The following is a 102972-nucleotide window of genomic DNA, read 5'->3' as shown; positions in this document are numbered from 1 at the left end:
ATGCTGGTATACTGCTTTTTAACTGTGTTTGTAGCATTGTAAAATAAACTGTAATTGTATGGTTTTTAGTAATTTAAAAACCCTTTTTTTCTGTTCTAAAAAAGTTCTAGTTGTTGGCTTGGGTTTTCTGGTGGCACCTCTTTGGCGCCATGAAAAAGCTCCATCATCCCAAACTGCTTGTCTGTAATTTGCATAATACACACTTTGCCTTGCTTGGGCAAATTAAGCTTAGTGCGTTTTATATGTACAGCAGCATTTTCTCTACTAGCACAAAAACGCAAGTAAATACTAAACTGAAACATAGTAAAACCATCATCTAACAATTTTTTTCTAAAACCACTAGCAGCTTTACGGTCTTTACGGGTTTCGGTTGGTAAATCAAAAAAAACAAGTACCCACATACTACGGTATTGGTTAAGTCGGCTATAATTATCTGCAAACATTATTACATGTATTCTGGGTATAATATTCTACGGCTATTGCCATTAAAACATTCATACAAACTATTTGTAGTGCGGCTCATTGCCACCATAAGTGGGCTGTATTTACCATCTATATACACATCTAAAGCAGGTATACTTAGTAATTGTGCTTTTAATTGTTGGTTTAGTTCACTAATGTTACCACCAGCTTCTACCAAACTATACACTAAAGCATCTACATAAATACGGTAAGGCTCCATAACATCATCTGCCAGGCAAAAGGCATTGTATTTATTTTTATGAAAAATACCAACACTGGGCAACATACCAGAGCTTACCAAAGCTCTTGCGGTAACGGCACGTAAAATGGCATAGCCATAGTTTAGTAAATTGTTGGGTGGCACTCCTTTTTTGTTGCGGCTAAAATTTGCAATGCTACTAAACAGAGACTGAAAATAAAAAGCAGCAGCAATAGCCTCATGATTGCCACTGTCGCCGCTTTTAACCTCTTTTGCCCAGCGCTTTAACTTTAATGCGTTTTTTTTGCGTTGTAACAAATGATTGGCTTGGTTGTTTATTTTGTAAGTTATGGTTTGCTGCCATAAATTCTTTTTTAAGGGTAAGCTAGCATTTAGTTGGTGGCGCATACGCTCGGTTTGCTCACTATGCCCTACCAAAGGTTGCAATAAAGAACAAGGTAAATGTTGGCTGTCACAAGTTATTACAGCAGTTTTGTTTTGTACTAGTTTGCGCAATAAGCCATTGGTAAGTGTAATTTGCGGATGCTCTAACACTACATACCCCAAATCCTCTATAGCAATGGTTTTATCCTTTTTAGTGCTTTCAGGAAAACTAACTACCAATTGCTCATTTCTAGTGCTGAGGTATGCAGGGTTGCCAAAAAAAAGAGTACGTTTTATCATTACATATCAATTTTAATATTCCCCTACTTGAACAATTTGACCTAAATGGTTTGTTCTAACTTTTATTAAAAATTCAAATTCCGAGATACTTTTAAAGATCTTATATGCTGTATTTCTTAGCTCTTTTTGGTCGTTTATTTGAGTTTCTAGATGATGTCTAAAAACGTAATCCCTGACAACTGAATTACCATATTCAACTCTTGAAAACTTCTGAACCCTATATAGATGCTTGCTTATCATCTTTGAATTCTCTATGTTTAATAAATTAATCTCAATTGGATTGAAGCCTTCAGAAGGGAAAATAAATAATTCATTTTGTTTCATACTAAATAAAAACTGCCAACCAAGATGTTGGTTGAAATCTCTATCAATTATTGAAAGCCCAGAATTAACACGTTGTACAACTTCATAAAATGATACTACCTTATCCTGAAGTTTACCTTTTTCATCTTTGTAAATTGCGACATGATGATTGTTTCCTGTACTTACAAAGTCATTTTGTATTGTTTTCCCTTTTTTGTCTAGTATCAAATTACCGACATGATCTCTTTTTTCATGAAGTGTTTCTACATTACTTACACCGGAAATGGTAACTCGTTTAACCGCAATACCTTTTTCTTTATTTAACCAAATTGGATTTTTATCTAGGTCTGAAAAAGCTAATTTAGCATTGCCTTTATATGCTTTTAAGCGTTTTTTAAGAAGTTCTTTTAGCTGTCTATCTATAACTTTATCTAAACTCTTTTCGTTTTTAAAATTATCTGCACTTACTTCTTTTCTAATGGTATAAACATTTTCATAGCAATGCACTTCTTTTATGGGCTCGTTGTTATAAATTAACAGGTCTTTCTTAAGTGTTTTACTGTCAAAAGCTTGAAGGAGATCATTGTTATTTTTAGCTAAATGATCTAGTAAACATTGTTTTATTTGAGGGTTAATAATATTACAAATCTGTTCTAATGTAATTTTCTTACTAATTTTTATGGTTTTATCCATAGGTTGTTTAGATCTACCGTAAACAGTTTCTTTATGTAATTGCCCTCTTGGGGTAAGTTGTACTTTAGATTTAAAATTGTCTTTCCCTTTTAATTTAGTTTTATTTATGTTTTTAGTTACTACTTTATTTTTAGCCTTGAAAGAAATCAAAATAGACTCAATATGTTGTTTTGCTTGAGTACGAAAATTTGGCATTGGCGCTACAAACTTTTTCTTTCCTTCAGTGTTTTTATGTGTTATTACTTTTTCTATCGCAATTATGTTTGAATGCTTTTTATGATTATCGTCTTTTCTAGCATTTAAGTTATTAAGGTATTGTATATGGTTATGTGTTGTAAATGCAACCGTTAGAGCATCCATTGCATGATGGCGGTGGTCATTACGTTTAGTCCAATCTTTAATAACTTCAATTTTTTTATTGCCTTTTCTTACTTGAATTTCAGTTAAACCTAAAGCCTTGTATTTAGGTAAATTCAGTTCTTTCATTACATTAATTAAATCCCAATCTTCCCTTAATTTATCAGTAATGCTACCTGTTGTAGAAACAACGTTTTTACACACTTCAAACAGCATAGTTTTGGCTTTTTTAGCTATGTACTGTGAGTTTCTTAAATCGCGCGCAATAAAACCATCAGGTAAATTTTGCTGGCTCATTAACAGTTTTTTATACTTGCCTTTGCTAATACCATTACCTTTATTATAAAGAGCCTCCACTCTGTTTTTATAGTTTTCTAAATCAGCATTAAAATCATTTTCAATAAAATCTAGCGCTGTTCTATCTCTTTTTTGGAGATTTATTTTTCTGTAAGCTAATGTCTTGTTTGAGAATGAATCATCAAACAACATAGCTTTTGGTATAATGTGCTCAATATCTATTTCTTTAGAAAAAAGTTTTTCTTTAGGAATGTATTCATTTGTGAAAACTGTCTTATAGCCTAAACCTTTTAATTCTTCATACAAACGATACCTTACAACGTCGTTTTTTGTTGGGTTAGGAATACCAAATTCTTTGGATATTAATTTTCTAATATCCTCATTTTCCTTAGTACGTTTTGTTATAAAGGAGGTTGCATCTTTACGCTCTGATGCCGATTTTTTAAGTTCTCTAGCGAGTTCTATTCTTACTTCATCTGGTTTCCCGTAAGTTTTAATAACTTGATTTACCAAATTTACCATTTGGTTCAATATTTTTTCCACTACAGGATTTCGCAAGCTATTTTTAGGCAAAAGTTCTAAAGTATCTTTTAAAACTCGTTTCTCTAAATCATCTTTGGTTAAGCTGTTGGAATGGTTGTAGCCTGCTAACTTACTAGCCTCCGAAAACTCATTGCCACTTTGTAAAAAAGGTAAAACTTTACGTATTGCTCTTGATGATAAACTGCCATAATCTTGTTGTAGCTTTATGTTAGCTAGCCATTTTGTATATTCAGGTTTAAAACCATACTTATTATGCAATTTCTTTTTTAATGCAACGCTAGAATTTCCATAAACCAATTTATCATCTTCATTTATTTTATGGTCGTCTTCGGCAGAATATAACAAGTGCCATAACTGGTAACTGGATTGCTTGTCAAAATCAGTACTTTCTTTATTTACATTAAAATCTAAAATTTCTGGTTTTATTCCTATTTCAGTAAAAATAGCTTTTAGTTCTTCTTTAATTTCTAAAGCTGATTTTTTGCTCCAATCAAAACCATAACCTTCAATATCTGCTATTTCCTTATAAATGGCGTATAATGCTTGGTTGGTTCTATTTCCTTCAATTTTTTCAAAATTACATTTCCATTCTTTTGGTTTCTTACCTAAAAATTTCAGTATTTCATTTGCTTTTAAGTCACCTCTAACATTTAATTCATTAAAGAGTAAAGTTTTTGTTTCTTCATCTAGTTCATAATCAGCTCCTTGTTCTTGAGTAGGTATGCCACTCGTTTTTTTATTAGTTTGTTTAAATTGTAGGTTATTGAGATTTTGCCAAATTTTAAACTCTTGAAACAAAGGAGAAGATTTAGGAATAGCTTTGTGGTATTTTTCAAATTGGCAATTAGAAATTAAATGTTTTTGAGATTTTAATTTTCTTTGATAAAATATAATTACATCTCTAACTTCTTCTTTTAAAGCGTTGGTTAAAATTGGATGATGTTTAGCTTGTGTTTCCCAAACTTGTTCAAATTCATCTAGATAATCTTGTCTATAAAACACTTGGTTTTTCAAAGAAGTATGTGGATTTATTTTGATTTGACTATGCAGATATTGACCAACTGTAATTTTATCAAAATACAATTCCTTGCTCCTATCGCTTATTGCGCCTAAATAACCGCTAGATTTGTTGGCATCATTATTTATTTCTTGTAGAGCAATAGCTAAATGTTCTAAATCTAATTTTTCTGTTAAGGCTTGAACACGTAACTGGTATTTTTTAAGTTTTTGCTCTTGTGCTTTTCCTTCTAATTTTTCACCAGCGATATTGAAAGGTTTTTGACAAATTGCCCATGTAGCCCCCTTGTTTTTACCTTGTAATTCTTTATATAATGTTTCTGTTAGAATTTCAGGATAATATGTTTTTTGATTATTCCAGACCATATCAAATTCGCTTTGTAAATCAGAGCGATAAAATTCAGGAATATACTTTTTATTATTTTCTAGTAGGTTTAAAACATACTGACCCGGTGTAAGGTTGTTTTCATATAACGTTTTAGCAACAGACATACCATCTATGGCAACTCCTTCATCTTCATTAATAGATTTTCTACTGCTCTTGTAACCTCTTTTCTTATTTATGGCGAGTAATACTTTTGCAAAATCAAGCAGTTCTATTTTTTCATTGGCAGCTTTGGCTCTTAACCCTAATGTTTGATGCGTGGTATTCTTGCCTATTTCAGTTAAAAATGTATCATCAAAAATAATTTTACTCTTTAAAAGAATTTCTATCAGATTTTTTCTACGTAACTTAAAACGTTGCAAATTACGGCGAGCTCCTCTTTTTAATGTTCTATCAGCATTTACAGAAAGAGGTCTTCCTTTTTCAAAGTCTGTTTTTTCATCTACTGTTAAAGGGTTTACGCGTACTCCTAATTTTATAATTTCTGATTGCTCACTCGTATTCTCTGCTTCGTTTACTAATGCCCACCCAATGCTATTGGTTCCTAAATCCAATCCTAAAATTCGTTTCATTTGTATACTTTTTTTTAAAACTAAAAGATTCTTTTTTATTTCTATTACGGAAATCCGTATTTGCTTTATTATATTCTTTTTATATATTTACAGTACTGAAAGCAATTCACAATAAGGATTATTCCGTTGTGAAAACATTTAAGCCGCCTCGACTTCCAATTCGGGGCTTTTTTATGCTCTCTGTTTAAATCTTTTTAAGAAGTTTAGGGGGTAGGCTTATTTAAAAAGTAGAATTTAAACTCTAATATAAAAACTTATTTAAGTATAAAGCAAGTTGTTTTTTGTAATTTTTACAAAATAAAAAAGTAAGCCCCTTTACTAATTTTAAAGGGGCTTTTAATTTTTGAAAACTACTTTTAACAATATCCTATTTTATGCGTCGTTACCTATTTTGTAACCAAATAAATGTAGTTATTAGTTTACATTTATAAGAAACCAAATTGAATAGATGACAAATGCTCAATTCGAGAAGTGTAAACAATGTTTAAATCGGAAAAGATCTGTAAATAACAAAGAAAATATTTGCAACATAAAAGGCAAGAACTTAGACTTTGAAGATTCTTGCGTAGATTTTATTTTGGATTCTAATGTTATTGTTGGTACTAAAAATAAGATAGAAGCTATAAGACCAAATTTAGAAAGAGCTAAAATTGCACAGGTACTGATTTGGATTGTTATGTTGTTAGATGCCGTTTCAGCATTTTCATCTTACCTACAGTATAACTTATTGCTTTTGCTTAAAAATGAAGAATATGTTTCAGATCAGGTATTAGACTCTAATGATTTTAGGGAGCAAATAATAGCTATTATGTACTTAGGTGCTTTTGTAGTTTCAATAGTTACTTTTTTACGATGGTTTAGAAGAGCTTATTATAATTTAAATATTAGAGTAAATTGTAGTCATTCTGAAGGGTGGGCTGCAGGGGCCTGGTTTGTCCCTATCATTTCATTATTTAGACCATATCAGATAATGAAAGAAATGGATGCGAAGACAACAAATCTTATAAACTCTAAAACAAATAACCAGTTAAAAAGTGATGTAACTGTTATTGGTTTGTGGTGGGCATTATGGATTGTATCTAATTATATAGGACAATATCTTTTTAAAGTGGTTTCTAAGTCACAAACTATAGAAGGGTTTTTAAATAGTACTTTAATAGAAATTGTGAATTCTATTTTAGGTGTTGTGTTGGCTATTGTAACTGCAATTACAATTAGGTCTTATTCTAAAAAAGAAACTATGCTTGAGGAGATAGAAAAAAGAGAAGCTAGGACTCATAATTTATAGTGTAAGCAAAATAAATAATAAAGCCCCTTTACTAATTTTAAAGGGGCTTTATTATTTCTAAGTTTAATATGTTATTTACTGAGGCCTAAAAAATAAAGTATATAAAGTTCCTGTTCCTCCTGCTCCTCCGCCAAAATTTACAGCAATAGAACCATCACCCTTTAAGTCGCCAGCAAAAGATATAGAACGAGAAAAACGTTCTTCCGATTCTAAATTTAATTCAAAACCACCATCATCATTATTAATTCGGCTAAATGATTTAACCGTTTTATCTTCATTTAGGTACAAAATATAGCCCCAGCCTTCATATTGTTGGTTAGCCCCAGTAATTAAATCTGGAATACCATCGCCATCTATATCTCCTGCAGCACACATAGCGTGTCCAAAATTTGCGCCATAAGTACCATTAGGGTTAACATCAGATGTTAATTCATCTGTAAAGCCGTTTAGGCCTTCAGTAATTTTAATTTTAGAGATTACATTGTAGGTAGTATTGTCTAAAGAGAGTATCCAAACTGCTCCCTTACCTCCGTTAGACATAAAAGCACCAACGGCTAACTCTTTGTTGCCGTCATTATCTATATCTCCTAGCATAGCAACTTCTCTACCGCCAAATTGGTCATCATCTCCTAGCCCTGCTCCTAGGCCTCCTTGAGTGTCACTAATGGTTACTGTATTGCCATACATAACTTTAGACTCATCATTTAAAAACAATATATCTATAGCACCACGATTATTTCCGCCATCATTAGATCCAGGAACGCAGGCAACTAAATCTATTCTATTATCTCCGTTTAAATCGCCTATAGCAGTTAAGCCATTAGCAATAATATTTTCATTCTTAACAAAACTCTTAACGGTGCCGTCGGTGTTTAAATGTATAATGTATAGCGAATTGTTTGGAGCTACAGGAGAAGAAACGGCTATATCTGGAATACCATCGTTATTGTAATCTCCAATACCTGCTACGCCATAACCAAAAAAGTTGCCAGCATTTAATGTATCTGTAAAGCCACCAGCAAGCATAGATATTTTTTGATTAGATTTTACTGTTCCGTCATTGTTCATAAATAAAATATAAACTGCTCCTGCATCTGTAGCTCCATCATCGTCAGAACGAGCGCCAACAATAAAATCTGTTACTCCATCTCCATCAACATCTCCTATTTTGTCATGATCTCTTCCAAATCTATCTCCACTTTCTAAGCCTGCAGTAAATCCTGCTTGTCCTTCATTAATGGTAACAAAGCCTTCTGCTTTGTATGCATTAGTTGTTGTAGTTGTTTCTGCTTTTTTAGAATCGTCATCGTGGCTACAACTTACTATTGTTGCTACAGCTATTAGTAGGGCAAACTTTTTCATAGATTTAATTTAGATATATCTATGACCTCTTTATTGTAGAATAGTTTAATTAAGTAACTTTTTTTCTTTAAAACGAAAGCAAAACAAAACCCCTTTAGAAAACTCTAAAGGGGTTTTTGTTTGTAAAGCAATATGGTGGAGAATACCGGAGTCGAACCGGTGACCTCTTGCCTGCCAGGCAAGCGCTCTAGCCAGCTGAGCTAATCCCCCAAAAAGAGCTTAGTCTTTTTTAACACTTAAAACCAATACTGGTACTGGTGCGTAAAATTCCGATTTAGAAATGGTGTTTTTTTCCCATAATTTCTTGAAAAAACCACGCTTTCTTCTAAAAACACAAAGCATATCTGGTTCTTTTGTACGAAAATGTTCTAAAACACCTAAATACGTAGTCACATTCTCTGTTATTGTCATTTTAGAACTAATATCTAATAAAGCACTATTTACACCTAAATCATCATCTGTATAGCCTGGAGTTTTGACCAATAACAAACTTACATTACTATTAAACTTCTTTTTTATAGTAATTAATGGATTAAGTATTCTTTTGCGTTTTAAAACTCCAGATTTAAATGCTGTAAGTATAGTTGTAACAGGTTTAAACTGGTATTCTTTTGGTACAATAAGTGTTGGTATATCTGTTCTTTTTATAATTTTTCCAGAAGTATTGCCAAGGTAAGTGCCCTCGTTAATATCGTTACTTCTTGGTGCCATTATAATTAAATCTATGCCTAGGTATTGTTTGTCAATCTTTTTAAGGCCTTCAATAATAGTACCTTGGTAGGTTACAATTTTTATATCAATTCCTTTTTTATCAACCTTATTAACAATTTCTAACAATTGCTCTCTGTTATTTTTTTCAATCTTCTCTGTAGCGTTAGCTAAACTACCAGCACCAGCAGAGATTACATTAAAAATTTCCATTACATATATAGTTGCATCAAAGTTTTTAGCAAAATCTACGGCATATTGTAATGTTTTATAACTCTCTGGAGATGTCCCTATAGGAACCAATATGTTTTTCATCTGTTCTATTTTATAGTTTTATATGGTTATTAATAATATGTTATTTAGATTCTTGGTTAAAGTAATCTTAAGTAGAATAACACATTTTATAAGTTGTATTTTATACTCTAAATTTACAATTTAATTTAAACCTCTTATGATTCGTCTAGCAAAAATATCAGAAATAAATGAAATACTTACGGTAACTAAAGCTTGTGCTGCATTTATGATAGAAAATGGTATTTACCAATGGAACGAACATTACCCAAGTAAACAGGCTTTTTTAAATGATATTGCCCAAGGAGAACTTTATGTTTTAGAGGTTGATAAAAAAATAGAAGGAACCATTGTACTGTCTACCCATATGGATAATGAGTACATTCCTATAAAGTGGTTAACTAAGAGTGATACTAATTTGTACATACACAGATTATCTGTACATCCGGAGCATCAAGGTAAAGGATATGCCCAAAAAATGATGACCTTTGCAGAATCTTATGCAAAAGAAAATAAGTTTGCCTCAGTTAGGTTAGATACGTTTAGTGTAAACAAACGCAATGTGCGTTTTTACGAAGCTAGGGGTTATAAAAGACTAGCAGATATTTATTTTCCAAAGCAAAGCGAACATCCTTTTCTTTGTTACGAACTAGTTTTATAAAGTCACTTTTTTTTGAAAACAATTGTAAACCTTAAAAATATAAATAAGCTAGCTATACCAGCTACAATTGCAGGTATATCTGAGCCGTTGTTGTCTATTACAGATGCTGCCATTGTAGGCAATATTCCAGAATACGGATTAGAATCTTTAGCGGCAGCAGGTATTGTAGGGTCTTTTTTGTCTATGCTTATTTGGATATTAGGACAAACTAGAAGTGCTATTTCTGCTATAATTTCTCAGTATTTAGGAGCTGGTCGTTTAGATGAGGTTAAAACACTGCCTGTACAAGCTATTTTTTTTAATATTCTATTAAGTATTATAATTCTACTGTCTACTGTTTTTGTTGTAGAAGAAATATTTATGTTTTTAAAAGCAAAAGATAAAATTTTAGAGTTTTGCGTATCATACTACGGTATTAGAGTTTGGGGTTTTCCGTTAACCTTATTTACGTTTGCGGTAATGGGTATTTTTAGAGGGTTACAGAATACAAGTTGGCCAATGGTAATTGCGTTAATTGGTGCAGTTTTAAATATATTATTAGATTATATTTTTGTGTATGGCATAGAAGGTGTTTTGGAGCCAATGTATTTAGATGGTGCTGCCTGGGCAAGTTTACTATCGCAAGGAGTAATGGCAATAATTGCATTTTTCTTACTGGTTTTAAAAACAGATATTAGTTTAAAACTGCGTTTTCCTCTTCATCCAGAATTAGGGCGTTTGGTAATAATGAGTTTAAATTTATTTGTACGTGCTTTGTCTTTAAATATAGCATTAATATTAGCGGTACGCGAGGCTACAGATTTGGGAGATAGGTTTATAGGTGCGCATACAATTGCTATAAATGTATGGCTATTTTCTTCCTTTTTTATAGATGGTTATGGTGCTGCAGGTAATATTCTAGGAGGTAAATTGCTAGGGGCTAAGGATTATCCTAATTTATGGAATTTAGCAAAGAAAATTATACAATATGGAGTAATAGTTAGTCTAATGTTAACGGTCTTAGGCTTTGTGTTTTATCATCCTATAGGAAGACTTTTTTCTAACGAACAAGTGGCATTAGATACCTTTTATTCGGTTTTTTACATCATAATTTTAAGCTTACCTATAAACTCTATCGCCTTTGTTTTTGATGGCTTATTTAAAGGTTTGGGAGAAATGAAGTATTTAAGAAATACACTTTTAGGGGCGACCTTTTTAGGCTTTGTGCCTATGTTGTATTTGGGTAAATATTTAGGTTGGGGTTTTACAGGAATTTGGATTGCTTTTACGGTTTGGATGCTAATAAGAGGAGCTGCATTAGTGTTTAAATTCAACTCAAAGTTTCGTCCCCTGTTACAAAAAACGTAATTTTGATCTTAGAAAATTAATAACACCTTTATGGGCACAGCTAGAGCAAACGGTAGTTTATACACCAATATAGATAATAAAATAGCAACAATAGAGTTTGGTCACCCGGCTAGTAATTCTTTTGTAGCAGAATTGTTAGATAGGTTAACAAAAGAGATACAGAAATTATCTGTGGATAATAACGTTGCTGTAATTATTTTAAAGTCTGAAGGAGAAAAAGCTTTTTGCGCAGGGGCTTCTTTTGATGAGTTAATGGAAGTAACCAACTTGGAAGAAGGACAACAATTTTTTAGTGGTTTTGCAAACGTTATTAATGCAATGCGTATGTGTAAAAAACTAATAGTTGGTCGTGTGCAAGGTAAGACTGTTGGCGGTGGTGTTGGTTTAGCAGCTGCGTGCGACTATGTTTTTGCTACAGAACACGCATCTATAAAATTATCAGAATTAGCAATTGGTATTGGTCCTTTTGTAATTGCGCCAGCGGTAGAGCGTAAAATAGGAAAAAGCGGTCTGGCAGAGCTATCTTTAGCAGCTACAGATTGGCAAAGTGCATATTGGGCAAAAGACAAAGGATTGTTTGCAAAAGTGTTTGAGTCTAGTAAAGATATGGATAAAGAGATAGCAATTTTTACAGAAAAATTAGCATCATACAATCCAGAGGCATTGCAAGAAATGAAAACGATATTGTGGCAAGGAACAGAAAAATGGGATGCTTTACTAAAAGAAAGAGCAACAATTTCCGGAAAATTAGTCTTGTCAGATTTTACAAGAAATGCATTATCAAAATATAGAAAATAAGCAGATATGAATAAGTTTAAAACTGAGATAAAATGGGGTTTTATCTTTTCTGGTTGTGCGCTTTTATGGGCTTTGTTTGAAAAGCAAATGGGTTGGCACTCAGAGCTTATTGGTAAACAATTAATGTATACAAATCTTTTTGCTTTAGTAGCTATAGTTGTATTTGTGTTGGCCTTGTTAGATAAAAAAAAGAACGATCTTAAGGGAGAAATGACTTGGAAACAAGGATTTATTAGCGGTATTGTATTAAGTGCAGTTGTAGCTTTGTTAAGTCCGGCTACGCAATATATAACGCAGGTTTATATTTCTCCAGAGTATTTTTCTAATATTGTAGCATACATTGTAGAGGCAGGTAGAATGAAAGAAGATAAGGCACTTGAGTTTTTTAATTTAAACAATTATATACGACAGGGCATATTTACTGCGTTATCTATGGGAGTAGTAACGGCAGCAATAGTTTCGTTTGCCTTAAAAAATAAAAAACAATAAAATTTTTAAACTATGGGAGGGGATTTAGTTTTTCCATTATTAGCATTATTTGTAGTAGCAGTTTATGTTTTTAACCGAGTTAAAAACAGTAAAAAATATAAGAGAAAGTAGCTAGTTCTATATAGTTATATATTTGTGTGGTTATCTATTTTTCTTGGGTACTAGATTTAAAAGTTTAGCCTAAAAGAAGAATTATAATAACGCATCAAAATATCATAAATTAATCTATTGTATTTAACCTGTATTGTTTTTAGTAGGATTAAATTACGATGAGTATAACTTATATCTGGGTTCTTTGCGTAATTAATTGGTAATCAGAAAGATGCTTAAAATTGTTAAAAACTTAACAATTTTTTAATATACTATTACTATATTATTAAATGTGTAGATTGTTATCTTTGCAACTTTCCGAATTTTAAATGTAATGTCTAAAAAAATTATTTCCATATTTTTTACTGTGCTTTTCGTTGCGTTTTTATCTGCGCCAACGATTATCAAGATGGTTAATGATTCTATAGATATTTCTGTTTTTTATTCAATCTCTGAAGAGGAAGAAGGTCATAGTGCAAAAAAGTTTTTGACAGCAGATAATTTTTCAGATATAGATATTTCTTTTGTAGAAAAGAAAAACAAGCAAGAGTATTCTTCTAAAAAATACCCAAGACCTCTTATAAACCTTGTTTCACCACCTCCCGATTTTTACATATTATAATTAGACTTTTTTGTGACTATGCATTTACGTGTAGTTACTATTAATTTATTAACTCCTCTAGACAAAAAAATAAGTCAAAGAGGCTAATATTCTATTTAATATGTTTAAAAATTTAAAAAACGACTTACCAGCGAGTATTGTCGTATTCTTTGTTGCATTACCATTATGTTTAGGTATTGCATTAGCAAGTGGCGCACCCTTATTTGCAGGTGTAATTGCAGGTATTATAGGTGGTGTAGTTGTAGGTGCTTTAAGTGGATCTAGAGTTGGAGTAAGTGGACCAGCTGCTGGTTTAGCTGCAATTGTTTTAACTGCAATTGGGACTTTAGGTGGTTATGAAAACTTTTTAGTTGCAGTTGTTTTAGGAGGTGTAATACAATTGGTTTTTGGTATTTTAAAAGCAGGTATTATTGGTTATTATTTTCCATCATCTGTAATTAAAGGGATGCTAACAGGTATTGGTATTATTATTATTTTAAAACAAATTCCACACTTTTTTGGTTACGATTCTGAGCCAGAAGGGGCAGATAGTTTTATAGAAGCTTCAGGTGAAAATACTTTTTCTGCTATTTTTAGTATTTTTGATAATATAGCTGTTGGTCCAACAGTAGTAGGACTTATAAGTTTGGCAATTTTATTATTATGGAGCAATGTTTTAGTGAAAAAAGGAAAGATTTTTGAAGTTATTCAAGGTCCTTTAGTAGCTGTTGCTGTAGGTATTATTTTTTATGCATTAACTAAAACTAGCGATGTTTTTGGTGTTTCTACGGCTCATTTAGTAAGTGTTCCTGTGCCAGATAGTTTCGATTCTTTTATAGGTCAATTTAGTTTTCCTAATTTTTCTGCTATTACAAATCCTGAAGTTTGGATTATAGCATTTACTATTGCATTAGTTGCAAGTTTAGAAACCTTGTTATGTGTAGAGGCTACAGATAAACTAGATCCAGAAAAAAGTGTAACACCAACTAACAGAGAATTACTAGCTCAAGGTACAGGTAATATTATTTCTGGTTTAATAGGTGGTTTGCCAATTACTCAGGTTATTGTTCGTAGTTCTGCAAACATACAATCTAACGGAAAAACAAAAATGGCTGCAATTTTACACGGTTTTCTACTATTAATTTCTGTTGTTCTTATTCCAACGTTATTAAATATGATTCCGTTATCTGTATTGGCAGCAATTTTATTAATTGTAGGTTACAAACTAGCAAAGCCGGCATTGTTTTTTAAGATGTACAAGTTAGGTTGGAAACAATCTATACCATTTTTTGTTACTGTGGTAGGTATTGTTTTTACAGATTTATTAATTGGCATTGCTTTAGGATTAGCTGTTGGAGTTGTTGTTATACTTTTAAAAAGTTACCAGAACTCGCATTTTCTTCATATTGAAGACAACAGTAACGGAAAGCATAAAATAAAAATGACACTTGCAGAAGAAGTTACCTTTTTTAACAAAGGAGCTATTTTAAAAGAGTTAGATAGTTTACCTAGAGATACTTATTTTGAATTTGATGTTACTAAAACAAGATATCTAGATTATGATATTATTGAAATTTTAGAAGATTTTGCTTTTAAGGCGAAAGAACGAAATATAGATATCAAATTAATTTCAAAAAGAGGAATAGTAGAGAACCCAGAAAGTTTTATAGAATTTTTCAAGTTAAGACCTAAATCTAACATTAGTTTAAGTTAGGATCTATGAAAAAAAATAAATATAAAATTTTAGTGCTATCAGATTTAAAAAAGACAACAGTTTCTACATTAAAAAGTACTGTTAATCTTGCAAAAATGATAGGTGGTGAAGTGTCTTTTTTTTACGTAAAAAAACCTTCAGATGTAGTTCTTAGGGACAATCAACTGTCTGCTATGCGTTCTATTAACGAGCAGTACAATAGTACAGACAGTATAATTAGTAAAATTATTAAGCCAATTTCTAAGGCTACAGATGTAAAAATTAAGCATAGTTTTTCTTTTGGAAACGTTAAAAGTGAAATAGCAAAACAGATTGAAGAGCAACAGCCAGACATAATTGTTTTAGGAAAAAGAAAGCCTAAAATGATTAATGTTATAGGTGATCATATTACAGATTTTGTTTTAAAAAAATACAAAGGTGTAATTATGATAGCGGCAAATGACGGAACTGTAAAACCTATAAATTCTTTGTCTTTAGGTGTTTTAAGTGAAAACAAAGAGTCTTTAAATTTTAAATTTACAGAAGATTTAATAAAGCATAGTCAGCAGCCGTTAACATCTTTTTCTGTTGTAGAAAAAGGAAGTAAGCTGAAAGAGTCAGTAAACTCTAAGAATGCTATTGAATTTGTTTTTGAACAAGGAGATAATGCAATAAGTAATATATCTAAGTATTTAGTAAAAAGTAATATTAACCTGCTGTGTGTAAATAGAGCTACAAGTGGTATACGTAATGTAATAGATAAAACAAGCGTGTCATTACTATTGTACGCAAACGCCTAATAATACATAACATAAAAAATATAATATATGAAAGCACATACTAAAGAGACGCAATCTACAATGACTCCAGAAAAATCATTGAGATTTTTAAAAGAAGGAAACCAAAGGTTTCAGAATAACTTAAAAGCAAACAGAAATTTATTAGAGCAAGTAAATGACACTAGTGATGGTCAGTTTCCTTTTGCAACTATTTTAAGTTGTATAGACTCTAGAGTATCATCAGAATTGGTTTTTGACCAAGGTTTGGGGGATATTTTTAGTGTACGTATTGCTGGTAACTTTGTAAATGAAGATATCTTAGGCAGTATGGAGTTTGGTTGTAAACTAGCTGGCACTAAGTTAATTGTAGTTCTAGGGCATACTAGCTGCGGTGCTATAAAAGGAGCTTGTGACAATGCAGAATTAGGAAACCTAACGGCAATGTTAAGTAAAATTAAGCCTGCTGTAAATGCAGTAACAGAGCCAAAAGAAGAAGATTTACGTAACTCTAAGAACTTAGAGTTTGTAGATAATGTTGCGGCTAAAAACGTACAGCTTACTATAGACAGAATTGTAGCAGAGAGCGAAGTTTTAGCAGAAATGCAAAGCAAAGGAGAAATTAAAATCGTAGGTGCTATGTATGATATTAATTCTGGAGCTGTTAATTTTTATGAATAACAATTATAAGAAAATACTAATGGTAGCATTAATCTTAGGGTTAATGCTACCTAATTTAGTCAGAAGTCAGGATAGCGATTTTGGAAATTGGTTAATTTATATTGGGAACAAGAAAATAGATCAAAAATGGAATATTCATAACGAAGTACAATACAGAAATTATGATGCTATTGGTGACTTAGAGCAGTTGTTGTTAAGAACAGGTTTGGGGTATACTTTTAATGAAGGGAAAAATAATGTACTGCTTGGTTATGGCTATATTTTATCTAAAAACTACATAGGAGAAACAGATGATAAAGAGTCTGTAAATGAACACAGAATTTACCAGCAATTTACATCTAAACAAAGTATAGGGAGTGTTTCTTTAAATCATAGATATAGATTTGAGCAGCGTTTTGTAGAGAGCGATTTTAAAATGAGATTTCGTTATTTCTTGGGACTAAATGTTCCTTTATATGCTAAAGATGCAGCTAAAAAGAGTTATTACATTTCTGCCTATAACGAGATTTTCTTAAACACAGAAACCTCAATATTTGATAGAAATAGGTTGTATGGAGGTCTTGGTTACCATATAAATAAAAATATAAGAATAGAGGCTGGGTATATGAACCAGTTTTTTGAGACAACTAGTCGTGATCAATTTAACATAGTTACTTACGTAAACTTCTAAGAGTAAAGGGCAAGATCTCTATTATAAGGTAAACTGTCTATAACAAAAGACATCGTTTTAGTCTTTTTTACCTGTATGATAGAGATTTTATCTATTGTTAAATAAAACATCTGCCTTAAAATAATACCTTTGCAATGCAAACAATTAAGGTATGAGTAATATTAGAATAACAAAGCAGTTTAGTTTTGAAACCGGTCACGCACTATATGGTTATGATGGTAAATGTAGAAATGTACACGGACATAGCTATAAATTATCTGTTACCGTAATTGGTTCTCCTATTACAGATACTACCAATGTTAAGTTGGGTATGGTTATAGATTTTAGCGATCTTAAAAAAATTGTTAAAGAAGAAATAGTAGATGTCTACGACCATGCTACTGTTTTTAATAAAAACACACCACACGTAGAGTTAGCACACGAGTTAACACAAAGAGGACACAGTGTAATATTAGCAGATTATCAGCCAACTAGTGAGAATATGGTTATAGATTTTGCTGCTAAAATTAAAGCTAGACTTCCAGAAAATATTAATCTACACTCGTTAAGACTACAAGAAACAGATTCTTCTTTTGCAGAATGGTATGCATTAGACAACTAATTAAAATTATCTGTTTACCTATCTTTACTGGCAATGAAAAAAATCACAGTTCCAAAAGGCAAAAAAGTATACTTTGCAAGCGACAACCATTTGGGTGCGCCAACTATGGCAGAAAGCAAACCTAGAGAAAAAAAGTTTGTTGCTTGGTTAGACGAAATTAAAGAAGATGCAGCGGCAATTTTTTTGTTAGGAGATTTATTCGATTTTTGGTTCGAGTATAAAACTGTGGTTCCTAAAGGCTTTACAAGGACCCTAGGTAAATTAGCAGAGCTTACAGATGCTGGCATACCAGTGTATTATTTTGTGGGTAATCATGATCTTTGGATGGATGGTTATTTTGAGGAAGAATTAAACATACCAGTATACCATACACCACAAGAGTTTTTATTTAACGATACTTCTTTTTTTATTGGCCACGGAGATGGTTTAGGACCACACGATAAAGGGTATAAAAGAATGAAAAAAGTATTTACAAACCCTGTTTCTAAGTGGTTTTACAGGTGGTTACATCCAGATATTGGAGTGTCATTAGCACAATATTTTTCAGTAAAAAACAAAGCAATATCAGGAGATGATGATGTAAAGTTTTTAGGTGAAGATAAGGAGTGGTTGGTACAATATGCCAAGCGTAAATTAGAAACCAAACATTACGATTATTTTGTTTTTGGTCACCGTCATTTACCAATGACCATAGACCTAAACGGAGAATCGACCTATATAAATCTTGGGGATTGGATTGGCTATTATACCTATGGTGTTTTTAATGGCCAAGAACTTAGTTTAGAAAAACTAGAGCAATAACACTAGTTCTCTAGTACTTTAAATTCTACCCTTCTGTTTTGTGTACGGCCTTCTTCTGTAGCATTATCTGCAATAGGTTTACTGCTGCCGTAGCCTAACCATTTAACTCGGTCTTTATCAATTCCTTTTTCAATTAAATAAGTAGCTACAGACTTTGCACGTTCATTAGATAGTTCTAAGTTACGTTCTTGGGATCCAACAGCATCTGTGTGACCATAAATCTCTATAAAAAGCTTCTTGTTGTTACGTAAAATAGTGGCTAGCACATTTATTTCTTCTTCAGAAGCAGATAGTAAATCGGCCTTATTAAACTCAAATAAAACATTTTTAAACGTATATATTTTATTGCGTTCTATTTTTGGTGTGGCATCTGTAATTTGTGGTACCGTTTCTTCATACAAAGGCGGTAATTCTCTGTCTTTTACTTCAACACTAACATCATCTATGTAGTAGTAAGAAAAGTCTTTTTCATTACTATCAGAAACCTTTAACGTTTGGGTTCTAGTGTTGCTGGCAAAGTTGCCAATGGTAAAATGAGTTTCATACCCTTTAGCTGTAAAAGGAATGTATACCTGCATCCAAATTTGTTTGCTTTTGTATAAAATAGGGTCTATTTGTTGGTAGTGATCGTAAATTAAATCATTAATTTTAGATAATGTTTTACGAGTAACTAAGGTTTTATTACTGCTCTGTACAGCTGAACCGGCAACAGGTTTATTGGTAAATAAAATGCTAAAATCTTCAATGGCTAGGGTTGCATAGTCTGCTAAACTAACGTAAAAGGTAACAATGTATTTTTTATCTTTTTCAAGCGGTTCTTCTAAAGTTCCTTGTATATATTCTCTGTAATCTTTGTTAGAATAGGTAAAAATACCTGCGTAAGCAAAACCACTTCGGGCAATTTGTTTTCCGTTATGGTTTAAAAAACCAACAGTTCTGCTGCAAGAATTTAGATAATCTGTTGTGCCCTGTAAAATAGACCAGTTAGTTACGTTGTCCTTAAATTTACCAATATCTTCGGGGCAAATTTTATAGTCTTCAAAACTAGAATTTTTTACTAAATTTTGCGAGTTACTATGCGTAATAGCAAGTAATAATAAACATACAGAAAATAATGGTTTCATCTATTATATAGGTTGATAACTGCCTCTTTACTAATTTTAGTGAATAAATTGTCAGTTTAGATCCTATATCAAACGTAAACATATGTAGTTTTATTTTGTTTAAAGAGCAGAATATTTACGCTTCTTTTTCGTGTTCCTCTATATCCTTTGTTAGGTCTAATTTTCTAAACCTAGGATTTAGTATTGCAGTAGCACCAACAGTAATAAGAGTCATAGTTCCGCCAAAAACCACGGCCGTTACAGCGCCCATTAATTTTGCGGTTGCTCCACTTTCAAAAGCACCAAGTTCGTTAGACGAGCCAACAAACATAGAGTTTACAGAGGCTACCCTACCACGCATATGGTCTGGTGTTTTAAGTTGTAAAATAGTTTGTCTAATAATCATAGAAACGCCATCTACAGCACCACTAAAAAATAAGGCAGCTACAGAGATCCAAAAAGAGGTAGACAATCCAAAAATAATAATACAAATACCAAAGGCAAATACAGCAAGCAATAATTTTTTGCCTGCATATTTATGTAGCGGAAAATGAGTAGAGCTCAGCATCATAATTGCTGCTCCAACTGCTGGTGCTGCTCTTAAAATACCAAAACCTTGTGAGCCTACGTGTAAAATATCTTGTGCAAATATAGGGAGTAATGCAACTGCGCCACCAAAGAGTACTGCAATCATATCTAATGTAAGTGCTCCAAGTATGGCCTTTGTTTTAAAAACAAAATTTAAACCTTCTTTTAAACTTTTAAATACGGGTTCGCCAATTTTAGGGTTTAGAATAGGTTTTTTAGAAATCTGTAATAAAGTAATTAAAGCAAATAACGAAAAGCCAAAAATTACACACATAGACCAGTGAACGCCAATCCAGCTTATAGAAAAACCAGCTAAAGCAGGCCCTAGTACAGATGCCATTTGCCAAGTAGTACTACTCCAAGTTGCGGCATTTGGGTATATTTTTTTAGGAACAATTAATGCAATTAAGGAGAATATAGTAGGACCCAAAAAAGCTCTAACAATACCACCTAGAAATACTAGAAAGTAAGTTGAGTATAAAATTGTTTCAGTAGTAGTTTGTGCTATAACACTTGGCATACTAATAACAAACAAGCCAAAACTAATTACAGAAAAACCTAAAATGCATTTAATTAAAAGGTTTCTTTTTTCTTTTTGATCAACAATATGCCCTGCAAATAGTGCCATAGACACTGCGGGGATAACTTCCATAAGACCAATAATACCTAAAGAAAGCGGATTCTTAGTTAAGGAGTATACTTGCCATTCTATAACAATAAATTGCATAGACCAGGCAAATACCATAGCAAACCTAACTAGTAAAAAAGTATTAAACTCTTTATAACGTAATGCTGCGTACGGATCCATTTTAGTTTGTTTGATACAACAAAAGTATTATAAAAAACAGAAAGTAAGCTGTATTAATTGTTACAGATGTCACTTAAAAAATTATCTACGTTTAACTGAAAAATTGTGCCTTCTATTAAGTCGTTTATGGCTGTTAACTCTTTTGCGCTAACAGCCAAGCTAACTTGTGGCACAGGTGTTTCTAAAAGCATAGCTCTACAAGAATCTTTCTGTGTACAACAACTACAAACAGAGTTAGAGTTCATCGTATTTTTTATATGCTCTGCAAACCTAATTAATTCATTTTTTGTGAATAAAAATCCAGTGTCTCTAAAAACAACTTGTATTTTACTACGGTATTTTTTTGTTTCTTTTTTCCAATGAAAGGCAATCCCAAATTCATTATAATATATAGCGTTTATGTCTTTCATAGCTTAAAGGTTAAAGAAGTTTTTTGTTATTTAAAGTCTCTATAGTTTCTAGTACATCTTTTACTGCAATTGTCATACTTTTTGCAGAAATAGTTGCTCCAGAGATGGCATCTACATTTTCGCCATACACAGGCTTTTTGGTTGCAGATAAGCCAATAAATTGTTTTAGCCAACGTTGGGCTCCTATTTGTCTGCCGTGATCTTCTCTGTAGATTAAGACTTTAGCTTTTTTAACACTAAAGTCTTTGTTTACAAACACAACATAATCAAATACTCTTTTCATACTATTTGCTTGCCCAACATAGGCGTATCCAAGTAGATCTTTATCTGTTTTAATTTTAAAAACATAATCTTTAGGCGGAACCTCGTCACTAGAGATTCCGCTTAAACTAAAAGATTCTGTACCATATGCAAACGCTATAGCAGCGTCTACCTTTTTTTGCAATTTTTCTGGCAATTGGGGGGCTTTAAAAGCCAGTAGCAAAAATGTTATTACAGCTAAAAGTAGGAGTGGTTTTTTATTTTCCAGATGCATTTTCTGTTGTTTTAGTTGATGCAAATTTTTGTATTAAAGCAAGGATCTCTTTTTCGTTAGCATTTTTCTTTTCTAACTCATAAAAATGCATAAACAAGGGCTTTTTGTCTATAGCTTTAGCAAGTTCTATTTCACTATTTTTAGTGTAAACTTTATCCCAGGCAGATCTTACCTTTGTCCAGAATTTGTTATTGTTTTGCCACCAATCTTTTGCAGCCTTACATTGCTCATCTGGTACTCTAACATAAGTGTTGTACCCTTTTTCTTGAGCTAAAAGCACATCTTCCTTACCTGTTTCTCTAATAATTTTATCATTGTCTTGCTCGTGTAACCAACCATAATTAGTTATTTCTTGTCGGTTACCTCTAGACATTACATTGTAATCGCTTCTTTTAGAGTATTCTCTTCTTGGTAATGGAGAATCAGATTTGTTTTCCCAATAATTTTTACCATCTGCGTGTATCCAAGTTGCAGAACCAGAGTATCTTGGGCTATCATCTACTTGGTAAACTAACTGTGTCCATTGCCCTTTTACAACATCTTTAGGCAATTCTGTAAACACCCATTTGTTGTCTTTATCGTAATGAAAAACACGATTGTTTTCGTACAACCAATCTTGTCTCCAATGCTTAATTACCATAGTATCTTTAATAACTAATAAGTGTTGTATAGACAGTTTGTTGTTCTCATCTTCAATTAACTCTGCCCATTCTAAAGCACCAGATGTATAATCTAAGTGTTTCTCATAATCTATTTCAGGAGCAAAAGTCTCAGTGTATTTAAAATTCACCTTAAAACAACCGCACATATCTTTTATAGATTTTTTGTCTTGTTGTTTTTTGTCTTGTGCAACTCCTTGCAAACTAAAGCCAACTATTACTGCGGCTAAAAAAAGTACTCTTTTCATAATTGTGTATTTGTGTGTAATGTCTGTTTTGTTCTGACAAAAATATTAAATTTATTTAGATTGATTAAAAATAACACATATATTTGTCGAAAATTATTAGGAATGATTCTAAATAAACAAAATTTATCTATTTGTTTTCTGCTTTTTTTCTCTGCTTTGGTGTTCTCTCAAGAGTCAAAAAAAGATTCAATAAAATTGAATAAGTTAGAAGAAGTTGTTATTACTGGGCAGTATAATCCGCAATCAATAAAAAAATCGGTTCATAATGTTATTGTTATAAATAAAGAGCAAATAGAGAATCAGGCAGCCAATAATTTGGCAGATTTGTTAAACTTTAATTTAAACTTAACAATAGTACCAAACGGACAAAGTGGAAAATCTACAATTTCTTTTTTTGGTTTAGATGCACAATATTTCAATATTTTGGTTGACAATATTCCTCTTGTTAGTGATAGTGGACTAGGTAATAATATAGATTTAACCCAAATAAATTTAGATGACGTAGAGCGTATTGAAATTGTAGAGGGAGCAATGGGAGTTGAGTATGGAGCTAATGCTGTTTCTGGAGTTATTAATATTATCACCAAAAAATCTAGTGATAGTGAATGGAAAGTACAAGCAATTTTACAAGAAGAAACAATTAGTGATGAGTACGCTTGGTTTAACAAAGGCAAACATATACAGGGATTAAATATTGGTCATAATATAAACGAAAATTGGTATGCTAGGGTAGGTGTAAATAGAAACGAGTTTGCTGGTTTTTATAATGGTAGGCAAGGTAAAGATTACTATAAAAATGATGGCTTAAGAGGGTTTGATTGGCTGCCTAAAACACAAATAAACACAAATGCATTATTAAATTATACTAAAAATAACTTTAAGCTTTTTTATAAGTTTGAGTACTTAAATGAAGTTGTTAATTACTATGATGCAGCTGTTAGGGCTAATATAGATACACAATCACAAACAAGTAACCCATCTGCTACAGACAGAATTTTTACAACCAATAGATTTGTAAATAATGTAAGTGTAAGCGGAAGATTAAATTCTGGTGCAAATTACAAGGCTTCTGTGTCTTATCAAGATCAAAAACGCCATTTAAATGAATTTAATAATTATATAATTACAAACGAAAGAAGTAATGAAACTGATGAGATTTACCAATCTAGTAGTGTATTTTTTTCTAAAGGAAGTATTAACAACCTAGTTAAAAGTGATTTTTATAATTTTCAATTAGGTTACGAGTCTCGTTTTATAAAAGGTTTTGATACACAAGCTTCTGGTGATGTTACAGAACAAGATAAAGAACAGTCTCAAAGTAATTATGCACTATTTAGTTCTTCTGAAGTAAATATTTCTGATAAAATTCTTTTACGACCTGGTTTACGATATGAATACAATTCAACTTTTAATTCTAAACTTTTAGGCTCTTTAAGTGCGCGTTACCTTATTAAAAATGGGTTTGAGTTAAGAGCAAACCTAGGGAACTCCTACCGTACACCAAATTTTGAAGAATTGTACTATTATTTTGTAGATAGCAATCATGATGTTAGAGGTAATGAAAATTTGAAGCCAGAAAACGGTTTTACATCTTTTTTAAATTTAAAAAAACGTAGCTGGATTAAAAATGCGTCGCTTTTAAACACATTAAAATTTACCTACATAGATGTGCAAGATAAAATTGATTTAGCTATTGTAAACCAAACACCATTACAATACCAATATATTAATGTTAATGAGTATAAATTGTGGGGAGTAACATTAGACAACAGTTTAAAAACAGACAATTGGACGTTTAATATGGGTGCTACAATACAAGGTATTTCTCAAGTAGCCAATGATGAAGCAAACTCAGAAGATAAATTTCTTTATTCTTTTCAATTAAATACAAGTAGTACATACCAAATAGAAAAATGGAAAACGTCAGTAACTATACTTTTAAAGCACACCGGAGAACAACAAAACTATAGCGCTACCGGAACTGATACTACCGGAAACCCTACGTTTTCTAAAACAACTACTGGCGCTTATAATTGGTTAGATGCCTCATTTAAAAAATCTATTTTAGAGAATTCTTTTCAGGTTACTCTAGGAGCCAGAAACTTATTAGATGTTACCACTGTAGATGTTATTAGCCCCGCAAATGGTGGTGTTCACTCTTCTGCTGGCAATGGTATTTTGCTTGGCTACGGAAGATCTTATTACTTAAAATTATTATATAACCTTAAATTTTAAAATTACAATTATGTTAAACAAATTTTTAACTATTACACTATGCGCTTCAGTTTTAGCTTTTACTAGTTGTAGTAAAGATGACGAGCCTGGCGAAGCTATTAAAATTGTTATAGAAGGTGCTTCTATAGCTCCAAATGTTGGAGGCCCTAACGAGCCTAACCAAGTATATGTAGATTTAAGTTCTAATACATCTACAGTAGTACAAAGAGATACTTGGGATTTAGGTTTTTCCTCAGGCGAAAATTTTAGAGTAGTGCTTAATGGTTCAATATATATGGCAACAGCTAAACTTTCTGTAACAGATATTGATGCTATAAACTCAACATCACAAGAAATTAAAGATTTACAACCACAGGTAGCTATTGGTACTTTTAATCCTGCAAATTCTGAATTTGTTGATGCTCCAGATGGTAACATTTTAGAAACCGCTATAGATGAAATTTCTAGCACAGATGCCAATAACCCAGTATACCTAGTGAATTTAGGTTTTAAAGTTGGTACAGAAGTTCCTGGTACAGGAAGTGTTGCTGTTAGTGGAGATTCTAGAGGCTGGAAAAAAGTTAGAATTCTAAGAAATGGTGATGATTATGTTTTACAATATGCAGATTTAGATGATACAACACATAAAGAAGTAACCATTTCTAAAAGTGGCGACTATAATTTTACATTTTTTAGTTTTGATACAGAGACAGAAGTTAATGTTGAACCTAAAAAGGAGAATTGGGATTTAAATTTTACTGTTTTTACTAATGAAATAGAAGGGTATGGCTCTTATGGATATTCAGATTTTGTGGTTAACAATACAAAAGCTAATTCTCAAGTATATATGATAGATACAGAAGTTGAAACCGATTTAAATTATGACAATTTTACGTTAGCAAATGTTGATGCTTCTAAATTTATTAATGACCAAAGAGGTGTAGGGAGCAGTTGGAGAAATGGTGGAGGTCCTGGTGCTTTACCATCTTTAAAAGACAATGTTTTTTATGTGATGTCTGATACCGATGGAAACTTATACAAAATTAAGTTTTTAGCACTTACAAATGCAGATGGCGAACGTGGAAATCCAGAGTTTGTGTATTCTTTATTACAGTAAAAACCATAATAATTATTTACCCTTAAAAAAGGGGCAATGTCAAAGTTAAGTTTTGAGTTAGTTTTTTTTGAGAGCCCAGGCATTAGTGTTTGGGCTTTTTTTATCTAATATCTCTAAGCTTCAATTGTAAAGTTACGTTGCCTTTCCATTCGTTTTCATCTAAAGAAAACACAGCGCTAAATGGCTTTTTGTTTTGCACTAAAGATAATTTATCTCCTAAGTTAAAACCAATAGCACCTATAGGGCTAGAACCGTTTTGTACTGCAGCTAGTTTTAAATGCGCCTCTTCTTGGCCAACACCTTTTGCATAACCTGTGTCTTGTAAATTTTCGGTCATAAAAATAGGTGACATATTTCCTGGTCCAAAAGGTTCCATTTGCTTAATAATACGCATAAGCTTTGGACTTATTTCGTTAAAATTAAGTGTTGCGTCTATGCCAATTTCAGGCACTAATAAATTGGGGTCTATGGTTTCTGCAACCACTTTTTCAAACTGATTTTTAAAACCGGTGTACTGAGATTCAGCTAATGTTAAGCCTGCAGCATATTTATGTCCGCCAAACTGTTCTATATGTTCTGCGCAAGCTTCCAGGGCATTGTAAACATCAAAATCTTTAACAGAACGTGCAGATGCAGCTAGTTTTTCTCCACTTTTAGTAAAAACCAAAGTAGGTCTGTAATACGTTTCGGTAAGTCTAGATGCAACAATGCCAATAACACCTTTGTGCCAGTTTTCATTATAAACTACAGAGGTAAAACGCTCTTCTTCTTTATTGTCTGTAATTTGTATTAAAGCTTCTTTGGTAATTTCCTGGTCTAGTTCTCGCCTATCAGAATTGTATTGTTCTATAGCAGCAGCAAATTCTTCGGCTTGTTCTATGTTGGTTTCTGTTAGTAAATTTACGGCGTGCAAACCGTGAACCATACGCCCCGCAGCATTTATGCGAGGTGCAATTACAAAAACAACGTCTGTAATAGTAAGTACGTCTTTTTTAATTTGATTTATAATAGCTTTAAAACCTGCTCTAGGGTAACTATTTATAACCTGTAAGCCAAAATAAGCAAGTACTCTGTTTTCTCCTGTAATAGGGACAATATCTGCACCAATTGCAGTAGCAACTAAATCTAGATAAGGTACTAAATCTTCTATAGTTTGTTCTCTTCTAGAGCCCAAAGCTTGTATCAGTTTAAAGCCAACACCACAACCACAAAGCTCATCATAAGGGTAATTACAGTCTGCCCTTTTGGCATCTAAAACAGCAACAGCATTTGGTAGTGTAGCACCAGGTCTGTGGTGGTCACAAATAATAAAATCTACACCTTTTTCTTTTGCATAAGCTACTTTATCAACCGCTTTTACACCACAATCTAATGCTATAATTAGACTAATGTCGTTATCATCTGCATAGTCAATACCTGCATAAGACACACCATAACCTTCTTTATATCTATCTGGAATATAAGTAGTAACATTTGGATAGTAACTTTGTAAATAAGAAGATACTAAGGCTACTGAAGTTGTACCATCTACATCATAATCGCCAAAAACCATTATATTTTCTTCATTAGCAATAGCTTGCTCTATACGTGCAATAGCTAGGTCCATGTCTTTTAATAAAAATGGGTCGTGTAAATCGGATAACTGAGGTCTAAAGAATTTTTTAGCTTCTTCAAAAGTATCTATGCCGCGCTGTATTAAAAGTTTAGCCACAATTTCATCAACCTGTAATGCATTTTGTAGTTCGGCTACTTTTGCAGCATCAGGTTTAGGTTTTATGGTCCAGCGCATGTGGTGTTTTTTGTATTTAAGAGTTAAGAAAAGTTCAAGTTCAAAGAGTCAAGATAAAAAGTATAAGCAAGAACTTATTTCTAGAACCTTTAGTTCTCAATAGCTAATTAAGCGTGATGAAAAATAGTTTTAATATCTAATGTTGCAAAGCGTCTAAACATTTCCATAACACCGCAATATTTTTCAACTGATAAATCTACCGCACGTTGTAATTTTTTTTCATCCAAGTTGCTACCGTGAAAATGGTATTCTATAGTAACAGCATCGTAATATTTTGGGTGTTCGTCTGTTAAGTTTGCAATAGTTTCAATGGTAAACTCATCAACCTCTAACTTCATTTTTTTCATTAAAGAAGCTACATCTAAACCAGAGCAACCAGCTAGGCCAGAAAGCATAAGCGCTTTAGGTCTGTAACCTTGTCCGTCACCACCATCTTCCTTGGCAATATCTATAGTTAAGTTGTTTCCAGATGGGTTATTGCTTTCAAAAGCCATGTTGCCCAACCATTTGGTTGTAATATGATTTGTTGTACTCATAATTTTTTTTCGTTTCTTGTAGATTCAAAAATACAACTAAATATAAAAATAACTATGGCTTTAGTAAAACCGTTAGACGCAAATCACGATTCTGAGACAAAAGAATTAGCAGAATTTTTTAATGAGACCTTAGGCTTTTGTCCTAATTCTGTTTTAACAATGCAACACAGACCAGCAATATCAAAAGCATTTATAAATTTAAACAAAGCTGTAATGGCTAATGAGGGTAATGTAACATCTGCTTTAAAACGTATGATTGCTTGGGTTAGTAGTAATGCTACTGGTTGTAGATATTGCCAGGCACACGCAATTAGAGCAGCAGAGCGTTACGGAGCAGAACAAGAGCAGTTAGATAATATTTGGGAATATAGAACACACGCTGCTTTTTCTGATGCAGAACGTGCAGCATTAGACTTTTCTTTAGCGGCATCTCAAGTGCCAAATGCCGTAAATGCAGAAATTAAAGAAAACTTATACAAATACTGGAATGAAGGTGAAATTGTAGAAATGTTAGGTGTTATTTCTTTATTTGGATATTTAAATAGATGGAACGACTCTATGGGAACTTCTATTGAAGAAGGCGCTGTAGAAAGTGGTAATCAATATTTAGGTAAGCATGGTTGGGAAGAAGGCAAACACAACGGAAGCGCTTACTAAAAACAATAATTATAATATATACAGCCCTGTCTTTTGGCGGGGTTTTATTTTTTAAGATTGATGTATTATTCGTTTACAACAACAAGTTCGCCATCATTAGGAATGGCGTATTCATTACAAGAATTTTTAATTTGGTTGTAACGTTCAGGAGTAATATCTAACCAGAAATCGTCTCCAAAAAGATTGAAAAAATACCTGTTATCTATGTATTTCTGATACACGTTTTCTACTTTGTAATGGTACTCAGTAGTTGTGGTGTTTGTTATAGAATCTTTAACTTTTGTAGGGTAGCTATTTTTATTTGCATAATGTATGTACGTTGTGTCTTTACAAAACAAAAAGTTTTTAGGTTCTCCACTGCCATAACTCCAGTTAATATCTGGTTCATGTAGTAAAACGTTGTAAGTATAAGTGTGCGTTGTACCGTAATTAGAGCCTGTTAATATACCAATAGATGTTATGTCTTTGTTCTTTTTTAAAATAGTTAAACGCATACCGTTTGGCAAAACCGAACTTTTTTCGGTTGTAGTTTCTTCTGTGCTGCTTTTGCAACTTAATACAGTTACACTAAAAGCAAGTAAGATGGTATAGGTTATTGTTTTAAAATAGATTTTCATCTTTATTTTTTTATTAAAGCTTCAGCGCTAAAAACTAAACCATTAAAGCCAGTTAGCATAAAGTTTCTAATGTTTAAATGTCCGTTTCCTTCTGGGTCTTGTAACACATCTTTTCTGTAGTAATCTCCAAAACAAGCCAAAGTTTCTTCTTTAGAGAACTCTTGTTTTAAAGCAAAAGCAAACAATTTACAAGAGCCAGAGTTTTCACCTTCTTTATTATCTAAACTACCATTTTTAAAAGCAGTTGGTGTAAAGGTGTAATTATCTTCTATAATCTGCATTGTATCTGTAAAAGCAATAGCGGTTGGATTATTTTGTAGTTTTTCTTTAAATTGATCTAAAGTCATTTGGTAAAAGTATAATTGTTTTTTAATGTGTTTATCCCGTTTTACAGTGAAAAAATAAGATAGTAAGCTCTTACTTTTTTAACTCAGCAATGCACTGTTCGGCAGTTTGCTTTATTGTTGCTTGGGCTTTAGAAATAGTAGCATTTATGGTTGATGCATTGATAACCATATCTAAAGTGGAACTAACAGCCTTAGCATACCAATTTTGCCATGCGTTTATAATTTCAATTTGAGTTTCTAATTTATCGCCATTTGCTAGTGCTATTTTTCCTTGTTTTAATTCTTCTTGTAAACGAGAAATTGCTGCTTTTTCAATATCTAAAATAATAATTTTGGCTGTCTCTTCATCAGCGTTTAAAAGTTTATAAGCGCTAGTTAGAGCTGCAGTACCAACATTCTTAAGAGTGTTTTTAGAAACCTTGTCTAACCTATCATTATCTGTATGGTAAAATTGATCTGTAAAATGCCAAAATAATACTCCAGGAATATCTGCAGCTAAAAATGGGGTATGGTCACTGCCACCTTCGTAAGGGTTTGTGTTTACTTCCCAGTTGGCACGTTTACCTTGTTCTTTAAATATTTTTAGCACAAAATCGTTTAAGTAGTGTGGTTTCATTTGCTCTAAAGATAAAACACTACCACCCCATTCTGTATGCTTGTCATTTCCTCTTGTCCAAATTGCGCTAGGATCGGGCATTTTTTCAATTAAAAAAGAACCACCAGTAATAGCGGTATTTTCGCCAACCATATCTAGACTAATTCCCCATTTTATGTTTTTAGCTCTTATTTTGTCTTCTTGTACATACCTTCTTGTAGAAACAATTTCATCTCCCCATAAAAATGTCAATGTTCTTTTTGGGTTTAATTTACCCTCTTTAATAAGTTTAGCTGTTATGGTTGCCATTTCTAAAGCCACGCCAACTCCTGTGGCATTATCATTAGCGCCAGGTTCTTGTACGTGTGCACTATAAACTAATCTTTGTTCAGGGTTAACAGCTCCTTTTATGTCTGCAACCAATGTTAGTTCTGTAGATGGGTAAATGTTAGTTTTAATGTTTGCGGTAACAATTACTTTTTCTTTCTGTAATCTCTTTTTTAGTTTTTCTTTGGCAGCATAAGACAATGCTATTGCCCAACCTTTAGCTTCTTCATTTAGAGGTATAGACCTAAACTGTATAGATGTTGTATTTTTTTCTGGTTGTAAATAGCTTGGGTTGTTGTAAGATAATATTCCTGCTGCGCCACCTTTTACAATAGCAGTATTAAAAACTCTAGCCGGACTAGTTTCCACAAAAACAATTTTACCTTTTACGTCAGTATCTTTTAATTTGGAAATATCATCAATATAAATTACCTCTGCTGTTACACCATTTTCTGGTGTACTGTAAGAGTTTAAAGCAATCATATTACTATTGGTGCTATTTTGCAATAAAGGCAAATTATCTCCTTTTATAGTTAAGCTAGCATCTACAGATTCCCAAGTTGGTTGCTTTAAAGGTCTTTTTTCAATTCTGTAAGTTAAAATAGTGTTTTCAGTGGCCTTTTCTTGAAGCACATAACCTGCTTTTTCTAACTCTGCAGCAACGTAATGTATACTTTTGTTAAAACCAGTGTTACCAACAACACGCCAATATTTTTCTACAAAGGCAGTAGTGCTGTATGCTAAATCTCCTGTAAATTCTTTAGTAATTATTTGTGTGTAATCTGTATCTCCTAAATTATTCTCTTCTGTATTCTGTGTTGGTATTACAGTGGTAGTAATTGATTTTGTTTTACAAGAGACTAAAGCAACTAGAATTAATACTGATGCAATTTTTTTATACATAGAACAACTAATTTAGAAAATGAAAATACTACTTTTTGCCACCAACAATAATTACTATTTCGCCTTTTGGAGGTTTAGCTGTGTAATGCTCTAAAACCTCTTGTGCTGTGCCACGTATTGTTTCTTCAAACATTTTGGTAAGTTCTCTAGAAACTGAAATAGCTCTGTCTGCACCAAAATACGCTACAAAATGCCCTAAGGTTTTTATAAGTTTGTGTGGCGACTCATAAAAAATAATAGTTCTAGTTTCTTCGGCAAGCAAAGTTAAACGTGTTTGTCTTCCTTTTTTAACAGGTAAAAAACCTTCAAAAACAAATTTATCATTTGGCAGTCCACTATTTACCAATGCAGGTACAAAAGCTGTTGCTCCAGGTAGGCAATCTACCTCTATGTTGTTTTCTACACAAGCACGTGTAAGTAAAAATCCAGGATCTGATATAGCTGGTGTTCCAGCATCTGAAATTAGAGCTATATTTTCACCCGCTTGTATGCGCTTAACAATGCCGTCTACCGTTTTATGCTCGTTGTGCATGTGGTGACTGTGCATTTGCGTGCTTATCTCGTAATGGTGTAATAATTTTCCGCTGGTACGTGTATCTTCAGCTAAAATTAAATCTACCTCTTTTAAAACTTTAATCGCCCTAAAAGTAATGTCTTCTAAGTTTCCTATTGGTGTTGGTACCAAGTATAGTTTTCCCATTCTAAAAAGTATAGTTAAGGTCTTTGGTTTTTACTAAAATAGTAAGATACTGCAACGCCAATAAAAGCTATAACAGCAAAAAGGTAACCGCCATTATCTGTAATGTAATGTGCAGCAAAAGCCATTGTGGTATTTAAGAAAAATCCAAAGTAAGCCCACTCTTTTAGTGTTTTAGAAAAATTACCCCAAATGGCTACTAGTCCTAAAATTTTAGCAATTGCTAATGGATAAACCAAATAAGTTGGGTAGCCTAAATGCGTAAAATACCCAGAAATTGCCGAGTAGTTAAAAAAGTAATTATAGATAGAAAAGCACATAATTGCTGTAAGTACAATTGTGCCAGCCCAATAAAGTATTTTGGTTATGTTCATTAGAAAGTTTTATGCAAATTTACGTTCAATAATTGCCATAAAACGCTCTTCGTACTCTTCTTTTCCTAACCAATTGTTATAATCTGGTTTTACCATATTTACAATAAAAGCAACAGATCGTTCTTCTGTGTCTATAGTGCTTAATTGCGATAATACTCTTTGGTAATCCTCGTTGCTATCATTAAACAAATGTTTTACAAATGCTAACCTGTCGTTAAGACCAATTTTAATCTCAGCGGTTGCGACACTATTTACTACTTTTTCTGTTGCAGTTTTTGTTTTAACCTCGGATTCTGGCATAAAAAGTTCAAGATCGTTTTTTGCATACTCTGGTTTAGTTGCAAATTCGTTAAGCATATCATCTGTAGCTTTAGGGTCTTCCATTTCTGGCATCATATCCATAATAGTATCTATACCAGGAGTCATAATATCTTCTTGGTGCGGATTGCTTTCTGGTATAGAAGTGTTTTCATAAATAACGGCATTCGCTAATTGTTCAAACTTTTCTGCAATAATATTTTTGGTAACATCTATCTCAACATCGTGTAACTTCTCTTCAATAAATTTTAACACTGCTAATTTTTCATATAATGCTTTAGCCGTTTCGTACAAACTAGAAACGTTGTCTAATTCATTGGAAGTTAGTATGTCCGTAGACATTTTCATTATTTCTTGTTTTAATTTTTCCTTCATCTTCCTTATATTTTAAAACCTTATCTGGTGAAAATTTTCAATAATTTTAATCGATCTACTAAATAAGAACGAAAAACGCTTTATTTTCGTCTAAAAATACAAAATGTTTCTTGAAAATACGGTGAACCCCAAAGAACAATTTGGCTGGATAGAGGTTATTTGCGGATCTATGTTCTCTGGTAAGACAGAAGAATTAATTAGAAGGCTTAAGCGTGCACAGTTTGCCAAGCAAAAAGTTGAAATTTTTAAGCCTATTGTAGATACAAGATACCATGAAGAAATGGTAGTGTCTCATGATGCCAATGAAATAAGGTCTACGCCTGTGCCTGCTGCTGCAAATATTAGATTGTTGGCAGACGGTTGTGATGTTGTTGGTATAGACGAAGCACAATTTTTTGATGACGAGATTGTTACTGTTTGTAACGACTTAGCCAACAAAGGAATTCGTGTTTTAGTCGCTGGTTTAGATATGGATTTTAAAGGAAACCCATTTGGACCAATGCCTGCATTAATGGCTACAGCCGAATATGTTACTAAGGTACACGCAATTTGTACACGTACAGGGAATTTAGCAAACTATAGCTTTAGAAAATCTAGCAACGATAATTTGGTAATGCTAGGTGAGACTGAAGAATATGAACCATTAAGCAGAGCAGCATACTATAAGGCTATGTTAAAAGAAAAGGTGAAAACTATAGACGTAGATGCAGAGCAAGTAAAAGACGCTAAAAAAGATACTAATGCCTAAGGCAACAGAAACAGTTCTAGAAATAAATTTAAATTATCTGGAACAAAATTACAGCTATTTAAAATCTAAGTTACAGCCTAAAACTATGTTTTTGGCTGTAGTAAAAGCATTTGCATATGGTAGTGACCAAGTGCAAATAGCAAAAAAAATAACAGAACTAGGAGCAGATTATTTAGCTGTTGCATATACTAGCGAAGGTGTTGCAATACGTAAAGCAGGTATACACACACCTATTTTAGTGTTGCATCCGCAAGAGGTAAATTTTGAAGAAATTGTAGCTTACAATTTAGAGCCAAGTATCTATTCTGTCAGAATTTTAGATCAGTTTATAAAATATACTTCATCAATAAATAAAGAGGATTACCCTGTACATTTAAAATTTAATACAGGTTTAAATAGGTTAGGCTTTTTAGAGGTTGACATTGATCAAATTGTAAAAAAAATAAAAGAAACTACAGCTATAAAAGTAGCTTCTGCTTTTTCTCATTTAGCAGCATCAGAAGATGTAAACGAGAAAGAGTTTACAGAACAACAAATACAGCGTTTTATTGCTATTAATACCAAGTTAGATGGTTTATTGGGTTATTCGCCCATTAAGCATATGTGTAATACATCTGGTATATTAAATTATCCAGAAGCACATTTTAATATGGTACGTAGCGGTATTGGTTTGTATGGTTTTGGTAACGACCCTAAGTATGATGTACACTTAAAACCAATAGCTAGTTTAAAAACAGTAATTTCTCAGTTACATAATTTAGAGCCAGACCAAAGCGTAGGGTACAATATGGCATACAAAGCCACCCATAAAATGGTTACAGCCACCTTGCCTTTAGGCCATGCAGATGGTATTTATAGAATTTACGGTAACCAAAAAGGATTTGTATTTATTAATGGTAAAAAAGCACCAATAGTTGGCAATACCTGTATGGATATGATTATGGTAGACGTAACCAATATAAACTGTAAAGAAGGTGATGAGGCTATTGTTTTTAATGAAGTGTATACTGCAGATGCATTAGCTACTGCAGCAGGTACAATCTCTTATGAATTGGTTACAGGCATATCTCAACGTGTTAACAGAGTTTTTATTTTTTAAGAAAATTTTAAGAAACTGTATTTTTTAGTATCTTGCAGCTATTAACTAAATAAATACACTAAACATGTTAAAAGAATTTAAGAATTTTATTATGACCGGTAATGTAATTGATTTTGCAGTTGCGGTTATTATGGCTACGGCTTTAGGCGGAGTTATTAATGGTTTTGTAAACAACATTGCAATGCCATTTGTAGGTTACTTTGCAGGAGGTATGAACTTTGAAGACCTTCACGTAGCAATGGACGGTAAAGACTATGCAACTTTAGCAGCAGCTAAAGAAGCAGGTGGAGCTGTAATTGCTTACGGTGCTTGGATTAACACAATTATTAACTTATTAATAGTAGGTTTTGTAATGTTCTTAATCGTAAAAGCTTACAACAAAACAAAAACTCCTCCGGCTCCAGCTGCACCAGCAGGACCAACACAAGAAGAGTTATTAGCACAAATTAGAGATTTACTAAAAAAGTAATTCCCTAATAACTATATACTACCGCCAAGCTCACCATTAAGCTTGGCGGTTTTTTTTATTTCTTTTTTAAGTGTTACAAATAAAACAATTTGTTATATTTATTTTATTCTATTAAAACTTGCTTGGCGGTTAAACTACATTAAACTACATTTGTTATTCTAAATATTAAAAAAATGAAAGTAGCCGTAGTTGGTGCCACAGGAATGGTAGGAGAAGTAATGCTTAACGTGTTACGCGAACGTAATTTTCCATTAACAGAGTTGTTATTAGTAGCCTCAGAACGTTCTGTAGGTAAAAAAATGACCTATAACGGCAAAGAACACACCGTTATTGGTTTAGCAGATGCAGTAGCAGCTAAACCAGATTTAGCTATTTTTTCTGCAGGCGGAGATACCTCTTTAGAGTGGGCTCCAAAATTTGCAGAGGTTGGTACAACCGTAGTAGATAATTCTTCTGCTTGGCGTATGGATCCTACAAAAAAATTAATAGTTCCAGAAATTAATGCAAGTGAACTAACCAAAGAAGACAAAATTATTGCAAATCCAAACTGCTCTACCATACAATTGGTAATGGTTTTGGCGCCTTTGCATAAAAAATATAAGATGAAACGTGTTGTGGTATCTACCTACCAATCTGTTTCTGGTACAGGTGTAAAAGCAGTACAGCAATTAGAAAACGAGATTGCAGGTATAAAAGGCGAAATGGCATACCCTTATCCAATTAGTAGAAATGCATTACCACATTGCGATGTTTTTATGGATAATGGCTATACAAAAGAAGAGATGAAACTATCTCGTGAGCCACAAAAAATATTTAACGATCGTACCTTCTCATTAACAGCAACAGCAGTACGCATACCAACAGCAGGTGGACACTCAGAATCTGTAAACGTAGAATTTTATAACGATGCAGATGTTAGCGAGGTAAGACAAATTTTAAGCAAAACGGCAGGCGTAGTAGTGCAAGATAATCCAGACACAAACACCTACCCAATGCCAGTTTATGCACATAATAAAGACGATGTTTTTGTGGGACGTATTCGTAGAGACGAGTCGCAAGCAAATACATTAAATATGTGGATCGTTGCAGATAACCTACGTAAGGGAGCAGCAACAAATGCAGTACAAATTGCAGAATACCTAAACAACAACAACTTACTTTAATACGTATGTTTAGCTTAGGGTGTTCCTAACGGGCGGGCTTTGCATTACAATCTTTTTTAAGAAAAATAAAAAAGGATTTTCATTACAATCCCTAACACAAAAAATAGAAACCTTTGAGAAGAATTCTTCTTAAAGGTTTTTTTGTATTATTTTTAAAAGCGTAAAACGTTTAATACAAAACGGTTATGTTTTATCAACCTAAAAATAAACAAATTCTTATGAAACAATTAAGCATATTTATTTTTACTGCTATTACCTTTGTAGCCTGTAAATCACCTTCAAAAAAAGAAGCAATTATGACCTCATATCCAACAACCAATAAGGTAGATACTGTAACAAATTATTTTGGTACAAATGTAGCAGACCCTTACCGCTGGTTAGAAGATGACCGTAGTACAGAAACCGAATCTTGGGTAAAAGAACAAAACAAAACAACATTTGGGTATTTAGATCAGATTCCGTTTCGTAAAGACATAAGGCAAAGGCTAGAAAAATTATGGAATTATGAAAAACTAGGATCACCATCTAAAGAGGGAGATTATATCTATTTTTCAAAAAATAACGGATTACAAAATCAATCCGTGATCTACAGAAAAAAAGACGATAAAGAAGAAGTTTTTCTAGACCCCAACAAGTTTTCAGAAGACGGTACAACATCATTAGCTGGGTTAAGTTTTTCTAAAGATGGTTCTTTGGCAGCATACTTAATTTCTGAAGGTGGTAGTGACTGGAGAAAAATTATAATTCTAGACGCAAAAACAAAAACCGTTGTAGAAGATACTTTGGTAGATGTAAAATTTAGTGGTTTATCTTGGAAAGGTAACGAGGGGTTCTTTTACTCTAGTTATGACAAGCCAAAGGGGAGCGAGTTATCTGCAAAAACAGACCAGCACAAATTATACTACCACAAACTAAAAACACCACAAAGTCAAGACGAATTAGTTTTTGGTGGTACAGCAGAAGAAAAACACAGGTATGTTGGTGGCACTGTTACAGAAGACGGTAAATATTTATTAATATCTGCATCTGTCTCTACATCAGGTAATAAATTGTTTTTAAAAGATTTAGAAACAAATAAAGTTACAACCATTTTAGACCATACTAAATCAGATACTTATGTAATAGAAAATGTAGGTTCTAAATTATATTTAGCAACAAATTTAGATGCTCCTAATCAAAAAGTAGTTACAGTAGATGCTGCTAACCCAACACCAGAGAATTGGGTAGACTTTATTCCAGAAACCGAGAATGTACTTACTGCAGGTACTGGTGGCGGTTACTTTTTTGCCAATTATATGGTAGATGCTATTTCTAAAGTATTGCAATATAATTATGATGGAGATTTAGTGCGTACCATAGAGTTGCCAGGTGTTGGTACAGCTTCAGGTTTTGGAGGTAAAAAAGAAGAAAAAGAGTTTTACTTCTCATTTACAAATTATAATACTCCTGGATCATCTTACAGTTATAACGTAGAAACAGGAAAATACAAACAATATTGGAGCCCAAACATAGATTTTAACTCAGAAGATTACGAGTCTAAACAAGTATTCTATGCTTCTAAAGACGGTACAAAAATACCAATGATAATTACCTATAAAAAAGGAATAGAACTAAATGGTAAAAACCCAACCATACTATACGGCTACGGTGGTTTTAATGTAAGTTTAACTCCAAGTTTTAGTATTGCCAATGCTGTTTGGATGGAGCAAGGTGGCGTATATGCTGTGCCTAATTTAAGAGGTGGTGGTGAGTACGGTAAAAAATGGCATAATGCAGGTACAAAATTACAAAAGCAAAACGTTTTTGATGATTTTATTGCAGCAGCAGAATACTTAATAGAAAACAAGTACACAACACCAGAGTATTTGGCACTTAGAGGTGGTTCTAACGGAGGTTTACTGGTTGGTGCAACAATGACGCAGCGTCCAGATTTAGCTAAAGTAGCATTGCCTGCAGTAGGTGTTTTAGATATGTTACGTTACCACACATTTACAGCCGGTGCAGGTTGGGCTTATGACTATGGTACAGCAGAAGACGATAAAGAAATGTTTAACTATTTATTAGAGTATTCACCAGTACACAATGTTAAAAAGGGAGTAGCATACCCTGCAACTTTAATAACTACGGGAGATCATGACGACCGTGTAGTGCCAGCGCACAGTTTTAAATTTGCAGCAGAATTGCAAGAAAAACAAACAGGTGCTAACCCTACATTAATTAGAATAGATATTAATGCTGGTCACGGAGCGGGTAAATCTACTGAGGCCACCATTAATGAACAAGTAGATATACAGGCATTTACACTATTTAATATGGGGTATAAAGAATTGCCAAATAAGGCAATTTTAAAAGATTTTAAAGAATAAGAACTAAAAATTATAAAAAAATCCGTTTCTTAAGAGAGACGGATTTTTTCAATTTATGCTACACGTAAACAATATAACATTTTCATACAATACAACGCCAGTTCTAAAAGACATTGATTTTACTGTTAATGATGGTGAATACCTTGCCATTTTAGGAGAAAGCGGCAGTGGAAAAAGTACACTTTTAAAAATTATCTACGGTATTTTACAGTTAGATAAGGGAACTATTTTTTGGGATGACAATCAGGTTTTAGGACCAGATTATAATTTAATTCCAGGAGAAAAGTATATGAAATACTTGTCTCAAGATTTTGACTTAATGCCTTTTATTACTGTAGAAGAAAATGTGAGTCAGTACTTATCTGTGTTTTATCCAGAAGAACTAAAAGCAAGAACAGAAGAGCTTTTAGAAATGGTAGAGATGACTAGTTTTGCAAAGACCAAAGTAAAGCTATTAAGCGGAGGACAACAACAAAGAGTGGCTTTAGCTAGAGTATTGGCACAAGAACCAGAGATTTTGCTGTTAGATGAACCTTTTAGTCACATAGATAATTTTAGAAAAAATAGTCTGCGTAGACGACTTTTTGGATACTTAAAGCGTAAAAAAATTACGTGCATTGTTGCAACTCATGACGAGAAAGAAGTATTGCCATTTGCAGATCGTATATTGGTTGTAAAAGATCAGGAAATATTAGCAAACGAAAAAACCGAAACATTATATAACAATCCAAAGTCGTTATATGTAGCAAGTTTGTTTGCAGAGGCAAACCTACTTCCTATTTCTACTATTAAAGAATATACAGAAGCTAAAAAAGATATTGTGGTATATGCACACGAGTTTAAGGTGTCTGAAACTTCTGGAATAGAAGTACGTGTAATTAATAGTTATGCAATGGGATCTTATTATTTAATGGAAGGGATAACAGAAGATCAGAGTTTGTTTTTTACGGATAGTAAAAGTATTGAGGTTGGTAAAAATGTATTCTTAAATGTTTCTTTAGAAGTACTAAATAAAAGACTAGCTTAATTTTGAATACAACACAAATAATACAAGAATTACAATTTAAAGCAGTGCGTAGTAGTGGCGCTGGTGGTCAGCACGTAAATAAAGTTTCTACTAAAATAGAGCTTACTTATGATTTGCAAAACTCTACAGCAGTTACAGATAAAGAAAAAGAACGACTGTTACTAAAACTAAGTAACAGACTTACAAAAGAAAATGTATTGTTGTTACAGTGCGATGACTCTAGAAGTCAGCATAAAAACAAAGATTTGGCTATAAAACGTTTTTTAGAGCTTATAAAGTCGGCTTTAGTGGTGCCTAAAAAGCGTAAAAAAACAAAGCCATCTAGATCTGCCATAGAAAAACGGTTAAATAGCAAAAAGAAATCGGCTTTAAAGAAAGTAAACCGAAAAAGGCCAAGTTTAGAGTAGTAATACTTAAAACAACAACGTAAAAACAGTTTCTTGGTTTGGTGTACTTCTTAATTTTAAGCTTCCGCCGTGTAATCTTAAGATCTGTTTAGACAAGCTAAGTCCAATTCCGGTTCCGGTATTTTTGGTTGTAAAAAACGGAATAAAAATCTCATCTATTAATTCTGGAGGAATACCAGGACCATTATCTGTAACAGTAATAAATTTTTCTTTTTCATCTGTGATACCAGCGGTAACAGTAATATTTCCGTTCTCTTGTTCGCCTATAGATTGTACTGCATTTTTACACAAGTTTAAAAGTACTTGAGTAATTTGTTTTTCATCTATAAAAAACTCTAAGTTTTCTGTTGTTAAATTAAATACAAAATTAATATTGGTATTCTGGTTTTCCTGATCTATTAGCACAAACACTTTGTGTATTAATTGTTCTGCTTTTACAAGACTTTTGTCTGGTGTCGGAATACTTAAAAAACTACGGTAACTTTGTACAAAGTCCATTAAATTATTTCCTTGTTCTTTTACAACAGCTAAGCCTTTAGAGGTGTTTTGTATATGTTTTTCGGTTAATTCTTCAAGTGGTATTAATCCGTCTTCTTTTTTGTAATAATTTAAAATAGATTCAGATATTGATGTTATTGGCGCTATAGTATTCATAATTTCGTGGGTTAAAACTCGTATAAGTTTTTCCCATGAATCGGCCTCTTTTTCTTCTAACTCTCTTTGTATATCTTGTACAACTACCAATAATAAATTCTGATTGTCTAGTGTAACGGTTGTAGATTTTAAGGTAAGTTGTATTTTCTCTCTTTCGTTAGTTAACTCAATTAACTTACGTTGAAAAGGCTCTAGCTTGGCAAACAAATCGTATAATTTTTTATCTACTTGCTCTAGCTGTTTAATATGGTTTAGCGGTTTGTAATTTAGTAAATGTTCTACTCTAGGGTTGGCAAATAAAATGTGTCCTTTGCTATTAATGGTTAAAATACCAATATCTGCGTGTTTAAGTATTTCCTGATAGTATTTTTCTTGTACTTGGTTTTTAACATGTACTTTATGTATCATAGCATTAAGCATGTTAAGACTGCGATTAAGTTCTTTTAAAGATTTTACATTTTCATACTCAGGAAAACGCAACGTAAAATCTTCATTTTTTATAGACTCAAAAAAGTATGCAATTTTACGATTGGTATGGTTTACATATTTTATTAAATATGCGGTTAGCAAAACCAAAACAATTAAAAATACAGCAGCAATAATGTACTCTTTTTGCACCCCAAAATAAGCTAGCCCAATGGCAGAAAGTGTAATAAAGATAACCCTAAGAACTAACTGAAAATAGAAACTTTTACTCGCCATTTTCAGATTTTTTAATTTTGTTATACAATGTTTGTCTAGAAATTCCTAGTTGGTTTGCTGCAGCACTATAATTACCGTCGTGCTTTTTTAGAGCATCATTAATCAATAGTAATTCCATTTCTGATAAGGTAACATTTGCAGTATCTAATGTAGGTGTTCCTTTTTCATTTAAAATAAAGTCGGTTGGTTTTAGCACGCTTCCATCACATAAAATAACAGCTCTTTCCATAGTATGTTGTAATTCTCTAACGTTACCAGGCCAACTATATGCTAGTAATTTTTCTTGTGCAAGGTTATTAATACGCAAACCAAGTTTGCCATATTTAGTCATAAATTTAGTGAGGTAAAAATCAGCCAAAATTAAAATGTCGCCATCTCTTTCTCTAAGTGCGGGTACTTCTACGTGTATGGTATTTATACGGTATACTAAATCTTCCCGAAAAAGACCATCAGCAACCATTTTTTCTAGATTGCAATTGGTGGCACAAATTAAGCGTATATCTACAGGTATAGGTTTGTTAGAGCCTACACGCACCACAACTCTGTTTTGTATAGCAGATAGTAGTTTAGCCTGAGTTTGTAAGCTTAGGTTTCCTATTTCATCTAAAAATAAGGTTCCGCCATTTGCAGCTTCAAACTTACCAGCTCTATCTTCTTTGGCATCTGTAAAAGCTCCTTTGGTGTGCCCAAAAAGTTCACTTTCAAATAAGGTTTCAGATATAGAACCCATATCAACCCCTATAAAAACCTCATTTTTGCGGTTAGATAAATTATGTAGTTCTCTTGCTATTAGTTCTTTACCTGTTCCATTTTCTCCGGTTACCAATACATTTACGTCTGTTTTAGCTACTTTTTGTACTAGGTTTAGAACAGAGGTTAATGCTTTAGAATTACCAATTATGTAATTTTTATTCTGATTAATAACCTGCTTTAAAGAGTTCTCTTTCTCTTTTAATATAGAAACTTCTTTTTGCGATTTACGTAACTGGTAAGCAGATTTTAATGTAGCAAGCAACTTGTCATTATTCCAAGGTTTTAAAATAAAATCTGTTGCACCCTCCTTTAATGCTTGTACAGCAAGGTCTATTGCGCCATAAGCAGTCATCATAATTACAGAAATATGGGGCGCACGTTTTTTAATTTCTCTGTTCCAATACAAGCCTTCATTGCCGGTATTTACACCTGCAGAAAAATTCATATCTAATAAAACAATATCATAATCTTCTAAATTTTTAAAAGAAGATAAAAGGTTAGGGTTGCCAAGTGTATCGACCTTTTCATATTCAAATTGCAATAAAATCTCTAATGCACTTAGCACACTTTTATTGTCGTCTACGATTAATACTTTACCTTTTTGCATTATAAAATTGTTTTAGTTGGTAACAGCTATGTAATAACTGGTGTAGTTTAAAATTACAAATGATATGCCTTAGTATTTTAAAAGTGTAAAAAAAATTGACATTATTTGTATATATATTTTACACTTACATATTCGTATATTTAGTTTTTTGTAGTTAAAATATTGTTTTTCAGTAATTTATGTTTTTGGCATAACAATAGCTTTAGTTTTGGCACACAATAAAATTATGAACTTAAAAATAACACATATTCTATTTTTGCTACTGCTGGTTAGTTTGCCAATTAAAGCACAAGAAAGTTGGTCTTTAGACGAGTGTATTAACTATGCAGTTTCTCATAACTTAGAATTAAACAACCAAGCTTATACTGTTGCATCTAGTAAAGAAACACACAAACAAGCTATACGTAATTTGTTGCCTAGCATTAATGGTTCTGCAGATTATGTTATTAGATATGGTAGATCTACAGATCCAAATAATAACAATATAATAGATACAGATTTCTTTTCTAATAATTACGGGTTAAATTCTTCTATAGATATTTTTAGAGGTTTCCAAAGAGTAAATACAATTAAAGCAACAAAGTATATTTATAAAGCTGTACAAGAAGATGCGCAACAACAGAAGTATTTATTAGCATTTAGAGTAATGTCTGCTTTTTACGATATAAGATTTTACCAAGGTTTGTTAGAAATTACAGAAGAACAAGTAAGTATATCAGACACCAACTATGCGTTTGTAAAAAAACAATTAGAATTAGGGTTAATAGCGCAGGCAGATATGTACGAGGCAGAATCTGTTTTATTAACAGATAAGTTAGCAGTTACACAAGCCGAAAACCAATTAGCAGCAGCAAAACTAAATTTAATACAAGAAATGAATTTAGAAGGCGTGTCTACAATAGACTTAAAAACAGATGTTTTAAATATACAAGAGAATCTAGTTGAAACAACAAAAACAGATTCTGTTTATACAAAAGCACAAGCGTTTTTGCCAAGCATAAAATCTGGACAATTGCGTGTAAAGGCAGCAGAGAAAGAAGTAGCCATTGCTAGAGGAGGTTTGTACCCTTCAATATCACTTTTTGCAGGTTACGGCACAGGATATTACGAGACAAATATAGACGATATTAGTAGAGAAATAATATCATTTAAAAACCAAATAAGAGATAATGCATCTAGATCTATTGGTGTATCTGTGAACATACCAATTAGTAATAAATGGTCTGGAAGATCGCAAGTAAAGCAACAAAAAATAGCATTGCAACAAGCAGAGAATAATTTAAAAATTCAAGAGCAAGAGTTGTACAAACTAATACAACAATTGGTACAAGAAAAAAGTGCTTTAGAGATCGAGAATTTACAAAGCATACAAAAACTAAAAGCACAAGAGCTTAGCTTTTCTATAGCACAGAAGAAATACGAGAAAGAGATGATTTCTGCCGTAGAGTTGTACCAAGCAAAAGTATTGTACACTACCGCAAAAAACGAGAATTTACAAGTGCAAATAAGATTAAAAGTAAACCAAAGTACATTGGCTTTTTATCAAGGATTACCAGTATTTACCATAAACTAACAATTACAATATAGATGGATATTCAATTAGAAAAAAGAAAAGGATTACGTCCAAAACACTATGCATACATTGCTATTGGACTAGTAGTTGCTTTTGCAGCATACAAAATAATTTGGAGTAATTCTGTAGCTACTTTTAGAACAGAGAAAGACAAATTATCTATAGCAGAAGTAACTCAAGGTAAGTTCGACGATTACATTACAATTAATGGTAGTGCTGCACCAATAGCAACCATTTATATGGATGCTTATGAAGGCGGTAGAGTTACCGAAAAATTGATAGAAGAAGGTGCAATGGTAAAAAAAGGCGACATTATTCTAAGGCTAGAAAATAGTAATTTATACGAGCAAATTTTAGCAAGTGAGAGTAACCTTGCGCTAAAACAAAACGATTTAAGATCTACCAAACTAACCTTTGACTCTAGACAAGTAGAAGGCCGTAAATCTTTAGCAACCACATCTTATGAGTTAACCCGTTTAAAGCGTAATTACCAACAAAACCAAGAGCTTTACAATGACGGGTTAATCTCTAAAGAAGCATTTTTAACCGCAAAAGAGAACTACGAGCTATCTTTAAAACAACATGATATTGTAAAAATACAGACAGAGCAAGACGATAAAATGCGTAATACATCACTTGCTGGTTTAGACACAGATTTAAACAGAATGCAAAAAACATTATCTATGGTTTACGAGCGTCTAGATCACTTAAATGTGCGTGCACCAGCAGATGGCCAATTAGGATTTTTAGATGCAGAAATTGGTCAAAGTATAAACCAAGGTCAGCGTATAGGGCAAATAAATGTACTAACAGATTATAAAATAGAAGCCGAGATAGATGAGCATTACATAGACCGTGTAAAAAGAGATTTAAATGCCTCTTTTGAGCGCAATGGAAAAACGTATAATCTGCGTTTACGCAAAGTATACCCAGAAGTTCGCGGTGGTAAATTTAAAGTAGATCTAGTATTTACATCAGAAAAACCAGAAAACATAAGAGCAGGACAAAGCTTTAATGTAAAACTACAATTAGGAGCCTCTTCAGATGCGCTTTTGGTATCTAAAGGTAGCTTTTTTCAAAGTACAGGCGGACAGTGGATTTTTGTAGTAAATCCAGATGGTGGCGAAGCTTTAAAACGCAACATAAGAATAGGCAAGCAAAACTCTAAATATTACGAAGTTTTAGAAGGCTTGCAGGCAGGTGAAAATGTAATAACCTCTAATTACGATAGTTTTGGAGAAGCAGAAAAAATAGTTTTAAAATAGGGTGTTCCCTTTGGGCGGGCTTTACGTTGCAATCTTTTTTAAGAAGAAAAAAAAGGATTTACACTACAATCCCTAACACATAAAATAAATAATTAATTCGTAACTAACTCCCTCCTTTAGAGGGTAAAGGAAGAATAAAAAAACAATCAAAAATGATACAAATAAAAGACCTTAAAAAAAGCTTTAGAACCGAAGAAGTAGAAACTTTGGCACTAAACAGTGTAAACTTAAATGTAGGCCAGGGCGAGTTTGTAGCCATAATGGGGCCATCTGGTTGTGGTAAATCTACCTTACTAAATATAATAGGTATGTTAGACAATCCATCAGACGGCAGTTACCAATTTGCAGGTCATGAAGTAGGTGGTTTAAAAGAAAACCAACGTACAGGTTTGCGTAAAGGTAATTTAGGGTTCGTATTTCAGAGTTTTAATTTAATAGACGAGCTTACTGTTTTTGAAAACGTAGAATTACCATTAATCTATTTAAAAATGGATAAGGCAGAACGCAAACAAAAAGTAAGAGCAGTTCTAGAACGTATGAAAATTGCCCACAGAGAAAAGCATTTTCCACAGCAATTATCTGGTGGTCAACAACAGCGTGTTGCCATAGCAAGAGCCGTAGTTACAAATCCAAAATTAATACTAGCAGATGAGCCAACAGGTAACTTAGATTCTAAAAACGGAATAGAAGTAATGAATTTGCTAACAGAACTAAACCAAGAAGGTACAACTATAGTAATGGTAACACACTCAGATAGAGACTCGCATTACGCACACAGGGTTGTAAATCTTTTTGACGGTCAAATAGTAACCGAAAGTCATAATAAACCTTTTGAGGCAGTAGTAAAATAAGCAGAGTTCATCATCAATCAAAATCATCAATCAATCAAAATAGCCAATCACCATGTTCAAGAATTATTTTAAAATTGCGTTTAGGAGCTTGTTAAAAAATAAAGGCTATAGTTTTCTCAATATTTTTGGGTTAGCAATGGGTATTACCTGTGCCAGTCTTATTTTTTTATGGGTAGAAGATGAGGTAAACTACGACGCAGTTTTTTCTAATAAAGAGCAGGTGTATTATTTGCCAACCAACCAAAAATATAATGGTGAGTGGCGCACATTTACTTCTACTCCCGGACCTTTAGCAGAAGCTTTAAAAAAGGAAGTTCCTGGGATTATAAATGCTACTAGGTATAGAGATGAAGAACGACTTTTTAAACAAGGAGACAAGTCTTTATATAAAAAAGGGAGTTATGTAGATTCAGATTTTTTAGACATTTTTAGTCTAGAATTTATACAAGGAGATGCAAACACAGCATTGGAAGATACAGACGCCATAATACTTACTCAAAAAACAGCATCACAATTATTTGGAGCTGGCAATAATGCGGTTGGTAGAACTATAGAACTAGACAATAAATACAGTTACACCGTTACAGGTGTTGTTGTAGATTTTCCTAAAAATGTTACTGTAAATTTTGACTGGCTAGCGTCTTTTGATGCATACGCTAAAGACAAAGATTATTTAAATGCTTGGGGAAATAACTCTGTAGACACGTATATACAATTAGACCATAAAGTAGATGCAGCAGTTGTAAATACTACTATAAAAAAGTTTTTACAAACTAAAATGGAAGGTAATGATACGTATGCCTTTATGCATAGTATGTTAGACTGGCGTTTAAGAGATAATTTTGAAGGCGGAAAACAAGTAGGAGGCAGAATTATGTACGTAAATCTATTCTCCGTAATAGCTTGGATTATCTTAATAATAGCTTGTATTAATTTTATGAACTTGTCTACAGCTCGTAGTGCAAAAAGAGCCAATGAAGTTGGAGTGCGTAAAGTTTTAGGTGCGGGTCGTAAACGCTTAATTTTTCAATTTATAACAGAATCTTTAGTTATTGCAAGTATAGCTACACTGGTAAGTATTTTATTAGTGTTTTTATTGTTGCCACAGTTTAATACTGTTATAGAAAAAGAATTAATAATGGGAATAAGCAATCCTTTACACTGGTTAGCTCTGTTTGGTATTACCATTTTTTGTGGTGTTTTTGCAGGTTGTTATCCGGCGTTTTATTTGTCTTCATTTTTGCCAGTAACTGTTTTAAAAGGCATAAGTAGCAATCAAAAAGGTTCTGTGTTTATTAGAAAAGGGCTTGTGGTAACTCAGTTTGCAGCATCAATAATATTAATAATAAGCACTATTGTGGTGTACAAGCAAGTACAGCACGTAAAAAACAGACAGTTAGGATACAATAAAACCAATCTTGTAACAATGAATGTTAGAGGAGATATGGTTAAAAATTTCACGGCAATAAAGCAAGAAATGCTAGCTACTGGTATGATAGAAAATACAGGGTTAAATAGCTATAACACACTGTCTATTGGTAATAATGGATCTGGAGCAACTTGGTCTGGAATGGCAGATGCTAATAGTGAAATGCTTATTTCTTTTAGATATATAAATCCGGACTTTTTAAGTACTGCTGGTATGGATTTAGTAGATGGCAGAAATTTTAAACAAAACCAAGAGTTAGATAGTACTAGTGTAATAATTACAGAATCGTTTGCTAAGCTTATAGATACAGAATCTGCAGTAGGCAAGGATATTTATTTTGGAGAAGATAAAATTACTGTGGTGGGTGTTGTTAAAGATTTTTTATACGGAGATATGTATGGTAAAAGCGATCCGGTTATGTTTATTAACGCGCCTAGCGAAGCGCAATATATGTACGTACGTATTAAGCAAGATGTAGATGTAAAAAATGCACTTGCAGGTATGGCAAGTATTATGCAGAAACACAACTCTGCTTTTCCGTTTGAGTACGAGTTTGTAGACGATGCTTTTAACCAAAAATTTAAAAGTGAAATGTTGGTTGGTAGACTATCACAAATATTTGCTTTACTGGCTATATTTATTTCCTGCTTGGGCTTATTTGGTTTGGCAGCATATACATCAGAACAAAGAAGTAAGGAAATAGGTGTACGTAAAGTGTTAGGTGCAAGTGTGGTTAATATTGTAAATCTATTATCTAAAGATTTTATAAGACTTGTGGTTTTATCTATTGTTATAGCAATACCTGTAGCTTGGTGGGCAATGTCTAGCTGGTTAGAAGACTACGCTTACCGTATAAATATGCAATGGTGGATGTTTGCTTTGGCAGGCATAGGAGCAGTTGCAATTGCTTTGTTAACGGTAAGTTTTCAAGCTATAAAAGCAGCAATAACTAACCCTGTAAAAAGCTTGCGAACAGAGTAATTCATTCATCAATCAAAAAAACAAGCAGTTATGTTTAAAAATCAACTAAAAATAGCGTGGCGTAGTCTTAAAAAAAATCCGTTGCAGACAGGTATAAATATTCTTAGCCTTACTGTAGGTACAATATGTTGCTTAATTATAATATCTTATGTTAATGCGCAATTTGGGTATGATACGCACCATAAAGATGTTGCTTCTGTATACAGAATACGTACTAAAATAAAATCAAAAAGTAACAACAGTATAAATGCAGATGTAGCTACAAGTAGCCCTCCAATAGCTTTTGCTTTAAAAGAAGATTTACCAGAAGTGGTAGATGCTTGTAGGGTTGTTTATTTTGGGTCTGGAGAAGAAGCTCTAATTCGTAACCCCAAAAACAACCAAAGTTATTATGAGAGTAAAGGATATGTGGCCGATTCTACCTTTTTTAAATTTTTTAATTATACAGCCGCAGAAGGTAATTTGGCTACAGCCTTAGAAAAACCAAATAGCATTGTTTTATCAAAAAAATTAGCTTCAAAATTATTTAAAGACACCAAACAAGTTGTAAACAAAACATTAGTTATTGGTGCAGGAGAAGACCAATTTAACGCAACCATTACCGGAGTTTTTAATGAACCAACCAACCCAACGCATTTAAATCCTAATTATATACTGTGTATGAACTCGCCTGGCATTGGTGAATACACTAACAATATTAGCAATTTTGCAACGCAAAACTTTGCGTACAGTTATATAAAACTAGGAGCCAATGACAGCAAAACCAGATTAGAAAAAAAGATACCTAAGTTTTTACTAGATCGTGGAGGAATTGATTTGGCTGATATGGGTTTTGATAAAAAATTACTATTACAATCTGTTACAGATATTCATTTGCACTCTAAAGGTATAGACAAGCAAATAGAAGAAGTATCTAATATAGAATACTTGTATGCACTATTGTTTTTAGCCTTTATAGTACAACTAGTTGCCTGTGTAAACTTTATTAATTTAAGTACAGCCAGAGCTAGTAAAAGAGCAAAAGAAATAGGGGTAAGAAAAGCCATTGGAGCGCAAAAAAGCTCTTTGGTACAGCAGTTTTTAAGTGAGTCTATTTTAATTGCATTTTTAGCAGTATTTATTAGCATACCTATAGTTTTATTATTGCTTCCGGTTGCTAATGTATTAACAGGCGGTAACATAGAGCCAGAACATATATTAAACCTTAAAATTTTATTGTTGTTGGGGTCTATGGGTTTTTTAACAGGCTTAATAGCAGGTATTTATCCGGCATTGGTGTTGTCTTCTTTTAAACCGTCTAAAGTGCTAAAAGGGGCAACAGAACTACAATCTAGCAATGGTTTATTAAGGCGTGGTTTGGTTGTTTTTCAGTTTGTAGTATCAATAGTTTTAACAGTAAGTGTTATAATAGTATCACAACAACTAAAATTTGCTAAGCAAAAAGATTTAGGCTTTAACAAAGATAATTTGTTAGCAATACGTTTAGGAACACAAGAATTACAACAAAATTTTAGTGCTATACAATCACAATTACAAGGAGTATCTGGTGTTAGCTCTGTTACAGGGAGTAATAATTACCCATCCAGATCTATTATGGGCGATTTGGCAATGCGTTTACCTAGTCAAGATGATAATAACCTAACCTCTGTTTTTTACAATGGTATTACTCCTAATTATTTAGAAACCATTGGAACCAAAATTATTAAAGGTCGTAAGCTTAGAGCAACAGACTCTACAGGCGTATTGGTAAATATGGCAACCCTAAAGGCTTTTAATATTGATATAGAAAACGCCTTAGCAGCTACAATTGTTAGCAGTTATGGCAGTGAAACAGAGAATTATGAAATTGTGGGTGTTACAGAGAATTTTCATTTTGAAGATTTTAAACAAGCAATTTCACCTATGCTTATTTATAGTGAAACAGAACCAGATTGGATAGTTGCTAAGTTAGAAACCAACAATTTAAAAAGTGTATTGAGCGGTTTAGAGGCCAACTGGAAAAAAGTGAATCCGTATGCGCCATTTGAGTATGTTTTTGTAGATAAAGAAACCGAAAAGTTATACGCAGAAGAACAAAAATTATCTAAAATATCTATAGCATTTACCATTTTGGCCATTTTAATTAGTTGTTTAGGGTTATTTGGTTTGGTGTCTTATGTTGCAGAGCAAAAGAAGAAAGAAATTGGGATACGTAAAGTTTTAGGTGCCAGTGTAAAATCTGTTGTACAGTTATTAACCAAAGATTTTTTAAAGCTAGTATTGGTTGCATTTGTCATTGCATCTCCTATAGCATACTATCTTATGCAAAATTGGTTACAAGATTTTACCTATAAAATTGAAATTAAATGGTGGGTATTTTTATTAGCAGGTGGTTTTGCAATGCTAATAACAATTGTAACTGTTGGTTTTCAGTCTATAAAGTCTGCAATAGCAAACCCAGTTAAAAGCCTACGAACAGAATAGTTCTTTTTTAACGTACAAAATATGGACAGTCTGTGTAAATTTTTTTTACAGTTGCATCAATTTTTTAATCAAAAATAATATGTAAGTAGCTGTTTGTTATGTGTTTGAGATTTTGGCACAGAATTAGGGTATTAGTAAGCATCAATCAAAAAACGAACAGTAAAGAATAAAAATTATGTTTAAGAATCAACTAAAAATAGCGTGGCGTAATTTAAAAAATAATCTGTTTTTTACATTTTTAAATGTATTTGGCTTAGCTATAGGTGTTGCAGGTGCGCTACTAATTTCATTATATATTTATGATGAGCTTAGTTATGATAAAATGTTTGCTGATGAAGAATTAATTCACAGAATAAATGTAGATATTAAGTTTGGAACACAGTCTAATAATTTAGCTGTTGTAACGGCGCCAATGGCTTCGGTTTTAGAAAGTGAATACTCAGAAGTACAACTTACAACAAGATTAAGAGGTTGGGGCGGAATGTTGGTGCGTCAAACAAATTCTGATAAAAATATAAAGGTTAATGGTAATGCTTATGCAGACCCATCATTTTTTAAAATGTTTGGTTTAGAATTGTTGCAAGGCACTAAAGAAACAGCATTAGTAGAGCCAAATACTTTAATACTAAGCAGGTCAGGAGCAAAAACTCTATTTACAGAAGAAGAGGTTGTTGGTAAACAGGTAGTTTTAGATAATGATGAGGTATATACAGTAACAGGAGTTATAGAAGATTTTCCTAAAAATTCTTTTTTAAGAGATTACAATATGTTAATGTCTATGGCGAGCAACCCTAACGCAAAAGAAGTTGGTTGGGGCAGCAACAACTTTAGCACTTTTGTAAAGTTAAACCCTAATACTAACATAGCTAGTTTTAATAAAAGGTTGCAAAATATATTTATAAACTACGTTGCTCCTTACGCGAAAAAAACATTTGCTCCAACAATGACGGTAGAGAGTTTTAAAAGCGAAGGAAACTTCTATGTTTTTAATACCATTCCGCTTGGTAAAATACATTTACACTCAGACCGTATTGCAGAGCTAAATCAGAATAACAACATACAAAACATCTATATTTTATCTTTTATAGGGCTGTTTTTAATAGTGTTAGCGTGTGTAAATTTTATGAATCTTTCTACGGCACAATCTTTAAAAAGAGCAAAAGAAGTAGGTGTGCGTAAAACACTAGGCTCTTCTAAGTCAGACTTAATAAAACAGTTTTTAATAGAGTCAGGATTGGTGTCATTAATAGCGTTAATTTTTGCAGTACTAACAACCATTTTAATTCTGCCTTACTTTAATAATTTAGCAGATAAATCAATAGAAATTCCGTTTTTAAATCCACTTTTTTGGCTTATTCTTTTAGGTTTTGCTTTAATTTTAGGTTTACTGTCTGGTAGTTATCCTGCATTTTTTATGTCAAAATTTAAGCCCGTTAAGGTGTTAAAAGGAGGCGAAAAATCTAACGCAGGAGGAGGAAAAATAAGAAATGGATTAGTGATTTTTCAATTTGCAATCTCTGTGTTTTTAATGGGGAGTACGTTAGTGGTTTTTCAGCAATTACAATATATAAAAGGTAAAGATATTGGTTACACCAAAGAACAGGTTTTGGTTTTAGATGATGTGTATGCTGCAGGAGACCAAGTAGCATCGTTTAAGCAAGAAATAGAAAAACTGGCGAGTGTAAAAAGTGTATCACTTACTAGTTTTTTACCAACACCATCTAACAGAACAGACCAATCTTTTACGGCAAAAGGAAAAGCTGTTGAAGATGCTGTGGTACAAATGCAAAAATGGGATGTAGATGAAGATTATGTATCAACTTTAAATATAAACCTTTTAGCAGGAAGAGATTTTAATACAAAGTACAAAACAGATTCTACCGCTATTATTGTAAACGAAACAGCAATATCTAGATTGGGAATTAAGCCTGCCGATGCTATAGGAATGACATTGGTAGACGACAGTGATAAAGTTGAATATAAAGTTATTGGCGTAGTTAAAGATTTTCATATCTCTACATTACGTAATGCTATAGATCCGGTAAGTTTTAGATTAAGCCGTAGAGTAAGTAGTAAATTAGTGGTAAAATTAAGTCAGGGAGATTTTGCAAAATCTATTGCAAGTATTCAAGGACTTTGGGGAAACGTTGCTTCTGGACAACCGTTTAATTACTATTTTTTAGACGATTCTTTTAATGATGTATACCAAGCAGAAGAGCGTTTGGGAAAAATATTTATTGCATTTACAATTTTATCCATATTAATAGCTTGTTTAGGCTTGTTTGGTTTGGCAACATTTAATGCAGAAAAAAGAATAAAAGAAATAGGTGTACGCAAAGTTTTAGGAGCAAGTATAGGCAACATTGTGTACAAGTTAACACTAGACTTTTTAAAGTTAGTAGTGGTATCTATAGTAATATCTATACCATTGGCTTGGTTTGTAATGACAAAGTGGTTAGAAGATTTCTCGTACCGAATAGAAATAAACGGTTGGTCTTTTGTTTTTATAGCACTTTTGGTACTTGCAATTTCTGTTATAACGGTAAGCTACCAAAGCATAAAAGCAGCAATAACAAACCCAGTAAAAAGTTTACGAGCAGAATAAATTCATCAATCAAAAAAATAGAACATATGAAAATCAATCAAATAAAAAAACTAGCATCACTTTTTTTCGTAGTGATGAGTGTGAGTGCTATAGCACAAAATAATGTAACCAACGTAGCGGCCTTTAACAAAGTAATTGTTAGTCCGCATATACAAGTAACTTTTGTAGAAGGAGCAACAGAAAGTGTTACAATAGAAAGTAGCACAGTAGAAGAGCATAAGATAAATATTGAGGTTTCTGGTAAAACTTTACGTGTGTATTTAGAAGGAGCAAAAGAATATACTAAAAGTGAAAAAACTAATAAAAACGGGTATAAACAACGTAAATCTATTTACAAAGGAACAGTAGTAAAAGCTATTGTAACGTATAAGGAAATAGAAGAATTGTCGTTACGAGGAGAAGAAACTATAATATGTAAAAGCACATTTACTCAAAAAAAGTTACGCTTAAAAATATATGGAGAATCACAAGTGTTTTTATATGATACGGACCTTAAAGAATTACACGCAACAATATATGGCGAGAGTTTCCTAGAAATAAAAAAGGGTAATGTGCAAGACCTAAAAATTACAGCTTACGGCGAAACTACAATTAACACTTTGGGTATAAAAAATGAAACCACAAAGATTACGGCTTATGGTGAGGGTAGTTACCGTGTACAGGTTTCTAAAAGATTAAAAGTTACAGCTTATGGTGAAGCAACTGTTGCTTACCAAGGAAACCCAGAATTAGATAAAGGGCTAATTATAGGTGAGGCAACAATACACAGAATACAATAGTCTTATGTAAAACTGAAAAATTATGTTTAAAAATCATATAAAAATAGCTTGGCGAAGCTTAAAAATGGACAAAATGTTTTCTGTATTAAACATTTTAGGGCTATCTATTGGTTTAACAATAGCTATTCTGTTGTTCTCTTTTATCACTTTTGAGAAAAGTTACGATACACAGTATAAAAACAACAAAGACATATACAGGGTTTTGGTTAATACAACTGGCGATGCTTTTGATAAAGAAATTATGGCTACTGCACCAGCTGCAGTTGCGCCAGCTTTAAAATCCGAATTGCCAACAGTAAAACACGCGGCAAGAATGTTGCAGCATAGTTTTGGAGAAACTGCTTTTATAAAAGCGAACAACAGTAATTTTCTTGAAAAAAGATTGTTTTGGTGCGATCAAGAATTGTTTTCAATTTTTGAAACCGAGTTTGTTAAGGGTAATGCGGCGTCTGCTTTAAGTAGGCCTAATACAGTTGTTTTATCTGTTAGTGCAGCTAAAAAATATTTTGGAGAGCAAGACCCAATGGGTAAAACTATAAAGGTTGATGATAAAACAGAGTTAGAGGTTACGGGTGTTTATGTAGATTATGCAAAAAATAGTACCATAGATGCTAATTTAATAGCATCATTTAATACTACATATTTTTATAAAGAACCAAGTTGGGGTAATTCTAGTTTCGAAACTTATGTACAACTAAAAGAAAATACATCTAAATCGTCTTTAAAAAATCAAATACAACAAATTATAGATAAAAATATAGATAAAGAAGGACAGTGGTATACACTTTCTTTACAGCCTTTAGATCAGGTGCATTTATACTCTAAAGACTATACAAATAGCTATACTTCTAGACCTGGAAATATTTCTGAAATTAAAAATTTATCGTTTTTAGCATTACTTATTTTACTTATAGCGTGTGTTAATTATATGAATTTGATGACCGCTCGTTCTCAAAAAAGAGCAAAAGATGTGGGCATAAATAAAACGTTAGGTGCATCGTCTAAAAATTTAATTGCCAGGTTTTATGCAGAAACAGGGCTATTAACTTTAATTGCATTATGTATTGGTGTGTTATTATCTGTAGCTATAATTCCGGTTTTTAATACATTAACAGATGGTAATTTAGAGTTTAGTTTTCTTTTAAAACCAGACTTTATTTTAGGGATGTTTTTGGTTTGGCTTATAACTACTTTGGTTGCGGGGTCTTACCCTGCATTTTACTTATCTGGTTTTTCGCCAAGTTCTATATTAAAACCAGCAAACAGAATGGTTGGCAATTCAGTAATTAGAAAAGCATTAGTAGTACTACAGTTTACTGCTTCAGTAGTTTTAATTGTGGGAGTGTTGGTAGTATACCAGCAGTTGGAATTTATGAAAAATAAAGACTTAGGCTATACTCCGCAAAATGTTGTTGCAGTATCTACTGCAGCCATAAAAACATATAATAATAAGCACGCCTTGGCAGAAGAGGTAAAAAGAGTAAGTTCTGTTTTAGAGGTTGGTTTAGCGCAAGGTTTCCCTGGGATGGAAGTTAGTGGAAGAACAATCCATAAAAACGATCAAGATGAAAATGGTAAAGGCATACAAACAAACGTATCTGATGCAAGTGTTTTAGATGTATTGCAATTAAAGCTTTTGGCGGGTAAAAAGCTGCCAAATTTAAAGCAAGAAGGAGATACTCTTGTAGATGTTGTTTTAAACAAAAAAGCAATAGATTATTTAGGATATACACCAGAGGAAGCAATTGGTAAAAAAGTAGATATGCAATTAGGAGACGGAGCAACAATAATTGGTGTTGTAGACGATTTTAATTTTGAGTCTTTACACAAACCTGTTGGGGCTTATGCGTTTCATAATAACAACTACGAGCCTAAATCTTATTTATTGGTGCGTTTTAATAGTGTTTCTGTAACTAATACAATGCAGCAATTAGAGGCTGCTTATGCTAAAGTATCTCCAGACTCTAGTTTTGATTATACATTTTTAGATAAGAATATGGAACAATTATATGCTCAAGATCGTAAAATAGCTAAAGTTGGACTCTTATTCTGTTTACTAGCCATCTTTGTTGCTTGTTTAGGCTTATTTGGACTGGCAGCTTTTACAGCAGAACAACGTAAAAAAGAAATTGGAGTTAGAAAAGTACTTGGGGCAAGTGTCTTAGGAATTACACAAATGCTTTCTGCAGACTTTTTAAAACTAGTAATAGTATCACTGTTAGTTGCTTTTCCGGTTGCGTATATACTTATGCAAAAATGGTTGCAAGAGTTTGCGTATAGAATAGATATTGGTTGGTTGGTATTCTTTATAGCAGGTATGTGTGCTGTTATTATAGCGCTAATAACAGTAAGTTTTCAAGCTATTAAAGCAGCAACAGCAAATCCAATAAAAAGTTTGCGAACAGAGTAATTATAAAATAATCTATGTACAATTTATATTTAAAAATTGCTTCAAGATTCTTGTTAAAGAATAAGCTATACTCTTTTATTAATATAATGGGTTTATCTGTAGGGATAGCATCTTTTGTATTAATTATGATGTACGTTGCTAATGAGCGTAATTACGACAAGTTTAATGGTTCAGAAAACGTATACCGTGTGTATATGGATTATTTGGAAGGAAACACATTTTCTCCTGGAGATGCACAGAGTTACAATTTAAGTGGACCAACCTTAAAAAAAGAATTCCCTGAAATAAAGGAATATGTTCGTTTTTTTCATCTTCAAAAGACTACTTTTATTAATGAAAATGAAGTTTTTGAGGGCAATAAAGGAGCAATTGTAGATCCTTCATTCTTTAGTGTTTTTGATTATCCGTTGGTAAAAGGAGATGTAAAAGATGCGCTAGCAGCTCCTAATAGTATAGTATTACAAGAAAATCTAGCTGAAAAAATATTTGGTAAAGAGAGTCCTATAGGTAAAACCCTTTCTATCTTTTGGAAAGGTGAAACAACAGTTACGGTTACAGGGATATTAAAGGATATTCCTAAAAACACACACATAAAAAACAATTTTCTAGTTTCTTTTGAGACCTTAAAAACGTGGAAGGCTATTCCTAGACAATATGAACCTAATTGGAGTCAGAATAATTTTTTTACATATATAAAGGTTAATAAAAATACTGATATAGATGCTTTACAACAAAAAATAATTAAAACTAATTTTGAAGACGATTTAGATGAACGTCATAATATAGAGTCTTTAGAAAGCATCCATTTAAATTCTAATAAGCCGTATGAAGCAGAAGCTAATGGTAGCGAAAGTAGAGTAAAGTTTTTATTGGCTATTGCATTTATAATTTTAATATTATCGTGGCTTAATTATGTTAATCTTGCAACTACAAAATCTTTAGAACGTGCTAAGGAAATAGGAATACGAAAAGTTTCTGGAGCCCAAAGACCACAACTTATTTTTCAATCTTTATTAGAATCTGTTCTTATTAATTGTATTGCAATTGTAATAGCTACAATAGTTGTTGTATTTACATTACCCTTTTTTAATAGTTATACAGGTGAAGATTTAATTGTAAATTCAGCTGTAGTATTAGGCTTGCTTCCCTACCTCGGTTTTATTTTTTTAGGTACGGTTTTATCAGGATTATATCCTGCAATTATATTAAGTGGTTATTCTCCTGTTGTAGCTTTAAAAGGAAAAGTAAGAGCTTCTTCTAACGGACTTAATATTAGAAAAGGTCTTATTATAACTCAGTTTTTTGCAACAATTGTATTGCTTATAGGCACTATTGTAGTAGCTAAACAAATTAAATTTTTAGAAAATCAGCCTATAGGAGCAAATTTAGATCACGTGGTTGCATTTAATTGGGAGGTTTTAAGTAAAAGTAAAGACTCTGTACTAAAAAGAGATAATAAATTATTTGAATCTGAATTACGAAAATTACCATATGTAAAAAATGTAGTTTCTGCGGAGACATACCCAGGAGGCGGTTATGATAATTTGTCTTCTACAGTGGGTATTACGTTCCCTAATGGTACAGTAGATGAGAATAGAATATTTTATACCTATAACGTAAGTCCAGGTTATTTTAATCTTTTAGATATGGAGTTTGTTGCTGGAAGTTCTTTTTTAGAAACAGCAAAAAGGAGTAGCAATAAAATAGTCATTAATGAGAAAATGGCAAAGCATATGCAAATTGCCAACCTAGCAGAGGCCGTTGATGAAACGGTAAAGTTTTGGGGAGAAGATTGGGTTATTTCTGGAGTAATTAAGGATTACCATCATTTTGGTTTAAAAACGGCAATAGAACCAATTCTAATTAGACACTATGAAGATAAGAATAACCTGTTGGTTAAGTTCGATAAAAGTGTTACGTCGGTAGCAGGCTTTGGTACTGTTTTAAAAAAGGTAGAAAATATTTGGGATAATGCATATGCTCAAAATGTGTTCAATTACACTTTTTTAGACAAAGAGTTTCAGTCTCAATATAACGAAGATAAAAATTTTGGAAGTGCATTCTTAATCTTTACGGTTCTAGCAATTTTAATTGCATCTATGGGCTTATTTGGCCTTACATCATATACTGTTGTACAACGAAGAAAGGAAATTGGAGTTCGTAAAGTAAACGGAGCTAATATTGTAAATATTTTAGCTACGTTAAATAAGGATTTTGTTAAGTGGATAACGTTAGCTTTTATAGTTGCTGTACCAATTTCCTGGTTTACTATGCTTAAATGGTTAGAGGGTTTTGCGTATAGAACAGCAATAAGCTGGTGGGTTTTTGCTGTTGCAGGATGTACCGCTTTAGTAATTGCACTACTTACTGTAAGTTGGCAAAGTCTAAAAGCTGCTTTAGCTAATCCGGTAGATGCATTAAAAGACGAGTAAAAGTTATAGAAAAGATCATTAATACAAGAACATTATGATTAAGAATTATTTTAAAATAGCGTTTAGAAATCTATGGAATAATAAGCTCTTTTCTTTAATTAAGATTAGTAGTTTGGCTATTGGCCTAAGCGTGTCTTTTGTTATAGGTTTAATGGTGTATTACGATTTTACTTTTGATAAATTTCATCCAGATAAAGATTATATATACAGAGTAACAACAGAGTTTGTAACACCAGAAGGGAGTTTTTACAATCCGGGAGTTTCATTTCCTTTGGGTGATGCCTTAAAACAAAACTCGGCTAGTTTGGCTGCTGTTGCCCCTTTTTTAACTACGTATCCGTTACACATAAAAAATACAGTTACAGATAAAACATTTAAAAATCCGGATTATGTTATTTATGCCGATAAAGGTTTTTTTAATGTATTTAAATATAGATGGTTGGCTGGCTCTAAAGAAAGTGCGCTAGAGAGTCCAAATCAGTTAGTACTATCAGAAAAAAGGGCTAAAAAATATTTTCCAAATACCAACTATACAGATATAATTGGTGCTCATATGGTGTACAATGATACTATAAATATGCAAGTAACTGGAGTTGTAGCTAATTTTACAGAGCGTACAGATATTGTTTTTGAAGAGTTTATATCATTAAAAACTGCTCACCAGTCAGATATGACAAGCGCAGTTTTAAGTAGCAATTGGAACGGAACAAACTCGGCCTCACAATTATTTATAAAAACAAGTAAAAATGCAAATGCCAAAAATGTACAGCTTGCACTAAATAAGTTGGCAAAAGAACATAAAGATCCTAATGAAGCAGAGTTTGGTAATGAACGTAAGTTTTATATGCAACCATTACAAAAAATGCATTTTGATACCAATTACTATACTTTTGATTTTGACTCTGAGCTAGCAAGTAAATCGGTTTTAATAAGTTTAGGTTGTGTTGCTCTTTTTTTACTGCTGTTAGGTAGTATAAATTTTATCAACTTAAATACAGCACAAGCTACACAAAGAGCAAAAGAAATAGGTGTTAGAAAAACATTAGGAGGATCTAAAAAACAACTAATTTATCAGTTTTTAGGAGAAACATTTTTATTAACCACCTGTGCTGCAATTGTGTCTATTGTACTTTCTTTTTGGTTGTTAAATATTTTTTCAGACTATATACCAGCAGGTTTAAGTTCAGAGTTATTTGCAGAGCCAACGGTAATAATATTTGTTGTTTTATTGCTATTAGCTGTTACGTTTTTATCTGGGTTTTATCCGGCAGTAGTGCTTTCTCATTTTAAACCAATAGCGGTGTTAAAAAATCAAATTATTGCAACTAATGATAAAACATCGTTACGCAAATACCTAACTGTTTTTCAGTTTATAATAGCACAGGTTTTTATAATAGCTACGCTTTTAGTGGGTAAGCAAATATCATTTTTATTGCAAAAAGATATGGGTTTTAAAACCGAAGCCATAGCATCTGTAAGAGCGCCTTGGTTTGCTATGACGCCAGAAAAACAACAACGCTTGTTAACAAAAATAAAAGCAATACCAGAAGTAAATAAAGTTAGTTTAGCAGAATATCCGCCAGCATCTTTTAGTACCAGCGCCACAAATACTAGTTATTTTGATGATACCAACGCACCTGTGCATACAGAATTGCAATTGCTATATGGAGATAAAAACTATTTAGATATTTACGGAATAGAACTACTTGCAGGTAGAAAACAAAACAATGACAGTATTACAGAATACGTAATAAACCAAACCTATATGCGTATGCTAGGGTTTAAAAAACCAGAAGATGCTTTGGGTAAAATTATTAAAGCTGATGGTGAGCAAAACCCAATTGTTGGTGTTATGAAAGATTTTAATCAGCGTTCCTTAAAAACAGCAATTAAACCGTTGGCTTTTGTAGGTACAGGCGGAGCAAATAGTAGTTTTAAAACGTTTCACATCTCTTTTGCAAACGTAAACGGGGAAAATTTACCAGTTACCACTAAAAAATTAGAAAGTGCCTGGAATGAGGTGTATACAGATGAACCTTTTGAGCTTGTTTTTATGGATAATACTATAAAACGTTTTTACAGTCAAGAACGTAAAACAGCTTTGTTACTTAATTGGGCTACCGGTTTGGCTATTGTAATTAGTTGTTTAGGGTTATTAGGTCTTGTGGTTTATACTACAGAGCGCAGAACCAAAGAGATAGGGATACGCAAAGTATTAGGGGCATCTTTACTAGAGCTAAATGTATTGTTAAGTAAAGAGTTTTTAAGCTTGGTATTAATTGCCTTTATTATTGCTGCCCCAATAGCTTATTTTGGTATAGATTATTGGCTGCAAGATTTTGCACATAAAACAAAATTAAGTTGGTGGATTTTTGCAGTAAGTGGAGTTATAATGCTATTAATTGCAATGTTAATTATGGGTGTGCGTACCTATATTTCATCAACAAAAAACCCAATAAAAAGTTTACGAACAGAATAAAATACAAATTATGTTATTAGAATTAAACAATATATACAAGTGGGTACAGTCTGGCGGACAAAAGATTTTTTTGCTAAAAGACATCAATTTAAAAGTAGAAGAAGGCGAGTTTATTTCTATTATGGGGCCGTCTGGTTCAGGAAAATCTACCTTACTTAACATAATTGGTATGTTAGATGTTTTTAATGAGGGCGAATATAATTTTTTAGATGAACCGGTACATAGCTTAAAAGAAAAGCATCGTTCTAATTTGTACAAACAATATATTGGGTTTGTTTTTCAGGCATATCATTTATTAGATGAGCTTACGGTGTATGAAAACTTAGAAATGCCTTTGTTGTATAAAAAGTATAGCTCGTCAGAACGCAAAGCGTTGGTAGCAGATATGCTAGATAAATTTAATATTGTTGGTAAGCAAAACCTATTTCCTAGTCAGCTTAGTGGTGGGCAGCAGCAATTAGTTGGTATAGCAAGAGCTTTAATTTCTAGTCCTAAACTTATTTTAGCAGATGAACCAACAGGGAATTTAAACTCTAAGCAGGGAGAAGAAATAATGGAGATTTTTAAAGAATTGAATAAAGACGGAGTTACGATTGTACAAGTAACACATTCAGAAAAAAATGCTACATACGGATCTAGAACTATAAATTTATTAGACGGAAGAAAAATATAAAAGTCATAAAAAAAAAGAACACAACAGCCCCCACCGTTGTGTTCTATCTAGGCCTAAATGCAAAACCTAGTTATAGTAAGAAGGATCAACTTATTTAAAACCTTCTTATATAAATTATTTAGCTTTAAGTAAAATCATAGAAAATGTTTTTGTTTTGGTTTGTCTGTACTTTTTAATGTACTCCAAGTAAGCATTTCTTTTAGATTCGTGATTTTCAAGATAAAAAGCATCGCACTCCATAGTGTCGCACTCTAAGTTGCTTAGCGTAGAATTATTATATCTGCGCAGTTCTGCTAGTTTATCTGTGTTCTCTTGCTTTAGTTCTATTAGTTCTTGGTGTATAGCTTTGTTATTGGCAATGCGTTCTTCAATCTCCATTAAATAAGCCAGCTCTTCAGCTATAAATTCTAAGTTATCTATCCAGTTGCGCAGCTCTTCCTTATCTTTCTTCATCATTATGCTGGCGTCTTCCTCGTGGTTGTAAAACAATTTTGAACTCATAATACCGTATTTACATCTATATAATTATTTTTCTGCTCTACATTAGCCACAGTAAGTGTTTTTTCTCCAGAAGGGAACTCCCATAATAGTTTATCGCCTTTAGCGTAACCAATTACGGCAGTACCCATTGGAGTTAAAATGGAAAGTTTATTATTCTTAAGATCACTATCTGAAGGCTTAACCAATTGAAAATTCTTTTGCCAGCCTTCTTCTGCCGCGATTGTAACAATAGAATTAAACCTAATAACATCTGTAGGCATATCTCTTTCGTCTTTAACAATGGCAGTTTTTAGCTCTTCATGTAACTTTGCAATAGATTTTTTATATGTAATGTCTTTATGATAACCAGAAAGGTTCATCAATTTTTTAAGCAGTACATATTCTTTTTTTTCAATAATTAAACCTCCGTATTTCATCTTCTTTTCTGTTATTTATGGAAAAATCCCTCTTTGTACATATGCCTGTTCTAGTCTTTCTATAGCAATATTAAATGCTGCAGTACGCATATCTATATCTTTGTCTAAAGAAGTTTTCATCACTTTATTAAAAGATTCTTTTAGCTTTTTATGCATTTTAGCCATTACCTCGTCTAGTTGCCAAATTTCTCCGTTACGGTTTTGCAGCCACTCGTAATAACTACCAATTACACCTCCAGAATTACATAAGATATCTGGTATAATTGCTACACCTTTGTCTAGTAATATTTTCTCGGCTTCTACATCTGTAGGTCCGTTTGCACCTTCTGCAATTAAAAAAGCTTTAATACTATCTGCATTGTTTGCAGTAATTTGGTTTCCTAATGCTGCAGGCACACAGATATCGCAATTAATACCAAAGAAATTTTCTTTATCTATTGGTTCAGCATTAGTAAAACCAGCAACAGCACCTTTGTGTTCCATTGTGTGTTTGTACAAATCTTCTACAGATATACCGTTTTCATTTAAAATAGAACCAGAAGCATCTTGTACTCCAACTAGTATAGCGCCTTCTTTTTCTAAGAAATGAGAAGTCCAATAACCTACATTACCAAATCCTTGTACAATATATTTTTTGCCTTTTAGGTCTACTTTTTTGTTTTCGGCCCAAAACTGAATACTTAAAAACACACCGTAACCAGTAGCTCTATCTCTACCCTCAGAACCACCAGCGCCAACAGGCTTACCTGTAACAACGTGCATATTTTTAGAACGTTCAGATGGTGCTTTTGTAGACATATATGTATCTAAAATCCACGCCATTGTTTGCGGGTTAGTATTTACATCTGGAGCAGGAATATCTAATTCTGGACCAATATTGTCTCCTAAAGCATAGGTAAATCTTCTTGTAATACGCTCTAGTTCTGCTTGTGAGTATTTAGACGGATCTAATTGTATACCACCTTTAGCGCCGCCATATGGCAAACCAGCCAAAGATGTTTTCCAGGTCATCCACATAGCTAATGCTCTAGCAGCATCTATGTCTACTGTTGGGTGGTAACGTAAACCACCTTTGTAAGGACCAAGCGCATTGTTATGTTGCACTCTGTAGCCTGTAAACACCTCTACATCGCCATTATCCATCTTTACAGGAAAATGCACAACAAGTTCGTTGTTAGTGATGCTTAATATTTTTCTAATATTAGGATTTAAGTTAATATTATCTGCGCTATAATTAAATTGGCGCATAACATTATCTAGCATCCCTTGCTTCAACTTTTTCTGCTGTTTTGCTATCATTATATTTAATTTAATACTAATTCTTTTTTGTTAACTGTTTCTGTGTTAATATCACTTTTTAAAAAAGTTTGATACTCACTGCAAGAGTGTATAAAACTCTTATTTGTTGTTATTACACAAAACTGTAAATGCTCACAAGTACCACAGAGGCTCTTTTCATTTATTTTTATCATTACTTTAGTATTAGTCCATTAAAATGCCACTTGACTTTCACAAAAAAACCACACCACTTGAGTTAAACATTTAGAAAGCCAAGTAGACAAATCAATCAATCAACTATAAAAAATCTAAAATCATTTTTATAATAACTTACTCGTATGTGTATTGGCAAGCTGTGTGCCTAAAAAGATTTAAAAATGTAGTTTTATTGTAAATAATTGATTGTCAATTAAATAAACAAGTTAAAATAATTTTAAAAAAAAGATGGGGCGGAGAGAAATACCCCAGATGGGGAGAAATTACCCGGTATTATTTAAGCTTTTGACGAAGTGTTTTACGGTCTATCTGAAGAATTTCTGCAGCTTTAGTTTTATTGTTATTCGTTGCCGCTAAAACTTTAAGTATGTACTCTTTTTCCATTTGCTGTAAACTAGCAAAAGAAGCATCTGGAAACTCTATTTTATATTTTAAATAATCAGGAAAATCTTTAATATCTATTTTTCCATCGCTCATAATAACAGCGCGCTGTATTACGTTTTCTAACTCTCTAATGTTGCCTTGCCAATGGTATCTTTGTAACATTTCTAAGGCTTCATCTGTAATTTGTAATAAACGGTCTTTGTATTCTACACCGTATTTTTTTAGAAACTGCTCTACTAATAAAGGAATATCAGATTTGCGTTCTCTTAGCGGAGGCACATTTATTTGCACCACTGTTAGTCTGTAGTATAAATCTTCTCTAAAGCTTTTATTAGTAATGTCTTCTTGTAAATTGTTGTTGGTAGCTGCAATAATGCGCAAGTCTACTTTTTCTACTTTCTGAGATCCTACCTTTGTAATCTCTTTTTCTTGTAGTGCTCTAAGTAATTTAGATTGCACAGCCGTAGATGCATTTCCAATTTCATCTAAAAACAAAGTGCCATTATTTGCTGCCTGAAAAAAACCATTTCTATTTTCGTTAGCACCAGTAAAAGCACCTTTTGTGTATCCAAACAATTCGGACTCTAATAAGTTTTCTGGTATAGCACCACAGTTAACAGCAATAAAAGGGGCTTTTGCAAATTTACCAGAATAGTGAATTGCTCTAGCAACAAGCTCTTTACCTGTACCACTTTCTCCTTGTATTAAAACGGTAGCCTTATTATCTTTTACACGTTCTATAATTTCTGTTACTTTCTCAAAAGCAGCAGAAGTACCAATCATTTGTCCGTAACTAGAACTTGTACTTTTATTTTTTTGCTTAGGCTGTTTTTGCTTTTCTTTTTCTGCACAGTCCAAAGATCTGTGAACAGCCTGCTTTAATTCTTCTTTTGTAAATGGTTTGGTTAAATAATCTGTAGCTCCAGATTTTATAACAGTCATAGCATCGTCTACAGATGGGTAACCAGTAATAACCAATTTAGGAATATGTGGGTAATGTTCTGCAGTATATTTAAGCAGTTGTAAGCCATCTATTTCTGGCATTTGTATGTCTGTAATTAATAAATCTATGGTAGAGTCGTGCAGCACATACAAAGCCTGTTTTACAGAAACAGCTTGGTACACGTGGTAATTTAAAGATTGTAAATGACGTTGTAAAAGTTCTAAAATATGTATGTCGTCATCTACAATTAATATGTTTTCTTTTTGTAATCCCATTTTCTACAATTTAGGAAAAGTAACTGTAAATATAGTTCCTCTAGGTGTATTTGTGCTATAGGTTATATTTCCTTTATGACTTTTAACAATACCGTGTACTACACTTAATCCTAATCCAGAACCATCGCCAACTGGTTTGGTAGTAAAAAAGGGTTCAAAAATTTTATTTCCTAGGCTGTTATCTATTCCGGAACCTTGATCTTTAATTTGTATTTCTACAGTAGCAGATTTATCTTTTATTTCTAGGTCGATGATTCCCTTTTCTTTAGAAAAATAAATAGCATTAATAACCAAATTGAAAAGTACTTGTGTTAACTGTATGCGGTCTATTTTTAATGCAATTTCTGTATTGCTAGAGTTAAGGTTAAGAGTAATGCCTTTTGTTTTTAATATAGGTTTAAGCAATTCTATGGCCTCTTTACATATAGGAATAATGTTAACTAAACTTTTTTGTTGTGGCATCTCGCAAGCAAAGAACATAAGTTTTTTAACTACTTCTCTAGAGTAAATAGCACTATTTATAATTTTATCTACATCTTTACTAGCTTGTTTATCTTCTTTGGTTCTGTCTTTTAAAAGCTCTGCAAAACCAAGAATATTTGCAAGCGGAGTATTTAACTCGTGTGCAATACCAGCTGTAATTTCTCCAAGAATACGTAACCTATCAGACTGTTCTACTTGCCTTTTAATTAGAATTTCGTTCTCTTTAATCTCTTTTCGTTCAAGTAGGTTTCCTACCTCTAAGCATACATTGTTTAAAAGCTGTTGTTCTTCTTCAAGAAAATCTAAAACACTAAATTTTTCAGATGGGTAACCAACTTTTATGGTTCCAATTTCTTTATTAAAAAGTGTAATAGCAGATGTTAAAAAAACATAGTCTTTGTGTTCTTTTTTAGAAGTAATAGAATAATCATCAGTCTTTAGAACAACATAGGTATCATCTGTATATTGCCAAGCATTTTTTAAACAAAATACAATGGCACGTAGACCAACTTCAACTTCATTATAATCGCAATTAACTATAATAGAAGTAACGTCATACAAACAAGTAAGCTCTTTAATACGTTCTTTTAATTTTTCTTCAGCAGTTACCATAAACCATAAATTAAGGAAGGTTAAATTTACTACAAAAAAATAGCTCTAGTAAACAAAAAGTCTACTAGAGCCAGGTTTTATACAAACAACTTGTGTTAGGCAGTAGGGTCTGGTGTCATCCTTAAATAAGGCTTAATTTCTTCTACTCCTTTAGGAAATATTTTTATGGCATCGCTAGTTGCTATAGCCGGACTAACAACAACTTTTTCGCCATTTTTCCAGTTAGCAGGTGTAGCTACTTTATGGTTTGCTGTTAATTGTAAAGAGTCTATTACACGTAACAACTCGTAAAAATTACGACCTGTAGATGCTGGGTATGTAAGTGTTAATTTTACTTTTTTGTCTGGACCAATAATAAATACAGAACGCACGGTTAAACTGCTATCTGCGTTAGGGTGAATCATATCATACAAAGTAGATACTTTTTTGTCTTCATCTGCAATTATAGGAAAAGTAACAGTTGTGTTTTGCACTTCGTTAATATCCTTAATCCACTCTTTATGAGACTCGGAACCATCTACGCTTAATGCTATCATTTTTACATTACGCTTATCAAACTCATCTTTAAATTGTGCAGCTGTACCTAATTCTGTAGTACAAACTGGTGTAAAATCTGCAGGGTGAGAAAAAAGAATTCCCCAACTATCACCTAAATAATCGTATAAATTTATTGTTCCTACAGAACTATCTGCAATAAAATTTGGAGCTTCATCACCTAATCTTAAACTTGCCATATTCTTGTTTTTTAAATTAAAAATCTAGTTACCCTACAAAATTAATAGATTAATAGCTTGTAGAGCGTTAAAATAGGTTAAACTTTGTGTAAATTAAGTACTTAAAACTGAATTTTTAGCTGCACGCTAATTGTTTTTTGTGCTGGTGTTTTCCGATCTTCTGTGTTTAGGTTGGCTAAAGAGATGCCTAATAAACGCACAGAATTCTCTAGTTTTTCTTGGTATAATAACTCTTTTGCTATCTCTAGAATAAGGTCTTTATCTGCAATAAAATATGGAATTGTTTTACTTCTAGTTTGCAATGTAAAATCGCTATACTTAATTTTTAACGTAATTGTTTTACCTGCAATTTTAGTTTTTTTAAGTCGACGTTCTAATTCTCCAGCAATATTTTCTAATCGCTCTAGCATAAAAATTTCACTACTTAAATTTTCATTAAATGTACGTTCTGCACCCACAGATTTTGGTATTCTGTTTGGTTTAACCGGACTATTGTGTATGCCCCTAACTACGTTGTAATAATAGCTTCCGCTTTTTCCAAAGTGTTCTTCTAAAAACGGTAATGTTTTATTTTTAAGATCTAGTCCAGTAAAAATACCAACCTTATACATTTTTTCTGCAGTGACCTTACCTACACCATAAAATTTGCGAATTTCTAAATCTTCTAAAAAGGAAAAAACCTCTTCAGGGTTAACTGTTTTTTGTCCGTTTGGTTTGTTGTAATCACTAGCTACTTTTGCTATAAATTTATTTATAGAAATCCCAGCAGAAGCAGTAAGTCCAAGATCATTAAAAATACGCTCTCTAATTTCTTTAGCAATTAGAGACGCAGATGGGTTTCCTTTTTTATTTACGGTAACATCTAAATAAGCCTCGTCTAAAGAAAGTGGTTCTACAAGGTCTGTATAGTCGTAAAAAATAGTTCTAATTTTTTGCGATATTTCTTTATACCTATCAAATCGTGGTGGCACAAAAATTAAATCTGGACAGTTGCGTTTTGCCATATAGCCACTCATTGCAGAGCGTACACCAAATTTACGTGCTTCGTAACTAGCAGCAGAAACAACACCTCTTTTTTCGCCACCGCCAACAGCTAAAGGTTTGCCTCTAAGCTCCGGATTATCTAGTTGTTCTACAGATGCGTAAAATGCATCCATATCAACATGAATAATTTTTCGTAAAGGTATATCCTTGACCATATACAAATTTAAGGTATATTTATGTTGATGAAAACAAAAGAAAAAACAGCCATTATTTTAGGGGCAACTGGGGTAACGGGTAGTGTTTTAGTATCACTATTAACTAACCATAAAGCCTATGCAAAAATAAAGCTATTTTCTAGATCTGTAAGCGGTTTAACACATCCAAAAATTGAAGAATATTTAGTAGACTTACAAGATTTAGAAAGTCATAAAGGAAGCTTTGTTGCAGATGAGGTGTATTGCTGTATTGGTACAACAAAAGCAAAAACTCCAGATAAAGAATTGTATAAGAGTATAGACTATGGTATACCTTTGCAGGCAGCTAAATTATGTAAAGAAAATGATATAGGAACATTTATGGTTATATCTGCCTTAGGAGCAAACGCAAGTAGTTCTGTTTTTTACAATAAGGTTAAAGGCCAAATGGAAGATGCTGTAATTGCATTGCAAATACCCAAAACGCATATACTGCAACCATCTTTAATTGCAGGTAAAAGAGATGAAAAAAGAATGGGAGAGTGGTTGGCAAAACAGTTTTTTAAGGTGTTTCAGTTTTTATTAATTGGCTCTTTAAAAAAATACAAACCAATACATCCAGAAACTATTGCAAAAGCTATGGTTTGGTTAGGGAATAATGAAGAAAACACTATAAAAATACAGTCTGATAAAATTAAAGAATTAGGAGAGGAGTAATATGATAGAGATAGAGCGTAAATTTTTAGTAAAGAGTGATGCTTTTAAAGCTGAAGCAATTTCTAAAAAAAGAATAGTACAAGGCTATTTAAGTACTAACCCAGAACGATCTGTACGAGTTAGAATTAAAGGTGATGCAGGTTTTATTACCGTAAAAGGAATTTCTAACGCATCTGGTATGTCTAGATTTGAGTGGGAAAAAGAAATACCAGTTACAGAAGCAGAACAATTGTTAAACATTTGCGAAGAAGGTGTAATTAGCAAAACACGTTATAATGTTAATGTAGGAGATTGTATTTTTGAGGTTGATGAGTTTTATGATGCTAATGAAGGACTAATACTTGCAGAAGTAGAACTAAAATCTGAAACTGATGAATTTGTAAAACCAGATTGGTTAGCAGATGAGGTTACTGGTGATATTAAATATTATAATTCTCAGTTAAGTAAAAATCCCTTTAAAAAGTGGAGTGTATAAAATAAAAAAAAGTCTAGTAAATTTTACTAGACTTTTTTTGTGTTTCTTTTATTTAGTTAGAGGTATAGTTTAGTTTTTTCTCAATAGCTCTAATCATAACATTAGCTATATCTAAGCCAGTAGCGGCCTCTATGCCTTCTAGGCCAGGAGAAGAATTTACTTCTAGTAATAATGGCCCTTTGTTAGAGCGTATAATATCTACACCAGCAACAGCAAGGTTTAATATTTTTGCAGCTTTTACAGCAAGTTTGCGTTCCTCAGAAGTTATTTTAATTAAAGACGCTACGCCACCTTGATGAATGTTAGCTCTAAACTCTCCTTTTTGAGCTTGGCGTTGCATAGATGCTACAACTTTACCATTAACTACAAAACAACGTATATCTTGGCCGTTTGCTTCTTTAATAAATTCTTGTACCAAAATGTTTGTTTGTACACTTTTAAAAGCGTTTATAACACTCTCTGCCGCTTTGTTTGTTTCTGCTAAAACAACACCTTTACCTTGTGTGCTTTCTAATAATTTAATAATTAATGGTGCACCGTTTACCATATGTATAAGGTCTTTAGTGTCCATTGGGGATTTTGCAAAACCTGTAATAGGAATATCAATATCGTTTTTAGAGAATAATTGGGAAGCAAATAATTTATCTCTAGACTGCGTAATAGCTTCTGCAGTATTTAAGCAATACACGCCAAGATTATCAAACTGTCTAATTAATGCGCAGCCATAAAAAGTAACGGCAGGCTTAATTCTAGGAATTACGGCATCAAACTTATTTAGAACATTACCACCTCTGTAACGTATTTGTGGCGATTTTGTATCTAGTTTCATATAAGCGTTTTCTACATTTAAAAAAACAACTTCATGGCCTCTAGCTTCACCAGCTTCTATAATTCTTTTGTTACTATATAAATTGGGGTTACTAGCTAATAAAGCAATAGTTAGTCCAGATTTTTCTGCCATATGAGATGCGTATTTTTCCTGAATTTCTTCTTCAGTAAAGTTTTGCACACAATAGCTTTCTGCTGGGTTTACTATATAGCGTTGGTTTAAAGCTTCGCGACCTAACAGCATACGATACTCCATAGTATCTCTGTTGGCAAGCGTAAGTTCTATACTGTGTAGATTGTCTCCTAATTTAACATCTGCTCTTACAACCAAGCGTTCTTCAGAAATACCTACAGAACTTTTTACGGTTCTACGGTCTACTAAAGGAGCTTCACAGGTAATAGTTACACTTCTGTTTTCTTGTATTGGGTTAACCTCGAATTTTACCCACTCTTCTAAACCTTTGTTATATACTTTTACATTATTGGCTTGTATAGATGATGTTTTTGCGCCAGAATCTACACGTGCTTTAATAGCAGGTATTCCTAGTTCACTAAAAACGCACCATTCCTCTGCTCCAATAACTTGTAGTCCTTCAAATTTAGTAGTGTTGCTCATAGGTAATATATTAATTTAAAAAATGCGAATTTAACTTAAAAGAAATAAGATTATGTTTTCTTAATGCTATTATTTCGCAAATATTCCCTCTTTTTCAATTAGAGGTATGGTGGATAAATTTTCTGGTGTAACTGTGTTTTTTTCAAATGTAAAACGTTTTTCAAAAAGCTTTCCATCAGCAAAAAAAGTTACATAAAACTCGTTGTTTAGTTGTAAAACATCTTCTTGTACAACTTCTATTTTGGCATAAGATTTACCTTCTAATTTAGAAACTGAATGTCTCATTGTAGAAGTCATTGTTTCACCTTCATAGCCTTTAGAGACTATAAGAACCATTTCTATTGGTTCTGTTTTGTTGTTTAATATGTAAGCATTCCATTCCTTGTCTAAAAACTCCTCGTTAAACTCATGTATAATGGCAACGTGTATGTCTTTTACAACAGGGATTATGATGTCTTTTTTCATCTAAAAATAACTTTATGCTTGTTTATAATGCGCTTTTAAATTGCTCTAAAAAGCGTACATCATTTTCACTTAACAAACGAATATCTGTTATTTGATGTAACAACATAGCAATACGATCTATACCTACACCAAAAGCAAAGCCAGAATATTCTTCTGGGTCTATACCACAGTTTTTAAGTACATTAGGATCTACCATACCACAACCACCAATTTCTAACCAACCAGTTCCTTTGGTAATTTTATAGTCAGACTCTGTTTCTAGTCCCCAATACACATCTACTTCTGCACTAGGCTCTGTAAACGGGAAGTAAGAAGGGCGTAAACGAATTTTAGATTTTCCAAAAAGCTCAGTTGTAAAAAACTGTAGTGTTTGTTTTAAATCGGCAAACGAAACGTCTTTATCTATATATAAACCTTCTATTTGGTGGAAAAAACAATGAGAACGAGCAGAAATCGCTTCGTTTCTGTATACTCTACCTGGAGATATTGTACGTATAGGTGGCTTGTTATTTTCCATATACCTAACCTGTACAGATGATGTGTGCGTACGCAATAATACATCTGGATTAGTTTGTATAAAGAATGTGTCTTGCATATCTCTTGCAGGGTGATACTCTGGCAAGTTAAGTGCAGTAAAGTTGTGCCAATCGTCTTCAATCTCTGGACCTTCAGAAACATTAAAGCCTATTCTAGAGAAAATCTCTATAATCTGATTTTTAACTATAGATATTGGGTGTCTTGCACCAATAGACATAGGTTGTCCAGGGCGTGTTAAGTCACCATAAACACTATCACTAGCAGTTGTGCTAGCTAAGGCATCTTTTAAAGAATTAACTTTATCTGTTGCAGCATTTTTTAGCTCGTTTATAGTTTGTCCAAATTCCTTTTTTTGTTCGTTAGGAACATTTTTAAACTCGGCAAAGAAGTCATTTAATAATCCTTTTTTACCTAAATATTTTATTCTAAAACTTTCTATTGCGTCTAAGTCTGTCGATGTAAACTCGTTAACTAAGGCAATATGTTTTTTTATTTCATCTATCATAACACAAAAAAATCCAATACGGGGCAAATTTAGCAATTATTCCCGTATTGGATTGTATTAATTAATGTTTTGTAACTACTCTAGTGTTTATCTTCTACATTTTCTTTAGTCCACTGTACAGCATTATCAAAACTAGTAAAAATATGCTCTTTAGGTATTAAGTCTGGAATTATGTCTATACGTTCCATCATATATCTAGGTTGTTTTAGCAGATTAACAAAGAGAACATTTATGTTGTTTTTTCTTAAGTCTACTAAAACGTCTTCCATAGCATACAAACCGGACTGATCCATATATTGCATTCTTCCTGTTCTAATAATTACAGTGTTAGCTGTAGTTGGTATTTGACTCGCTAGTTGTTGAAAATCACTAGTAGAACCAAAGAATAAAGGGCCTTTTATATGTTTAATAAAGACTTCTTCTTTTAAAGCTTGAGGAAAATCTAACTCGTCTTTCCATGCTTTTTCTTTTAAAAGAGATTTTACATCAGAACGCTCTGCAGTAAGATCTCCTATTTTTTTCATAAACATTAAAGAAGAAATTACAAGACCTATACCCACGGCATATACTAAGTTCCATATAGAAGAAAGTACCATTACAATTAGCATTATTACTACTTCTGAACTAATTTTAAAAGGACCTATTTTAAAATCTCTTGGTAAACTAGGAATAGCTTTTAAACCTTTATAATCCATAACACCAATACCAACAGTAATTAAGATACCTGCTAATACTGCAGCTGGTATTTGAGAAGCAATAGGGCCTAATGCTAATAAAACAACTAAAAGCATTATACCTGCAACCATACCAGATAATTTAGTTTTACCACCCGAGTTAATGTTTACAACAGTACGTATAGTTGCACCAGCTCCTGGTATACCATTAAAAATGGCAGCTATAGTATTACCAATACCTTGGCCAATTAATTCTTTATTTGGTTTATGCTTAGTCTTTGTCATATTATCTGCAACAACAGATGTTAGTAAAGAATCTATAGCTCCTAAAAGTGCTAATGTTAAAGCAGTAAAAACATAAGGAGTTATAGCTGTTACACTAAACTGGGAGAAAACCTCTAAGTTTGGCTTTGGTATGCCAGTAGGGATTTTTTCTATGGTTCTGTATGGTAACTTAAATGCAAACGCGACACCAGATACAGTTAAAAGTGCTACTAATGTACTTGGTACAGCTGTTGTTATGCGTTTAAAACCATAAATAATAAGGATAGTAGCCAAAGCTAATGCAAGTTCTAGCCACTTAATTTGTTGTATAGCTCTTGGAAATACTTTAAAAGCACCCATTACGCCAGATGCTTCCTTAGCAGCTAGAGTTTTAGCCTCTTTCATCATATCTTCTTGAGACACAGAATTAGCTCTTGTGATTGTCTCTTTAAAGTTTTCTAAAACTAAAATGCCTTCGCCAGCTTCTTCTTTAAGTATGTTTTGTAAAATTACTTCTTCTGCTTGTGGTTTAAAACTATTTACAAAATCCGTATCTTCTTTAGGATAGTAGCCAATAGCAGGCAGTATTTGTGTAATTAAAATAATAACACCAATAGCAGTCATAAAACCAGAAACTACTGGGTATGGTATGTATTTTATATACTTACCCATACCTAATAACCCAAGTGCTATTTGTATAAGTCCTGCTAAAATAAATACCATTAAAATAAATGGCATGGCCTTTTCTACATCACCATCATGAACAGCAATAATACTTGCTATTACAACCATACTTACAGCTGTCATTGGTGCAGTAGGACCAGAAATTTGAGTACTTGTACCCCCAAAAAGCGCAGCAAAAAAACTAATAAATATAGCTCCATATAGTCCGGCAGCTGGGCCAAGACCAGAACTAACCCCAAAGGCTAATGCTAGGGGTAAGGCGACAATACCGGCGGTAATACCACCAAAAATATCTCCTTTTATGTTAGAGAAAAGATTTTTCATATAATAAGTTGATTTTTAAATGTTTAAAAATTTTATTTATATTGAAAGCGACTTCTGCTTGCTTAATAAGTTATTAAAAAAAGAATGAAATTAAAAATACCAGCACTAAAAACATATAGAGCCAGTATTTTAAGTATTTAGGTTATTCAATAAAGTCTACAGCACCAGAATTAATATCATACATAGCACCTACAATCTTTACCTCACCATTTTTTTCCATTTCAGCTAAAACTTCACTCTCAGCCATAATTCTTTTCATTGTAAGTTCTACGTTTTTAGCAGCAACACTATCTACAAAGTTTAAGTTTTTAGAGGTACGTAAGTTATCGTCTTTAGGTTCTATTACAGCATTTACTGCAGGCTTTATTTTCCTTAACATTGCTGTTAGGTTTCCTAATTCTGCATTGTCACAAGCTCCTTTTATAGCGCCACAACTAGTATGACCTAAAACTACAATTAACTTTGTACCAGCTAATTTACAGCCAAACTCCATGCTGCCTAAAATATCTTGGTTTACAAAGTTGCCAGCAATACGTATGCTAAAGATATCACCTAGACCTTGGTCAAAAACCAATTCTGATGACACTCTAGAATCTATACAGCTTAAAATAGTTGCAAAAGGAAACTGACCTTCACTGGTGTCATTAACCTGTTCTAACAGGTTGCGGTGAGCTTTTAGGTTATTCTGAAACCTTTGATTTCCTTCTTTTAAAAATCTCAATGATTTTTCTGGGGTCATTGTAGATTGTGTTTCTTTAGTATGTGCTTTCATAAATAAGTTTTTTGTAATCTTAAAATTGTTCTATTCAGAAAAGAATACAACAATTAGGTTATGTATATAGATATAGTTTTTTATCTCTATACAATTATATTATATAGAACAAGTAAAATTGTTCTAGTTAAATATTAAATAAAAATAGAATAATCCTTTAGGGTGTATACAATATAGACAAAGATTTGTCAAAAATATAACCTAAGATTAATTTGCCTCAGGAGGAGGTAATAAAAGGTTTAATTGTGGTTTTAGGTAATTCTTAAAGCAATATGTTGGTGTGTATAAGCCTTTTGTTGGTTTAAAAAAAGCTAGATCAACGTTTTTGGTAATGTTAAAATCTTCTAAGTTTAAGACATTTACATTTTCTTCTTCTTCGCTAACATTATAGAATATAGATATGTCTATAGAATCATCAATAGTCAATAATACAACAGGAGTAATTATAAAACCTGTTAGTAGTATTGTTAAAAACAATGATAGAATTCTTTTTTGCATATTTTGGATTAGCGAGTATGCTAAAATATAAAACAGAAGTTAGAGTTTAGTTAAATTAAGATTTAAAATTACTTAATTTCTTTAATGGCATCTTGTTCTATCCAGCCAGTTTTTCCGTCTATTAGTTTAATTTTATAATAGTTTTTTAATTGTTCTAATACAAATACCTTTGTGCCTTCGTGCAACTTAAAAACTTCTTTGCCTCTAGAGTTTGGTTCTTCTATAACCAAAGACTCTTCATTAAAAACAATAGCTGGTTTATTCTTTTTGAAGTCGGAATAATTAAAATATGCTGCTGTTATTGCTAGTAAAGAAAGTAATAGAAAGGTTATGCTAAGAATAAAAGAGATTCTTTTTTGCGTAGCGTAATTAAAAAATTTAAAAGCAATGTATGCAACTACAAATAGCAACATAAATAAGATGCTAATGTAGGCCCATTGATCAAAAGTATAATAACCAACAATTTTGTTATAGATAGATTTTAGAGTTGTAATAGGTAATGGGTTAACAACATCTAAAGTCATATTTTTTGCATACCCTAAGTTATTTTTTATTTCTGGGTCATTAGGCTTTAACAACAATGCTTTCTCGTAATAATAAATACTAGGAGCTACTTTGTTAAGTTTATAATAGGCGTTACCTAAATTATAATAGAGCTCGGCAGAATGTTTTCCGTTTTCTATAATTGCTAAATAATCTTTTATAGCAGCATCATACTTGCCATCATTATAAGCTTCTGTAGCTTTTTTAAATAGGTCGTTGTTTTGGGAGTATCCCAAAAATGAAATACATAAAACAAGTATAAAGAGTATCTTTTTCATAATTATAGTTGTTTATCCATTTGTGAAATTACTTCACCTGCTTTATCGTAATCTTGTTTCATTTGTACGTTAGAAAATGGACTATAACGTGCCATTTCGCAGTTTTTTAAGAGCGATAAAAATCCTTCTATTGTACTATTGTCTATTTCTTTTTCATTTAGTAACTCTGTTATTTTGTCTTTACTAAATTCAGATGTTTCAATTTTTAATTTAGCTTTTAGGTAGTTGTGTAATGCTTTTTCTAATGCAACATAGAAAGCCTCTTTTTTTCCTAACGTTTTTTTGGCTGCAGATAAATATTTGCGAGCCAATCTATTGGCTTTTCTTATTTTATTACCAACCACATCTTTAGCAATGGCATCTCTTTTACGTCCCAAAAATATAGCAATTGGAATTAGTAGTATTGGTAATAAGAGCCATAAATAATAGTTTGTAGAATTAAAAAAGTAACTAGTATCAATTGGTTTTAAATTCCCTTCAGTTTTAATAAAATTAAACTGTTTGCCTTTTGTTTCTACAGATTTTTTAGTAGGTGTGTTAGAAGCCGTATCTGCTTTTTCCTCGTTACTTGTAGGTCCTTCTAAAACATTTATTACTGTCTCTGCCGAGTTTAGAGTGTGGTATTTTTTAGTAGCAGGATTAAAGTAACTGAATGCTATTGTAGGTATTGGATATTTACCTCTGTATTGCGGTACAATTGTATAACTATCACTAATTTTACCTTCCATACCAGAGTAGGAGGTGCTTATTTTTTCATTATGTTCTGGATCGTATACTTCTAAAGATCCTGGTAGATTTAAGGTAGGAATGTCAAATAATTTTAAGTTTCCTTTACCGGTAACCTCTACTTTAGCTTGTAAAGACTCTGCTGCATTTAAATGTGTTTTACTTGTTGTTACAAAGAAATTAAAATCTCCTACTGCACCTGTAAAGCTTGCAGGTTTACCTTCTTCTGGTAATGCCTTAACATTTATATATCTATTTCCAGCAGAAACTCTTAAGTTAGCCTGCGCATATATAGGGCCTCCAAAGAAATCTCTTCTTTGCGTTGGTACTTGTACACCAACATCTAAAGAAAGTGGTTCTAATACTAGTTTTCCTGTTTTTTGCGGATATAAAACAACACGTTTTAATATGACAGATCTGTACTCTTCTCCTTTGTATTTATCATCTTTAGTAACATACCTTTTTACAGGAATGTCTTGACTCCAAAAATTATTATATTTTGGATTGTCTACTGCCTGAAAGCCAGAAACCTCTATAGACGGACTAACATATAGTTTGTAGATTACAGTTATGGCTTCGTTTAAATATGGATCTCCTTTTGTTATTTCTGCTACTAAGTGTAGGCCATCTTTAGCAATGTCACTTGCAGACGGTGGAGCATTAGGGTTTACAACAGCTTCTGTAACAGTTATTGTTTTAGCATCTGACTTGTACAATTGACCGCCAATAGTAATTGTTGCAGGGTTTATGGTGATGCTCCCCTTTTTATTAGGTTGTAAAATATAAGAGTACGATAATGAAAATTTGCGCACACCATTGTTCCAAGATCTACTAATAGCTGTAGACGGACCCATTAAAACATTAAAACCATTAAAGTCTGGAGCTGTAAAATTATCACCATCTTTATTCGTGGTAAATTCAACTTTAAGCCTTTCGTTAAGACCTAGTTTTTCTTTGCTAATCTTTACAGAAAACGTAACCTCACTGTCTTGAGCATTTGCGCCTAAAACAGTAAAAAAAGTTAGAATATATAGTATGTATAGCTTAGTTTTCATTTTATCTACTACCAATCTTTTTCGTTCTTTACTTTAGCGCCTTTTACCTTTTTAGCGTCCATTTTTTCTTGAACTTTCTTTTCTTCGTTCTGCATTGCCTTTAGCAAGTTCTGAACCTGTTGTTTAGATAATTGGTTTGGTCTTGGTTGTTGCTGCTGTTCTTGCGGCTTATCACCTTTATCATTAGGTTTTTTCTGATCTTTTTTATCATCATCACCCTTACCATCTTTATCGTCTTTGTTCTCCTTGTCGCCTTCGTCTCCCTTATCTTTTTTATCCTCGCCGTCTTTCTTGTCTTTGTCTTTTCCTTGGTCGTCTTTTTTATCGTCTCCGTCTCCTTCGTTCTTTTCTTTGTCTTCGTTTTTATCTTTTTGGTCTTCTTTGTTGTCTTTTTTATCGTCCTTATTTTGGTCGTTTTTCTTGTCTTCGTCTTGTTGCTTTTTTAACATTTCTTTTGCTAAGGCAAAGTTATACCTAGTTTCCTCGTCTGTTGGGTTGTTTCTAAGGGCTTGTTTGTAGGCTTCTACTGCTTTCTCGTACTCTTTATTTTTCATAAAAACATTACCCATATTGTGGTATGCCTTATGTTTATCTTTTTTATTTGTAGCTAATTCACCAGCTTGTTTAAAACGGCCAAATGCCTCGCTATATGTTTCGTTACTGTAATAAGCATTACCTAAGTTATAAGGTGCGGCGGCATTACCATTACTTTTAGAAATTGCCTTACGGTAGTTTGCTTCTGCTTCAGCAAACTTATTTTCAGATAACTCTTTATTAGCTTCCCAAGTTAGAGTTTTAGATGTGTTTAATGCTTTTTCTTTTTCTTTAACGTCTGCATCTTGTGCATAAGTAAAGCATCCTACTAAAAAAACAATGTATACTAGCTTTTTCATTTATTCTACTTCTTTTTCGTTAAACAAATTAAGTTTTTGAAGCCATTTTGTTTTTCGGTCTAAAAGAAAAATGTCTAAAAACAAGAAGAACAATCCTGCGCCAATAAACCATTGAAACTGGTCTTTGTATTCAGAAAATTGTTTGGCTTCAAACTCGGTTTTATCCATTTTATTTAATTCTTCTTTTATAATATTTACAGCAGTTTCTGTATTTGTACCATCTATATATTGTCCGTTTCCGTCATCTGCAATATCTTCTAGAACATCTTTGTTTAGTTTGGTAATAACAACATCGCCTTGTAAATCTTTTTTAAGACTTTCTAGAACGCCGTTTCTTTTTATAGGAATTGGTGCTCCTTTTTCAGATCCAACACCAATGGTAAATATTTTAATGCCTTGGTCTACTGCTTTTTCTACAGGACCTGCTGTAGAGCCTTCAGAATGGTCTTCTCCGTCAGAGATAATAAACAAAACTCTGTTGGTTTGTTCGTCATCATCATAATAGGTAGATGCTAAATCTAACGCTTGGTTTATAGCTGTACCTTGAGAAGAAAGCATATCGGTGTTTAAACCTTGTAAAAACATTTTTGCAGCGCCATAGTCTGTTGTAATTGGCAATTGTGGATATGCTTGTCCTGCATAGGCTATAATACCAATACGGTCGCTGCCAAGTTGTGATATAACTTCTGATACTATGCGTTTTGCTTTTGCTAATCTACTTGGGGCAATATCTTCTGCCAACATACTTTTAGATACATCTACGGCAAATACAATATCTACACCTTCTCTTTTTACTGTTTCTAGCGTTGTGCCAATCTTGGGGTTTGTTAAACCTATAATTAAGAGTGTTAAGCCTAAAATAAAAACAGTAAATTTTAAGATTGATTTAAAGCCAGATTTTGTTGGGGTTAACCTTTTTAATAAATGAGAATTTGCAAATTTCTTTTGCGCTCTTTTTTTCCAGATTAGGAGTAGCACAAAGATGATCACCATTACAGGAATGATGAAAAGTAAATAGAAATATGATTTTTCGTCTATTTGTATCATTTGTCTTTCTTAATCTTATTGTTTAGATAAAACTTCTAAATAATGTGTTGCGCATTACCCATTCTAGTAAAAGCAAAATACAAGCCAAAAGAATTAAAGGTCTAAATTTTTCTTCAAAATTGGTGTATTTAATTTCTTCTATATCTGTTTTTTCTAGCTTATTAATTTCATCATAAATAGCAGCTAACTTTTTATTGTCAGTGGCTCTAAAATATTTTCCGCCTGTAACTTGTGCTATTTCTTCAAGTAATTTTTCGTCAATCTCTACCTGCCTCATACCATACCTATAGGTGTGGTCTGGATTAAAAGCAATAGGTGTTAATGCATTGCCATTTGTACCTAGGCCAATGGTATATGTTTTTATTTTGTACTCTACAGCTAAATCTGCAGCAGTTTTAGGCTCTATAAAACCAGAGTTATTTACACCATCTGTAAGCAGAATTATAACTTTACTTTTAGACTTGCTATCCTTTAATCTGTTTACCGCAGTTGCTAACCCCATGCCAATTGCTGTGCCGTCTTCTAACTGTCCGTGTGTAATTTGTCTTAAAGAAGATAGTACTATAGACTTGTCACTAGTAATTGGTGTTTTTGTATAACTCTCGCCAGCATAAGCTACCAAGCCAATACGGTCGTTAGGTCTCTTTTTAATAAATTCTGCTGCAACCTGTTTTAGGGCAGTTAATCTGTCTGGTTTTAAATCTCTAGCCAACATACTAGAAGATACATCTATAGCCATAACAATATCTATACCTTTAGTAGTTTTTGTTCTAGTAGATACATCTTTTGTTTGTGGTCTTGCTAATGCAGTTATAATGGCTGCTAAAGCCAATAACCGAAATATAAAAAGTAGTGGTTTTAGTTTGGCTAAAATACTAGTATCTGTAAAACCTTTAATGCTAGATATTTTTAAAGCAGCAGTTTCTTCTTTGCGTTTAAAGAAATACCATAGCATAGCCAATGGTAGCAATAATAGCAACCAAAAAAGCTGAGGATTAGCAAAAGTGATATTCTCTAACATTTATTCTGTTTTATCTTCTTTAACTTCAATTGAATTAAAAATACGTTCTGCAATTTCTTTAGCGTAGATATCGTCTGCTAAATAAGTGATAAGTATTTGCTGCTGAAAACCTTTACCTCCAAAGCAAATTAAAGCGTATTCTCCGTTAACCAATTCATCAGATTTAGGTGTTTTAAATTTACCCGACCCATATATTTTAAGGCCTTTAGATTCTGATATAAAGGTTGTAAATTCTTCTTGTTTTGTTGTAATGTTTTTAGCGCCAGAAGCTTCTAGTTTTTGTAAAACTTGTTCTGCAACCTGATTAAAATCTGGGTCTGTTTCTGGATTTGCAAAAGTTGATGATGAAACGCTAACAGCAAATAATGTGTTGTTGCTATTGTATGTAAACAACTGTAGTTCTTTAATAACAGTTTTTGCCTCTTCAGGTAAATCAACAGTTTGCCTAACCAATACCTTAGGTGTTTCTATATGTATTGGTGGGTAGCCATAAGAACTCTGTACCCAATCGCTCTCTAAAAGTTCTTTAACAGGGTGTCCTAAAGCAGTGTCTTTAACTGTTTTAAAACCGTAAACTTTTACAAGAACACCTGTAGCAATTAACAATGCGCCAACAAAAGTAGCAATGGCAATAATCCATTTTTTCTTTTCTTTTTTTCGAGCCTGTTCTTCTAAGTATTCCTCATTCTTAAGCAATTCTTCTTCTGTAGGCTCTGGTAAAGCTTCGTGTGTTTTTTCAACAATTTGTGCAATAGCCATACGGTCTTGCTCTGCAATAGACGTTTCTGGTTTTTTCTTCGCAAATTTTACTAAATCGGCAGTTTGTAATACACGCTTAAATTGTGAGATTGTATCGTTGTCTAGTTTTAACTGTCCGGCATCTTTAAGCATTTCTAATTTGCTTATAAGCTGATCTGTTGTACTCTCTAGAGCAGATATTTTTACATCTTCTTCTAAATAAGAACGTACAATTGTAGTAAGTTCAGAATAATACTCTTTGTACTCATCCTGAATAATATATTTAGAATTCTCTAATTTTTTAAGTTCTATTAAAGCACGATCATATGGTGGTAATAATGCTATTTTTTCTTGTTCTGTTAATGGTTTTTTTCGTAGAATAAACCAATAGATTAAAAAGACAACAAGTAACAAGCTTACCACAATAATAGAAACAAGTAACCAAGGAAATGTAGATGGCTTTTGCACTTCTATAAGTGGCTTTATGTCGTACATTTTTTGAGCAAAAGTATCTACTTTAACTGTACCAACATTTACTCTTAAAGAGTCTGTAAAAAAAGCTTGTCCGTTTACATCTATTCGTTGTCTTGGTATTGTGTACGCACCAGAATCAAACTGAGTTAATGCATACGCACGTTGTAAAGTAATGCGGTCTTTGTATTTTGTAGTGTCTATTTCTAATGCTTCAACCATTTCTAAAGGGGAAAAGGTTTGGTCTTCAGGAAATATAACTTGCGCTGTAGAATCGGCATCTACTAAAATGGTATACTTTATTTGTTCGCCAATTCTAATAGTTGTAGTGTCTATGTCTGCGGTTATTTTTGGTTTATTTTGCGAGTAGCTAATAAACGAACCTAAAAAAAGACACACAAGGGCACACATTGTTTTTAGCAATGTGTTACTATTATTCTTTATTTGATCTTTAATAATTGTCATTATCCTCTTCGCTTAAAATAGCCTAATAATTTTTTAACATAACTCTCATCTACTCTACAGCTTAGTGTGCCGCAACCAGATTTGGTAAATGTTTCTTTAAAATAAGTCACTTTATCTTGGTAGTGCTTACCGTAAGCTAGTCTTACTTTTTTAGATTGTGTATTTACTAGTTGTATAGCTCCAGTTTCGGCATCTTGCATTTGTACCATACCAATATTAGGTATCGTTTCTTCTCGTTCATCATAAATACGTATGCCCGTAACATCGTGCTTTTTACCTGTTATACGCAGGGTTTGTAAATAGTCTTCGGTAATAAAATCTGATAGCACAAAAATAATGGCTTTCTTTTTCATTACGTTGGTTAAATATTTTAAAGCTTCTGTTAAGTTGGTTTTAGTGCTTTTAGGTTTAAACTCTAAAAGTTCTCTAATAATACGCAGTGCGTGACTTTTTCCTTTTTTAGGCGGAATAAAAAGTTCTACTTGATCAGAAAATAAGATTAACCCAACCTTATCGTTATTTTGCAATGCAGAAAAGGTAAGTGTAGCAGATATTTCTGTAACAACATCTTTTTTAAATTGATTGGTAGTTCCAAAGTTTTCGGATCCACTTACGTCTACCATAAGCATCATTGTAAGTTCTCGTTCTTCTTCAAAAACCTTAATGTATGGCTCGTTATAGCGTGCTGTTACGTTCCAATCTATGGCGCGCACATCGTCTCCAAATTGGTATTGGCGCACCTCACTAAACGTCATACCACGCCCCTTAAACGTAGAGTGGTATTCCCCACCAAAAATATGGTTGGAAAGACGTCTAGTCTTTATCTCAATTTTACGAACTTTTTTAAGTAATTCTTTAGTATCCATTCTTCAGTTTGCAGTGTACATTAACTAGTAAGTGGCTTGTGTTTAAAAACAGTTAACCACGACATATAACTGATGACTGATCTAAGGCACTTCTACTTCGTTTATAATCTTATTAATAATTTCTTCAGAAGTAATATTTTCTGCTTCAGCCTCATATGTAATTCCAATTCTGTGTCTTAAAACGTCATGCACAATTGCTCTAACATCTTCAGGAATAACATAACCTCTACGTTTTATAAAAGCATAACATTTTGCTGCAGTAGCTAAGTTTATACTACCACGCGGAGATGCTCCAAAACTAATAAGTGGTTTTAAGCTTTCTAGGTTGTATTTTTCTGGGTAACGTGTTGCAAATATGATGTCTAGAATGTATTTTTCAATCTTTTCATCCATATAAACCTCTCTAACTGCTTTTTGTGCATTTAGAATTTGCTGTACAGTTACAACTGGTTTAACCTCGTCATAAGAACCAGTTAAGTTTTGACGCATAATTAATTGTTCCTCGTTTAATTTAGGATAATCAATTACTGTTTTTAGCATAAAACGGTCAACCTGTGCTTCTGGCAATGGGTAAGTACCTTCTTGTTCTACAGGGTTTTGCGTAGCCATTACTAGAAAAGGCTTTTCTAAAACAAAAGTTTCATCACCAATAGTAACTTGCTTTTCTTGCATAGCCTCTAGTAATGCCGACTGTACTTTTGCAGGAGCTCTGTTAATTTCATCTGCTAAAACAAAATTTGCAAAAATTGGACCTTTTTTAATAGAGAAATCATTCTCTTTCATATTAAAAATCATAGTACCTACAACATCTGCAGGCAAAAGATCTGGTGTAAATTGTATTCTACTAAACTTGCCTTTTACGGCTTTAGATAAAGTGTTAATTGCAAGTGTTTTTGCTAATCCAGGTACACCTTCTAATAAAATGTGACCTTGACCAAGCAACCCAATTAGTAGGCGTTCTACCATATGCTTTTGACCCACAATTACTTTGTTCATCTCTAGCATTAGTAGATCTATAAAAGCACTTTCTTGAGCTATCTTCTCATTAACCGCACTAATATCTACTGTAGTATTTTCTTCCATAAGCCATTAAAAATTGTTGTGCAAAATATAAAAGTATTTAATAACACGCAAAATCTAAATTTATTTGCGTTTCTGCTGTTAATAATAGGTTAAATGTTGCGTAATACTACTATTATTATGAACTATTTAAGGAATTAATTTCTAATTTTCACATAGTGTTATGAAAAACAGGTGATAGCAGTTAAAAGGAGGATTTTTTGAATGTACTTAAAAAGTTGAAAAAAGTTTTTAAAACCAGACAAAAAATTAGTTCATTTTTTCTTTAGCTTCAAGAGTAATCGGTTGTATAAATATACTAGAAACTTCATCTGGAGATAAGTTTAAGTCATAAGTAGCTAGTTTTTTTCTAAAAGCATAGCTCTTTTCAGCCTTGTTATCTCCTAATTCATTTAGAATATAATAATAACTACTTTTATTTAAAACTTTTGATGTTGTAAGGTTAAATTTTTTATAATTAAAAAGGGTATAGGCTAGTAACGCGGAATGCCATTCTTTGTATTCTGTAGTTTGTTTAATTTCTTGTATAGTTTTAGAATTGTTTTGTTGAGAAAAACAATTGTAAGAGTTTAAAAAGAAAAGTATGAGTATGAGATTTTTCATAATTAAGTCGTTTGTTAAACAATCAACTTAATGAAGTTAAGAAAAAACTCTAAAATATAAAAGGACGTTAATAAAATACTTCTTACTATAATTCATTTTCTATTGTTATTTGTTGGAGATTTTATTTTTTACTTTTACAACTATTATGAAGACAACACAAAATTACTCGAGAATTATAGCAGGTACAATGACCTGGGGAAGCTGGGGAAAAAACTTATCTGAGTCAGAAATTATAAAACTAATGCAACATTCTTTAGATGCAGGTATTACCACTTTTGACCATGCAGATATTTATGGTGGCTATACAAATGAGGCTATGTTTGGTGAAGCTTTTGCAAATAGCAGCATTTCTAGAGATAATATACAACTTATAAGTAAATGTGGAATACAGCACGTTTGCGATGCCAGAGAGGCTAAAATTGGACATTACCAATACAATAAGGAATATATTATTGAATCGGTTCATCAATCTTTAAAAAATTTAAAAACAGATTATTTAGATTTTTTATTACTGCACAGACCTGGCCCGTTAATGCATCCTTTAGAAATATCAGAGGCTATTTATCAGCTTAAAAGCCAGGGTAAAATAATAGATTTTGGAGTCTCTAATTTTACACCTTCGCAAATACAAATGATTGAGACTGCGGTTCCTGTTTTAGGTAACCAAGTAGAGTTTTCATTAACCCAAAACACTGTTATGTATGACGGTATTTTAGATGACTGTATTACAAATAAAAGAATGGCAATGGCTTGGAGTTCTTTAGGGTCTTATTTTAAAACAAAAAATGAGCAAACTACTCGTATAAAAGAAGCTTTAAGTTCATTAACCAAAAAATATAACGCAACCGAAGATCAGTTGTTGTTGGCTTGGGTTTTAAAACACCCTGCTAACGTACATCCTGTAGTTGGGACAGCAACACCAGAGCGTATAACTGCCTCAGTTGGCGCATTACATATTAATTTAGAATTAGAAGATTGGTTTATTTTATTAAAAGCTAGTCAAGGGCACCCTGTACCTTAAAAATAGATGAAAATGAATAAAAATAAAATTGCACTAATAACTGGTGCTACAAGCGGTATTGGTATGGCAACCGCTAAAATATTTGCTAAAAACAATATAGACGTTGTGCTTTGCGGACGTAGGCAAGACCGTTTAGATGCATTAAAAAAAGAGTTAGAAAAAGATGTAGCAGTACATACTTTAAATTTTGATGTAAGAGAAAAATCGGCTGTAATAACGCAAATAGATTCTTTGCCACCAGAATTTGCTAATGTAGATATTCTAATAAATAATGCAGGTAATGCACACGGTTTAGAACCTATACAAGAAGGTAGTCTAGAAGATTGGGATGCTATGTTAGATATAAACGTTAAAGGTTTGTTGTATGTTTCTAAGGCTATAATTCCTAAAATGACGGCTAAAAAATCTGGACATATTATAAATATTGGTTCTACAGCAGGCAAAGAGGTGTATCCAAATGGTAATGTGTATTGCGCAAGTAAACACGCTGTAGATGCAATAAATCAGGGAATGCGAATAGACTTAAATCCGTTTAATATTAGGGTTGGCGCAGTAAACCCAGGAATGGTAGAGACTGAGTTTAGTGAAGTAAGATTTAAAGGAAATATGGCAAAAGCAGATAAAGTTTACCAAGGTTTTACTCCTTTGCAACCAGAAGATATTGCAGATATTATACATTTTGTAGTTACAAGACCATACCACGTAAATATTGCAGATTTGGTAGTTATGAGTACGGCACAAGCAAGTAGTACAATTGTAAATAAAAGCTGATTCTCTATTTTGTAACTAACATTTTTTAAAATGATTAATAAGCGTCTTTTAGTTAAAAACCTTCTGGCTCATAATGACGAGAATAGTTTTTATGACAAAAAGCGCTTTATAGATATTGGACAAAAAGAGGGAAAAGCAAAATTTTTAAAACACGTTTGTGCTTTAGCAAATAGTAATCCTAAAAACAATTCATTTATTGTAATTGGTGTAGAAGATGAGGATAATACAATAGTTGGTGTAGATTTTTTTGATGACAGTAAAATACAAAATCTTGTAAACGCATACCTAGATAATCCTCCTTTAATTTCTTATGAGAACATACCGTTTCCTCAGTTGCCAGAAGGTAAAGTTGTGGGTTTGGTTACTATAAAATCTAACGGCAAAGTTTGCGCATTGCGCAAAAATATTTGGAAATATTATGGTGGCTCGGTCTTTTTTAGAGAAGGTAGTATTAGCCTGCCAAAAGCATACAATGTAGAGTTAAAAGATTTTAATTCTGATGCCGTTGCGACCATAGAACAACACGCAAAAAATAATATAGAACTAACATTAGATGGTGTAATAGATTTTATAAATAACAGACATAAAAATTTAACTAGCAGTTACAAAGTTTTTAAAGAACAGTTTGTGGTTTGCTGGGCGGGTAATCAGAAAAAAATAAAAGATAAAACGTATTATTCTAGGGTAGATATAGAGTTAATTAATGAGCAGGTTAAGTTGTTTTATTCTAATTTAGATGAAATAACAATAGAGTTTAATGAAGACTCTTTTACCACCACAGAATATGTACAGTTGGGTTTAGGAAAGCAGCAAAAATACTATCCGTTTGAAAAAGTAGTGCTAAACTTTAATGATAATGGTAAGTATCATATAAATAGCGATTTAATTTTTGAGCCGCCACAATATAACAAAAAATCACTGCATCATATTTTTAATACGAACAATGTTTTAGTTGAAAAGCTAGAGAAAAAACAAAAACTAACAAAGCAAGAAGAGGAAGATTTAGAACATTTGCCAGACGCATATTTAATTTGCTATTTAAATAATTTTCCGGAAGCATTTATACAAATGGAAAAAGCAAAGCCATTAATTAAAAAATATAATAAAAAAGTCTATCAATCTCTAAAAGAAGCTTTCAGAATATTAAGAAAAGTAAAGTATAATTAAAAAGACAGCTGGCAGAACTATTTGTATTTTTAGTTTGAGAAATTGCCTTAAAAACGTTATCTTTTTTGAATAAAAACAAAACACAACCAGAATGGGAATATTTGATGAAATAAAAAAGAAGTTAAGTCACGAATTTATAGATATAATTGAGTGGTTAAACAGTACAGACGATACAATTGTACACCGTTTTGAACGTTACCAAAACGAAATAAAAAACAATGCACAATTAATAGTTAGAGAAGGGCAAGTTGCTGTTTTTATTAACGAAGGTCAGTTGGCAGATGTTTTTAAGCCAGGAACATATACTTTAAATACGCAAAACTTACCAATTTTAACAACCTTAAAAGGTTGGAAATATAAATTTAATAGTCCGTTTAAAGCGGAGGTTTATTTTGTAAATACGAGCTTATTTACAGATGAAAAATGGGGAACAAAAAACCCAATTATGCTTAGCGATGCTCGTTTTGGATTAACAGAAATTAGAGCTTTTGGTACGTATAGTTTTAGAATAAAAGATGCGGGTAAATTTGTTGTAGATGTTGTTGGTACAGATGGTAATTTTACCAATTATGAGGTTAACGAACATTTAAAAAGTTTAATTGTAACACGTTTTACAGATACCGTTGGTGAGGCTAACTTGCCAATAGAGTTATACGCTGCAAATACATCTGAGTTGTCTGAGACTTGCCAAGAGGTAATGCAACCAGAGTTTGGTCGTGTAGGTATAGAGCTAGAGAAATTCTACATAGAGAATGTCTCTATGCCAGAAGAACTTAAAAAGGAAATTTTTGAGTACAGTAGGTTAGATAAAATAGATTTAGGAAAGTTAACTCAGTTTAAAACAGCTAAAGCTATAGAGGCAGCTGCTAAAAACGATGGCGGAACAGCAGGTGCTGGTATGGGTATGGGTATGGGCTTTGTTATGGCGCAGCAAATGGGCGGAATGATGAATCCGCAAATGATGCAACAACAACCAGCAGTACAGCCACAAAGTGCAGCAGTGCCACCACCAATGCCAACTCAAGTGCAGTATTTTTATGCAGCAAACGGACAGCAAATGGGTCCTGTTACTTTTGATAAGTTAAAAGAGCTTTTTGCAAACAGAACCATAAATAAAGATTCTTTATTATGGAAACAAGGAATGCCAAGTTGGACAGCTTTACAGGAAATTGAAGAATTGAAAGTATTTTTAGGAGGTAATACACCACCACCATTACCAACAGTTTAATTAATTTTTAGGCTGATGAAAAAAATGACTTGTAGACAATTAGGAGGCGCTTGTGACAAAGAGTTTTCTGCAGCTACTTTTGAAGAAATATCTGAACAAAGTAAACAGCATAGTATAGAAATGTACAAGCTGGCAGACAATGCACATTTAGAAGCAATGAAAGAAATGCAAAATTTGTGTAAAGATCCTTCTGATTATCAAAAATGGTTTCAGCAAAAAAGAGCAGAATTTAATGCGCTCTAGTTTTGGTCATCATCCTAAAATAATAGTTTTTTACTGCTTTATTAAGTGGTAACTTTTATGGAAGAATTAAAGCAATCTGAACAAAAGAAATCTTGTGCCAATTGTGGTGCAGAGTTAAAATATAAACCCGGCTCGCAGCAATTAAACTGCGGGTATTGTGGGTACGAGGAATTTATAGAGCAGACCAAAAGTAGTTTTGAAGAATTAGAGTTAGACCATTATTTAAAAGTGGTTGGCGATAATGCGTACACAGAAACTATAGAGCTATTGCATTGCAAAAATTGTGGTGCCAATCAGCATGTAGAAGAGAACTATAAATCGTTACAATGTGTATACTGTAGTGAGCCTCTAATTATAGAAGATATTGAGCGAGAAGGGTGGATATTGCCAAGTGCAGTTGTGCCTTTTCAGATAGATATTAAAAAGTCTAGAAGCATATTTAAGAGTTGGGTAAATAGCCTTTGGTTTGCTCCCGATAAACTTAAAAAAGCAGCTCTAGATGCAGAAGGTATTCACGGTGTGTATGTGCCGCATTGGACTTTTGATGCAGATATGACCGCAGATTACGTAGGTAAAAGAGGTGAGTATTATTATGTTACCAAAACCTATAAAACTAAAAATGGCACAAGTACTAGGCAAGAACGTAGAACAAGGTGGTACCCAGCATCTGGAAGAGTCAATGGTTTTGTAGATGATATTTTAATTAATGCATCAGAAAAAAAACAAAGAGAAATACCTAGCAAGGTTGCCTTTTGGAATCTAAAAGAGTTAAAACCATTTAATTCTAGTTTTTTAGCGGGTTTTGTTACGGAGAAGTATACTATCTCGTTAAAAGAGGGGCATCATCAATCTTTTAAAAAGGCCAAACAAATTGCTCATAATTGGATCTGTAAGGATATTGGTGGTGATACACAGCAGGTTCTTAGTACGGATATAGAGTTATCAGAAGAAAAATTTAAGCATATTTTATTGCCAATTTATGTTAGTTCTTACAATTATAGTGGTAAAGAATATCGTTTTTATGTAAACGGGCAAACAGGAAAAATTAGTGGTACAAGACCATATTCTTTCTGGAAAATATTCTTTTTAGTACTAACTATAGTGTTTATAATAGCGCTATTTATTTTATTTACTCAATGAGAACATTAGTTATAGGAGATATACACTCGGGTTTACAGGCTTTAGAACAATTGTTGCAAGTTGCAGATGTTACAAAAGGGGATCACCTTATTTTTTTAGGAGATTATGTAGATGGTTGGAGTGAGGCTGTAGGAACAGTTAATTTTTTAATTGAATTGAAGAAAACTCATAACTGTACATTTATTAGAGGTAACCATGATGAGCTTTGTCTCAACTGGTTAAAAACAAATGAGCATAATGATACTTGGGTTTTACACGGAGGTGAGTCTACAAAAAAGTCTTACGCAGATGTAGATAATGCTACAAAAAGGAGGCATATGGATTTTTTAGAAAACCTAGAAAATTATTATTTAGATGCTAACGATAGGCTTTTTTTACACGCAGGTTTTACCAATTTAAAAGGAGTAGATCATGAGTATTTTAAAAAGACTTTTTATTGGGATAGAACTCTTTGGGAGCTTGCTTTGGCTGTAGACCGTACTTTAACCGAAGATGATAATAAATATCCGCAACGATTATTGCGATATAAAGAAATATATATAGGGCATACGCCTGTTACCCGTATAGGTAAAACCGAGCCACACAATGCTGCTAATGTATTTAATATAGATACAGGCGCTGCTTTTAAAGGACCTCTTTCTATGTTAGATGTAGAAACAAAACAGGTGTGGCAAAGCGATCCGGTAGCTTCGTTTTATCCTAGTGAAAGAGGAAGGAATTAAAAATTATTAACGACATTTGTAAAAACAATCATTAAACATGTCTGCACACAATATAAGATTAGAAGTAATGAAAGCCATAGAAGGCAAGGTAGATGGTTTTATAGACTCTTACCTTGTTCCTATTGATAAAATATGGCAGCCAACAGATTTTTTACCAGATTCTCAAAGTGATAACTTTTTTAATGAAGTTGAGCAAATAAGAGAAGAGGCTAAAGAATTAGGTTATGATTTTTGGGTTACACTAGTAGCAGATACAATAACTGAAGAGGCCTTACCAACGTACGAGTCTTGGTTAATGGATGTAGAAGGTGTAGACCAGCATGACGGACCAGAAAATGGTTGGTCTAAATGGGTAAGACACTGGACAGCAGAAGAAAATAGACACGGAGATGTGTTAAATAAATACTTGTACTTATCTGGAAGGGTAAATATGAGAGAAGTAGAAATTACTACACAGCATTTAATCGCAGATGGTTTTGATATTGGAACAGATAGAGATCCGTACAAAAACTTTGTATACACTTCTTTTCAAGAATTAGCAACAAACATATCTCATAAGAGAGTTGGACAAATGGCTAAGAAAAAAGGGAATACTTTGCTTGGTAAAATGTGCAATATTATTGCAGGAGACGAAATGCGTCACCACTTGGCATATAGAGAGTTTGTAAAAATTATTATGGATCAAGATCCTAATGGTATGATATTGGCTTTTGCAGATATGATGAAGCGTAAGATTGTAATGCCAGCTCATTTTTTACGTGAGTCTGGAGGAAGCATAGGTACTGCTTTTGAAACTTTTAGTAATTGTGCTCAGAGATTAGGTGTGTATACTGCTCAAGATTATATAGAAATTCTTAGCAAGTTAAACGGCTATTGGGATATAGAAAATTTAAGAGGTTTAAATGATTCTGCTGAAAAAGCAAGAGATTATTTAACAAAGTTACCATCTAGATTGCAACGTATATCAGACCGTATGAAGATAGATGATGACCAGTACCACTTTAAGTGGGTGCAAGCTAACGGCTTACTTTAATGCAATAGTATAAAAAAGTAAAACCCGATTCTATTATTTAGAATCGGGTTTTTTAATTTTATTTGTCTTCTAGCTTTAAAATTGCAGTAGTATAATCTCTAGTGCTTAAACATAGTTTTTCGTCAGTAATTAAAGACCTGCCTAAGCTAGGGATCATTTGGGTTAACTTTTGTTGCCAAGCCTTAGATTTTACCTGCATAGGAAAACATTCGTTTAGTACAGATAACATAATAGATACAGATGTAGATGCTCCTGGAGACGCGCCTAGCAATGCAGCTATTGTTTTATTTTTATTGGTTACAATCTCGGTTCCAAATTTAAGTACACCACCTTCTTTTGCGTCTTTTTTAATAATTTGTACACGTTGCCCTGCTGTAATAAGTTCCCAATCTTCTATTTTGGCATTTGGATAATATTTTTCTAAAGCTTTAAAGCGTTCTTCTGGTGATTGTACTACTTGTTCTATTAGATATTTAGTTAAAGATAAGTTGTGTAAACCTGCTCTTAACATCGGAAAAATATTGTGTGCATCTATAGAAAGAGGCAAGTCAAAATACGATCCGTTTTTTAAGAATTTAGTAGAAAAACCAGCATATGGGCCAAAAAGTAATGAGCGCTCTCCGTTTAGCATTCTAGTGTCTAAATGCGGAACAGACATTGGTGGTGCACCCACTTCTGCCATACCGTAAACTTTAGCCTCATGTTGTAAAATAACATCTTGGTTGTTACATTTTAAAAACTGTCCGCTTACAGGAAACCCTCCGTAGCCATCTGCTTCAGGGATATCAGATTTTTCTAATAGTTTTAATGCGCCACCACCAGCACCAATAAAAACAAAGTTACTGTGTATGGTTTTTTCTTCATTTGTATGTAAATCTTTAACTTCTATCTCCCAAGTGCCATCTTTTCTATCGTCTATGTCTTCTACTTGGTGTCCTAAAAATACTTCTACGCCATCGCAAGATTGCAAATAAGCAATCATACCTCTCGTGATAGTTCCAAAATTTACATCTGTACCAATAGGCATTCTAGTTGCGCCTACTTTTTGATCTTTATTACGTCCTGTCATCATTAGAGGAACCCATTCTCTAATTTCTTCAAAATTTTCAGAATGTAACATATCTTTAAATATAGGGTATGCTGTAAGTGCGGTATGTCTTTTCTTTAGAAAGTCAATATTTTCATCACCCCAAACAAAACTCATATGGTCAATATCGTTTATAAAAGGATCGTTTGCGGGGAGTAAATTGTTTTTTACAAGGTATGCCCACAACTGTTTAGAAACCTCAAAAGACTCGCTAATTTTTAATGCTTTGGAAATATCTACTTGTCCATCTTCGTTTTCTGGTGTGTAATTTAGTTCGCAAAAAGCAGAGTGACCAGTACCTGCATTATTCCAAGCATCAGAACTTTCTGCGCCAACCTTATCTAATCTTTCATAAATAGAAATTTTGGCATCTGGCATTAATTGTTTCAATAAAACGCCAAGCGTAGCGCTCATAATACCTGCTCCTATAAGTGTAAAGTCTTGTTTTGCTATCATATGTGGAGGTGTTTATTACAAAGCTACTAAACGTTTTAATAGGGTTAGTTGTTGTGCTTTATTAATTTTAGCCCCTGTTTTTAATTATATGTAGTAGTCAACAATACGATTATTAGCTATGCTTTAGTACTAAATTTATATAAAGTTACGCTATGGTATTCTTCTTTTGGTTGTAGAATAACAGACGGGAAGTTTGGTTTGTTTGGGCTGTCTGGGTAGTGTTGTGTCTCTAGGCAAAATGCAGCTCTTGGGTGGTATTTTTTATTTGTTTTGCCTAACACAGTGTCGGTTATAAAATTGCCGGTATATAATTGTATGCCAGGTTCTGTGGTAAATACATCCATAACAATGCCTGCTGTGGGCTCTGTTACTTTAGCGGCTAAATTTAATGTTTCGGTTTGATTTATAACATAGTTGTGGTCGTAACCGTTTCCTATTTTAAGTTGATCATAATTGGCATTAATATCTTTACCAATAGTTTTTTCTTTTGTAAAATCTAGGGGTGTATTTTTTACAGGAATTAGCTCGCCTGTTGGTATACAGGTTTGATCTACACTTGTAAATTTCTCTGCGTTTATTTGTAAGTTGTGATCTAGAATATCGCCATTACCTTCACCCTTTAAATTAAAATAAGAGTGGTTGGTAAGGTTTATAATGGTTGTTTTATCTGTAATGGCCCAGTATGTTATTTTTAGGGCATTGTCTTCTGTTAATTGGTATTGTACGGTAACGGCTAAATTACCAGGATAGCCCTCTTCCATATCTCCAGAAACGTAAGTTAGTTCTAATGTATGCGAGCAGGTTTGTTTGGCAACCCATACGGCAGCGTCAAAACCTGTTGTGCCTCCGTGTAAGTGATTTTCTCCGTTATTTGTAGCTAGTGTATAGGTTTTGTTATCTAACGTAAACTTGCCCTTTGCAATGCGGTTTGCGTATCTGCCTACAATAGAGCCAAAGTATGCATTTGGGTTGGTTCTGTATTCTTCTAAGGTTTTATAGCCAAGTACAACATCTTTAAAATTATCTTCTTTGTCTTTTACCCATAAAGACACAACAGTGCCTCCGTAATTTGTAATTTGAGCAACAGAACCTTGTTTGTTGGTTAGTGTATAAAGCGCTACTTTTTTGCCATTTAAAATAGTATCAAAATCTGCGGCATTTAGTAATTGTGGCAACATTGTAAAAGGTGTTATTTGGTTTTATTTTTTTTGAAGCTCAACTAGAATAGGGCAATGGTCGCTGTGTTTTGCTTCGGATAAAATAACAGCTCTTTTTAAGCGATCTTTTAAGGTTTTACTTACCATACCGTAATCTAAGCGCCAGCCTTTATTGTTGTTTCTAGAGTTGGCTCTGTAGCTCCACCAAGAGTAATTGTGTGGCTCTTTGTTAAAATGTCTAAAGCTATCTATAAAGCCACTATTCATAAAATTCCCTATCCACTCGCGTTCTACAGGTAAAAAACCAGATACATTTTTGTTACGTACAGGGTCATGTATATCTATTGCCTCATGACAAATATTATAATCGCCTAGAACTATGATATTTGGAATGTCTTTTTTTAGTTTGTCTATATAAGTCTGAAAATCTGCCATATAAGTAAGCTTAAATTCTAACCTGTCTAAGTTTGTTCCAGAAGGCAAGTACATACTCATTACAGATACATCTCCAAAATCTGCTCTAATATTACGTCCTTCAAAATCCATATAGTCTATTCCGGTACCATATTCTACGTGATCTGGTTTAGTTTTAGATAAAATGGCAACACCACTATATCCTTTTTTTTGTGCGCTATACCAATAATTATAGCCATATCCAGCATCTTCAAACAAAGATAAATCTAGCTGTTCTTTTAAGGCTTTAATTTCCTGAAGGCATATAACATCTGGGTCTGTGGCAGTAAGCCAATCTATAAAACCTTTGTTTATTGCTGCACGAATACCGTTAACATTATATGAGACTATTTTCATTTTATAAAATTAAAAAGATTAAAAATAGTCAAAACAATGGGTTCTATGAAAAATGAATGAGAGAGATTCTTACAAAAAGTCCTATTTTCGCAAACTGAAAAATAAGACAGAGAAAATAATTACATTATGAAAAAGGGATTATTAGTACTATTATTTATATTAACGGCTAAAATGGTGTCTGCACAGGCCTATTCTAATTTTGATAAGAATCAGGAAGTTAAGTTTAATATTGGAATGTTTTTAGCAACTACGTCTGTAGAATTTGGTTATGAGTATTTTTTAGGCGATGATACAAGTGTTGGTGCTATTCTTCATTTTGATGGAGATGCAGAAGATTACAATGGTAGCTTTGGTTTTGGGCCAAATTTTAGAGCCTATTTTGGAGATACACCAAGAAGTGGAGCATTTGCTGAAGCTTTAGGGTTGTATATTAAAGGAGAAAAAAAGGTAACAGAGTCTGGTTCTAGGATTAAAAAAGAATATGGTAATGTAGCTCTTGGTTTAGGAGGTGGTTATAAATGGGTAACCCGTAGCGAACGTTTTACGTTGGAGCTTAATGGTGGTTTTGGAAGAAATATTAATCCAAAAGATTTTCAGGACGATTTTATTTTTAGAGCAGGACTTTCTATTGGTTTTAGATTCTAAACTAAAATACTAGATATAAAAAGAGCTCACTATTAGCAAATGCTATAGTGAGCTCTTTTTTTTATATCAACTTAAAAACTTAAATTCTTTTAAGCCATTCTTTCATAGATACTTCTGCATCTATAATAGATTTTAAATCTGTAATAGCAACACGTTTTTGTTCCATAGTATCTCTATGACGTATTGTTACTGTTTTATCTTCTATTGTTTGGTGATCTACTGTAATACAAAAAGGAGTACCATTGGCATCTTGTCTTCTGTAACGACGACCTACTGCATCTTTTTCATCATAAATTACTTTATGATCCCATTTTAAATCTTCTACAATTTCTTTAGCAATCTCTGGTAAACCATCTTTTTTAACAAGTGGTAAAATAGCAGCTTTAGTAGGCGCTAATACAGCAGGTAATTTAAGAACAGTTCTAGTAGATCCGTTTTCTAATTCTTCTTCTACAAGAGAGTTAGAGAAAACAGCTAAAAACATACGATCTACACCAATAGATGTTTCTACAACATATGGTACGTAACTTTCGTTAATTTCGTGGTCAAAATATTGTAATTTTTTACCAGAATGCTTTTCGTGACTACTTAAATCAAAATCTGTTCTAGAGTGTATACCTTCTAGTTCTTTAAATCCAAAAGGAAATTTAAATTCTATATCTGCCGCAGCATCTGCGTAGTGTGCTAATTTATCATGGTCATGAAAACGGTAATTATCTTCGCCTAGGCCTAAAGATAGGTGCCATTTAATACGATTTTCTTTCCAAGACTCGTACCATTCTTTTTGTGTGCCAGGGCGAACAAAAAATTGCATTTCCATTTGTTCAAACTCGCGTTGACGAAAAATAAATTGTCTTGCAACAATCTCGTTTCTAAACGCTTTTCCTATTTGGGCAATACCAAAAGGAATTTTCATACGTCCAGTTTTCTGTACGTTTAAAAAGTTTACAAAAATACCTTGTGCTGTTTCTGGTCTTAAGTAAAGGTCCATTGCACTGTCAGCAGAGGCTCCTAATTTAGTCCCAAACATAAGGTTAAATTGCTTAACATCTGTCCAGTTTTTAGAACCAGAAACAGGGCAAACAATGTCTAACTCGTCAATAAGGTTTCTTACGTCTTCTAAATCTTCTTTTTCTAAAGAAGATCCCATTCTAGATAAAATAGTATCTATCTTTTCTTGGTAACCAACAACACGTGGGTTAGTTGTAATAAATTCTTGTTTGTTAAAAGCATCACCAAAACGCTTAGTAGCCTTGGTTACTTCTTTTTCTATTTTGTTTTCTATTTTGGCGCAGTAGTCTTCTATTAAAACATCTGCTCTGTACCTTTTTTTAGAATCTTTGTTGTCTATTAAAGGATCGTTAAATGCATCTACATGTCCAGAAGCTTTCCAAACAGTTGGGTGCATAAAAATAGCAGAGTCTATACCAACAATGTTATCGTGCAGTTGCACCATTGCTTTCCACCAATATTGCTTAATGTTGTTCTTTAATTCTGTTCCGTTTTGTGCATAGTCGTACACAGCACTTAAACCATCATATATTTCACTAGATTGAAACACATAACCGTATTCCTTTGCGTGAGATATAACCTTCTTAAATTTGTCTTCTTGATTTGCCATATGGCAAAAATAGAACTTTAGTGTTAATAGATTGAATTATTTTAATTCAAATTCTATAGAAGAAAGTAATTTTTGATCTTCAAACACATTTAATGTGTAGATTCCTGCTTTTAAAGAACCGGAAGGAACTTTAATATTATCACAAATTTCTTCGTTTACACCCGTGTAAATAATGTCTATAGCTTTGCTGTATTCATTACCATTTACATTAATTATGTTGGCGTTATTTGCAATAACACTTTTATTAGGGTTTAAAAACTGAAGGTATAACCTTTTTTTAAGATTAATATCATTAGGATTACCTGTGATTACAGTACAAGCTCTAATCTTAGAAATAAGATTGGCTTTGTTTGTATTAATATCTCTACCGCCACGTATTCTAAAAGCAAGTGCTTCTGTGCGGTTAAGCTTTAGGTATGTTTTACTAGTTAAGTCCTTCTTTTTATTGTTGGCGTCTTCTAAATCTTCTTTTTCTGACAATGCAAGAGCTTGTGATTTATATTGCTCTGCTCTTTTCTTAGCTTTTTGTACACTTTCACTTAAAACAACATTGCTATATTTAAGAGAATTATATTTAATATTTAGGCTATCATATTTAAGTTGCCACTTGTATAAAGCTTTTTTGTTTTCTGCGTATTTTTCTATGTCAAAATTTAGTTGTCCAATAGAATCTAATAACATAGAAACATTACTGTTTGCTACTTCTAAATCTATATTGCTTACTTCGTTTTCAGAAGACAGACTTTCTATGTTGGCTTGCATTGTGGAAAGCTTGTCTGTAAGTACCTTTTTTTGACTCTCTAAATAAGTTATATTGCTGTTTGATTGGGCGTTACTATAATAAAAAGCAATTAAGATACCCAGAATCACGGCCGCAAGCGCAGCTATAATTACTTTGTATTTTAAATTGTTATCTTGTGGGTCCATCAAAAGTAGAGGGTAATTTTAAGTAGGGTTATAATTGGGGTACTATAAGTTGTCAAATATACTAAATCATATCAATAAAATACTAATGCCATTGGGGTGTTTTGGATGTAATACACCTTTGCTATTAGGTGAACGGTTAATTTGTACCGTTTGTCGAAATCAGCTACCTCTTACCGAGTATAATTTTACCGACGAAAACCCTGTTGACCGTATTTTCTATGGTAGAATTGATATAAAAAAGGTGAATTCTTTCTTATTTTTCACTAAAAATGGCATAGTAAAAAACATAATTCATCACTTAAAATACAAAAACCAAGAGCAAATAGGTGCTTTCTTTGGACAATGGTACGCGCAATCTATAAAAGAACGCTTAGATATAGATATTGTTGCGCCTGTTCCGCTACATAAGAGAAAATTAACAAAAAGAGGTTACAACCAAGTAAGCTTATTTGGCAAAGAACTAGCATTACACCTAGACGCAACGTACAAAGAAGATACTCTTTTTAAAACTGTAAATACAAGGACTTTAACAAAACGAAACAGATTTTCTAGGTGGAAAGCCAATCAAGATTTATATAAAGTTTTGGATGAAGATAGTATAGCCGGAAAAACCATTTTATTGGTAGACGATGTTATAACAACAGGAGCTACTATAGAGGCTTGTGCAATAGCATTAAAAAAAGCAAAAGGAGTTACAATTTATGTTGCAACAATTGCGGTGGTTCCATAATTTTATCTTTGTGTAAATTGTTGTTTCTTTGCGCTAATATTTAGGTTATGGCAAGACGTATTTTAAGCTTACTTTTTTTATTTTTAATGGTATTTGCAATAGTGCAATGCGCAAGAAGAGGAACGCCGTCTGGTGGACCAAAAGATATTACGCCTGCAGAAGTAATAAATTCTGTGCCAGCTAATAGATCTACAAATTTTAAGTCTAAAACTATTAGGTTAGAATTTAACGAGTATATAAAACTTAAAGACATACAGAAACAACTTATAGTTTCACCTCCTTTAAAATACGAGCCAGAAATTACTCCGCAAGGATCTGCAAGTAAATTTATAGAAATTACTATAAAAGATACTTTAAAAGAGAATACAACATACACTTTTAACTTTGGACAAAGTATAGAGGATAATAATGAAGGTAATCCAAGTAGCTTTCTAAGTTATGTGTTTTCTACCGGAGATTATATAGATTCTTTAAGCTTAACTGGTGTTGTAAGTGATGCCTTTAAGAAAAAAGTAGATAACTTTATAA

93 protein-coding genes and 1 tRNA gene (1 of these 94 cut by a window edge) are annotated in these 102972 nt (G+C 32.7%); 46 read left to right on the top strand and 48 right to left on the bottom strand.

Features of this window, described 5'->3' with window-relative positions; all coding sequences use genetic code 11:
• Positions 1-95: 95 nt before the first annotated feature.
• Genes cas2 through cas9 form a run of 3 tightly spaced genes read right to left on the bottom strand, consistent with a single transcriptional unit; the run spans position 96 to position 5512 of the window.
• Positions 96-443 carry a CRISPR-associated endonuclease Cas2 gene (gene cas2, locus BT107_RS11435; RefSeq protein WP_072303946.1) on the bottom strand — a complete coding sequence of 116 codons (348 nt, stop codon included), beginning with the start codon at positions 441-443 and terminating at the stop codon, positions 96-98.
• A gap of 2 nt (positions 444-445) precedes the next feature.
• The gene (gene cas1 / locus BT107_RS11430) at positions 446-1345 is read right to left on the bottom strand and encodes a type II CRISPR-associated endonuclease Cas1 (protein WP_072303945.1); all 900 of its coding nucleotides are present in this window, start codon (positions 1343-1345) and stop codon (positions 446-448) included.
• Between the two features lie 12 nt (positions 1346-1357).
• Positions 1358-5512 carry a type II CRISPR RNA-guided endonuclease Cas9 gene (gene cas9 / locus BT107_RS11425; protein ID WP_072303944.1) on the bottom strand — a complete coding sequence of 1385 codons (4155 nt, stop codon included), beginning with the start codon at positions 5510-5512 and terminating at the stop codon, positions 1358-1360.
• Between the two features lie 448 nt (positions 5513-5960).
• On the opposite strand from cas9, the gene BT107_RS11420 reads away from it, so the two are divergent.
• Entirely contained in the window at positions 5961-6800 is an 840-nt protein-coding gene (locus BT107_RS11420; RefSeq protein ID WP_084639223.1) for a DUF4328 domain-containing protein, read from the top strand.
• A gap of 75 nt (positions 6801-6875) precedes the next feature.
• Here the strand turns inward: BT107_RS11420 and BT107_RS11415 are convergent, their stop codons facing one another.
• From BT107_RS11415 to BT107_RS11405, 3 genes are all read right to left on the bottom strand, one after another.
• The gene (locus BT107_RS11415) at positions 6876-8162 is read right to left on the bottom strand and encodes an integrin alpha (RefSeq protein WP_084639222.1); all 1287 of its coding nucleotides are present in this window, start codon (positions 8160-8162) and stop codon (positions 6876-6878) included.
• Between the two features lie 133 nt (positions 8163-8295).
• A tRNA-Ala gene (locus tag BT107_RS11410) sits at positions 8296-8372 on the bottom strand.
• Positions 8373-8381: 9 nt separating this feature from the next.
• Positions 8382-9185 (bottom strand): universal stress protein, encoded by an 804-nt coding sequence (locus tag BT107_RS11405; protein ID WP_072303943.1) that lies wholly within the window; start codon positions 9183-9185, stop codon positions 8382-8384.
• A 136-nt stretch (positions 9186-9321) separates the two neighbouring features.
• Here BT107_RS11405 and BT107_RS11400 point away from each other — a divergent pair, with 136 nt between their 5' ends.
• The 11 genes from BT107_RS11400 (at position 9322) to BT107_RS11350 (ending at position 18369) form a co-directional block, all read left to right on the top strand.
• The gene (locus BT107_RS11400; RefSeq protein ID WP_072303942.1) at positions 9322-9822 is read left to right on the top strand and encodes a GNAT family N-acetyltransferase; all 501 of its coding nucleotides are present in this window, start codon (positions 9322-9324) and stop codon (positions 9820-9822) included.
• 12 nt (positions 9823-9834) lie between these two features.
• The gene (locus BT107_RS11395; RefSeq protein ID WP_072303941.1) at positions 9835-11169 is read left to right on the top strand and encodes an MATE family efflux transporter; all 1335 of its coding nucleotides are present in this window, start codon (positions 9835-9837) and stop codon (positions 11167-11169) included.
• A 30-nt stretch (positions 11170-11199) separates the two neighbouring features.
• Positions 11200-11967, top strand: coding sequence for an enoyl-CoA hydratase/isomerase family protein (locus tag BT107_RS11390; RefSeq protein WP_072303940.1), 768 nt, complete (start codon positions 11200-11202; stop codon positions 11965-11967).
• Positions 11968-11973: 6 nt separating this feature from the next.
• Positions 11974-12456, top strand: coding sequence for a DUF4199 domain-containing protein (locus BT107_RS11385; protein ID WP_072303939.1), 483 nt, complete (start codon positions 11974-11976; stop codon positions 12454-12456).
• A 499-nt stretch (positions 12457-12955) separates the two neighbouring features.
• Positions 12956-13168, top strand: coding sequence for a hypothetical protein (locus BT107_RS11380; protein WP_084639221.1), 213 nt, complete (start codon positions 12956-12958; stop codon positions 13166-13168).
• Positions 13169-13268: 100 nt separating this feature from the next.
• Entirely contained in the window at positions 13269-14861 is a 1593-nt protein-coding gene (locus BT107_RS11375; protein WP_072303938.1) for a SulP family inorganic anion transporter, read from the top strand.
• A gap of 5 nt (positions 14862-14866) precedes the next feature.
• A complete protein-coding gene (locus tag BT107_RS11370; protein WP_072303937.1) occupies positions 14867-15640 on the top strand; it encodes a universal stress protein in 774 nt (257 codons plus the stop codon).
• Positions 15641-15667: 27 nt separating this feature from the next.
• Complete coding sequence (locus BT107_RS11365) at positions 15668-16297, top strand: carbonic anhydrase family protein (RefSeq protein WP_072303936.1); 630 nt, start codon at positions 15668-15670, stop codon at positions 16295-16297.
• Positions 16298-16316: 19 nt separating this feature from the next.
• Positions 16317-16967: a DUF2490 domain-containing protein gene (locus BT107_RS11360; protein WP_072304246.1), complete on the top strand. Its 651-nt coding sequence runs from the start codon at positions 16317-16319 to the stop codon at positions 16965-16967.
• Between the two features lie 151 nt (positions 16968-17118).
• Positions 17119-17568, top strand: a complete 450-nt coding sequence (locus BT107_RS11355; RefSeq protein ID WP_072303935.1) for a 6-pyruvoyl trahydropterin synthase family protein — start codon at positions 17119-17121, stop codon at positions 17566-17568.
• A 33-nt stretch (positions 17569-17601) separates the two neighbouring features.
• Entirely contained in the window at positions 17602-18369 is a 768-nt protein-coding gene (locus tag BT107_RS11350) for a UDP-2,3-diacylglucosamine diphosphatase (RefSeq protein WP_072303934.1), read from the top strand.
• A 2-nt stretch (positions 18370-18371) separates the two neighbouring features.
• Here the strand turns inward: BT107_RS11350 and BT107_RS11345 are convergent, their stop codons facing one another.
• From BT107_RS11345 to BT107_RS11325, 5 genes are all read right to left on the bottom strand, one after another.
• Entirely contained in the window at positions 18372-19493 is a 1122-nt protein-coding gene (locus tag BT107_RS11345) for an OmpA family protein (RefSeq protein WP_072303933.1), read from the bottom strand.
• A gap of 115 nt (positions 19494-19608) precedes the next feature.
• Entirely contained in the window at positions 19609-20868 is a 1260-nt protein-coding gene (locus BT107_RS11340) for an MFS transporter (protein WP_072303932.1), read from the bottom strand.
• A 53-nt stretch (positions 20869-20921) separates the two neighbouring features.
• Positions 20922-21278 (bottom strand): hypothetical protein, encoded by a 357-nt coding sequence (locus tag BT107_RS11335; RefSeq protein WP_072303931.1) that lies wholly within the window; start codon positions 21276-21278, stop codon positions 20922-20924.
• Positions 21279-21288: 10 nt separating this feature from the next.
• Complete coding sequence (locus BT107_RS11330) at positions 21289-21735, bottom strand: FMN-binding protein (RefSeq protein WP_170854731.1); 447 nt, start codon at positions 21733-21735, stop codon at positions 21289-21291.
• A gap of 61 nt (positions 21736-21796) precedes the next feature.
• Positions 21797-22720 carry a DUF6607 family protein gene (locus BT107_RS11325; protein ID WP_072303929.1) on the bottom strand — a complete coding sequence of 308 codons (924 nt, stop codon included), beginning with the start codon at positions 22718-22720 and terminating at the stop codon, positions 21797-21799.
• Between the two features lie 102 nt (positions 22721-22822).
• On the opposite strand from BT107_RS11325, the gene BT107_RS11320 reads away from it, so the two are divergent.
• A complete protein-coding gene (locus BT107_RS11320; RefSeq protein WP_072303928.1) occupies positions 22823-24955 on the top strand; it encodes a TonB-dependent receptor plug domain-containing protein in 2133 nt (710 codons plus the stop codon).
• Positions 24956-24965: 10 nt separating this feature from the next.
• On the top strand, positions 24966-26051 hold the full coding sequence (locus BT107_RS11315) for an HmuY family protein (protein WP_072303927.1): 1086 nt from the start codon (positions 24966-24968) through the stop codon (positions 26049-26051).
• A gap of 100 nt (positions 26052-26151) precedes the next feature.
• Here BT107_RS11315 and recJ read toward each other — a convergent pair whose 3' ends face one another.
• Both recJ and BT107_RS11305 read right to left on the bottom strand, forming a co-directional pair.
• Positions 26152-27840, bottom strand: coding sequence for a single-stranded-DNA-specific exonuclease RecJ (gene recJ / locus BT107_RS11310; protein ID WP_072303926.1), 1689 nt, complete (start codon positions 27838-27840; stop codon positions 26152-26154).
• A gap of 107 nt (positions 27841-27947) precedes the next feature.
• Entirely contained in the window at positions 27948-28376 is a 429-nt protein-coding gene (locus BT107_RS11305; RefSeq protein ID WP_072303925.1) for an OsmC family protein, read from the bottom strand.
• Positions 28377-28430: 54 nt separating this feature from the next.
• Here BT107_RS11305 and BT107_RS11300 point away from each other — a divergent pair, with 54 nt between their 5' ends.
• Entirely contained in the window at positions 28431-29033 is a 603-nt protein-coding gene (locus tag BT107_RS11300; RefSeq protein ID WP_072303924.1) for a carboxymuconolactone decarboxylase family protein, read from the top strand.
• Between the two features lie 65 nt (positions 29034-29098).
• Here BT107_RS11300 and BT107_RS11295 read toward each other — a convergent pair whose 3' ends face one another.
• From BT107_RS11295 to BT107_RS11270, 6 genes are all read right to left on the bottom strand, one after another.
• Complete coding sequence (locus BT107_RS11295; protein WP_072303923.1) at positions 29099-29650, bottom strand: hypothetical protein; 552 nt, start codon at positions 29648-29650, stop codon at positions 29099-29101.
• 2 nt (positions 29651-29652) lie between these two features.
• Entirely contained in the window at positions 29653-29997 is a 345-nt protein-coding gene (locus tag BT107_RS11290) for a HopJ type III effector protein (RefSeq protein WP_072303922.1), read from the bottom strand.
• Positions 29998-30067: 70 nt separating this feature from the next.
• A complete protein-coding gene (locus BT107_RS11285) occupies positions 30068-31822 on the bottom strand; it encodes a M28 family metallopeptidase (RefSeq protein WP_072303921.1) in 1755 nt (584 codons plus the stop codon).
• 28 nt (positions 31823-31850) lie between these two features.
• Positions 31851-32522, bottom strand: a complete 672-nt coding sequence (gene rsmI, locus BT107_RS11280) for a 16S rRNA (cytidine(1402)-2'-O)-methyltransferase (RefSeq protein ID WP_072303920.1) — start codon at positions 32520-32522, stop codon at positions 31851-31853.
• A gap of 14 nt (positions 32523-32536) precedes the next feature.
• The gene (locus tag BT107_RS11275; protein ID WP_072303919.1) at positions 32537-32893 is read right to left on the bottom strand and encodes a DoxX family protein; all 357 of its coding nucleotides are present in this window, start codon (positions 32891-32893) and stop codon (positions 32537-32539) included.
• A 9-nt stretch (positions 32894-32902) separates the two neighbouring features.
• Positions 32903-33586, bottom strand: a complete 684-nt coding sequence (locus BT107_RS11270) for a hypothetical protein (protein ID WP_072303918.1) — start codon at positions 33584-33586, stop codon at positions 32903-32905.
• A gap of 103 nt (positions 33587-33689) precedes the next feature.
• On the opposite strand from BT107_RS11270, the gene BT107_RS11265 reads away from it, so the two are divergent.
• The 7 genes from BT107_RS11265 (at position 33690) to arfB (ending at position 40865) form a co-directional block, all read left to right on the top strand.
• Positions 33690-34334 (top strand): thymidine kinase, encoded by a 645-nt coding sequence (locus BT107_RS11265; RefSeq protein ID WP_072303917.1) that lies wholly within the window; start codon positions 33690-33692, stop codon positions 34332-34334.
• On the top strand, positions 34327-35433 hold the full coding sequence (gene alr / locus BT107_RS11260) for an alanine racemase (RefSeq protein ID WP_072303916.1): 1107 nt from the start codon (positions 34327-34329) through the stop codon (positions 35431-35433). Before BT107_RS11265 ends, alr begins: the two co-directional genes overlap by 8 nt.
• 64 nt (positions 35434-35497) lie before the next feature.
• A complete protein-coding gene (mscL, locus tag BT107_RS11255) occupies positions 35498-35902 on the top strand; it encodes a large conductance mechanosensitive channel protein MscL (protein ID WP_072303915.1) in 405 nt (134 codons plus the stop codon).
• 173 nt (positions 35903-36075) lie between these two features.
• Positions 36076-37065: an aspartate-semialdehyde dehydrogenase gene (locus tag BT107_RS11250; protein ID WP_072303914.1), complete on the top strand. Its 990-nt coding sequence runs from the start codon at positions 36076-36078 to the stop codon at positions 37063-37065.
• A gap of 218 nt (positions 37066-37283) precedes the next feature.
• Positions 37284-39431: a prolyl oligopeptidase family serine peptidase gene (locus tag BT107_RS11245; protein WP_072303913.1), complete on the top strand. Its 2148-nt coding sequence runs from the start codon at positions 37284-37286 to the stop codon at positions 39429-39431.
• A gap of 55 nt (positions 39432-39486) precedes the next feature.
• The gene (locus tag BT107_RS11240; RefSeq protein ID WP_072303912.1) at positions 39487-40458 is read left to right on the top strand and encodes an ABC transporter ATP-binding protein; all 972 of its coding nucleotides are present in this window, start codon (positions 39487-39489) and stop codon (positions 40456-40458) included.
• Positions 40459-40460: 2 nt separating this feature from the next.
• The gene (arfB, locus tag BT107_RS11235; RefSeq protein ID WP_072303911.1) at positions 40461-40865 is read left to right on the top strand and encodes an alternative ribosome rescue aminoacyl-tRNA hydrolase ArfB; all 405 of its coding nucleotides are present in this window, start codon (positions 40461-40463) and stop codon (positions 40863-40865) included.
• A 6-nt stretch (positions 40866-40871) separates the two neighbouring features.
• Here arfB and BT107_RS11230 read toward each other — a convergent pair whose 3' ends face one another.
• Both BT107_RS11230 and BT107_RS11225 read right to left on the bottom strand, forming a co-directional pair.
• Positions 40872-42221, bottom strand: coding sequence for a sensor histidine kinase (locus BT107_RS11230; RefSeq protein WP_072303910.1), 1350 nt, complete (start codon positions 42219-42221; stop codon positions 40872-40874).
• A complete protein-coding gene (locus BT107_RS11225) occupies positions 42211-43581 on the bottom strand; it encodes a sigma-54-dependent transcriptional regulator (protein ID WP_072303909.1) in 1371 nt (456 codons plus the stop codon). Before BT107_RS11225 ends, BT107_RS11230 begins: the two co-directional genes overlap by 11 nt.
• Positions 43582-43807: 226 nt before the next feature.
• Here BT107_RS11225 and BT107_RS11220 point away from each other — a divergent pair, with 226 nt between their 5' ends.
• The 11 genes from BT107_RS11220 to BT107_RS11170 all read left to right on the top strand — a co-directional run bounded on the left by BT107_RS11220 (position 43808) and on the right by BT107_RS11170 (position 63521).
• Complete coding sequence (locus BT107_RS11220; RefSeq protein WP_072303908.1) at positions 43808-45154, top strand: TolC family protein; 1347 nt, start codon at positions 43808-43810, stop codon at positions 45152-45154.
• Between the two features lie 14 nt (positions 45155-45168).
• Positions 45169-46419, top strand: coding sequence for an efflux RND transporter periplasmic adaptor subunit (locus BT107_RS11215; protein WP_072303907.1), 1251 nt, complete (start codon positions 45169-45171; stop codon positions 46417-46419).
• A gap of 152 nt (positions 46420-46571) precedes the next feature.
• Positions 46572-47270, top strand: coding sequence for an ABC transporter ATP-binding protein (locus tag BT107_RS11210; RefSeq protein WP_072303906.1), 699 nt, complete (start codon positions 46572-46574; stop codon positions 47268-47270).
• Between the two features lie 52 nt (positions 47271-47322).
• Positions 47323-49680 (top strand): ABC transporter permease, encoded by a 2358-nt coding sequence (locus tag BT107_RS11205; RefSeq protein ID WP_072303905.1) that lies wholly within the window; start codon positions 47323-47325, stop codon positions 49678-49680.
• Positions 49681-49710: 30 nt separating this feature from the next.
• Entirely contained in the window at positions 49711-52143 is a 2433-nt protein-coding gene (locus tag BT107_RS11200; protein WP_072303904.1) for an ABC transporter permease, read from the top strand.
• 175 nt (positions 52144-52318) lie between these two features.
• Positions 52319-54748 (top strand): ABC transporter permease, encoded by a 2430-nt coding sequence (locus BT107_RS11195; RefSeq protein ID WP_072303903.1) that lies wholly within the window; start codon positions 52319-52321, stop codon positions 54746-54748.
• Between the two features lie 26 nt (positions 54749-54774).
• Complete coding sequence (locus tag BT107_RS11190; RefSeq protein WP_072303902.1) at positions 54775-55527, top strand: head GIN domain-containing protein; 753 nt, start codon at positions 54775-54777, stop codon at positions 55525-55527.
• Between the two features lie 22 nt (positions 55528-55549).
• Complete coding sequence (locus BT107_RS11185) at positions 55550-57937, top strand: ABC transporter permease (protein WP_072303901.1); 2388 nt, start codon at positions 55550-55552, stop codon at positions 57935-57937.
• A gap of 14 nt (positions 57938-57951) precedes the next feature.
• Positions 57952-60369 carry an ABC transporter permease gene (locus BT107_RS11180; protein WP_072303900.1) on the top strand — a complete coding sequence of 806 codons (2418 nt, stop codon included), beginning with the start codon at positions 57952-57954 and terminating at the stop codon, positions 60367-60369.
• 34 nt (positions 60370-60403) lie between these two features.
• Complete coding sequence (locus BT107_RS11175) at positions 60404-62848, top strand: FtsX-like permease family protein (RefSeq protein ID WP_072303899.1); 2445 nt, start codon at positions 60404-60406, stop codon at positions 62846-62848.
• Between the two features lie 10 nt (positions 62849-62858).
• Positions 62859-63521, top strand: a complete 663-nt coding sequence (locus tag BT107_RS11170) for an ABC transporter ATP-binding protein (RefSeq protein ID WP_072303898.1) — start codon at positions 62859-62861, stop codon at positions 63519-63521.
• 114 nt (positions 63522-63635) lie between these two features.
• Here the strand turns inward: BT107_RS11170 and BT107_RS11165 are convergent, their stop codons facing one another.
• The 7 genes from BT107_RS11165 to dinB form a co-directional block, all read right to left on the bottom strand.
• Positions 63636-64022 (bottom strand): hypothetical protein, encoded by a 387-nt coding sequence (locus tag BT107_RS11165; RefSeq protein ID WP_139254312.1) that lies wholly within the window; start codon positions 64020-64022, stop codon positions 63636-63638.
• Entirely contained in the window at positions 64019-64438 is a 420-nt protein-coding gene (locus BT107_RS11160) for a GreA/GreB family elongation factor (protein WP_072303896.1), read from the bottom strand. Before BT107_RS11160 ends, BT107_RS11165 begins: the two co-directional genes overlap by 4 nt.
• 15 nt (positions 64439-64453) lie before the next feature.
• Positions 64454-65737 carry a Glu/Leu/Phe/Val family dehydrogenase gene (locus BT107_RS11155; protein ID WP_072303895.1) on the bottom strand — a complete coding sequence of 428 codons (1284 nt, stop codon included), beginning with the start codon at positions 65735-65737 and terminating at the stop codon, positions 64454-64456.
• Between the two features lie 468 nt (positions 65738-66205).
• A complete protein-coding gene (locus BT107_RS11150) occupies positions 66206-67534 on the bottom strand; it encodes a sigma-54-dependent transcriptional regulator (protein ID WP_072303894.1) in 1329 nt (442 codons plus the stop codon).
• 3 nt (positions 67535-67537) lie between these two features.
• The gene (locus tag BT107_RS11145) at positions 67538-68629 is read right to left on the bottom strand and encodes a sensor histidine kinase (RefSeq protein ID WP_072303893.1); all 1092 of its coding nucleotides are present in this window, start codon (positions 68627-68629) and stop codon (positions 67538-67540) included.
• Positions 68630-68724: 95 nt separating this feature from the next.
• The gene (locus BT107_RS11140; RefSeq protein ID WP_072303892.1) at positions 68725-69363 is read right to left on the bottom strand and encodes a peroxiredoxin; all 639 of its coding nucleotides are present in this window, start codon (positions 69361-69363) and stop codon (positions 68725-68727) included.
• A 101-nt stretch (positions 69364-69464) separates the two neighbouring features.
• Complete coding sequence (gene dinB, locus BT107_RS11135; RefSeq protein ID WP_072303891.1) at positions 69465-70562, bottom strand: DNA polymerase IV; 1098 nt, start codon at positions 70560-70562, stop codon at positions 69465-69467.
• Between the two features lie 27 nt (positions 70563-70589).
• On the opposite strand from dinB, the gene BT107_RS11130 reads away from it, so the two are divergent.
• A complete protein-coding gene (locus BT107_RS11130; RefSeq protein WP_072303890.1) occupies positions 70590-71258 on the top strand; it encodes a Rossmann-fold NAD(P)-binding domain-containing protein in 669 nt (222 codons plus the stop codon).
• 1 nt (position 71259) lies between these two features.
• Positions 71260-71733 (top strand): CYTH domain-containing protein, encoded by a 474-nt coding sequence (locus BT107_RS11125; RefSeq protein ID WP_072303889.1) that lies wholly within the window; start codon positions 71260-71262, stop codon positions 71731-71733.
• A gap of 52 nt (positions 71734-71785) precedes the next feature.
• On the opposite strand, the gene rimK is transcribed toward BT107_RS11125, so the two are convergent.
• The 15 genes from rimK to BT107_RS11050 form a co-directional block, all read right to left on the bottom strand.
• The gene (rimK, locus tag BT107_RS11120) at positions 71786-73177 is read right to left on the bottom strand and encodes a 30S ribosomal protein S6--L-glutamate ligase (RefSeq protein ID WP_072303888.1); all 1392 of its coding nucleotides are present in this window, start codon (positions 73175-73177) and stop codon (positions 71786-71788) included.
• Between the two features lie 69 nt (positions 73178-73246).
• Positions 73247-73642 carry a hypothetical protein gene (locus BT107_RS11115; RefSeq protein WP_072303887.1) on the bottom strand — a complete coding sequence of 132 codons (396 nt, stop codon included), beginning with the start codon at positions 73640-73642 and terminating at the stop codon, positions 73247-73249.
• Positions 73643-73664: 22 nt separating this feature from the next.
• Positions 73665-74684, bottom strand: a complete 1020-nt coding sequence (pheS, locus tag BT107_RS11110) for a phenylalanine--tRNA ligase subunit alpha (RefSeq protein ID WP_072303886.1) — start codon at positions 74682-74684, stop codon at positions 73665-73667.
• A gap of 80 nt (positions 74685-74764) precedes the next feature.
• Complete coding sequence (locus tag BT107_RS11105; RefSeq protein ID WP_072303885.1) at positions 74765-76630, bottom strand: SulP family inorganic anion transporter; 1866 nt, start codon at positions 76628-76630, stop codon at positions 74765-74767.
• Between the two features lie 142 nt (positions 76631-76772).
• Entirely contained in the window at positions 76773-77402 is a 630-nt protein-coding gene (locus BT107_RS11100; RefSeq protein ID WP_072303884.1) for a carbonic anhydrase family protein, read from the bottom strand.
• A gap of 207 nt (positions 77403-77609) precedes the next feature.
• Entirely contained in the window at positions 77610-77900 is a 291-nt protein-coding gene (locus tag BT107_RS11095) for a hypothetical protein (RefSeq protein ID WP_072303883.1), read from the bottom strand.
• Positions 77901-77968: 68 nt separating this feature from the next.
• Positions 77969-78721, bottom strand: coding sequence for a tetratricopeptide repeat protein (locus tag BT107_RS11090; RefSeq protein WP_072303882.1), 753 nt, complete (start codon positions 78719-78721; stop codon positions 77969-77971).
• A 2-nt stretch (positions 78722-78723) separates the two neighbouring features.
• The gene (locus BT107_RS11085; RefSeq protein WP_072303881.1) at positions 78724-80502 is read right to left on the bottom strand and encodes a BatD family protein; all 1779 of its coding nucleotides are present in this window, start codon (positions 80500-80502) and stop codon (positions 78724-78726) included.
• 8 nt (positions 80503-80510) lie between these two features.
• Entirely contained in the window at positions 80511-81395 is an 885-nt protein-coding gene (locus BT107_RS11080) for a tetratricopeptide repeat protein (protein WP_072303880.1), read from the bottom strand.
• Entirely contained in the window at positions 81396-82442 is a 1047-nt protein-coding gene (locus BT107_RS11075) for a VWA domain-containing protein (RefSeq protein ID WP_072303879.1), read from the bottom strand.
• A gap of 22 nt (positions 82443-82464) precedes the next feature.
• Positions 82465-83463, bottom strand: a complete 999-nt coding sequence (locus tag BT107_RS11070) for a vWA domain-containing protein (protein WP_072303878.1) — start codon at positions 83461-83463, stop codon at positions 82465-82467.
• Complete coding sequence (locus BT107_RS11065; RefSeq protein WP_072303877.1) at positions 83464-85137, bottom strand: hypothetical protein; 1674 nt, start codon at positions 85135-85137, stop codon at positions 83464-83466.
• Complete coding sequence (locus BT107_RS11060; protein ID WP_072303876.1) at positions 85137-86003, bottom strand: DUF58 domain-containing protein; 867 nt, start codon at positions 86001-86003, stop codon at positions 85137-85139. The genes BT107_RS11065 and BT107_RS11060 overlap by 1 nt, the downstream gene beginning before the upstream one ends.
• 81 nt (positions 86004-86084) lie before the next feature.
• Complete coding sequence (locus tag BT107_RS11055) at positions 86085-87086, bottom strand: AAA family ATPase (protein WP_072303875.1); 1002 nt, start codon at positions 87084-87086, stop codon at positions 86085-86087.
• A 246-nt stretch (positions 87087-87332) separates the two neighbouring features.
• Positions 87333-87686, bottom strand: coding sequence for a hypothetical protein (locus BT107_RS11050; RefSeq protein WP_072303874.1), 354 nt, complete (start codon positions 87684-87686; stop codon positions 87333-87335).
• 145 nt (positions 87687-87831) lie between these two features.
• Here BT107_RS11050 and BT107_RS11045 point away from each other — a divergent pair, with 145 nt between their 5' ends.
• From BT107_RS11045 to BT107_RS11010, 8 genes are all read left to right on the top strand, one after another.
• Complete coding sequence (locus BT107_RS11045; RefSeq protein WP_072303873.1) at positions 87832-88707, top strand: aldo/keto reductase; 876 nt, start codon at positions 87832-87834, stop codon at positions 88705-88707.
• Between the two features lie 12 nt (positions 88708-88719).
• Positions 88720-89478 carry an SDR family NAD(P)-dependent oxidoreductase gene (locus BT107_RS11040; RefSeq protein WP_072304245.1) on the top strand — a complete coding sequence of 253 codons (759 nt, stop codon included), beginning with the start codon at positions 88720-88722 and terminating at the stop codon, positions 89476-89478.
• A 30-nt stretch (positions 89479-89508) separates the two neighbouring features.
• On the top strand, positions 89509-90645 hold the full coding sequence (locus BT107_RS11035; protein WP_072303872.1) for an ATP-binding protein: 1137 nt from the start codon (positions 89509-89511) through the stop codon (positions 90643-90645).
• Between the two features lie 91 nt (positions 90646-90736).
• A complete protein-coding gene (locus BT107_RS11030; RefSeq protein WP_072303871.1) occupies positions 90737-91873 on the top strand; it encodes an SPFH domain-containing protein in 1137 nt (378 codons plus the stop codon).
• Positions 91874-91897: 24 nt separating this feature from the next.
• The gene (locus BT107_RS11025; protein ID WP_244543119.1) at positions 91898-92116 is read left to right on the top strand and encodes a DUF1059 domain-containing protein; all 219 of its coding nucleotides are present in this window, start codon (positions 91898-91900) and stop codon (positions 92114-92116) included.
• Positions 92117-92173: 57 nt separating this feature from the next.
• Complete coding sequence (locus BT107_RS11020; protein WP_072303869.1) at positions 92174-93256, top strand: TFIIB-type zinc ribbon-containing protein; 1083 nt, start codon at positions 92174-92176, stop codon at positions 93254-93256.
• Positions 93253-93978 (top strand): metallophosphoesterase family protein, encoded by a 726-nt coding sequence (locus BT107_RS11015; RefSeq protein WP_072303868.1) that lies wholly within the window; start codon positions 93253-93255, stop codon positions 93976-93978. The genes BT107_RS11020 and BT107_RS11015 overlap by 4 nt, the downstream gene beginning before the upstream one ends.
• Before the next feature lie 37 nt (positions 93979-94015).
• A complete protein-coding gene (locus BT107_RS11010) occupies positions 94016-95011 on the top strand; it encodes an acyl-ACP desaturase (protein WP_072303867.1) in 996 nt (331 codons plus the stop codon).
• A 58-nt stretch (positions 95012-95069) separates the two neighbouring features.
• On the opposite strand, the gene mqo is transcribed toward BT107_RS11010, so the two are convergent.
• The 3 genes from mqo to BT107_RS10995 form a co-directional block, all read right to left on the bottom strand.
• Positions 95070-96554: a malate dehydrogenase (quinone) gene (gene mqo / locus BT107_RS11005; RefSeq protein ID WP_072303866.1), complete on the bottom strand. Its 1485-nt coding sequence runs from the start codon at positions 96552-96554 to the stop codon at positions 95070-95072.
• Between the two features lie 116 nt (positions 96555-96670).
• Positions 96671-97732: an aldose epimerase family protein gene (locus BT107_RS11000; RefSeq protein WP_072303865.1), complete on the bottom strand. Its 1062-nt coding sequence runs from the start codon at positions 97730-97732 to the stop codon at positions 96671-96673.
• 21 nt (positions 97733-97753) lie between these two features.
• Complete coding sequence (locus BT107_RS10995) at positions 97754-98521, bottom strand: exodeoxyribonuclease III (protein WP_072303864.1); 768 nt, start codon at positions 98519-98521, stop codon at positions 97754-97756.
• A gap of 126 nt (positions 98522-98647) precedes the next feature.
• Between BT107_RS10995 and BT107_RS10990 the strand changes: the two genes are divergently transcribed.
• Positions 98648-99166: a DUF3575 domain-containing protein gene (locus BT107_RS10990; RefSeq protein WP_072303863.1), complete on the top strand. Its 519-nt coding sequence runs from the start codon at positions 98648-98650 to the stop codon at positions 99164-99166.
• Between the two features lie 79 nt (positions 99167-99245).
• Here BT107_RS10990 and BT107_RS10985 read toward each other — a convergent pair whose 3' ends face one another.
• Both BT107_RS10985 and BT107_RS10980 read right to left on the bottom strand, forming a co-directional pair.
• Positions 99246-100787 (bottom strand): glycine--tRNA ligase, encoded by a 1542-nt coding sequence (locus BT107_RS10985; protein ID WP_072303862.1) that lies wholly within the window; start codon positions 100785-100787, stop codon positions 99246-99248.
• Between the two features lie 36 nt (positions 100788-100823).
• Positions 100824-101714 (bottom strand): hypothetical protein, encoded by an 891-nt coding sequence (locus tag BT107_RS10980; protein WP_072303861.1) that lies wholly within the window; start codon positions 101712-101714, stop codon positions 100824-100826.
• Positions 101715-101763: 49 nt separating this feature from the next.
• Here BT107_RS10980 and BT107_RS10975 point away from each other — a divergent pair, with 49 nt between their 5' ends.
• Together BT107_RS10975 and BT107_RS10970 are read left to right on the top strand one after the other, a co-directional pair.
• Positions 101764-102444, top strand: a complete 681-nt coding sequence (locus BT107_RS10975) for a ComF family protein (protein WP_342039456.1) — start codon at positions 101764-101766, stop codon at positions 102442-102444.
• 47 nt (positions 102445-102491) lie between these two features.
• Positions 102492-102972: the 5' end (the start) of an Ig-like domain-containing protein gene (locus BT107_RS10970; protein ID WP_072303859.1), read on the top strand. 1130 nt of this gene lie beyond the right edge of the window; the window shows 481 of its 1611 coding nt (coding positions 1-481); it begins with the start codon at positions 102492-102494; the stop codon falls past the right edge of the window.

The organism is Cellulophaga fucicola (assembly GCF_900119145.1).
GTDB lineage: Bacteria > Bacteroidota > Bacteroidia > Flavobacteriales > Flavobacteriaceae > Cellulophaga > Cellulophaga fucicola.
Note: the sequence above shows the minus strand (reverse complement) of the source record. Positions and strands in the feature narration are given on the sequence as shown.

Coding starts and splice junctions, on each gene's coding strand:
- BT107_RS11000 (WP_072303865.1), bottom strand. CDS start 97,732: ATGTTGCCACAATTACTAAATGCCGCAGATTTTGATACTATTTTAAAT.
- BT107_RS11030 (WP_072303871.1), top strand. CDS start 90,737: ATGGGAATATTTGATGAAATAAAAAAGAAGTTAAGTCACGAATTTATA.
- BT107_RS11300 (WP_072303924.1), top strand. CDS start 28,431: ATGGCTTTAGTAAAACCGTTAGACGCAAATCACGATTCTGAGACAAAA.
- BT107_RS11230 (WP_072303910.1), bottom strand. CDS start 42,221: ATGGCGAGTAAAAGTTTCTATTTTCAGTTAGTTCTTAGGGTTATCTTT.
- BT107_RS11380 (WP_084639221.1), top strand. CDS start 12,956: ATGGTTAATGATTCTATAGATATTTCTGTTTTTTATTCAATCTCTGAA.
- BT107_RS11155 (WP_072303895.1), bottom strand. CDS start 65,737: ATGATAGCAAAACAGCAGAAAAAGTTGAAGCAAGGGATGCTAGATAAT.
- cas9 (WP_072303944.1), bottom strand. CDS start 5,512: ATGAAACGAATTTTAGGATTGGATTTAGGAACCAATAGCATTGGGTGG.
- recJ (WP_072303926.1), bottom strand. CDS start 27,840: ATGCGCTGGACCATAAAACCTAAACCTGATGCTGCAAAAGTAGCCGAA.
- BT107_RS11060 (WP_072303876.1), bottom strand. CDS start 86,003: ATGGATACTAAAGAATTACTTAAAAAAGTTCGTAAAATTGAGATAAAG.
- BT107_RS11115 (WP_072303887.1), bottom strand. CDS start 73,642: ATGAAAAAAGACATCATAATCCCTGTTGTAAAAGACATACACGTTGCC.
- mqo (WP_072303866.1), bottom strand. CDS start 96,554: ATGATAGCAAAACAAGACTTTACACTTATAGGAGCAGGTATTATGAGC.
- BT107_RS11325 (WP_072303929.1), bottom strand. CDS start 22,720: ATGAAAAGAGTACTTTTTTTAGCCGCAGTAATAGTTGGCTTTAGTTTG.
- BT107_RS11370 (WP_072303937.1), top strand. CDS start 14,867: ATGAAAAAAAATAAATATAAAATTTTAGTGCTATCAGATTTAAAAAAG.
- BT107_RS11175 (WP_072303899.1), top strand. CDS start 60,404: ATGATTAAGAATTATTTTAAAATAGCGTTTAGAAATCTATGGAATAAT.
- BT107_RS11170 (WP_072303898.1), top strand. CDS start 62,859: ATGTTATTAGAATTAAACAATATATACAAGTGGGTACAGTCTGGCGGA.
- BT107_RS11100 (WP_072303884.1), bottom strand. CDS start 77,402: ATGAAAGCACATACTAAAGAAACACAATCTACAATGACCCCAGAAAAA.
- BT107_RS11245 (WP_072303913.1), top strand. CDS start 37,284: ATGAAACAATTAAGCATATTTATTTTTACTGCTATTACCTTTGTAGCC.
- BT107_RS11265 (WP_072303917.1), top strand. CDS start 33,690: ATGTTTCTTGAAAATACGGTGAACCCCAAAGAACAATTTGGCTGGATA.
- BT107_RS11025 (WP_244543119.1), top strand. CDS start 91,898: ATGACTTGTAGACAATTAGGAGGCGCTTGTGACAAAGAGTTTTCTGCA.
- BT107_RS11220 (WP_072303908.1), top strand. CDS start 43,808: ATGAACTTAAAAATAACACATATTCTATTTTTGCTACTGCTGGTTAGT.
- BT107_RS11400 (WP_072303942.1), top strand. CDS start 9,322: ATGATTCGTCTAGCAAAAATATCAGAAATAAATGAAATACTTACGGTA.
- BT107_RS11015 (WP_072303868.1), top strand. CDS start 93,253: ATGAGAACATTAGTTATAGGAGATATACACTCGGGTTTACAGGCTTTA.
- BT107_RS11010 (WP_072303867.1), top strand. CDS start 94,016: ATGTCTGCACACAATATAAGATTAGAAGTAATGAAAGCCATAGAAGGC.
- BT107_RS10985 (WP_072303862.1), bottom strand. CDS start 100,787: ATGGCAAATCAAGAAGACAAATTTAAGAAGGTTATATCTCACGCAAAG.
- BT107_RS11035 (WP_072303872.1), top strand. CDS start 89,509: ATGATTAATAAGCGTCTTTTAGTTAAAAACCTTCTGGCTCATAATGAC.
- BT107_RS11270 (WP_072303918.1), bottom strand. CDS start 33,586: ATGAAGGAAAAATTAAAACAAGAAATAATGAAAATGTCTACGGACATA.
- BT107_RS11405 (WP_072303943.1), bottom strand. CDS start 9,185: ATGAAAAACATATTGGTTCCTATAGGGACATCTCCAGAGAGTTATAAA.
- BT107_RS11285 (WP_072303921.1), bottom strand. CDS start 31,822: ATGTATAAAAAAATTGCATCAGTATTAATTCTAGTTGCTTTAGTCTCT.
- BT107_RS11215 (WP_072303907.1), top strand. CDS start 45,169: ATGGATATTCAATTAGAAAAAAGAAAAGGATTACGTCCAAAACACTAT.
- BT107_RS11415 (WP_084639222.1), bottom strand. CDS start 8,162: ATGAAAAAGTTTGCCCTACTAATAGCTGTAGCAACAATAGTAAGTTGT.
- BT107_RS11315 (WP_072303927.1), top strand. CDS start 24,966: ATGTTAAACAAATTTTTAACTATTACACTATGCGCTTCAGTTTTAGCT.
- BT107_RS11125 (WP_072303889.1), top strand. CDS start 71,260: ATGATAGAGATAGAGCGTAAATTTTTAGTAAAGAGTGATGCTTTTAAA.
- BT107_RS11225 (WP_072303909.1), bottom strand. CDS start 43,581: ATGCAAAAAGGTAAAGTATTAATCGTAGACGACAATAAAAGTGTGCTA.
- BT107_RS11345 (WP_072303933.1), bottom strand. CDS start 19,493: ATGAAACCATTATTTTCTGTATGTTTATTATTACTTGCTATTACGCAT.
- cas1 (WP_072303945.1), bottom strand. CDS start 1,345: ATGATAAAACGTACTCTTTTTTTTGGCAACCCTGCATACCTCAGCACT.
- BT107_RS11350 (WP_072303934.1), top strand. CDS start 17,602: ATGAAAAAAATCACAGTTCCAAAAGGCAAAAAAGTATACTTTGCAAGC.
- BT107_RS11355 (WP_072303935.1), top strand. CDS start 17,119: ATGAGTAATATTAGAATAACAAAGCAGTTTAGTTTTGAAACCGGTCAC.
- BT107_RS11075 (WP_072303879.1), bottom strand. CDS start 82,442: ATGATACAAATAGACGAAAAATCATATTTCTATTTACTTTTCATCATT.
- BT107_RS11040 (WP_072304245.1), top strand. CDS start 88,720: ATGAATAAAAATAAAATTGCACTAATAACTGGTGCTACAAGCGGTATT.
- BT107_RS11420 (WP_084639223.1), top strand. CDS start 5,961: ATGACAAATGCTCAATTCGAGAAGTGTAAACAATGTTTAAATCGGAAA.
- BT107_RS11045 (WP_072303873.1), top strand. CDS start 87,832: ATGAAGACAACACAAAATTACTCGAGAATTATAGCAGGTACAATGACC.
- BT107_RS11145 (WP_072303893.1), bottom strand. CDS start 68,629: ATGGTAACTGCTGAAGAAAAATTAAAAGAACGTATTAAAGAGCTTACT.
- BT107_RS11140 (WP_072303892.1), bottom strand. CDS start 69,363: ATGGCAAGTTTAAGATTAGGTGATGAAGCTCCAAATTTTATTGCAGAT.
- BT107_RS11290 (WP_072303922.1), bottom strand. CDS start 29,997: ATGACTTTAGATCAATTTAAAGAAAAACTACAAAATAATCCAACCGCT.
- BT107_RS11275 (WP_072303919.1), bottom strand. CDS start 32,893: ATGAACATAACCAAAATACTTTATTGGGCTGGCACAATTGTACTTACA.
- BT107_RS11195 (WP_072303903.1), top strand. CDS start 52,319: ATGTTTAAGAATCAACTAAAAATAGCGTGGCGTAATTTAAAAAATAAT.
- BT107_RS11080 (WP_072303880.1), bottom strand. CDS start 81,395: ATGAAAAAGCTAGTATACATTGTTTTTTTAGTAGGATGCTTTACTTAT.
- BT107_RS11065 (WP_072303877.1), bottom strand. CDS start 85,137: ATGACAATTATTAAAGATCAAATAAAGAATAATAGTAACACATTGCTA.
- BT107_RS11210 (WP_072303906.1), top strand. CDS start 46,572: ATGATACAAATAAAAGACCTTAAAAAAAGCTTTAGAACCGAAGAAGTA.
- BT107_RS11305 (WP_072303925.1), bottom strand. CDS start 28,376: ATGAGTACAACAAATCATATTACAACCAAATGGTTGGGCAACATGGCT.
- pheS (WP_072303886.1), bottom strand. CDS start 74,684: ATGATAGATGAAATAAAAAAACATATTGCCTTAGTTAACGAGTTTACA.
- BT107_RS11295 (WP_072303923.1), bottom strand. CDS start 29,650: ATGAAAATCTATTTTAAAACAATAACCTATACCATCTTACTTGCTTTT.
- BT107_RS11375 (WP_072303938.1), top strand. CDS start 13,269: ATGTTTAAAAATTTAAAAAACGACTTACCAGCGAGTATTGTCGTATTC.
- BT107_RS11335 (WP_072303931.1), bottom strand. CDS start 21,278: ATGAAAGACATAAACGCTATATATTATAATGAATTTGGGATTGCCTTT.
- BT107_RS11180 (WP_072303900.1), top strand. CDS start 57,952: ATGTACAATTTATATTTAAAAATTGCTTCAAGATTCTTGTTAAAGAAT.
- BT107_RS11070 (WP_072303878.1), bottom strand. CDS start 83,463: ATGTTAGAGAATATCACTTTTGCTAATCCTCAGCTTTTTTGGTTGCTA.
- cas2 (WP_072303946.1), bottom strand. CDS start 443: ATGTTTGCAGATAATTATAGCCGACTTAACCAATACCGTAGTATGTGG.
- rimK (WP_072303888.1), bottom strand. CDS start 73,177: ATGAGCAACACTACTAAATTTGAAGGACTACAAGTTATTGGAGCAGAG.
- BT107_RS11385 (WP_072303939.1), top strand. CDS start 11,974: ATGAATAAGTTTAAAACTGAGATAAAATGGGGTTTTATCTTTTCTGGT.
- BT107_RS11185 (WP_072303901.1), top strand. CDS start 55,550: ATGTTTAAAAATCATATAAAAATAGCTTGGCGAAGCTTAAAAATGGAC.
- BT107_RS11360 (WP_072304246.1), top strand. CDS start 16,317: ATGGTAGCATTAATCTTAGGGTTAATGCTACCTAATTTAGTCAGAAGT.
- BT107_RS11105 (WP_072303885.1), bottom strand. CDS start 76,630: ATGAAAAATCTTTTCTCTAACATAAAAGGAGATATTTTTGGTGGTATT.
- BT107_RS11390 (WP_072303940.1), top strand. CDS start 11,200: ATGGGCACAGCTAGAGCAAACGGTAGTTTATACACCAATATAGATAAT.
- BT107_RS11160 (WP_072303896.1), bottom strand. CDS start 64,438: ATGAAATACGGAGGTTTAATTATTGAAAAAAAAGAATATGTACTGCTT.
- BT107_RS11020 (WP_072303869.1), top strand. CDS start 92,174: ATGGAAGAATTAAAGCAATCTGAACAAAAGAAATCTTGTGCCAATTGT.
- BT107_RS11340 (WP_072303932.1), bottom strand. CDS start 20,868: ATGGATCCGTACGCAGCATTACGTTATAAAGAGTTTAATACTTTTTTA.
- BT107_RS11050 (WP_072303874.1), bottom strand. CDS start 87,686: ATGAAAAATCTCATACTCATACTTTTCTTTTTAAACTCTTACAATTGT.
- BT107_RS11085 (WP_072303881.1), bottom strand. CDS start 80,502: ATGAAAACTAAGCTATACATACTATATATTCTAACTTTTTTTACTGTT.
- BT107_RS10990 (WP_072303863.1), top strand. CDS start 98,648: ATGAAAAAGGGATTATTAGTACTATTATTTATATTAACGGCTAAAATG.
- BT107_RS11190 (WP_072303902.1), top strand. CDS start 54,775: ATGAAAATCAATCAAATAAAAAAACTAGCATCACTTTTTTTCGTAGTG.
- BT107_RS10980 (WP_072303861.1), bottom strand. CDS start 101,714: ATGGACCCACAAGATAACAATTTAAAATACAAAGTAATTATAGCTGCG.
- BT107_RS11365 (WP_072303936.1), top strand. CDS start 15,668: ATGAAAGCACATACTAAAGAGACGCAATCTACAATGACTCCAGAAAAA.
- mscL (WP_072303915.1), top strand. CDS start 35,498: ATGTTAAAAGAATTTAAGAATTTTATTATGACCGGTAATGTAATTGAT.
- BT107_RS11165 (WP_139254312.1), bottom strand. CDS start 64,022: ATGAGTTCAAAATTGTTTTACAACCACGAGGAAGACGCCAGCATAATG.
- BT107_RS11150 (WP_072303894.1), bottom strand. CDS start 67,534: ATGGGATTACAAAAAGAAAACATATTAATTGTAGATGACGACATACAT.
- BT107_RS11205 (WP_072303905.1), top strand. CDS start 47,323: ATGTTCAAGAATTATTTTAAAATTGCGTTTAGGAGCTTGTTAAAAAAT.
- BT107_RS10995 (WP_072303864.1), bottom strand. CDS start 98,521: ATGAAAATAGTCTCATATAATGTTAACGGTATTCGTGCAGCAATAAAC.
- BT107_RS11095 (WP_072303883.1), bottom strand. CDS start 77,900: ATGCAAAAAAGAATTCTATCATTGTTTTTAACAATACTACTAACAGGT.
- BT107_RS11130 (WP_072303890.1), top strand. CDS start 70,590: ATGAAAACAAAAGAAAAAACAGCCATTATTTTAGGGGCAACTGGGGTA.
- BT107_RS11250 (WP_072303914.1), top strand. CDS start 36,076: ATGAAAGTAGCCGTAGTTGGTGCCACAGGAATGGTAGGAGAAGTAATG.
- BT107_RS11320 (WP_072303928.1), top strand. CDS start 22,823: ATGATTCTAAATAAACAAAATTTATCTATTTGTTTTCTGCTTTTTTTC.
- BT107_RS11055 (WP_072303875.1), bottom strand. CDS start 87,086: ATGGAAGAAAATACTACAGTAGATATTAGTGCGGTTAATGAGAAGATA.
- rsmI (WP_072303920.1), bottom strand. CDS start 32,522: ATGGGAAAACTATACTTGGTACCAACACCAATAGGAAACTTAGAAGAC.
- BT107_RS11090 (WP_072303882.1), bottom strand. CDS start 78,721: ATGAAAAAGATACTCTTTATACTTGTTTTATGTATTTCATTTTTGGGA.
- dinB (WP_072303891.1), bottom strand. CDS start 70,562: ATGGTCAAGGATATACCTTTACGAAAAATTATTCATGTTGATATGGAT.
- alr (WP_072303916.1), top strand. CDS start 34,327: ATGCCTAAGGCAACAGAAACAGTTCTAGAAATAAATTTAAATTATCTG.
- BT107_RS11240 (WP_072303912.1), top strand. CDS start 39,487: ATGCTACACGTAAACAATATAACATTTTCATACAATACAACGCCAGTT.
- BT107_RS11200 (WP_072303904.1), top strand. CDS start 49,711: ATGTTTAAAAATCAACTAAAAATAGCGTGGCGTAGTCTTAAAAAAAAT.